The sequence below is a fragment of the Clostridium perfringens genome (genome assembly GCF_016027375.1).
GTDB classification, from domain to species: domain Bacteria; phylum Bacillota; class Clostridia; order Clostridiales; family Clostridiaceae; genus Sarcina; species Sarcina perfringens.
Genome location: NZ_CP065681.1, coordinates 1,989,289 through 2,104,631, shown reverse-complemented (window position 1 = coordinate 2,104,631; position 115,343 = coordinate 1,989,289). Strand labels below are relative to the sequence as shown.

Below are 115,343 nucleotides of genomic sequence, written 5' to 3'. Positions count from 1 at the left end.
GAGTCAATATGATAAGCTTTGTGAACTTTTAGAAGAGAATATAGACATGGCATATGTTGAGAATCTAATTAGATCTTAATTTTAAACAGTGTATTAATTTTTATTATTTAATACACTGTTTTTATTTTAAAGTAGTATTTATTTTATATAGAACATTAGATAAAAATGCATGACTAAGTATCCATGAATTTTTAATTTTGTATTAATTTGATTTTCAGTGAATATAATTAAATATTGAAATATGAGTTAATAATTGAATAAACCAATAATGAATTTATTAATCTTTATTATTCTTTAAGTAGATATTTATTTTCCTTTTGGAATTAAATAATATAGAAATTTAGGGGGAAAAATATGAAAAGAAAGATGATTATTAAAAAATTAAGTGTTTTAACTTTAGGTACTATTTTTACATCTAATATTCTTTTACCTTCAACATTAATTTATGCTTTTCCAACAGAAGGGATAAATCATAATATCGAAAAAGAGGAGAAAAAAGAAATAAAGGAAAGTAATTATTCTCAAATTGGAGGAGTAGAAAATTTTACTCAAAATGAAAACGATGTATTATTGGATTTAAGTACAGGAGAAAAGATTAGAATATCATTCTTGAAAGAGGATGTTTTAAGAATTTATATGGATCCTACAGGAGAATTTCAAGAGGAGCCAACTCCAAATAGTAAGGACCATATTACTAAAATAATTAATAAGACTGAGGAAGAATATGAAAATCCTACTCCAATAGTGGAAGATGGAGAAATAATAAAAATATCTACAAGTGCTGTTCAGTTAAGAATAGAAAAATCAACTGGAAAAATGGAGCTTTTTAATAAATTAAATAATAAAACTGTATGGAAGGAAGCTGAACCTTTAAAGCATAGAGTAGACGGTACTATTCAGACTCTTGAGTCAAATGAAGATGAATATTTCTATGGTGGAGGAATGCAAAATGGTAGGTTCTCTCATAAGGGTAAAAAGATAAATATTAAGAATGAAAATAATTGGGTAGATGGTGGTGTTGCAAGTCCAAATCCATTTTATTTTTCAACTAATGGGTATGGAGTTATGAGACATACATTTAAACCTGGTGAGTATGATTTTGAAGTTTCTGCATCAGGTAAAGTTACAACAAAACATGAAGAGAATCGTTTTGATGCTTATTATTTTATTGATGAAAAACCAACAAATATAATAGATAAGTTCACAGAACTAACAGGAGAACCAGTTTTGTTACCTGAGTATGGATTTTATTTAGGACATGCAAACTGTTATTCTCGTGACTGGATAAATGATGAAACAGGACAAGAGTCTCAAACACAAAAGCCTGGTTTTGATAGACAAGAGAGTTTAATGGTTGATGCTAAAAAAGTAGTTGATGACCATGTTTCTAATGATACACCACTTGGATGGTTTTTACCTAATGATGGTTATGGTTGTGGATATGGACGCGAAGAAAGTATAGATGGAAACATAGCTAATTTAAAAGAATTTGTTGATTATGCAAGAGGCTTTGGAATTCAAACAGGACTTTGGACACAGAGTTCTTTAAAACCTACAGGAAATCAAGAGGCTTATCTTGAGCGTGATATAGATAAGGAAGTTGGGGTTGCTGGCACAAATGGAGTTAAAACAGATGTGGCATGGGTTGGAGCAGGATATTCATTTGCACTTAACTCAGTTAGACAAGCTGCTGAAGGAATAATAAATAATTCAAAAGATAAGGCAAGGCCATTTATAGTAAGTTTAGATGGATGGGCTGGAACTCAGCGTTATGCAAGTATTTGGTCAGGAGATCAATATGGTGGAGAATGGGAATATATAAGATTTCATATACCAACATATATAGGGGCTGGTCTTTCAGGTCAACCTAATGTAGGATCTGATATGGATGGCATATTTGGAGGAAGTAAATTAGTACAAACTAGAGATTTTCAATGGAAGACATTTACTCCAGTACAAATAGATATGGATGGATGGGGAGCAAATGCTAAATATCCATATGTATTTGGAGAGCCTTATACTTCAATAAATAGAATGTATTTAAAATTAAAAGCAGAAATGATGCCATATAATTATAGTATAGCTAATGAAGCTACTAATAATGGAGTTCCTATGATAAGAGCTATGATGCTTGAATATCCAGAAGAATATACTTATGGAACTGATACACAGTATCAATATATGTGGGGACCTAATATGTTAGTTGCTCCTATATATCAAAATACAGATGGTGATTCAGAAGGTAATGATATAAGAAATAATATTTATCTTCCAGATGAAGAGCAAATTTGGATTGATTATTTTACTGGAAAGCAATATAGGGGTGGTGGAGTATTAAATAATTTTGAAGCTCCTTTATGGAAATTGCCTATCTTTGTTAAGAATGGAGCAATAATTCCAATGACTAGTGAAAATAATAATCCAGAAGAAAGAGATGATTCCCATCGTATTTATGAAGTATATCCAAGTGGAGATACAAGTTTTGAGGTTTATGAGGATGATGGTTTAACAACTGATTATAAGGAAGGAAAATCAGCTAAAACTATGGTAACTTCTAGTGCTCCAAAGACTGGAAAAGGAACTGCTGTTATTAATGTAGGATTATTAGAAGGAGACTATAATGGAATAGTTTTAGATAGATCAACAGAGTTTATAGTTAATGTAAGTGAAAAACCAAGCAATTTAGGTGTTACTTTAGGTGGTAATGATGTTCAGCTAACAGAAGCGCAAAGTTTAGAAGAATTTGAAAAGGGAAGCAATATGTATTTCTATGATGAAACTCCAAATCTTAATAAATATGCTACTGAAGGTTCAGAATTTGCAAAGGTTGAAATTACTTCAACACCTAAGCTTCGTGTAAAAGTTGATAAAACAAATGTAAAAGAAAATGAAGTTAAATTAACCATTGATGGATTTAATAATACTCAAGATATTGATAAAAATGAAGTGAATGAAAGTTTGGGAGTTCCAGGTAATTTTAGGGCATCAGAAGAAGATATAACTCCTGAATCTATAAAATTAACTTGGGATGAAGTTGAAGGTGCTACAACTTATGATGTTGAAATTGATGGAACTATATTTAAAAATATCAAAAATACTGAGTATTTAGATACAGGATTGAATTATGATACTGAATATAGTTATCGTGTAAGAAGTGTAAATAAGGATGGACATTCTAATTGGAGTGAATTGATAAAGGTAAAAACTGATTTAGATCCATACAGAAATGTGCCTAAGGATATGAAAACAGAGTGGAAATGGGGACAATATAGCAGTGATGAACCAAGTAAGGCTGTTGATGGAGACGATTCATCACAATTCCACTCACAAGATAGTGCTATAGATAAACCATTTATAATTGATATGCAAAAGGCATATACAATAGAGAAATTAGAATTATTATTTAGAAAAAATGGTAATGGTTCTGTTAAGAGAGCAGAAATATATAGTAGCTTAGATGGAGTAACTTATGAAAAAGTATTTAGTAATGCTGAAGGTTCAGATATAGCACCATGGGCTACTGATGGAGAAGTTAAAACTATAAACTTTAATAAGCCAATAAAGGTTCGTTACTTTAAGATTGTAACTAAGGAATCTATAGGAAACTTCTTGGCTATGAGAGAGTTTAGACCTTATAAGGTTGATGGAACTAATGGACAGATTGTAGGAGATTGGAATAATAGTGGTTCAATAGAAGAGGGAGATTTAGTATTCCTAGAAAACTATGCTGGATTAACTACTGCTGACTCTGATTGGGGCTATGTATCAATGGCAGATTTAAATAACAATGGTTTGATTGATGCTTACGATATATCTTATGTTTCTAGTAAATTGGAAGGTGGAGTAAAACCTTCAGAAGGATTAGAACTTCAAGGAGATATGATGCTTGTACCAAGTAAATCTGAAATTAAATCTGGTGAAACATTTACTATTGATTTAGTAGGAACAGGTCTTTCAGATATTAATGCATTTAGTGCAGAAATTCCTTTAGATTCTACTAAGTATGAGTATATTAAGACTGAAGGAACTGTTTCCACTTCTGGAATGAAAAATCTTTCAAAGGCAAGGGTTCATACAGATAATACTCAACATGTTTATGTGAACTTTACTAATATAGGAGATAATGTAAAAGTAAATGGAACAGATACAATTGCTAGAATAACATTAAAAGCTAAACAAAATATTACCTGGGATATGGAGATTAGCAATGCTTTATTAGTAGATAGCAAGTTAAATTCTAAGTCAGCTATTGCTAAAATTATTGATTTAGAAAGTGAATTACCATCTGGAAGACCAAATAGTAGTAAGGTTTCAAAAGAAAACATTACTGTAAGTGGTGACTCAAGTCAATTACAATCAGGAATGGGATTAGATAAATTAATAGATGGAACAACAAGTAGTGATGATAGTTCGCGTATGGATTTAAAATGGATATTTACTTCTGATCAACAAGATAAGGGAACTCTTCCTTTTGAAATGACCTTTGAATTTAATGAACCAAAAACTTTAGAAAATTTTACTATATACAATAGAATGAATTCAAATGGAACCATAAATATTGCAGCCATGAAAAAGGTTAAGGCTGTTGGATATTTAAATGGAGAAGAATTTGATTTAGGAGAAAAAGCTAATATTACATCGGCTACAACTGTTTATGAATTAGGTGGAAAAGAATTTGATAAGATTGTAATTACTGCTTTAGATTCTCATAAAGATAAGAATACTTTAGCTATAAATGAAATTGAATTTTATGAGAAGAGTGAAGTGGAAACAACAGGAATAAGTTTCGCAGAAAATACTCCAGAATCAGTATATTTAAATAGAATTACTCCTATTTTTGCAGAAGTTACACCTGATAATGCAAATAACTTAAACTATAGATTAGCCTCAGAAAACCCTGATATTTTGCAAATTTTACGTGTAGATAGAGAGGATAAAGCAACTTATTATTTACGTGGATTAAATCCTGGAGTAGCAAAATTAGTTGCAACTACTGCTGAGGGAAATCATAAAGTTGAAAAAGAAATAGTTGTTTTAGATGGAATTGATAAAACTTTATTAACTAAAGCCATAGAAGAAGCTAAATCCTATGAATCTTTAAGTGAGATATATACTATTGAATCTTATGAAGCTTTACTTGAAGCTATTAAACATGCTGAAGATGTATTAGAAAATAGTTCAAGTGAAAAAGAAATTGGAGATGCAATAATAAATTTAAGAAGCAAAATTTCAAAGTTAGAAGAACGTGAAACTGTAGAGGAGGATAAGATAGATTCTAGCAAGTTAGAAGCTATTTATGCAACTAGTGAAGCAGATAGAGATTATAAAGAGAATGCTGTAGATGGAGATGAAAATACCATTTGGCATTCAGCTTATCAAGCTGCAGATAAACTACCAGTATCTATAACAATTAAGTTAGATAAAGCTTATGATCTTAATCAAATAGACTATTTACCAAGACAAAACAGTAGAAATGGTCATGTTACTGAGTATAAGATTGAAACAAGTTTAGATAATGAAAATTGGACTGAGGTAAGAACAGGGAACCTAGAAGTTAATGAAGCTGGTAATGCTTTGGCTAATAGAGGATATAATCCTATAAGATTTAATACTATTAATGCTCAATATTTAAGATTTACAGCCCTTAAAACTTTAGGAGATACAAATAATAAGTATGCAAGTGCAGCTGAATTAGTATTCTACGGAAAAGAGGGGAAAGTAAGTGCTGAATCTATTACATTAGAAAAGACAGAGTTAAAATTAAATGTTAATGAATCAGAGCAACTAAAAGCTGTATTAAATCCTATAGAAAGTAATGATACTATTACTTGGACTTCAAGTGATGAGAGCATTGCTAAAGTAGATGAAAATGGAGTAGTTACTGGAATAGGCAAAGGAGAAGCCTTAATCACTGCTACAATACCTAATGGAAAATCTGCTACTTCCAAGGTTATAGTAGAAGATAGCGTTTCTGAGGAAATAATAGTTAGTCCAGTAAGAGACTTTAAAGCTTCTCAGGTTAATAAAAAAGATGTAACTGTAACATGGACTACTCCAGAATCAACTACTGGATTAGAAGGATATATACTCTATAGAGATGGAAAGAAAGTAGCTAAGTTAGAAGCGGATGAAACTTCATATATGTTTAATAAATTAAACAGACATACAATTTATAATTTTAAGATTGCAGCTAAGTATTCAAATGGAAAAATTTCAGAAAAGTCATCAATAACTATTAGAACAGCAAGGTAGATATTATCAAGTAATAATTATTCAAGGAGGATAAGTATAATTTTATTACTCCTTGAATATAATGATATACATTTTAGGGAGAGGGTTAAATTATGAGAAAAATAACAAAGATAGTATTTATATTTATACTATTACTCAATTTAGTTGGTTGTATAGAAGGAAATTATCTTAGAGATACTTCTAAAGGGAGTATAGTAGAGATTAAATTAGATAATGCTATTACAATTGCTGAAAAAGAAGAATCTATTATACTTTTTACTCAGTCAACTTGTAAAGATTGTATAAATTTAAAGAAGATATTAATTCCTTATTTAGAAAATCACAAAGTAAGTATTCATGAAGTTGTTTTGGATAATGAAGGAACATCTAAAGAGGAAATTCAAAATAATAGAAAGAAAATAAATAAGGTTTTTCCAGAATTTGATTCTACCCCTTCAATGTATTATGTGAAAAATGGAAAAATAATTGATGAAATTTTTGAAGTAAAAAGTGAAGAAGAGTTAGATCAATGGGTTATAAAAAATAAGCTTGATGCTAAATAAATTATGGTGAAATTATTAATTAGGTTTATAAGAGATAAAATCTTTTATAAACCTTTTTATTAGTCATATTTTAAATTTTTATATATATTTAGACTTAAATAGCTTTTATATCTAGAAATAAACATTTATTTTAAATATAATATTTTCATTAAATTAATATTAAAGTTTATTTGTTAGCTATATATTTTTTATATAATATCTTTAAGCTTTTTTTTAGAGGTGATGATTTTGGGGAATTATATACTAGACACTAATGTTATTATAAAACTTTGGAATAAAGAAGAATTTAATGATATTTTACAGGAAAATGAAATTATAATTATAGATGAAATACTTAAGGAACTAGCAAAAAAAGAAAGAATGTTATTTAATGGTGAATTAATAATGTCAGAGCGTTTTATGAAGTTAATTCCTTATAGAATTGAATTAGATAATATAATGGCAGAAAATTTTATTAAAGAGATAAATTTTGATCATATAAAAGGTGAATTTTATTATTATAATGGAAAAAAGATAAGCAAAAATGACTTGTTACTTATAGTAGCTTTGAAAGAAAAATGTGAATTTTCTTTGGTTACAGAGGATTTTAATTTAAGTTATATTGCTAAAGAGTTATTAGGAGAAAATAGAGTTCTAAATATAAAAGATATTCTAATGTAAATTATAAGCTCATATTTGATATATATTTAAATCTTATGTATTATATTATATAGCAAGTTAAGTTTAATATTACTTTAACTTTAATCTATGATGGATATTTATAATGGGTCAATTTTTAAGGAGAAAATTTACTTAAAGACACTAATAAAAATCAGAGATAAGAGTTTATTTTAGAAAAATGTTAAGTTTAACTTTAATAATAGATTGTAAGGTGAGTTTTAATGGATGATTTAATAAAAGCAATTGATAAGATTACAGAAGAGGAAATCATAAAACTAGTAATTAGTAATAAATTAAATAAGGATACTGAATATAAAAAAATAGTATTTCAGCTTAAAGAAAAAAATAAAAAGGATTTTTATCAAATAGAGAAATATACTGAAAAACAAGTTTTTCATGAAAATATAGAAAAAAAAGAACTTAAAGAGAAGGTAGAAGAATTATTTATTTCTAAATACAAGCAATTAAATGCTTTTTCTAAGGAAAGTTCTTTCGATCTTAAGGTTTCTAAAAAGGGAAAGGTATTTTTAGGAATTAAGAAAAATAATGAGGTTTTAAAAGTTTTAAAGAAGGAACATAATAGAAAGAAAAACTACATATTAGAAGAGGGAATGATTATAGAGCCTCTTATAGACTTAGGAGTTTTTACTAAAGAAGGAAAGGTTATAAACTCTAAATATGATAAATACAAGCAAATAAATAGATTTATAGAAATAATAGATGATGAAATAAAAAAGATAGATCAAAAAGAGCTTACAATATTAGATTTTGGATGTGGTAAATCATATTTAACATTTATATTATATTATTATTTTGTTGAAATCAAAAAGATAAAAGTTAATATGATAGGATTAGATTTAAAGGCTGATGTTATAAAAAAATGTAATGAAATAGCTAAAAAATATAATTATGAAAATTTACATTTTGAGCTTGGAGATATAAATGGATTTAAATATAATAATAAAGTAGATATGGTAATAACATTACATGCTTGTGATACAGCAACAGATTATGCTTTATATAATGCAATAAAGTGGAATAGTAAAATGATATTCTCAGTTCCATGTTGTCAACATGAATTTAATAGTCAAATAGAAAGTGAAAAGTTTTCTATACTTACTAACTATGGAATAATTAAAGAAAGAATATCAGCACTTATGACTGATTCAGTTAGAGCTAATCTTTTAGAGTGTGCAGGATATAAAACTCAGCTTTTAGAATTTATAGATATAGCACATTCACCTAAAAATATATTAATAAGAGCAACTAAAGGAAATGTTTCTAAGGCTAAGAAAGAAAAGTCTTTAAATGAGGTTAATAATCTTATGGATGAGTTTAATTTAAGCCCAACATTATATAAGCTTTTAAAAGATGATAACTTAATATAATTAATAAAACCTTTAATTTAAGTAAGTTTTTTATTTAATTAATATTTTAAGAAAATTATAAAATTCGTAATAGCTTTAAAGTTAATAAGTTTTTAAAACAGAGAGGAGAGTTTTTAAATTACTTTCCTCTCTATTTTTGGTTTACTATTAATTAATATTTGATTTTATTAAAAAATATAAAAAAATACTTGTAATTATAAAAATATTATGTATAATTATTTGTGGAATAACGAACTATTTAATTTAAAGATAATATATAGTTCGAATAAACACTTTTAGGAGGGGCAAATTGAATATATTAAAAAAGACAACAAGTGTATTATTAGCTATATTAATTACAAGTTTTAGCTTAATTGCATGTGAAAGCAAGAAAAATGTAGAAGCATCTAAGGAAGAAAATACTATAGGAATCATAGGTGCTATGAATGAAGAACTAGAAGTACTTCTTAAGGATATGAAAAATCAAAAGGAAGTAAAAAGAAATGATTTAACTTTTTATGATGGAGACTTATGGGGGCAACATGTTGTAGCTGTTGTATCAGGAGTAGGAAAAGTTAATGCAGCTTCATGTACTCAAATATTAGCAAGTGAATTTAATGTTAAATCTTTAATAAATATAGGGGTTGCTGGAGGAGTATCTAAAGATATATATCCAGGAGATATAGTTATAGGTGATACATATGTACAACACGATGTAGATGCATCTGTTTTTGGAGATAAAATCGGACAAATACCTAGAATGGATGTTTATGATTTTAAAGCTGATGAGAAATTATTAAACTTAGCAAAAGAGGCTGCAAAAAATGTTCCAGAGGTTAAAACTTATGTAGGAAGAATAGTATCTGGAGACCAATTTATTGCAGATAGTAATAAAGTTAAAGTATTAGATAAAGAGTTTAATGCTAAGGCAGTTGAAATGGAAAGTGCAGCTATAGCTCAAGTTGCATATCTTAATAAAATTCCATTTGTAATAATACGTTCAATATCAGATAATGCTAATAATGGGGCTCACATGGATTATAAAGAATTTATACCTGTGGGAGTTAAAAATTCAACATCAATACTAAAATCAATGTTTGAAAATATGTAATAAAAAATCCAACTTAAATTTAAGTTGGATTTTTTATTATTGAAATTAAAACTTTGGATTTATTTCATCTCTTTGAATTCTTTTTATCTCTTTTAATCTTAAGTTAGTAACCTCTTTTATTTTATCGAAGGATTCACCATCAATAATCATTTGTTTAGCTATGTCATGGGCTGATTTATTATTATTCATTTTAAATACCTCCTAAAAAGAAATTCAATATATATTGTTCCTATAATTTTAGAAGATATTCTTTGAGAACATAGCTAAAAAAGTTAATATGTTACAATATATAAGGTCTTGTATTAAAACCTTATAATAAGACTTAATTTATAAAAGACTTTAATATTAATTAGTCTTCATATAAATATTTTCTTGTCATAGGAAGAGTGTTGTTTATTCCTTTTGAGAATAGAATTTGATGTATGTCAATATCCCAATAGTGGAATGCAGCTGCACAAGTAGCAAGATATAAATGCCACATTCTTAAGAATTCATCATCAAACATATCTCTTTCTTCATCTAAATGATTCATGAAGTTTTTACACCATTCTTCTAATGTTTTCATATAATGAAGTCTTAAACTTTCTACATCTAATGTACGGAAGTTAATATCTGCTGCAATATTAAGCTCTTCTCTTAATGTTGGAAGGTATCCACCTGGGAATATGTATGTTGTGATCCATTTGTTTCCTTCTGTCTCTACAAGGTTAGTTATGTTATGTAATAGGAATAATCCACTTTCTTTTAATACAGAATCAACATTTTTGAAGAATAAAGGTAAGTTAGCGTGACCAACATGTTCTGCCATACCAACACTAACAATTCTATCAAACTCTAAGTTGGATTTTTCTAAGTTTCTATAATCCATTAATTGAACATCAACTAAATCTTCAAGTCCTTCTTGTTTTATTCTTTCTTTAGCTTTCTTAAATTGTTCTTCACTAAGAGTTATACCTAAAGCTTTTACCTTATAAAGTTTAGCAGCTTCTATTATTAAGTAACCCCAACCACAACCTATATCTAATAAATGTTGACCTTCTTTTAAATTAAGTTTCTTTAATATGTGATGTATTTTATTCATCTGGGCATCATAAAGTGTATCTGTTGGATTTTTAAAATATCCACATGAATAACTCATTGTTTTATCTAACCATAAACTATAAAAATCATTACCTATATCATAGTGATGTGCTATATCTTTTTTTGATTTTATTAAAGATGGAGCTTTTATTTTAGAAGCAAGTCTAAATACTGTATTTTTGTTCATAAAGCTATCTTTGTTACGAATAATACTTTCAAAGAATTTTTGAAGATCTCCTTCTATATCAATATCACCTTTCATGTAGGCTTCACCTAAAGCTACACTAGGATCTGATAAAAGTTCTTTTTTACTTGGGAAATTTTTTATAATAAGCTTGAATTCAGGTTCTCCTTCACCATACTTAATTATTTCACCATCCCAATATTCTAAGTCAAAAGGTCTATCTGAAAGATGTTCAGCTATTGATTTGACTATATTTTTGTTAATTTCCATAAAAAAAATCACCTCATTTAATATTTATATTTTTATGATACTCCATATTTGTTAAAAAATCTTTCGAAAAATGCACTTTAATTCCTTAAATTTACTGAATCTAATAAATTAATCAAAAAATACTTAAAAATACTCATAAAAATATTTAATAAAAAAGAGAAAATAATAAAATAAATATATTTTATGGAAAAAATAATAATAAATTCAATAAAATTAGTAAATTGGTGTGAATTTAATAATTTTTAATAGTTATTTACTAAATAATATAAATTTGATATTATTTTTAATGGTACTAAAATTAATAGAAAATTAATAAAACTAAGGAGGAAAAGATGAGTTTATTAAAAAAATTAACTTTAGGTTTAATGGCAGTATCTACAACTGTAACTTTTATGGCCTGTTCTGGAAATAAAAGTAATGAAACAAATACTTCTATTAAATCTTTAAGCACAAAAGAAGTACAAGAAAATTTAAAAGATAATTCTTGGATAGCTGTTGATACACGTTTAAGTGATTCATATAATGGGTGGATATTATATGATGAAGCTAGGGGAGGACACATTCCAAATGCAGAGGACTTTTCTGCAAACTGGATAAAGGTTGATGCTAAGGATAAAGAAAATAAATTAGATGAAGCCTTAAAAACTAAAGGGATAACTACAGATAAGAACATAATATTATATGATGCTAATGGAGAAGATTCAAAGGTAGTTGCTGACTATCTTTCAAAAAAAGGATATAAAAATCTTTATTCATATGATATTAAAGAGTGGGCTAGTGATAAAGATCTTCCTTTAGAGAAATATGAAGACTATAGTTTAATAGTTCCTGCTAAAATATTAAAGGAAGTTATTGATGGAAATAAACCAGAAACTTTTGAAAATGCTAAAAACATAAAAGTACTTGAGGCAAGCTGGGGAGATGAAAATCAAACATATGGAAAGGGACACGTTCCTACAAGTGTACATATAAATACAGACACTATAGAACCACCTCCAACTTGGATGCTTGCAGATGATAAGACATTAACTCAATTTGCTTCAGACTATGGAATTAATAAAGATGATACAATAATACTTACAGGTGCTGAGCAAATGGCAGCTTATCGTTTAGCTAGTGTTTTAAAATACATGGGTGTTAAAGATGTAAGAGTATTAAATGGAGGCGATGGAGCTTGGACTAGTGCTGGATATGAATTAGAAACTAAGGTTAATCCTAAAACTCCAGGAGTAGATTTTGGTGCTACTATACCAGCAGATCCTGAAGTAATTACTACTATACCAGATCTTAAAGAAGACCTTAAAAAATCTGACTTTACTTTAGTTGATAACCGTACTTGGGATGAATATATAGGTAAAATATCAGGATATAGCTATCATGATAAAAAAGGCCGTATAGAAGGTGCTGTTTTTGGATACGCAGGAGTAAATGGTCCAACATCTTTAGAGTATTATAGAAATGTAGATAATACAATGAGAAATGGATATGAAATAGAAAAAATGTGGGAAGATCAAGGAATAAACTTAAAAAATCATCTTGCATTTATGTGTGGTAGTGGATGGCGTGCAGCTGAGGTTTACACTTATGCTAATGTAATGGGACTAAAAAATACATCTATATACAGTGATGGATGGATTGGTTGGAGTAATGGTGGAAATCCATCAATTACTGGAGAGCCTACAAAATAGTTCATGGATAAAATAAAAAAAATACTATATCCAATAATAGTAATAATTCAAACCATATTATGGATTGGGGTAATTGCTATTCAATATTTAACTAATAAAAAAGCTGGTGTAATGCACCATGTTTATTTTAGGAAATATCAATATTCAAATAGCATAAGTATTGAAAATTTAAATATTTTATCAATTATAGCTTTAATTATATCTTTAGTATTTTTTATATGGTTTATTTATTCTATAAAAGCTAAAAAGAGTGGTTTTTATAAAATTCAAACTATAATAACAAGCATTATGGCTATTATATTAATTCTTGTTATAAAGCTAACATTTTTTCAAAATCTTTTAGCTTATTATTATTTTATAATCATAGGAATTATAGTTTTAGTAATTCAGATTTTATGGAATGTAATTATAGCTATAAAATATAAATAACAAAAAACAAATCATCTTAGTATTTAATTAAGGTGGTTTGTTTTTATTTTGTCTAGATTTTAATAATTATTAATTTTAAATAGGAATTTAAATAAATAATTATTAGCTTTAAATTTTAGAAATTTATTTTATAAAAGAACATATAATTATTTACTTATTTTATGAAGTTTAAAACAATTATTAATAATACTCATTTAATATCGTATATAATATACTCGTAAATGAATATTAAATTAAAAAAGAATAAATAAAAAAATATATAAAATAATAAATAAGAAAGAAAAATTTAAAGGAGGAAATAAAAATGAATGATAATCAAGTAGTATCTTTTAGAGATGAAAATGGAAAAAAGATTGAATATCTGGTTTTAGAACAAAAATTAATTTGTGGTGCAGAATATGTAGCAATGGCACCTAAAAATGATAAGACTCATGTGGAACTATTTAAGATTAATTTTGATAAAGATTGGAATGAAACTTTAGATTCTGTAGAATCTGAAAAGGAAATAAATATGTTTAAGCAAGTGTCTAATTTGAAATTTTAATAATTTATATTTAATTTAAAATAAGTACATATAAATTAGAATTTGTCACTATAAAACATATCTATATAAATATTATAATTGTTTTAGGCTCTGTTTTAAGTAAACCCTAACTTTTAAAACAGAGCTTATTTTAAAAAGATTTAGATAAAGGGGGATAGGTTTAATTAATTTATTAATTAAGCTAATAATTATGAGAAATTTAAAGGTTATGACATTTAATTTAAAATATGATTTTAAAGCACAAGACAATAATGAATGGAGTCAAAGATGTTTAAGAATTACAAAGCTAATAAAAGACCATTTGCCAGATATAATAGGTACTCAAGAGGGACTTATTCATATGTTAGATGATATGGATGATTTATTAGATGAGTATTCATGGGTTGGAGAAGATCGAGAAGGAAATGGAAAAGATGAATTTAATGCAATTTTCTTTTTAAAAAATAAGTTTGAAGTACTAGAGTGGAATCAGTTTTGGTTATCTAAAACTCCTAATATTAAGGGAAGTAAAGATTTTAATAGTAGTCTTCCTAGAATATGTACTAAGCTTAAGTTAAAGGATAAAATAAGCGGATTAAAGATAGATATATATAACACTCATTTAGATCATGAAAGTGAACTTGCAAGGGAAGAAGGCATAAAAATAATATTAAAAGAAGTGAAGAAAATTTATAAAATTTATAAAACTCCATATATAATAATGGGTGATTTCAATTGTTATTTAGAGGATAATCTTTTTAATATAATCAGGGAAGAAGAAACAAACAATACATGCTTTAATGTATGTTATGATAATATAAAAAATAACATACTTGGAACTTTTCATTATTTTAAAGGGGGATATGATGGGAGAATAATAGATTATATACTATACTCAAAGGAATATGAAATAAAAAGTTTAAATATTGATGATAGAAAAATAAATGGGGGATATCCTTCGGATCATTACCCAGTAATATGTGAATTAGAATTAAAATATCAGTATATTGGTAGTATGTTGTCTTATTAATTTAATAAGGTATAATATAAATGGATTAAAAACTAATTGTAAATTATAATAAAGTTTATTCTTAGAGTTTTTAATTTTTTAAATCTAAATGAATCTTTTTATTAAGATTTTAGATTTTGACAAAATTTATAGCAGCATAATACGGAGGATAAAATGATTTTAAACACAAAAAGAGATGGACATGTTCATAGTACTTATTGCCCACATGGTAGCAATGATAGTCTAGATATGTACATTGATACTGCATTAAGAAATGGGATTACAGAAATAACTTTTACAGAACATATGCCACTACCTATGGAAGACCCTTCACCAAGAAAAAACAGTGCTTTACCTATGGAAAGATTAGAGGAGTACATAAAAGGAATAACTGAGCTAAAAGAAAAGGTTAAGGATAAAATTAAAGTTAATGTAGGCTTAGAGGTTGATTATGTGGAAGGGTATGAAGAAGAGACTAAAGCTATATTAAATAAGTATGGAAAATATTTAGATGATGCAATTCTTTCAGTTCATATAGTAAAGTTTCAAGGAGAGTATTATCAAATAGGTAATGGATCAGATATGATTGGTGAATTAGTAGAGAAAATTGGCGGAATGGACAAGCTTTATGATCTATACTATGAAACTATGTTAAAGTCAATTAAATGCGATCTAGGAGCCTTTAAACCTAAAAGAATAGGACATCCAACTTTAGTTAGGAAGTATAAAGCAGATTTTCCTAATGAAAAATATAATATTAAGCTTTTAGAGAGTATTCTAAAAGAAATGAAAAAAGGAAATTATGAAATTGATTTAAATACTTCAGGCCTTAGAAGAGCGAAATGTGGAGAGGTTCATCCTCAAGGAATATTTTTAGATTTATGCTTAAAGTATAATATACCTATGGTATTAGGATCTGATTCTCATAGTTCAAAATATGTTGGAGTAGAGTTTGAGAAGGTTGCAAATATGATTTTCCCAGATTCAGAAGCAATATAAGACACTATAACTTATATAAATTTATTGAAAAATTTGTATGAGAAGAGATTTTAAAATAATTATCTATAAAGTTTTAATTTATAGATAATAAAAAAGCACAAGGAATTATTCCTTGTGCTTTTTTATTAATTACCGTATATAATTTTTTTAGTAACATCATTGTAGAACATTGTGTTTGGATAATCATTTTCAATTTCTTGCGCGTATTTTTTAGATTCAGCACTGTTACCTTCTTTATTATATAAAATAGCTAAGTTATATAAACATTGAGGTGTGTACATAAAATCTTCAGCATCTGGCTTTGCCTTATAATCCTTTAAATATTCTTGGAAATACTTGATTGCCTCTGTATTTTTATCTAAGTTTTCATAAGAAGTTCCCATGAAATAAATTAAGTGAGGTCTCAAGTAAGAATCAGATGAAAAGGCATATGCTTTTTCAAAGTCCTTAAGGGCATCTTCATATTTTTTCTCTTTAAATAAATCTGATCCTTTTAAGTATAAATCCTTAACCCCATCAGTTTTCATTAAATTTTCTGCTTTATTATAAGCATCTAAGGCATCTTGAGGTACTTTATCCTTAGGAGTAGAAGTTAATAGTGTATAAAGAGAATTTATATCATTATTACTAATAGCTTTATTTAATTCATCAGCAGTAATAGTCTTAGTTTCTGTTTCTTTTTTTGAATCTTCATTTGTCTTATTGTCAGTTGAATTTTCAGTCTTGTTAGCATTATTATTAGCTTCTTCACTTGCTGTTATTTGATTTTTACTAGCATCTGTAGTTTTTAAATTTTTTGTTACTCCATAAGCAAGTAATAAAACTATAGCACCTGAAACAGCTACAGCTATATACTTAACTGGTTTCTTTTTGTTAGATTTTTTAGCGTTAGATTTCTCGTTTTTAAAATTAGGAGTACTAATAACTTTAGGTTCATTATCATCCTTAGGTTTATCTTTAGATTTTTTAATTTCATCTTTTTTATGGAAATCTACCTTTGTCACATTATCAAGATGATTACTTTCAGTCTTTGAAGTTTCTTTAGCTTTATGATCTAATGGTTTTATATCATCAATCTTAACATCTTCTCTAGGTTTTTCTTTATTTATCTTAATAACTGGAGCTTGTTCAACCTTTTTGTTTTCTTTCTCTTTTTCAGTGTCTTTAGGTAATGGCTTAATTTCAGAATCTCTCTTTTCTAATTGCTTAGCATATTCTTTTTGAGCTTCTTCTTGAAGTCTAGCCTTAATTTCATCCTTCATAGTTTCACTGAATATAGTACTCATTGCTAGTTTTTTTTCATCTAAATTATTAAATTTATCAAGTTTTGTTCTAGCTTCCTCATTGTTATTATACTCAGCATTTATTTTCCAAGAAACAATAGCATCGCTTATTCTGTTAAGCTTTTCAAGTGCTCTACTTTCTAGTGTAAGAGCTTCCTCATTATTGTAGTCCTTATCAAGAACTTTTTCACATATATCTAATGCTTCTTCATAATTCCCATTTTCATATTGAGCTAACGCTTTTTTAAGTTTTTTATCATATTTACTCATAGCTTTATAGCTCCTCCTTTTTCAATAATTTTTATCAAACATATTTCGATAAAATAAATAAGTATCTGTCTAAATTCTAATTATACATTATATATATAAAATTTTACAATATATTTTTGGCAAAACTATGTCAATGTTCTTATTTTTTTTACAAAATAAGATTTTATTATATAAAAAAGAATCAAAAATAGTAAAATTAATCTATTTAGGAGTTTTACCCTTATTTAAAAATTAAATTTTAAATGATAGTTATAAATAAGCAAAAAAGAACTATAAACAGAGTCTAAAATTATTTTTTATTAATTAAAAATAATGTGAAGAAAATGTTTATAGTTCATATTTTAAGCTTTTTAATATTACTAAATTAAAAAGTCATTATATACAGCATCTGAAGGCATTCTCCAATCACCTCTAGGAGAAAGTGATATAGAACCAACCTTTGGTCCATCTGGAAGAGCAGAACGCTTAAATTGTTGAGTAAAGAATCTTCTTATAAACTTATCTAGCCATTTTTTTAGAGTTTCTTCATTATAATCATTTTTAAATGCTTCCTTAGCTAAGAATAGTATTCTTTCAGGACTTGATCCATGCTTTATAAAATGATATAAGAAGAAATCATGAAGTTCATAAGGGCCAACAATGTCTTCTGTTTTCTGAGCTATTTTACCTTCTTTATCCTTTGGTAATAATTCTGGACTTACAGGAGTATCTAAAATATCTAATAAAGCTTCCTTAGCATCATTTGAAATTTCATGATTAGCAAAATAATTAACTAAGAATCTAACTAAAGTTTTAGGAATAGAGCAGTTTACTGAGTACATTGACATATGATCTCCATTATAAGTACACCATCCTAAAGCTAGTTCAGAAAGATCTCCAGTACCTATTAATAATCCACCTTCCTTATTAGCTAAATCCATAAGTATTTGAGTTCTTTCTCTCGCTTGAACATTTTCATATGTTACATCATGAATATCTTTATCATGGCCTATATCTTCAAAATGTTGAAGAGCAGCATTTACTATATTTATTTCTCTAAAATCACAGTGAAGTTCTTTGCATAAAGTTACTGCATTGTTATATGTTCTATCTGTAGTTCCAAAACCAGGCATAGTTATAGTTATTATATTTTCTCTTGGTATATTTAGCATATCAAAGGTTTTTACCACAACTAATAGGGCAAGAGTAGAATCCAATCCTCCTGAAATACCAATTACTGCTTTCTTAAGGTTTGTATGCTCTAATCTTTTAGCAAGGGCAGCAGCTTGTATGTTTAATATTTCTTCACAACGTGCTTCCATAGCATACTGAGATTTTGGTAAGAAAGGATGTTTATCTATTTCTCTATCAAAGTTTTTAATCTCTGTATTTTCTAAATTAAAAGGAATAAATCTAGGTTCATTATTTTCATTAAAAGTTGAATTTCTAAAACTTATATTTTTTATTCTTTCTGCGTCTAATTTAAATAAATCAACTATACCAGTTAATAAATCATTTTCTCTTTTGAATCTATTATTTTCTTTTATAATAGTTCCATTTTCAGCTATTATCATGTGACCACTAAATAATAAATCTGTAGTTGATTCATGAACTCCTGCTGAAGAATAAATATAAGAACACATTGTTCTAGCACTTTGGTTTTGAACTAATGATTTTCTATAAGAACTTTTTGATACAAGTTCATTAGAAGCTGAAAGATTACAAATAAGGTTAGCACCCATTAAAGCTAAATTAGAGCTAGGTGGTATAGTAACCCAAAGATCTTCACAAATTTCAAAACCTACTTTTAAATTTTTAAATGAGAATATTAAATCAGTTCCAAAAGGTACTTCCTTTTGAAAATCTAAATCAACATTTAATCCTTTTATATTAAAACCTTCTGTAAACCATCTTTTTTCATAAAACTCAGAGTAGTTTGGTATATAGCTTTTTGGCACTATACCTAAAACTTTTCCATTTAATATTACATATGCGCAATTATATAAGGAATATCTATATAAAAAAGGAGCACCAACAGCCATTAAAATATCTTTGCCTTTAGAAAATTCAACTAGATTTTTTATTGCTAAATTACAATTTTCAATTAACTTTTCGTTGGTAAATAAATCACCACAAGAGTATGCTGATATACTTAGCTCAGGAAAAACTAAAACCTTAACTTCTTCTTCTATAGCATTTAAAATCATAGTTTCTATTTCTTTAATATTATATTTTGTATCGCTTATTTTTAATTTAGGTGAAGCTGCACCTACTTTTATGAAATCCATAGCATCATCTCCAGTATATTTTTATTTTTAGTATTTCTATAGTAATAAAAGTTTATCCTTTAAGTAAAACTAGATTTTTAAATAATATTTTCTTATAGTAGTAACTTTTACTAAACAAAACTATATATTAAATATTAATGTGAATTTATAAGAAAATCAACTGGAGATAAACAGTATTAATTAACTCTTATTGAGTTTAAAAATATTATTTAAAAAAGTTTAAAATAGTACTTGAAATAATAATGTATAAACTGTATAATAAAGTAAATATTAATAAAAAGTTAAAATTAATAAAAAAAGGAGGGGGCAAACTATGTTATGGCTTTGGGTAGTAGTTATTCTAGCTGGAATAATAATAGACTATTTAAGTTCTGATGTTCTATTTGTTGGATTTTCCTTTGGGGCTTTAGGTGGTTTAGTATTAGCATTTCTAGATGTGAATGTAATATTACAATTCATACTATTCTCCATAATAACAATTTTATTTTTCTTCTATGTTTATCCTAAAATTAAAAGAAAGATAAAAGTAGATAATATAGGAACAAAAACCATGGAACAATCCTATATAGGAAGAAAAATTATATTAGATGAAAATGTAGAAGATTCATCATTGATTAAATTTGAGGGGATTTATTGGACATTTAAAAGTGTTAGTGGACCATTAAAGAAAGGTACAGAAGTCGAGATCATAGGAATAGAAGGAAATAAAATTCTAATAAAAAAATAAAAACTAGGAGGGGTTACTCATGGTAGCTACTGTAATTATTATAATCTTATTATTAATAGTGGTATTTGCAGCAATTTCATCAATCAAGGTTGTAAATACAGGATATGTTTATGTGTTAGAACGTTTTGGACAATTTAGTAAAATTTTAGAGCCAGGTTGGCATTTAGTTATTCCTTTCGCTGACTTTGTAAGAAAGAAAATTTCAACAAAGCAACAAATTCTAGATATACCTCCACAATATGTAATAACAAAGGATAACGTAAAAATTGAAATTGATAATGTTATATTCTATAAAGTATTAAATGCTAAAGATGCTGTTTATAATATAGAAGATTTTAAATCAGGTATAGTTTACTCAACAATAACAAACATGAGAAACATAGTAGGTAATATGTCTTTAGATGAAGTTTTATCAGGTAGAGATAAAATAAACTTAGAGCTTTTAACAATAATAGATTCTATAACAGATGCTTATGGTATAAAGATACTTTCTGTAGAAATTAAAAATATAATTCCTCCAGCTGAAATTCAAGATGCCATGGAAAAACAAATGAAGGCAGAAAGAGATAAGAGAGCTACTATATTACAAGCTGAAGGTTTAAAACAAAGTGAAATAGCAAGAGCAGAAGCTGAAAAGCAAGCTAAAATTTTAAGAGCTGAGGCTGAAAAAGAAGCTAATATAAGACATGCTGAAGGTTTAAAAGAATCTCAATTACTTGAAGCTGAAGGTAAGGCTAGAGCTATTGAAGAGGTTTCAAAGGCAGAAGCTGCAGCTATTGAAAGAATAAATACTTCAATAATTGAATCTGGAACTAACGAAGTAGTAATTGCTTTAAAACAAGTTGAAGCATTAAAAGAAATGGCAGCAAATCCAGCTAATAAGCTTATTTTACCTAATGAAGCAGTTTCCTCTTTAGGAAGTATAGCAGCTATTGCTGATATTTTAAAAGAAAATAAAGAGAATAAATAATTATTATTAGGAATATACTATTTTTGAGTCTTTAAAAAGGCTTACGTAGGCATTAATTTTTCCCTTTGCTTTAAAGAGTAAAGGGATTTTTTTATTTAGGTATAAATTAGTAATTTATATATTCATAAAAAAATGTTATCATATAAAATGTAATTTCAATGTAGAAAGAGGATTTTAAAATGAGTAATTATTTTTGGTGCGATGTAAATTTAAAAAATATAGAGAATAATATAAATGTAATAAGAGATTTAATACAAAATAAAAAGCTAATTGCAGTTATAAAGGGAGATGCATATGGATTAGGCAGTAAAAAAATTGCTGAATTTATAGAAGATAAGGCTGACATAATAGCAGTAGGTAATATTGATGAAAGCTTATGCTTAGATAATATTAATAAGGATATACTTATCTTATCACCTTTATGTACAAAAGATGATTTTAAAGATGAAAGAGATAATTTAATATTAACTTTAGATAATGAGGAAATATTAAATGAATTAGATAAGGAAACAAAGAAAAGAGTACATATATATGTAGATACAGGTATGAACAGAATGGGCATAAAGCCTAACAAGTTAGATTCATTTATAGAAAGAGTTAAAAATGAATTTCCTAACCTTGAAATAGATGGTATCTATACTCATTTACATAATGCTAAGGATGTTAATTATACTTTAAAACAAATAGAATTATTTAAATCTACAGTTGAAAAGTATAAAGATAAAGTAAGAATAATACACTGCATGGCGTCAAGTGCTATTGTAAATGATCAATTAAGAAAAGCATGTGATTTTACTACAGGGGCAAGAGCCGGTAATGTGCTTTATGGATATATAGGCTTTAATAAAGGAATTAAAAAGACTTATGAATACTATGCAAAACCAGTAAATACCTATAAAGTTTCAAAGGGACAAACTGTAGGATATGGTTGTCTTTTTAAGGCAGATAAGGATATGGAAATAGGAATAATTGAATGTGGTAATGTTCATGGCTTAGGCATAAGCAGAGAAATTAAAAATAATGTTTTCTATGATATATTTAGAATGATTTATAGAAGATTTAAAGAGAGAAGTGTAATATTTAATAACAATGTACCTGTAAAAATATTAGGAAAAGTAAATATGAATATAACTATTATTTCTATGGAAAACTGCTCTAAAGATTCAGTTTTAAAAGTTGATATTTCACCTATAATATCAGATTCAAGCATAGAAAAAAGATATATTTATTAGAAGCAAAAATTTATATTTTTAAGAAACATAAGGCTAAACAAATCTAGTCTTATGTTTTTTTTATTTTTTGTAATATTTTAAGAGTTAAAACACTACCTTTTAATATAGCCTAAAAAGAATAATGCTAATGAAATATTGATTTATTAAAATCACAATTAACTAGTAATTTTAAAGTAGTGTACTAAGGATTTTAGATTTTTAAATTATTTATTTATGGGAGGGAAAATATCATGAAAGAAAATCTAAAATTAGGCATTATACTTTGTTTAATAACCTCTTTTGCAGGAGTATTCTTAGGTTTTGCAAATGAATTTACAAAAGAAGTTATTGCTCAAAATGCAAAGTTAAGTGCAGATGATTTAAAGGAAATATTGCCTAAAGCAAATAAATTAGAAGATTTTGCTTTTGAAAAGAATGAAGATTCAACTATATCAGAAGTGTTCCAAGCTAAAAATGGTTCTGAAAATGAAGGATATATTATAAAGGTTTCTCCAAAGGGATTTAATGGGCCAATAGATATGGTAGTAGCTATTGATAAGAATAGAGAAATTAGTGGAGTTAAAGTATTATCCCAAGCAGAGACTCCAGGTTTAGGAGCTAAGGTTGAAGAGAGTTCTTTTTCTGAAAAGTTTAAAGGTTTAACCATTGAAGATAATATAAAAATAGTTAAAACCTCACCAAGTTCTCAGGGGGAAATTCAAGGAATAACAGGAGCAACTATATCATCAAATGCCGTTTCAAGTGGAATAAATGATGCAATTAGTTTTTATAAAGAAAATGTTTTAGGTGAAGATCTATCAAAGGAAAAGATCTTAAATTTATCAAAGATTAATCTAGAAGGAGATATAACGGAATTAACTATTGAATTAGAAGAGGGAATAGATAAGGTTTCTATAGTATCTAATGGAGAAAAAGAGATTGGTTATGCCATAGAAGCTAGTGAAGTTGGTATGTATGAAGAGAAACCGATTAAATTTGCCCTTGGAATTTCAACAGGTGGAATAATTACAGGGGTACAAATAATAGATCATAAAGAAACTGCTGGACTAGGAGATTTAATAGAAGATGAAAACTTTTTAAATTCTTTTATAGGAGTATCTTCCCTAGATAAACTTTCAGTTAAAGAAAACACAAATGAAATTGATTTAAGTGTTTATGGTGAAGTTGTTAATGTTGATTCAATAAGTGGAGCAACTAAGAGCTCAATGGCTATTATAAAAGGAATTACTAATGTGATTAATTTCTATAATAATAATCTTAGTTAAATTAGGGAGGGATATTTTTGAAAGTTTTATTTGAAAGATTAAAAAATGGTATAGTTACTGAAAATCCTATATTTGTTCAAGTATTAGCTATGTGTCCAACCCTAGCAGTTACTTCAAGTGTTGAAAATGCCGTGGGCATGGGAATAGCTTCTACAGTGGTTTTAATTTTTTCTAATATGATAATTTCAGCCTTAAGAAAGTTTATACCAAATAAAATAAGAATTCCTGCATATATAGTTATAATTGCATCCTTTGTTACTGTGGTTGATATGTTAATGAATGCTTATGTTCAATCATTATATAAATCCTTAGGAATTTTTATACCTCTTATAGTGGTTAACTGCGTTATATTAGGGAGAGCTGAGGCTTATGCTTCAAATAACAAAATTCTACCATCTATTTTTGATGCCATTGGAATGGGAATTGGATTTACTATAGCGTTATTTTCTATAGGAACTTTTAGAGAAATATTAGGTGCTGGAACATTTTTAGGAAAGAGCATTATGCCAGAGGGATTTAAGCCAGCTACTATTATGATATTAGCTCCAGGTGCATTTTTAACCTTAGGAGCATTAATGACTTTCTTAAATTATAGAAATATAAAGAAAGCTGAAAAGGAAGGGACAAAGGCTAAATGTTTAGAACATAATTGTAGCACGTGTTCTGGATGCGGTAAAAATTCTTAATAAAATATAGGGATTAGAGGTGAAGTTTATGGAATTATTTCTGATTTTTATTGGAGCTATGCTTGTTAATAACTTTGTTTTATCACAATTTTTAGGAATATGTTCATTTATAGGAGTTTCAAAAAAGAAGGATGCTGCAGTAGGAATGGGACTTGCAGTTACCTTTGTAATGGTATTAGCTAGTATAATTTCTTGGCTTGTTTATAATCTTGTTTTAGATAAATTTAATATAACTTATTTAAAAACAATAGTTTTTGTTCTTGCTATAGCTTCCTTAGTTCAATTTGTGGAGATGGTTGTTAAAAAATATAGTCCTAGTTTATATAAAGCCTTAGGTATATTTTTACCCTTAATAACTACAAACTGCGCTGTTTTAGGAATGGCTGTTACTAATGTGGAAGAAGGATATAATCTTATTCAATCAATAGTACATGCTTTAGGGGCTGCTGGAGGATTTATGCTTGCTATAGTATTAATGTCATTTTTAAGAGAAAAAATAGATGACAATGAAGAAATACATCCATATTTTAGAGGATTACCAATAACTCTTTTTACAGCAGCACTTATGTCTATTGCCTTTTTAGGATTCCAAGGACTTATATAGATAAGGAGGCGATTAAATGGACTTTTCAAGTATATTTTATTCTATTTTAGTTTTAGGTGTATTAGGTTTTTTATTTGGGATTCTTTTAGGATTTGCATCTAAAAAGTTTGAAGTGAAAGTAGATGGGAGAGTTACTAAAATAAGAGATATTTTGCCAGGAGCTAACTGTGGAGGATGTGGCTATCCAGGGTGTGATGCTTATGCTAATGCTTTAGTTTATGAAGGAGCTGATATGAGTCTATGCGGAGTAGGTGGCCAAAATGTAGCTAAGCAGATTGGTGAAATATTAGGAGCAAAGGTTAAAACTGTTGAAAAGAAAGTTGCTTTTGTAAAATGTATGGGGGATTGTAAAAATAAAAAGATTCAATTAAATATTCCAGAAAATAAAAATTGCATAGAGGCTAAAGAATTTTTAAAAAATAATAAAAGTGAAGGATGTAGCTTTGGATGCTTTGGATTAGGAAGTTGTAAAGAAGCATGTAAATTTGGAGCAATAAGTATTATAGATGGTATAGCAAAAGTTGATTCTTCAAAATGCGTAGCATGTAAAGCTTGTGTAAGTGCATGTCCACAAAATCTTATAGATATAATAAAGGAAAATCAAAAGGTAATTGTTAGTTGCAATTCTAATGATAGTGGAAAAATTGTAAATCAAAATTGCTCCGTAGGTTGCATAGGATGTAAGCTATGTGAAAAGAATTGTCCAAGCGAAGCCATAAGGGTTGAAAATAACCTTGCAATAATTGATTATGAAAAATGTACATCTTGTGGGATATGTGTATCTAAATGTCCTAAAAAAGCAATAAATTTAAGAGAAAATAACAATGAAATTTTTTAAAACCCTTGAAAAAAAATAAAAAAACTTTAAAATAAGTGTTAAGTTTCTATTTAGGAGGTTAATATGATTAGCAAAAGAGAAGATTATATTTCATGGGATGAATATTTTATGGGAGTTGCATTAATTAGTGCTAAAAGAAGTAAAGATCCAAACACTCAAGTTGGAGCTTGTATAGTTGATAATGATAATAAAATAGTAGGTATTGGATACAATGGTTTTCCTAAAGGATGTTCAGATGATGATCTGCCTTGGGGAAATAAGGGAGATTTTTTAGAAACAAAATATCCATATGCATGTCATGCTGAACTTAATGCTATTTTAAATAGTACAGGTAAGAATGTTAAAAACTGTAGAGTATATGCTACTTTGTTCCCTTGTAATGAATGTGCAAAAGCAATAATTCAAGCTGGGATAACTGAAGTAATATACCTTTCAGATAAATATAAGGATACTGACATTGTTAAGGCCTCTAAATTTATGTTTGATAAAGCAAATGTAAAATATAGATATTTAGGAAGCAAGAGAGAAAGTTTATTAATATCATTTAATCCAGAGGATGTTTAAAATAAATAAACCCCATAGTATTATCTATGGGGTTTATTTTAAGATAAATTTATAATAGTTGACAATTTTTATTTAGTATAGTATATTTTGAATATCAAAATATTTGGTTTGATATTCAAAATATTTGAATTTTATATCTAATGATTTTGAAGTAAGGGAGCGATTTTAGGATGAAGGAAAGTGAATTAGTATTAAATAATATTTTAGTGAAATTATTCAATAATATTTTGAGGATAGAGGAGTTTGCATTAAAAAGTGCACCCTTTAATGATTTATCTATAACAGAAATGCATACTATAGAGGCCATAGGGATAGAGAAAGCAAGAACAATGTCAGAGGTGGCATTGGATTTAAAAATAACAGTAGGTACTTTAACAACTGCTATAAACAAATTAATAAAAAAAGGATATGTAAATAGAAGAAGAATAGAAGAAGATAGAAGAGTTGTTATGATAGAACTTACAGAGAAAGGAACTCTAGCTTATAAAGTACATGAAAAATTTCATGAAGAAATGATAGATCATGTTTTAGAGGAACTAGGCGTTAGTGAAGAGGAGGTTTTAATAAGTTCTTTAGATAAGTTAGATAAGTTCTTTCAAAAGAAACTAGAACTTATGAAATCAAAGGAGAATTAATATGAAAAATGCTAAAATGATAGGCTTTGGCTTATATACACCTAAAAATTTAGTAGAAAATGAAAGATTACAAGAATTTTTAGAGACTAGCGATGAATGGATTAGAACTAGAACTGGAATAGAAAGAAGATATATTTCATTAGATGAAAATACTTCAGATTTGGCAGTAGAAGCTAGTAAAAAAGCCTTAAGTCAAGCAAGATTAAGTGCTGAAGAAATAGATTTAATAATAGTAGCTACTGTAACTCCAGATAATTTTACTCCATCTACAGCTTGTATTGTTCAAGATAAGTTAGGAGCTAAAAATGCATGGGCCTTTGATATAAATGCAGCTTGTACTGGATTTATATATGCACTTAAATTAGGAAGATCTTTAATAAGATCAGGTGAAGCTAATAATGCCTTAATAATAGGTGCAGAAACTTTATCAAAAGCACTTAACTGGAAAGATAGAGGAAGTTGTGTTCTTTTTGGAGATGGGGCAGGGGCTACTGTTCTTACAAGCACAGAAGAAGATTGTGGAATAAAATGTGTAAATGTAAAATCTGATGGTTCTAAGGGAGATTCCCTTGTTATTCAGGGGTTACCTCTAAATAGTCCATTTAAAGATGGAAGAGAAGTTTCTGAAAATTACATAAACATGAATGGAAGAGAGATATTTAAGTTTGCAACAAAAGTAATGGAAGAAAGTATAGTAGAGATTTTAGAAAAAGAAAACATAAAAATAGAAGATATAGATGCTATAATTCCTCATCAAGCAAATTTAAGAATTATAGATTACGTAGTTAAAAGATTAGGAATACCAAGAGAAAAGTTCATAACAAATTTACAGAATTATGGAAATACATCAGGGGCAAGCATTCCAATAGCCCTTTGTGAATCAATTGATGAAGGAAATTTGAAAAAAGGAGACAACATAATAATGGTTGGCTTTGGTGGAGGCCTTACTTGGGGAGCTGCTTTAATTAAGTTATAATTCTTGAAAAAACAAAAATCTAGAAAATAATACTAAATGAGAATATAATTATAGATATATTTATTTTTAATCCGTTAAATTTTGGGAGGTATTTTAATGGCTAAACTAGGATTTTTATTTGCAGGGCAAGGAGCCCAATATGTAGGAATGGGCAAAGAATTCTTTGATAACTTTGAAGAAAGTAAAGAAGTATTTAAAAGAAGTAGTGAAGCCTTAGGCATAGATATGGAAGAACTTTGTTTTAATGATCCTGAGGGATTATTAAATAAAACTGAATTTACTCAGCCTGCAATAATAACTACAAACATGGCTATACTTACAGCACTAGATAAATTAGGAGTTAAATCTCATATAAGTTGTGGATTAAGCTTAGGAGAATATTCTGCACTTATTCATAGTGGTGCCATTAATTTTGAAGATGGAGTTAAACTAGTTAAAAAAAGAGGTAAATTCATGCAAGAAGCTGTGGCAGAAGGTATTGGTGGAATGGTTGCAGTTTTAAGAATGACTCCAGAACAAGTTGATGAAATAATAGAAAAAAGTTCTCCATATGGAATAGTTGAGGGTGCAAATTATAATTCACCTGGCCAAATTGTTATTTCTGGAGAATTAGTAGCTTTAGAAAAAGCTATGGAATTTATAAAAGAAGTTGGTGGAAGAGCTATAAAATTACCTGTATCAGCTCCATTTCACTGTTCAATGTTACAGCCAGCAGCTGAGAAATTAGAGGATGAGTTAAATAAAATTTCAATAAATAAATTAAATGGAATTGTTATGTCTAATGTTAAGGGAGAAGCCTATTTAGAAGATGATAATATAATAGACCTTTTAACTTCTCAAGTTAAAAAGCCTGTTTTATTTATAAATGATATAGAAAAAATGATTGAAAGTGGTGTAGATACTTTTATTGAAATAGGTCCTGGTAAAGCTTTAAGTGGATTTGTTAAAAAAATAAATAAAAATGTTACAGTGCTTAATGTAGAGGATTTAAAATCTTTAGAAAAAACATTATCAAAATTAAGAGAGATGGAGGTACTTTAACCTATGTTAAAAGATAAAGTAGCAATAGTAACTGGTGGAACAAGAGGAATTGGAAGAGCAATCGCTTTAAAATTAGCAGATCATGGAGCTAATATTGTTATAAATTATAGAAATTCTGATAAAGAGGCAGAAGAATTAAAAGCCATTTTAGAAGGAAAAGGGGTAAAAGTTCTTACTGTAAAATGTGATATAAGTAATTTTGAAGATTCTAAAAATCTTATGGATAAATGTAAGGAAGTATTTGGGAAAATAGATATACTTGTAAATAATGCAGGCATAACAAAGGATACTTTAATTATGAGAATGAAGGAAGAAGACTTTGATAATGTAATAGATGTAAACTTAAAAGGTACATTTAATTGTGCAAAGCATGCTTCTGCCATAATGTTGAAACAAAGGTTTGGTAAAATTATAAACATGACTTCTGTTGTAGGTATAGCTGGGAATGCTGGTCAAGTAAATTATGCAGCATCAAAGGCTGGTGTTATAGGATTAACTAAATCTTTAGCTAAAGAATTAGGAAGTAGAGGAATAACTGTAAATGCTGTAGCACCTGGATTTATAAATACTGATATGACAGCTTCTTTATCTGAAAAAGTTAAAGAGGAAGCTTCTAAAAATATTCCTTTAAAAAGATTAGGAGACCCTGAAGACGTTGCTAACTTAGTAGGATTCTTAGCATCAGATGCAGCAAATTATATAACAGGTCAAGTCATAAATGTAGATGGCGGAATGGTAATGTAGGAGGAGTAATTATTATGGAAAACAGAGTTGTTATAACGGGATTGGGAGCAATTACACCAATTGGAAACAATGTAAAGGAGTTTTGGACCAATGCTAAAAAAGGTGTTTGTGGAATTGATGAAATAACTTTATTTGATGCTAGTGATTATAAAGTTAAAATTGCAGGAGAAGTTAAAAACTTTAAAGCAGAGGATTTTATAGATAAAAAGGAAGCTAAGCGTTTAGATAGATTTACTCATTTTGCTCTTGCAGCTACAGAAGAGGCAATGAAGGATGCTAAATTAGACTTAAAGGATGAAAATGTAGATCCAAATAGAGTAGGTGTTATAGTTGGTTCAGGAATAGGTGGATATGGTACCTTAGAAGCACAATTTGATGTTTTATTAACTAAAGGACCAAATAGAGTTTCACCTTTTGCAATTCCATCAGGAATAATAAACTTAGTTGCTGGAAATATTGCTATTAAGTATGGGGCAAAAGGAGTATGTGAATCACTAGTTACTGCCTGCGCTACAGGGGTAAGCTCTATAGGGGCAGCTTATAGAAGTATAAAACATGGATATTCAGATATAGTTATATCAGGTGGATCAGAAGCTTCTATAACTAGAGCTGCCATTGCAGGATTTACTAATCTTAAGGCATTAAATACTAATAATGATCCTAAAAGAGCTTCAATACCTTTCGATAAAGAAAGATCTGGATTCGTTATGGGAGAAGGCGCTGGAATATTAATATTAGAAAGTTTAGAGAGTGCTCAAAAAAGAGGTGCTAGAATCTATGGAGAAATTATAGGATATGGTGCCACTTGTGATGCATATCATATAACTTCACCTGATCCAGAAGGTGATGGAGCTAAGAGAGCTATAGAAGCAGCTATAGAAGAAGGAAAAATAAATAAGGATGAAATTTCATATATAAATGCACATGGAACAAGTACTCCTTTAAATGATAAATTCGAAACTTTAGCTATTAAAGGATGCTTTGGTGAAAAAGCTTATGATATACCAGTTTCATCAACAAAATCAATGACTGGTCATTTATTAGGAGCAGCTGGAGCTATAGAATCAGTAATATGTGTTAAAGCTTTAGAAGAAGGATTTATTCCACCAACAATAGGATATAAAGTTCCTGATGAAGATTGTGATTTAGATTATGTTGTAAATGAAGGTAGAGAATTAGAATTAAATTATGTAATCAATAACGCATTAGGTTTTGGTGGTCATAACGCATCATTATTATTTAAAAAGTGGGATTAGGAGTTGAAATTATGAATCTTAATGAGATTAAAGAGCTTATAGATAAAATCGATTCTTCTAATATTGCTTATTTTGAGGTTAAAGTAGATAATTCATATATAAAGATGGATAAATCTCTAACTAGAAATTTATTAGAAGAAAAGAAAGCTTCAAATCTAGAAGAAACAGAAAAAACTGATATATCAGAAGAAAAAAATGAATCAATTTCAAAGGTTGAGGAAGTCAAATCACAGCCTAAAGAAGAGATAATTCAAGATGAAGACTTATACTTAGTTACTTCACCTATGGTAGGTACATTCTATGAATCACCTGGAGTTGGAGAAAAGAGTTATGTTTCTATAGGAAGCAAAATTTCTTCAGGAGATGTTTTATGTATAGTTGAAGCAATGAAACTTATGAATGAAATTGAAAGTGAAGTATCTGGAGAAATTGTTGATATATTAGTTCAAAATGGAAATATGGTTGAATATGGTCAACCCTTATTTAAAGTTAGGAGAGCATAATTATGATGAATATAAATGAGATTAAAGAAATACTTCCTCATAGATATCCTTTTTTACTTGTTGATAAAGTAGAAGAGATAACTGAAAGTAAAGTTGTAGCATATAAGAATGTAACAATAAACGAACCTTTTTTTCAAGGACATTTTCCTGATTATCCAGTAATGCCAGGGGTTTTAATAGTAGAGGCCTTAGCTCAGGCAGGTGCTATAGCACTATTAAATAAAGAAGAGTTTAAAGGAAAAACTCCTTTCTTTGCAGGAATAGATAAAGTCAGATTTAAAAAACAAGTTTTACCAGGTGATACTCTAAGACTTGAAGTTGAAATAATAAAACTTAGAGGAAGCATTGGATTTGGTAAAGCTACGGCTACTGTAGATGGAAAAATCGCTTGTTCTGGAGAAATTATGTTTGCAATAGGTTAGGTGATTTAATTATGTTTAAAAAGATATTAATAGCAAATAGAGGTGAAATAGCTGTTAGAATAATACGTGCTTGTAGAGAATTAGGAATTCTTACTGTAGCTGTTTATTCTGAAATAGACAAAGATGCATTACATGTGCAGTTAGCTGATGAAGCAGTTTGTATAGGTCCATGGAATTCTAAAGAAAGTTACTTAAATATTCAAAATATATTAAGTGCTTGTGTTCTAACTGGGGCTGAAGCTATTCATCCTGGATTTGGTTTTTTATCTGAGAATCCAAGATTTGCTAAGATGTGTGAAGAGTGTAATATTGAGTTTATTGGCCCTAATTGGAGAGCTATAGAACTTATGGGAAACAAAGCTATGGCAAGAGAAATAATGAAAAAGGCTGATGTTCCTGTTGTACCTGGATATGAAGGTGAAATTGAAAGTCCAGAGTTTGCTTTAAAGATAGCTAAAAAAATAGGATTCCCTGTAATAGTAAAGGCATCCTCAGGTGGCGGTGGAAAAGGAATAAGAATAGTTTATAAAGAAGAAGATTTTATTTCAAATTACAACACAGCTAAATCAGAGGCTCAAGCAAATTTTGGTGATGATAAAATTTACATTGAGAGATTTGTTGAAAATCCTAAACATATAGAAGTACAATTATTATGCGATAAGCATGGAAATGCCCTTCACCTTTTTGAGCGAGATTGTTCAGCTCAAAGAAAAAATCAAAAAGTTTTAGAAGAAGCTCCTTCATCAATTTTAAGTGATGAACAAAGGGATAAACTTGGTAAGATTGCAGTTAAAGCAGCTAAAGCTGTAAACTATAGCAATGTTGGAACAATTGAATTTTTATTAGATAAAAATGGTGAATTTTATTTTATGGAAATGAACACAAGAATACAAGTTGAACATCCTATAACTGAAATGATAATAGGTGTTGATCTTGTTAAGGAACAAATAAAAGTTGCATTTGGTAAGGAGTTAGAAATAACTCAAGATGATTTAAAGATAAATGGTCATTCCATAGAATGCAGAATAAATGCTGAAGATCCAAGCAAAAACTTTATGCCATGCCCTGGTTTAATAAAGGAAATTAATTTCCCAGGAGGATTTGGAGTTCGTTTAGATACAGCAATTTATTCTGGATATAAGATACCCCATTGTTATGATTCAATGATTGGTAAGCTAATAGTTCATGGTAAAGATAGAGAAGAGGCAATTTCTAAAATGAAAAGGGCTTTAGATGAATTTGCTATTGATGGTATAACAACTAACATAGACTATCACTTTTTAATATTGGATCATGAAGATTTTAAAAATGGTACTTATAATACTTCATTTTTATCTGAAAAGTTGGTGAATAAGTATGATTAAGAATTTATTAAATAAAAGAAAGTATATAACTGTTAGTTCAGTTGAATTAAATGATACTGAATTAAATGAAGATGAAAAACCAAATATACCCTCTGGTATGTGGAGCAAGTGTGAAAAGTGTGCAAAAATCTTATATACTGAAGATTTAAGAGAAAATTTTAATGTGTGTCCTAATTGTGGTCATCATTTTAAATTAGGAGCATATGAAAGAATTAAATATTTAACAGATGAAAATACTTTTGTTGAGTTTGACAAAAAAATGGTTGGAAGAAATCCCTTAGATTTTAATGGATATGAAGAGAAGATTAAAGGATATCAAAAGAAAAGTCATGTTATTGAAGGGGTTGTAACAGGAGAAGCTTATATTGCTCAGAGAAAAGTAGTTCTTTGTGTAATGGATTCTAATTTTATGATGGGAAGTATGGGAACGGCTGTTGGTGAAAAGATTACTAGAGCCATTGAATATGCAACTAAAAATAGACTTCCTTTAATAATATTTACTTGCTCTGGTGGAGCAAGAATGCAAGAGGGAATATATTCTCTTATGCAAATGGCAAAGGTTAGTGGGGCAATTTATAGACATGGTAGAGAGAACTTATTATATATTACAGTATTAACAAATCCTACTACTGGTGGGGTAACTGCTAGCTTTGCCATGGAAGGCGATATCATATTAAGCGAGCCAGGATGTTTAGTTGGTTTTGCAGGTAGAAGAGTAATAGAAGGAACTATTAATGAAAAGTTACCTGATGATTTCCAAACTGCAGAATTTTTATTGGAAAAAGGATTTATAGATAAGATAGTACAAAGAAAAGATTTAAAACAAGTAATAACTTCTCTTTTAAGAATGCATGAGGTGGATTATGAGTAGAGAACTAATAAGAACAGCAGATGCATGGAATAAAGTAAAAATAGCTAGAGATCCTAATCGTCCTAATGCAAAATTTTATATAAATGAAATATTTGATGAATTTATAGAATTACATGGGGATAGAAACTTTGGAGATGATAAAGCAATAATTGGAGGAATAGCTCTTTTAAATAATCTAAGTTTTACTGTTATAGGCATATGCAAGGGTGAAAATACAAAGGAAAATATAAAAAGAAACTTTGGTATGCCTCACCCAGAAGGATATAGAAAAGCATTAAGACTTATGAAACAAGCAGAAAAATTTAAAAGGCCTGTTATTTGCTTTGTAGATACTCCAGGAGCTTTTTGTGGCATAGGTGCAGAAGAGAGAGGACAAGGGCAAGCTATAGCTCAAAACTTAGTTGAACTTATGGGATTAAAGGTTCCTGTAATATCAATAGTTATTGGAGAAGGTGGAAGTGGAGGTGCTTTAGCCTTAGCTGTTGCAGATAAAGTATTTATGCTAGAACACTCTATTTATTCTGTATTATCTCCAGAGGGCTTTGCATCTATATTGTGGAAAGATTCTTCTAGAGCTGAGGAAGCTGCTAGTGTAATGAAAATAACTGCTCAGGATTTAAAAAGCTTTAATATAATAGATAAAATAATAAAAGAACCTAGGGGAGGAGCACATAAAAATCCAATTAAAATGGCTCAAAACATTAAAAAGACAATTTTAGAAGCCTTAGGTGAAATGAAGGGTACTGATTTAGATACCTTATTAAATGAAAGATACAATAAATATAGAAATATAGAAAATAATCTATAATCATATAAAATAAAACACATGAGCTAAAAAACTCATGTGTTTTTTATTAAAATTAATTCATCTTTAAATTAATATTTACTTAAAGAGAGAATTAAAATTTAGTTTGTAAGCATTTTTATTAGTATATCTATTATTGACTTGTTTTTCCTTAAAGCATCTACATAATCAGCTACGTGAAGTTTATAATACTCTTTACCTTCATCTGTTATTCTATACATCTTTTTTGTTCTTTTATTTATAAAGTCATCCCCTATCCAATAACTTGTAACTAAGCCTTTTTGCTCTAAGTCATAAAGTGTATCATAAATTGTGCTAGATGATACTGGGAATGGAAGAGGAGCACTAGAAAATTCATCTCTAAAAGCTTCTAAAACTTTATTACCAAAAACCTCATGTCCCTTTGAAAGTTCTTTTAGTACATAAAAAGAATATAATTGTTTTGCGTTTATAATATTTCTTGGTGCGACCATACGAGTTCTTCTATCCAAAAAAACTTCACCTCCAATTTTACATTTTATATTATAAGTATAACTCAATTTATTCCAAAAAGTAATTAACAATTTGTGATTTCTTGAATATACTGTACTATACAAAAGAAGTGAGGTGGAATATTATGTCAAGAAAATGTTGTTGCTCATGCAATTCTTGTAGAAGAAATTCCTGTGGATGCAGATGTGGAAATAATTGCTGTGGATTCAATAATTGCGGCGGTTTTGGAAATTGTGGTGGATTCAACAATTGCGGAGGATTTGGTAATTGTGGATTTGGAGCTTGTGGAGGATTTCCTTTACTTTGGCTTCTTCTATTAGGCTGTGGCGGTTTTGGAAACTGTGGCGGAAACTGGTTTTAATTAATATCTAATTTTAAATATAGATTAGTTGTATAAGATAGGAGGTTTTCTCCTATCTTATAATTTTTCATAAGTTTCTTTTAGTAATAAGGCATCTTTTTCTAAAAGAGGACTTTCACATATTATACATCCCTTTACTTTATAATCCTTAAGTGCCCTTAAGCATTCAATAAAGTTAAAATCACTTTCTAAAAAAGGTAAGTGGTTTCTCTCACCTTTATCTGTGTAGTGAATTCCAGACATATGAATATGTAAATCTTCTAGGGCTTCATTTCCTAAATTATCTTTTATATATTCTAAAATTTCTGCAAAATCTTTATATTCTTTTAAAGCACCAATTCCTCTAGCATGTATATGAGAAAAATCAATACATAATTTGCAAGATGGCACTTCTTTACATATATCAACTAATTCTTGTAGGTTTCCGAATTGAGTTCCCTTACCTGTAGTTTCTAATCTATAATCTACACCTTCATAAGGTAGTTTCTTTAAGTTTTTCTTTATTTCCTCTAAAGCTTCTTCTTTTGAGGCTTTTAAATAAAATCCTGGATGGAATACTAAGCTTCTACCTCCAACACTTTTTAATGCTTCAGCACCTTTAAGTATTCTTTCAATAGATTTTTCTTTCTTTTCCTCTTCTTCAGCATTTAAATTTATAAAATAAGAACCATGAGCTGAAAGATAAAAATCATTTTTTTCTTTAGCTTCTATTATTTTATCTCTGTTTTTAGCTGTAACATTAACGGATCTAACAAAAGGAAGCTCCATAGCTTCTAGTCCTATTTTTTTTAAGTATTCAATTCCTGTTGCATAATTGAATTTCTGGCCCTCTTCTCCTATTGGTAAACCTGAAATTCCAAATAAAAGTTTTTCCATGTTATCACCTCTTACTAAAGTATAGCAAAACACTAGGAATTCTTCAATAGAAAGGAATTATTATTTAATATGAATTATAATCTATCAAATTTATTAATTTATACATAAATTTTTAAGTTTTTTTCAGAAAAAATGCAATTATTCGAAATAAATATTGCATTTTACACTATAGTTATTTAAAATTATTAATAGAAACTATCATATGGAGTGTGAAAAATGGAAGAAAGATTGCAAAAATACATGGCAAGGTGTGGAGTAGCATCAAGAAGAAAATGTGAAGAAATAATTTGCAGTGGAAAAGTAAAGGTTAATGACATTGTTGTTGACTCCCTTGGGACTAAGGTTGATCCATCAGTAGATGTTGTTAGCGTTAATAATAAAGTAATACGTCCTGAGGAAAATAAAGTATATATAATGTTAAATAAGCCTGAAGGATATGTTACAACAAATAAAGATGAAAAAAATAGAAAGACCATATTAGATATAGTAAAGGTGAATGAGAGAATATATCCTATAGGACGTCTTGACTATGACAGTTCAGGTTTACTTTTATTAACTAATGATGGAGATGTATACAATAAGATAATACATCCAAGAGTTAATTTAAATAAAGAATATATTGCCTTAGTAAAAGGAATTTTTACAGAGGAAGAAATGAATAAATTTAGAAAAGGCGTAGATATAGGAGACTATAAAACAGCAGAATGTGAAATAGAATTACTAGAAAAATACACAAATAGCTGTAAAGTTAAAATAATCATTCATGAAGGCAAAAATAGACAGATAAGAAGAATGTGTGCTGCCTTTAATCATGAAGTTGTTTCTTTAAAGAGAGAAGCTATTGGAAGCTTAAATTTAAAGAATTTAAAGAAAGGAGAATGGAGATATTTAAGTAGTTCAGAAGAGAATTATATAAAATCTCTATAGTAATTATGTTTAAATATGTATCTGATGTAAGTAATATATATCATAATATAATAACTTCTTTCATAGAAAATAAAAATATAGCAATAGATGCTACCTTAGGAAATGGTCATGATTGCGATTTTTTAAGTGAACTATTTAAAAAGGTATATGCCTTTGATATACAAGAAGAGGCAGTAAATTCATATAAATCAAAGAATAAAGAAAATATTGAAGTTATTTTAGATTCGCATGAAAACTTTGAAACTTATATAAAAGAAGAAAATGTTGATTGTATAGTTTATAACTTAGGATATCTTCCAGGTAATAATAAAGAAGTAACTACGGTTGCACATAGTACTTTAAAAAGTATAGAAATAGGATTAGATTTATTAGGTGATAATGGGTTAATGATAATAGCCCTTTATAGTGGACATGAGGAAGGTAAAAAAGAGAAAGATGCCGTACTTCAGTTTACAAGTAAATTACCTAAAAATAAATATGGTGTTTTACATACAGAATTTACAAACAGAGCTAAGAGTGCACCTTCTTTAGTTGTTATTGAAAAGAAGTTTAAATAAGATTTAAGTAAGTATAGAGAGGATTTTTAAAATGGAAAGTCAAGATTTAATGAGATTAATTCAAGTTAAGTTTCCAAAGCTTAGTAAAGGACAAAAGCTTATAGCTGAATATATATTAAAGAATTATGATAAGGCTGCATTTATGACTGCTGCTAAATTAGGAAATAATGTTGGAGTAAGTGAATCTACAGTGGTTAGATTTGCTACAGAACTTGGTTTCTCAGGATATCCAAAGTTACAGAAAGCACTTCAAGAATTAATAAAGAATAAGTTAACATCTGTTCAAAGATTAGAGTTATCTAATGACTTTATAAGTGAAGAAAATGCTTTAAAGGGTGTTTTAAAAGCGGATATAGAAAATATAAGAGCAACATTAGAAAAGATAAATCATAAAACTTTTGATGAAGTGGTAAATGAAATATTCAAAGCTAAAAGAATATATATAATAGGACTTAGAAGTTCTACTGCTCTTGCAGAATTTTTAGGATTTTACTTAAATTTAATATTAGATAATGTAAGAGTAATTTCAAATGGAATAAGCGATACTTTTGAACAAATGCTTAACTTAGGGGAAGGTGACTTAGTTATAGGTATAGGTTTCCCAAGATATGCATTAAAAACAATAGATGCTTTAGAATTTGCTAAAACTAGAAATGCTAAAATAGTTTCTATTACAGATAGCTTAATTTCTCCTTTAGCATCTCAATCTGATCATACACTTATAGCTCAAAGTAATATGGCTTCATTTGTAGATTCATTAGTTGCACCTTTAAGTGTAATAAATGCATTAATCATAGCTGTTGGTATAAGAGAAAAAGAGAAGATAACATCAACATTTAGTGAGTTAGAAAAGATATGGAAAGACTATAATGTTTATTCATATAATAAAAATAATATAGAACCTTAATAAAAAGCTGTATAAAGGTATAAAGAACATATAAATTATTTTAAGATAGAGCATAAATTTTATTCTATTATATAATTTATAAGTTTCATAAATTATATCTTTATATAGCTTCATTTTTCGAAATTACATAGAATATTAAAGAAATGCATTTGTTGACAAATGTATTTAATAAAGTTTATTATTAGTTTGATTCAATTAAATTAAGGAGCTGATAAATTGGCTAAAGTAATAGTTATAGGCGCCGGTCCAGCAGGGATGATGGCAGCAATATCTGCAGCAGAAAATCATGAAGTTATTCTTTTAGAAGGTAATGAAAGAATAGGAAAAAAGCTATTTATTACTGGTAAAGGTAGATGTAATGTAACAAATGCAAAGGATATAAGTGAATTTTTTGATTTTATACCAGGGAATCCACATTTCTTGTATAGTGCATTATATACTTATACTAATATTGATGTAATGAACTTTTTTGAAAATGCTGGAGTTAAATTAAAGGTAGAAAGAGGATCAAGAGTTTTTCCAAATTCAGATAAATCTTCAGATATAATAAGTGGATTATCAAGAGGATTAAATGAAGCTTTGGTAGACTTAAGATTACATAGTAAAGTTAAAGATGTTATTTTTAATAACAATAAAATAGAAGCTGTTATTTTAGAAAATGGTTCAAAGGTTAAAGGTGACTATTTTATAATAACAACTGGGGGTAAGTCATATCCTCTTACTGGATCAACTGGAATAGGATTTGATTTAGCTAAAAAGATGGGTCACACTATAGTAGAACCAAAACCATCCTTAGTACCTATAGAAATAGAAGAGTCATGGGTTCGTGAATTACAGGGCCTATCTCTTAGAAATATAGAGCTTAAAATAAAGAATAAAAAGAATTCTAAAGTAGTTTATAGTGGGCAGGGAGAGATGCTATTTACTCATTTTGGAATATCAGGACCTCTTGTTTTAAGTGGTAGTAGATTCATAAAAGATGGTGAGAAATTTGAAATTTCTCTAGATTTAAAGCCTGCCTTAGAGGAAAAACAGTTAGATTTAAGGATTCAAAAGGATTTTAAAAAGAATTTAAATAAGGATTTTAAAAATTCTTTAGATGAACTTCTTCCAAAGAAACTTATACCTGTTATCATAGAGTTATCTAAAATAGATGAAAATAAAAAGGTTAACTCTATAACAAAGGAAGAGAGAAGAACATTATTAAATCTATTAAAGAATTTAACTTTTACAGTAAAAGGCTTAAGAGATATAGCAGAAGCTATTGTTACTGCTGGAGGGGTTTCAACTAAAGAAATAGACCCTTCAACAATGCAATCAAAGATTGTAGATAATCTTTACTTTGCAGGGGAAGTTATAGATGTAGATGCCTTTACAGGGGGATATAATGTTCAAATAGCCTTATCAACAGGATATTTAGCAGGAAAATCAATTTAATTTTAAAATTATAGTTGCTATAAAGTTAATAAAAATTTTAGTTAGTTTAGTAGAAACTTTATAGTAAACTTAAAGAGAGTATAAATTTTACAATGTTTTTATGAGAAAGGACTTAAGAATTATGAATAAACTAATTACAGTTGCTATTGATGGACCAGCAGGAGCTGGAAAAAGTACTATTGCTAAAATAATAGGAGAAAAATTTAATTTAATGTATATAAACACAGGATCTATGTATAGAGCTGTTACTTTAAAAGCCTTAGAAAATAATATTTCAGCTGAAGAAGTTGATAAATTATTAGTTATGATAGATGGAATGGATATGCATTTTGAAAATGATGAGCTTATATTAAATGGAGAAAATATAAACTCATTAATAACTATGCCTAACATAAGTAAAAATGTTTCAGCTTATGCTTCAATAAGAGAAGTAAGGGAAAGATTAGTTAATCTTATGAGAAAAATGGCCTTAAAATATAGCGTAATAATGGATGGTAGAGACATTGGAACAGTTGTATTAAAAGATGCTAATTTCAAATTTTTCTTAACTGCTAGCCCAGAAGAAAGAGCTGATAGAAGATACAAAGAGCTTATGGGAAAAGGTGTAGAAGTTAATTATGATGAAATATTACAAGATATAATAAAAAGAGATTACCTAGATTCTAATAGAGAAGTAGATCCTCTAAGAAAAGCTGAGGATGCTATTGAAATTGATACTACTGGCATAGGTATAATGGGAGTAGTTGAAAAAATATCTAGCTACATGGAGAAATAATATGGAAAGAAACGTAATTTTAGCTAAGAATGCTGGCTTTTGCTTTGGAGTAAAAAGAGCAGTTGATGAAGCTATAAAATATCAAAAAGAATTTGGAAAGAAAATATATACTTTAGGACCACTTATTCATAACAATGATGTTGTTAATTATTTAGAGGATAATGATATATTTGCAATTGAACTTTCAGATGCTGATTCTTTAAAGAAGGGGGATGTTGTACTTATAAGATCCCACGGGGTTAAAGAAAGTGTAATAAAAGATTTAACAGACAAGGGTTTAATTGTTAAAAATGCAACTTGTCCATATGTAACTAATATTCAACTAAAAGTTAAAAAATGTTATGAACAAGGATATAAGATAATAATTGTTGGGGATGAAAATCACCCAGAAGTTATTGGAATTAATGGCTGGTGTAATGATTCTGCCATAATAACAAATGGGAAAACAGAACTTGAAAATATTCCAGCAAAGGTTTGTGTAGTTTCACAAACTACTGAGAAAAAAGAAACTTGGAACAAGGTTTTAAATGAAATAGTAAGAGCAAGTAAAGAAATAGTTGCTTTTAATACTATTTGTTCAGCTACTGATGTTAGACAAAAAAGTGTACAAGAGCTTTCAAAAGAGGCTGATTTAGTTTTTGTTATAGGTGGAAAGAATAGTTCTAATACAACAAAACTATATGAAATATGCAAAAAGGAATGTCCTAAGAGCTATCATATAGAAAATGTTAAAGAATTAGATGAAAGCCTATTAGAAGATGAAAGTGTTAAAACTATAGGAATCACTGCTGGGGCTTCAACTCCAGATTGGATAATAAATGAAGTGATTTCTAAGATTAAAGAATTATAATTTTTAAATGTAATCCTGCAATTTAATTCATAATTATTTTGTACTACTGGTATTAAACTGGGAATTGTTTTATACTATAAATATATGACGAAGTTTTAGGAGTAGTAGTATGAATATAGTTAGATTTAATTTGTGGGATTATTTTAAATATGCAAGAATTTTAAATTTATCACTAAAAAGGCTATGTACTAATTATTTTGTCAAAGTAACTTATAAAAATGAGGTTTATATGCTTTGGGAAATAGATTATGTAGCAAACTTTGATGCATATATAAAAAAAATTACTAAGATAGGTAGCATGAGAAGTATTCCTGAAGAAAGTGGTGTTTTTTCAGAGTTTAATATAAGTAAATATATATATGAAACTGCAAAAGAAGATGAGGGAATTGATTTAAAAATTTATGGGTTTGAAAAGAGGGCTTCTAATATAATGTTAAAGATAGATATTTCTAATTTTAATAAAAAGAATAATGAAAATTTCACTTTCACCCATTTTGTAAAAGGGAGAGATGAAAGTATTCGTTGTAAGGTACAAAATGAGATCTTTTATGAAGAAAACAGAATTCCACTAAAAACAAAAGATATTGTTTATGAATGTAATAGAAAAGCTTTTTTAGAAGATTTAGCATTTTTTGAATTAAAAGATGATATAATAATTGGTTATGGTCAAATATTGCTTTTAAAGGATAAATACACTATTGCTAACTTTGGAATAATAGAGGAGTTTAGAGGTAAAGGATATGGTGAAGCTTTACTTATACACATATTAAATCAGGCTAAGATAAAAGGATTAGAGGAAGTATATATAAAGGTTAAGTCTGATAACATAAATGCTGTAAATTTATATAAAAAGACTGGCTTTAAAGAAGCTTCTGAAATAAGTATATATGAATTGTTAGGATAAATTATATGTATAAAAATAAATCTTTAATAAAACTTACAAATCTATTCTGAGAAAATTTAGAACTTTTTCTTAAAGGATTTGTAAGTTTTATTATTGAGTTTATAAAAGAGAATCCGTTGGTACATAGGATATCTTAGTTTTGAATACACTATCTGTTAAATGGTTACTATAATAAGCACGATCGCTTATTTCTATGTTAGTTCCTTCTTGATTTGATTGATTTTCTTCTAGTTCTTTTAAATCATACATGGTATTCACCTCCTCTTTACTAGTATTAACAACTTTAGAAAATCTTATTTAGGAGTTAGCAAATATTTTAATATGGACAAATTTAGCTTATTATTATATAATAATTATTATTAATTAAAGAATGGAGTGCTTTTTTATGGAAAATAAAATTAGCTTAGTATATGAAAATGGAGAATTTACTGTCTACATAAATGATGAAGTAGTTACAGTTAATAAATATATGGATAATGCAATAGAGAAATTTACTCAAACAGTGCATAATAACGCTACACCAAAATCAATTAAGTGGGAAAGTATTGAAGAGGATTTAAAAGGAATTGATTTAAAAGATTTAGAGATAAATAGTGAATTTAAAACATTAACTTATAAGGATATGAAGTATTTCTACAGTACAGATAAAATCTTTAATATGCATGGTGGAAGAATGCAACAATTATTAGGAGGATATCAATTATTCTCATTTATAGTTAAGATGATTTCTGAAAAACATTTAGAAGATTATTTAGAAGTTTTAAACTTTTGTGAAGATATCTTAAGATGTAAGGTTACATACAGAACTCCAGGAAGTAACTTTATAGTTGGTAGCCCAGCTTTTAACTATGGATCAGCATCATATGATTTTGCTACTGGAAAAGTCAATAAGGGAGCTTCAATAGAAAAGATGTCTTTTGAAGATTTCAAAAAATATATATTTGATATAATAAAATAACCTTTGGTATTCCAAAGGTTATTTTTTATTTCAACATAATTTTACAATTTGTATATAAAATGATAAAATTATTTAAATAAAAGATGGAGGATTATGTATGAATTATTATTTTAGAAAGTTTTATAATGGGAATCTATTATGATTTTAGATGTATTTATATTCTCTATTATATGTATACCAATAAACATATTTTTAAAAAATAAATTTTATAGTAAGTATTTTAAAAGATATTTTCTAATAGCTTTATTTTTGAATTTTTTAGCTTTATTTTTAGGTTTAATATTCCATAAATATTTAGATGAATTTTTATACTTTATTTTAGTAAACTCCTCATATCTATCAGTAGTCTATAGAGGGAATTTAAAGCTTAATGATAAGTATATATTAAAACATTTAATTAAGGCATTTGTTTTTTTATTATTAGCATTACTTCTTATTTTTATAGTTGCATATTCATTTAAAATAACAATAAAATCAATTTACGGTTATTATCTTATTTTATTATTATATCCTATACAGGCATCATATCATCTATATAAAAATATTATGGAATTATATTACTTAAATCAAAAGTATATAAGAGATGAATATATAGAAGTTTAATAACTCCTTAAGTATATTACTATATAATATACTTAAGGAGAATGTTTATTTTTCAAGGGTTTTTAATGTTTTTATTATGAATTCAGGATCTCCAAATAGAGTAAAACGTGCTTTAGAAGATTCTTTTATATATTCATAAGAAAATTTAGCACCATTTTTAACAGCCTCTTCATCTTCATTTATTATTGTAATTAATTTTTTAGATAATTCTTTTCCTTCTAATATATTTTTACAATGAAGGTCTATTATAGTACAGATTTGTACTTCTTTTTGTGAATCTACATTTTTCCATTCTAAAAAATCAAGTACTTCATTATTTTGGGTAGCTCTTACCTCTTCTTTAGATTTACTGTTATCAAAAAAGTTTTCAATATCCTTCATAGTAAATCTCCATTGCCCACCAATTTTCTTGCCTTCTAATATTCCATCTTTAAGATAGTTTCTAATGGTACGTGAAGTAAGTCTAGTCATATTTGCTATGTCTTCAATAGTATAAAGTTTTTCAAAGTTATTCATATTCATACACCTCTCAATTCCTATATTTTCATTATATTTCATATATTTTCATATTTCAAGTATACAGATGTAAAAATAGGGAATATAAAAAAACTAGAGAAGATAAATTTCTACTCTAGTTTTTTTTGCTTACTTTGTTTTAAGTAATTTATGAAAATAAATATAAACTTAAAACAGAGCCTTTTAAAATTCTTGATACTCACGTGGAATATCTCCTATAAATTCTCTATCAGTTAGGACAATATACCAGAATGTTAAGAATGCTATAAAAGAAAATATGATTCCTAATATAGTCATAAATAGTCCAAATCCAAAATTTCTAAGTATTCTATAAAATACAATTACAAAAAGTATAAATCTAGCAACTGGTATTAAATAAATTATAAAATATAAGTATGATAATCCTGCTAAATGTAACATCTGAAATTCTCCAAGTACAGGAAATAACATCATCCACGAATGTTTTAAGTTAGCTTTCTTAGCCATAACATAACTTGGGTAGATTCTTATTAAGTAGAATATAAATGCAATTAAAATGCTCATATTGCTTGAATCGTATAATTCTTGAAAATACATAATAGTTTCCCTCCTTTGTTTTAATTATATCATAAAGTTTATAAAAAATTTAAAAACAGCTAATAATAAGAAGGTATTAATTATATGAAAAAAGGGCTTATTAGATAAACATATTTTAAGTTATATAGCTACTAAGCAATAAAATTATAAGTATTTATTTAAGTTACTTTAAATTGATAAAAATAAAAAAATACTATATGTTTAATAAAAAATTTTATTTATTAATGTATATATAATAAAAAAATCAAAGTAAATCTCCTTTTTAGCATACATATATGCATTAAGCTCAAATTGACAATAAATGTTTGTAGGTATACTCTAAAAACATAATTTAAAAAATTTTTGAGGAGATGATTTAGGTGTGCACTCACATACATATTTCTAGTGTTAACAATAATCTTTATTGGGGAAGAACTTTAGATACATCATTTAATCCATTTGAGGTTGGTTCTAAAATAACAATCGTTCCTAGAAACTTTACTTTAGAAACTCAAAGTAAACCTTGGAAAACTAAATACGCCTTTTTAGGTATAAATTTATGTGGATCTACTCTGTTTTTTGATGGAGTTAATGAAAAGGGGCTTGCTGGAGGTCTTTTATTTTTAAAGGCATGTACATGGGATAAGAAAGAAAATATAGAAAAGCAAGGACTTATAGCCATTAATAGTGGAGAAATAGTTACTTGGATTTTAAGCAATTTTGAAAGTGTTAGTGATATAAAAAATAACATATCAAAAGTTGTAGTAACATCTGATGATATACCATCATTAGGAGAGCTTGGAAAAGGAAACCCTATTACCGCACATTATACTTTCACAGATAAAATGGGAGAATCAGTTGTATTAGAACCAACAAACCATGGACATTTTCGTGTTTTTGATAATACTGTAGGGGTAATGGCTAATGATCCAACATTTGATTGGCACATGACTAATTTGGCAAATTATATTCAAGTTCAAGGATTTAATAAGCAACAAAATAATTTAAATAGTAAAACAGTTATTACACCAATTTCAAATGGTACAGGTATGCTTGGATTACCTGGAGATTATACTTCACCATCAAGGTTTGTACGTGTAGCATATTTAAGAAATCTTATAGGAGACATTACTGACGAAGAAGCTCCAGCACGTTTATTTAGTATTTTAAATTCTGTTTGGGTTCCAAAGGATGTTGAACGTTTTTGTGAAGATAAAAAAGACTCAGATTTTTCAAGTTATATGTGTGCATATGATCAAAACTTAGGTAAGTTATATTTACGTGTTTTCAATCATATAGATACAATGGAATTCTCTTTAGAAAATGTTAAAGAAGATGAATTAGTAACTTATTCAGTTTAATAAATAATTTTTACATAGCAATAAAAAGTCTTAGAAATAAGACTTTTTTTATTTTAAATTCAGTTTATTGTTAGAAGTAATTTAATCTTTTTGATTTATATAACAAGATTTAAAAAATCTATCTTTTAATAAAAATAAATTTTATGCTATAATACAACAGATAACAATTTAAATTGGAGGAAATGACATGACATTAGAAAATAACATGGATAAAAAACTCTTCTGTATTTCTACATACGGATGCCAAATGAATGAAGAAGATTCAGAAAAATTATCAGGGATGTTAAAATCTCAAGGATATGAAAGAACTGAAAATAAAGAAGAGGCTTCTATTATAATCTTTAATACATGTTGTGTAAGAGAAAATGCTGAAAATAAGGTTTTCGGTAATCTTGGACAACTTAAGCAATTAAAAAAGAAAAATCCTAACTTAGTAATAGCAATTTGTGGATGTATGATGCAACAAGTAGGTATGGCAGACAAAGTCTTAAAAACTTTCCCTTATGTTGACATAATATTTGGAACACATAATGCCCATAAATTCCCTGAATACCTACATAGAGTACTTCAAGAAGGTGTTCAAGTTAAGGAAATATTAAACAAAGAAGAGGGAATCGTTGAAGGATTACCTATAGATAGAAAGAGTGATGTTAAAGCATTCGTTACTATCATGTATGGATGTAACAATTTCTGTACATACTGTATAGTTCCTTACGTTAGAGGAAGAGAAAGAAGTAGAAAATCTGAGGATATCATAAAAGAAATAGAAGAATTAGTATCTCAAGGATATAAAGAAATAACTTTATTAGGACAAAACGTAAACTCATACGGAAAAGGATTAGAAGAAGATATAGATTTTGCTGGTCTTTTAAGAAAAGTTAATGAAGTTAAAGGGTTAGAGAGAGTTAGATTTATGACTTCTCATCCTAAGGATTTAAGTGATGATGTTATCATGGCTATAAAAGAATGTGATAAGCTTTGTGAGCAAGTTCACTTACCAGTTCAAAGTGGATCATCAAGAATATTAAAAGAGATGAATAGACATTATGACAGAGAGTACTACTTAGATTTAGTTAAGAAAATAAAATCAGAAATACCAGATGTTACTTTAACAACTGATATAATCATTGGGTTCCCAGGAGAAACTGAAGAGGATTTCTTAGATACATTAAGTCTTTGTGAAGAAGTTGGATATGATTCAGCATTTACATTTATCTATTCAAGAAGAAATCATACTCCTGCTGACAAAATGGAAAATCAAATTCCAGATGACATAAAGCATGATAGATTTAATAGATTAGTTGAAGCTATAAACAAAAAGGTTGTAATAAAAAATAAAGAATATGAAGGTAAGGTAGTTGAAGTTCTTGTTGAAGGACCAAGTAAGAATGATGAAACTAAATTAACTGGAAGAACTAGAAATGGTAAATTAGTTAACTTTGCTGGTGATGAAAAACTAGTAGGTGAATTAGTTAACTTAAAAATAGTTAGAGCACAACCATTCTCATTAATTGGTGAAATAGTAGAATAATTTAAAAGTGGGATGTATCAATAGGATTTTTGATACATCCCACTTAATTTTTATAAATTTGCAAGTAATCTTTCTTATTTAATTAGGGTGTATTTTTATTTTATCTTATCTAGTAATATCTTTTTTAAATTTAAAAAAAGGTTTCCTAGGCAATATTTTCTCATAAAAATCTAGCTTTTAATAAATTAATATAACTTATTTGGGGATAATATAGTTTGAAATAGTGAAATTATTCTTTATTGCGAATTATATTTATAATTTGTTTAATTAAAGTTCGTTACTGTGAAATTGTTTTTCTGTTGAATTTTTCTGTGAAACTTTTCTTGCAACTTTAAAATGCAAGTAGTTTTTTAAAAAAATTGCATTTTTATTTTAGAAACACTTGATTTTAATAAATTGTTGCAATATAATTAACTTATAAATTTCATTTTTTTAAAACGAAAAGGGGGACTTATTATGAAGATACCTTGTTCCATGATGACTCAACATCCGGATAATGTAGAAACTTATATTTCAATACAACAAGAACCAGCAGAAGCGATAAAAGGATTAACACCACAAGATAAAGGTGGTTTAGGAATAGAAGAAGTTATGATAGATTTTGAAGGAAAGTTAACACCTTACCATCAAACATCACAAATAGCATTAGGATTAATTTCAAATGGTATAATTCCAGGAAAAGACGTTAGAGTAACTCCTAGAATACCTAATGCAAATAAAGAATCAGTATTTAGACAACTTATGAGTATAATGTCTATAATTGAAACAAATGTTCAATCAAAAGAATTAACTGGAACTCCAGCAATCTCAGAGGTTGTTGTTCCTATGATTGAAACTGGTAAAGAAATTTCAGAGTTTCAAGATAGAGTTAACTCAGTAGTTGATATGGGGAATAAAAACTACAAAACTAAATTAGATTTAAATAGTGTTAGAATAATACCTCTAGTTGAGGATGTACCTGCACTAGCAAACATAGATAGAATATTAGATGAACATTACGAAATAGAAAAGAGTAAAGGACATATTTTAAAAGATCTTAGAATAATGATAGCAAGATCTGATACTGCTATGTCTTATGGATTAATTTCAGGAGTTTTATCAGTTCTTATGGCAGTTGATGGAGCTTATAAATGGGGAGAAAAACATGGAGTAACTATAAGCCCAATCTTAGGTTGTGGATCACTTCCATTTAGAGGACATTTCTCAGAAGAAAACATAGATGAAATCCTTGCTACATATAGTGGAATTAAAACTTTCACATTTCAATCTGCTTTAAGATATGATCATGGTGAAGAAGCAACTAAACATGCAGTTAGAGAATTGAAAGAAAAAATTGCACAATCAAAACCTAGAAACTTTAGTGAAGAAGATAAAGATTTAATGAAAGAATTCATAGGAATCTGTTCAAAACATTATCTTCAAACATTCTTAAAGGTAATAGATACAGTTTCATTTGTATCTGACTTTATTCCTAAAAATAGAGATAGATTAACAAAAGCTAAAACTGGATTAGAATATAATAGAGAAGTAGCAAACTTAGACAACGTAGCGGATTTAGTTAAGGATGAAGTATTAAAACAAGAAATTCTTAGCATAGATAACTCAAAAGAATATGCAGTTCCAAGAGCTATATCATTTACTGGAGCTATGTACACATTAGGAATGCCACCTGAACTTATGGGAATGGGTAGAGCATTAAATGAAATAAAAACTAAGTATGGTCAAGAAGGTATAGATAAACTTTTAGAAATATACCCAATCTTAAGAAAAGACTTAGCATTTGCCGCTAGATTTGCAAATGGGGGAGTTTCTAAGAAGATAATAGATGAAGAGGCTAGACAAGAATATAAAGAAGACATGAAATATGTAAATGAAATTCTTAACCTTGGATTAGATTATGACTTCTTAAACGAAAATGAATTCTATCATACTTTACTTAAAACTACAAAACCAATAATAATGCACTTAATGGGACTTGAGGAAAATGTAATGCGTAACAGCACAGAAGAACTTAAAATCCTAAATGAGTGGATAGTAAGAATGGGTAAAGTAAGAGGAAGTATAGGCTAAAATATATTTGGTATAAATTAGATATATGGTAATTGTTCCTTATTTACTTAGAAAAAAAGATCTATAAACATAAATTTAGACCAATAAATATGTTTGAAAAAGATACAAAAACATCTTTTGTTAATTGTAATTAAATTAACAGGAGGTGTTTTTTTGTTATGGCAAGAATTCTTACAAAGAATAAAAAAGAGTTATTAGATATATTAGATATTTTTTTGACAGATTGTAAATATAGAGATCTTAGAAGAGCGAGTATAAGACTATATGAAAGAAGCTTAAAGTTACTATTTAAGTTCCTTGAAGATGACTATAACATAATTTACGTGGAAGATGTAAAAGAGGAACATATAAGAAACTATATAAAGTTTACCAAAGAACGTGGTAAATATAGCTACGTATCTAATGATAATATTCTAAATTCAAATTCTCCACAAAACAGGGGAGATTTTGGACAACCAATTTCTTTATGCACTTTAGATAGTTATGTAGGTACTATAAAGAGGTTTTTTAAGTGGTGTTTGGATAATAAATATTTAAAACAAAATCCCACTAACAAAATAAAAAGGATTAAATTTAGTAGAAATCCCAAGCAAGAAGTAACATTGGTAAAAAAATAAGAGTCACTCTCACCTGACTCTTATTACAACTTAATATTGTTAAATAAAACTTTGCATATCCTCATATTAGGATATACCAATCACTTAATTAGTATTATTTCAAAAAAAGTTAGTATTTGCAAGGCTTTATTTCCTATACCCAAAATTAAGTATAGGTTAAGTCTTTCTTGCACTACGAGGACTATAAAAAAAAGAGTGGTCAGTTGAGCCGCTGCAATAAAATCAATAGTATATTATACTAGCTATATTTTACACTTATTGATATAGCTAGAGCCATGGTTATAATATACGCTTGGGTGTGTGTCTACCAATATCCAAAAACAAAAGGCACGGTGATAGTTTGGCACTCTAAAGAGTGGGGAAACTGTATCAGAAGTTATAGGACAATCTTTATAACGTTTGATGATACTTAACTAATAAGGGCAACTGAAACGATGCGAAAAAGAAGATAATAAGTTGAGAGTTCCTTATGACTTCATAATTTTAATTTTTTTATGTTGTTCATAGGGAATAACTCTGCCTTCACTCAGCTTCCCTAAAGATGTATAAGACTTTGGCATTTAAAAGTCAAGTGTATCGCTAATAAAATATTCGATTTAATTAAAGTGGGTAATAATGGTATAATAGTAAAGAAAGAGTGATATAAGGTGGAATTAGATAAGTTCTTAAATAATTTTTTAGAAAATATTATTGATGATGAATATTCAAATAAAGTGATTAAACTTATAAAAGAAGGAATGAAACAAAATGATTTAGATTTTGACTCAGCTAAAGTTGAATGTCAAGTTTTAACAGATGGTAATAATTATGATCCAAGAGTAGCAATAAGTTCTGAAGCTTATAATGATGGTGAGATAGTATTTTTAGATTATAATGTAGATAGTTTAGATAAATAACAGGAGTTAAATATGAATAGTAGAAAAATTAAGAAAAACATTAAAAAAACAATAGATAATACTCAAGAATATATAGGCGAGGGAATTGCTTTTACTGTTAATATGGTACTATCAGATCCAACAGGTATATCTGGTACAGTAGCTAAAACCGTTTATGGTAAAAGTATACAAGCATTAGCAGATAAAATAGATCCTTGTCAATTAACTGAATGGGAAAAGAAAAGGGTTGAAAATTGTATGGTTAGTTCTATAGAAAGAATAGCTGAACGTATAAATAATGGAGATGAATTAAGAAAAGATGATTTCTTTAAAGAGAAACCTAATGGGAAAACAGATGCTGAGGAAGTTTTTGAATCGATAGTAGTGGCTAGTCAGAGAGAATCACAAGAAATGAAACAAATTTTTTATGGAAATATGTTGGCTAATATTGGATTTGTTGATTATTTGGATGCCGACGAGTTTAATTTTTTGTTAAAAGTATTTGAAAAATTAACTTATAGACAATGTTTAATATTAGCTGTATTTTACATGAATTATATTCAAAAGGTTAATAATATAGCAACAGTATTTAAAGGGTATAATCCTATACAAGGCGAAAATATAAAAAGTAAACAATGGATTTTTTATCAAGAAATTTTAGATTTATATCAAAAATCATTATTATTTGATGGGAAAATATTATTTAATATAACTCAATTAATTCCAAGCGATATATATACTTATGGATTAGGCGAACAAATCGTATTATTAGCTGGATTAGATAAAATTGTTGAAAATAAAAATTTAACCACAAAACATTTAGAGGATTTTAAAACTATATTAGAAATTGTTGCTGATAATAAATATGCTAATATTTTTATAAAAAACAATTCAATATTTATAGAAGATAAAAGAAGTTTTAAATAAAAACAAGAATTTAAGTTAAAGTAGAAGGAATAGAGTTAATAGAAAACAACTTAACAATTTAATTAAAAATACTAACTTATGGGATTAATTTTAAAAATAATTATATAAATTTAGAAGGAAAGGCTATACTTAAATTAGATTATATACCATATTTAATACCACATAGTTGTTGTTTAATGTATATATTATCTATAAATTAGTTGATATAGATATCTAACTTCTAATAATAATTTTTATATTTTCACAGTAAAGAGCTACATGTTTATGTAGTTTTTTTATTTTATGTAAATTCACTAAATAAACTTACATATAAATGCAAAATAAGAGTTTAAAAATAGTTGAGGCGATAAATTGTAACAAAGTGACTCAATATTAAAATATAGCCAATTTTTTGATATTAGAATGCGACTTATAGATGATATGATACTTGAAGATTTAATTAGTACAAACATAATGCAAAGAGGAGTGGGAAATGTTAATCCTATGAAAATGGCAAAATGTATTACTGAACTTGAAAGAATTAAAGGTATTAGACAAGGAGAATTTAGAGGAAATCAATATACAAAAAATCAAAATAAGAAATATAATCAATCAGACATGGCTGAGGAATTAGGAATCACTAGACAACAACTTCAAGATTAAAAAAAACTTTTAAATCTTATTCCTGAACTTCAGCAAATAGTTGAAAATGGATCAATGGAGGCTACGGTAAGCTATAAGATATGGGCTAGAATGCCACAGTAAGAACAAGAAAAGTTTTTAATGATATTTTTTGGTAGTGAGAAAATAAAAACTATTAAAGAGAATTTAATCCCTAATAAGATCAGTTAAATATAATTCTAATAACTCTAATTGTTTAGCATCTAAATCAGAATTAGTAATAGTATTAATAATATTATCTAATTCATTAAGAGTAACCCCTAAAGCATTAGATAAGGCTATAGTAGTATCTAAGCTAGGATTATATTTATTATGTTCTATATCAGATAAATAGCTTCTACTTAGTCCAGTAGCTTTAGCTAAATCTTGTTGAGTTATTTTAGGATCTTTAGCTTTTCTTATTCTTTGTAAATTAGTACCTATTTTCATATTTATCACCTTAATTTAGATATTATAGAAAAGAAAGTATAACTTCAATTAACTTTACAAAATATACATAATTTGTTAATATTAAAAGTGAACTTTTAACAGGTTATGGAGTGTGGTAAGTATGGAGAGAAGTACGAAGAATAAGAAAAAGTTAACAATTATAATTAGTATATTAACTATAATATTGATAGTAGGCGGAATTATAATATTTAATACATCTTTAGGATATAAGTTGAAAGTTAGTTATCTTTTAAGTTATAAAAAAAATCATACAGCAGAAGAAACTCATCAACTATTAGATAGAATGTTCGATATTAATAGTAAGAATAACGATGAAGTATATAATATTGTTTTTGCAGACGAAATTCAGGCTACGAAAAAAGCTTTAGCAGAATTTAAAGAAAAAGAAGATGAATCAAAAATAAATTCTATTAGTAATATAACAATAGAAGATGCTAGACAAATACCTAATTCAAATGAAATTGAATTTAAAATAAACAATCAAACCCATAAGAATATAGGATATATAGAGTTATTAGTTAATTTTTATGATGGTAACAATAACATTATATCTAATGAGTGGACTAATGAATTAAATATACCTGTTGATACTAGAAGACTAAAACAAACATATGTAACTTTTCCTGATGGGACAAAAGGTTTTAATGTTACGGTATCTAAAGTGAATTTTGAAAATTAAATAAAGCAATAATAGAGTCTATATATTTTAGGTACTTTTATTACGGATAAATTTTATAAATATTATTTATAACAAGGAGGAAATATATTATGAATCCACTATTAAAAGAATGCTTACAACAAATACAAAATTTAAACTCTGAAGAAGTATTTCTAGTTAAGGATCTATTTAGAGGTTATGAATGGAATAGAATAGATAGAACAGCTAGATTAAATTTAGGAATACTATTTAAAAACGAAGTATTACAAAGACCAGAATTAGGAATAGAAATGCTAGATAAAACAAGTAGTAATCAACAAAAGTATAGAAAAAAATAATAAATAATAAGCAATAGGGAGTATGTCACATAGATATGCTCTTTTATTGTGAAAAAAAATAAATGCTTATAAACTAGGTTAAAATAATTTTAATAGTAGGTATATTTTTTGTATTTTAAAGAAAAATATTAATTAGAAAGGAGTGTTTAAAATGGAATTAAAAAAAATACAAAAGATATATGAAAATCTTCCAGATGATAGTACGGAAGAAGATGTTAAGATTCACGTAATAGTAGATATGCTGCAAATTTTAGGGTACAAAAAAGAATGGATGAAGTTTGAAGCTAGAGAAAAGGATCGTAAAGGTGTAACTGATATATTAATTAATTTACCTAAAGGGGAAAAAATTATTGTTGAAGTGAAATCTAAAAAATCTATATTAAATGATGAGTCTAAAGGGCAGCTTCTAAATTATTTAACTAATAAAGATTCTAGATTAGGAATATTAACCAATGGAAATCAATTTTTACTAGTAGACAATACAATTAAAGTAACTAGAAATATAGATAAATATTTCTTAGAAGTAAGTTTAGATAATAACTGTAAAATGAATTTAACTTTATTTAATTTTTTTAGTTATAAATATATTTTTGATTTAAAAACAACGCAATATTTTGAACTTTACAAAAGTTATGCTGTAAATAAATTTATTGATAGAAAATCAATAATAGAAAGTCAGTATAGAAGTGCTTGCTATATATTTTTCAGTAACATTGCTAATAAAGAATATAGCACACTTGAATTAAGTTTAAATAATTTTGAAAATATGGTATTAAAAAATAATTGGTCTAAAGAAACTATAAAAAACAAATATAGATATATAAGGTCATTTCTTGATTATTTAGAAAGAGAAAAATATATTGAAAAAAATAGATTTGATTTATATGGATTGAAAAAGATAATAGAAAAGGTAGAAAATAAAGACTTAAAAAGTAATATAAAAGTAGATAGTTATGTTATAAATAAAATGAAAAATTATTATGTGGGAATAGATAGTAAAAATGAAGTAATAACATTATTGTTTTTATATACATTAAATTATGAATTAATAATTAATTTGAAAAGAGATGATTATTCTGACGGATTTATAAAATATAATGGTAGAAAAATTAAATTACCAAACTATATAAATGATGCTATAAAAAAACATTTAGAATATTTAAAAAAGAAAAAGATTAAAAGTAATTATTTATTAAATAATAGATATGGAGGAAAGTATAAAAAGATAACTGAAGAAACTATAAGAAGAGCTGTAAAGGGGATTTTCCAAAATGATAAAGATATTAATAGAAATATATTTCAAAGTTATTTTATAAATGATATGTACAAAAAGAATTTACCAATAGAAATTATAGCAAAATGGCTTGAGCTTGATATTGCAACGGTTTATAAATATATAGATGTAAAATTATTAAAACGCAATATAGATAAACATTTTAAAGATATTATTAATAAACATACTTATGTAATTTAAATAATGGAGAGTATATCTATGGGTATGCTCTTTTCTTATGCCTAAAAATAAGTTCATTGTAATAAAACTAGATACTTCGGAAATCATAATTAAGCTTTCATATAAGTACAATAGTATTGAACTATATATAACACATGTTGTAGCTATATTTTATGATGTTAAAGTTTTAGCAAATAAACAAAATAATAAACAATATGCATTGTTAAAAACATGTATATCGTTATAAACTTTACATAATATACATAACTTGTTAATATTAAATTGAGATTTTAATATAACGGGGAGAATTAAATGAAAACAAACGCTATTAACTTATTTAACTTTGTGCTTTTTATATCTTTTTCATGTATTTTTATAAAGAATTGGTTTATTTATAAAAGATTATTTTCTAATGAATCCTATTATATTAATCCAAGCACAAAAAAAGATATACAAAAGCTTACATTATTTAAATTTTTATCTGTAATTATACAGTTAACAGTAGTTGCAACTTTACAATTAATATTATTTTTTTATACAAACAAAATTAATTTTTTTAATATAGCAGCTTTATATTTTTTAATATATGCTTTTAATTTATCTATCTCTATAAATAACGATTATATTTATAGGAATTTTAAATTAATAAAAAAGTCTGACATAGATTATTTTAATTTAGATTATAAAAATAATATTGTTAAGATATATTTAAAAGGTAAAAAGAAACCAATTATAATAGCATTTAAAAAAGATTTATCTAATTTTGCAAAGCTTTTAAATAAATTAGGATATAAAGAACTTTTGACTAGGAAAAATTTTTAATACTACTTTATAATAAAAGTTTCAGTGTTATTAACTTTAAATAAAGAAAATATATTATTTTAATTACAAGAAACAGTTAAAAACCAGTTGATTTCCATAAAAATAGTTTACATAATATACATAATTTGTTAATATTAAATTATAAAGTATTATGGGAGGGATTATTTATGAATAAAAAATTTCTGTCAATAACAACAAATGGTAAAAGTTTAATTTTTTATAAAAAGACTTGAAAGTTAAGGCTAAATTAAAACTTTAAAAAAGTGCTAATTTAAAACTAAATTTCTTAAGTATTATTTATTGAGTATTATTAATAAGAAAGCTCTATGCAAAATTTAAAAAGTATAGGCTTAGATTATTCAAGACTGCGAGATATGGTAATTGATGAATTAAAGGATTAATGCAATAGAAATCATCAAAATACTAAATTTAAAAGATGTGTTGAGTAATGGATTTAAACAAATTAAAGCAAAATAATATAAGAGAGATGGAAGTAGAAGAATGTAAAAAGGAAATAGATAGAACAGTTAGAGAGTTACTATCTATTAAAGAAAAGTTTTATAATACACAAAACAAAGTAATTGCAAATGAAAATAGAAAGATTGATGAATTTTTAACTGAAGAATTAGGATTTGTAAAAGATATTAAAGAAAATTTTGTTGATTACAGATTAGAAAATGAAGAAGTAGGAAAAATAAGAATTGAGGTTTGTAACAATTATCTTAAAATACAGGGTAAAGAGTACAGATTTTGGTTGGATACAGACTTTAATTTATGCAAGTTAAATTGGGCTATTAAAGAAGATTTTGGTTATGAGCATTTAGATAGAGGATATAAAATTCAAGGTAGAGAGAATTGGAATAAAGAATTAAAAGAATTAATGAAGGTTAAAAAAGTTTATGAGGACACTGATTTTGAACTTATGAAACTAGAAGGAGATATCTTTTATTTTGTTATAGAAGATAAAGAAAATTATAGAAAAATAAAAGCAAAATCCTTAGTAGACTTTATAAAAGAACAGTTAGAAGAACTTTAATTATATAGTAATTTAAAGAGTATCCAAGAGTAGATACTCTTTTTTATATTTAAAAAGAGTAATATTAAATGTTATAATATTTCTATGTAAACAGTATACGGGGGTAAGAGGTAATGGGGTTATTTAGTAAAAATAAAGAAAGAAAAGGTTATACTTCTATTGATTCCTATTTAAAAGAAAATAACTTAGATAATGATATTAAATCTGTGACAAATGTTAATATATTTTTTATGGATGGAGAAGATGAGGATTTTTATTTAGAAGATCATATGCTTTTAAAATTTAAAAACTTCATAGAAAATCCAGAGAAAGATTTTTTAGTATTGAAATATTATTCCTCATTATATAGTGATGGCTTTAGCCTTGAAGAAATTACTTTAATGAGACATGGAATATGTAGATTTAGAATTGATAGTGAAAAGGAAAATATACTTGTATCAGATTCATAAAAAATTAACTTTAGTAAAAAGGGGCAATTTTGAAAAAGAGATTTTATTCAACTTAAGAAATAGAATCTCTTTGATTTTAAAATTATGATTCAAATTAAAAGTAAAGATTTATTTGGAAATAATTGTGATTTTTTTATTTATAAATTATTAAGTATGTGAAAATTTTAAATATTTATTATTTATATTTTTTTAAAAATACCTTATAATTTAAGTGATTATTCTATAATTCAATTTAAATATTAACAAATTAACAAAAATTTACCTGTAAGGTGTTGAAATTGATTCTCAAAAACTTTACAATGTGATGAAAATGTGTTAAATTTAGATTGATAAAGATTTTCAATTAAGAAAGAGGGGGTAGACCATATGTTTAAACAATGGGAAGGCTTTAAAGAAGGAGTATGGCAAAATGGAATAGATGTTAGAAACTTCATACAAAAGAACTATACTGCATATGAGGGAGACAAGAGTTTCTTAGAAGGAACAACAAAAAGAACTGATGCAGTTTTAGAAAAAGCTCAAAAGTTAATTATAGAAGAAATAGAAAAAGGCATTATAGATGTTGCTACAGATAGAGTATCTGGAATAGACAATTATGAGCCTGGATATTTAGATAAAGATAACGAAGTTATCGTTGGTTTCCAAACAGATGCACCACTTAAAAGAATAGTTAATCCTTTCGGTGGAATGAGAATGGTTGAAAGTTCTTTAAAAGAATACGGCTATGAATTAGATAGCAGTATAAGAGAACATTTCAATGCTTATAGAAAAACTCATAACCAAGGTGTATTCGATGCATACTCAGCTGAAACAAGAGCTGCAAGATCTGCGGGTCTTTTAACTGGTCTTCCAGATGCTTATGGTAGAGGAAGAATTATAGGTGACTATAGAAGAATTGTCCTTTACGGTATAGATTATCTAATAGAAGAAAAGAAAAAAGATTATGCTAATATATCATTTGAAAGCGAAGGCTCAGTAGAAGAATATATTCAATTAAGAGAGAATGTTTCAGAGCAAATAAGAGCTTTAGAAGCAATAAAGTCAATGGCTGCAAGATATGGCTTTGATATATCTAAACCAGCTGCAAACGCTAAGGAAGCAGTTCAATTCTTATACTTTGGATACTTAGCTGCAGTTAAAGAAAATAATGGGGCAGCAATGTCTTTAGGAAGAACTTCTACTTTCTTAGATATTTTCATAGAAAGAGATCTTAAGGCAGGAACTTTAACTGAGTTAGAAGCTCAAGAATTAATAGATCAATTTATAATAAAATTAAGATTAGTTAGACACTTAAGAACTCCTGAGTATAATGATTTATTTGCTGGAGACCCAACTTGGGTAACAGAAGGTATTGGTGGTATGGGTGTAAATGGTAAACCATTAGTAACTAAAAACTCATTTAGATATCTTCAAACTTTAATAAACTTAGGACCTGCTCCAGAACCAAATATGACTGTTTTATGGTCAGATAGATTACCCGAAGGATTCAAAAAATTCTGTGCTGAGGTATCAATTAAAACTGACTCAATTCAATATGAAAATGATGAGTTAATGAGACCTATATACGGAGATGATTACTCAATAGCTTGTTGTGTATCAGCAATGCAAATTGGTAAGCAAATGCAATTCTTCGGAGCTAGAACTAACTTAGCTAAAGCTTTACTTTACACTATAAATGGTGGTATTGATGAAAAATCAGGTAAAGTTGTTATTAAAGGTTTAGAGCCAATAACAGACGAAGTTTTAGATTATGATAAATTAAGAGCTAACTATGATAAAGTTTTAGAGTACGTTGCTAAGCTTTATGTAGATACAATGAATGTTATCCACTACATGCATGATAAATATGCTTATGAAGCTGGACAAATGGCTTTACATGATACTCATGTAGGAAGATTAATGGCATTTGGTATAGCTGGTTTATCAGTTGTAGCTGACTCATTAAGCGCAGTTAAATTCGCTAAAGTTAAGCCTGTAAGAGAAAATGGAATAGCTGTAGACTTTGAAATAGAAGGTGACTTCCCTAAATACGGAAATGATGATGATAGAGTTGACGATTTAGCTGTAGAAATAGTTAGAAAGTTCTCAAGTGAGCTTAAGAAACATCCATTATATAGAGGTGCTAAGCACACATTATCAATCCTAACTATTACTTCAAACGTAGTTTATGGTAAGAAAACAGGTTCAACTCCAGATGGAAGAAAAGCTGGTGAAGCATTTGCTCCAGGAGCTAACCCAATGCATGGAAGAGATAACAGTGGAGCTTTAGCTAGCTTAAACTCAGTTGCTAAAATTCCATACTGTGAAGTTTGTGAAGATGGTGTATCAAACACATTCTCAATTGTTCCAGATGCTTTAGGAAAAGAAGAAGATTCTAGAATAGATAACTTAGTTGCTATTATGGATGGTTACTTCAAACAAGGAGCTCACCATCTAAATGTTAATGTATTTAACAGAGAAACTTTAATGGACGCTATGGAGCATCCTGAAAAGTATCCAACATTAACAATCAGAGTATCAGGTTATGCTGTTAATTTCAATAGATTAACTAGAAATCAACAATTAGAGGTTATAAGCAGAACATTCCACGATTCTCTATAATCTTATATAATAAGAGTGTATAAGGTGAAGGCTTTATACACTCTTTTTTGAAATGTTTACCGTAAGGAGGGACAGCATTATGGTTAAAGGAAGAATTCATTCATTAGAAACTATGGGCTTAGTAGATGGACCTGGTATAAGATTTGTAGTTTTTATGCAAGGCTGTGGAATAAGATGTGCTTTTTGTCATAATCCAGATACTTGGTGTAAAGATAAGGGGACTGAATATACTCCAGAGGAGCTTGTAAATAAGATAAAAAGATTTAAAACATATTTTAATGCATCAGGTGGTGGTGTTACTTTCTCAGGTGGAGAGCCTCTTCTTCAACCAGAATTTTTATTAGAATGTTTAAAATTATGTAAGAAGGAAGGAATACATACCACATTAGATACTGCAGGTGTGGGATTAGGAAATTACGAAGAAATTCTTGAATATGTTGACCTTATATTATTTGATGTAAAGGAAACTGATCCTGAAAAATATAAAAATTTAGTAAGAGTTCCAATAGATAAATCCTTAGAGTTTCTAAAGGTAGCTCAGTCCATGAATAAAAAAATGTGGATAAGACATGTTGTAGTTCCTGGATATACAGATAATAAAGAAGATTTAATGAGAATTAAGAATTTTGTAGATGGTCTTAATAATATAGAAAAGGTTGAACTTTTACCTTATCATGTTTTAGGTGTAAATAAATATGAAGGGCTTAATATTCCATATAGATTAGAGGGAGTTCCACCTTTAGATAAAAAGTGGTTAAAAGAACTTGAAAAAGAAATATTTAATTAATATAATTATTTAGATAAAAACTAAAGTCTAATTTTAGGCTTTAGTTTTTTCTTACATAAAAAATATGTTAGAATAATTAGTATGACATAATTAACATTTTAAAAAAATCAAAGTATATTTTATTAACTTTTTAAAGAAAAGTTTTTAGGCTTTAGTAATTAAATAAAAAGAATTTATATTTAAAAGTTATAATAGTTATTGATTATGATATTTTAGAAAATGTTATAAGGTTTTAGCATATAGAAATGATGGAGGTACTAAAATGAAGCTGACTCCGATGATGAGGCAATATTTTGAGATAAAGGAAAATTATAAGGATTGTATTCTATTTTTTAGACTTGGAGACTTCTATGAGATGTTCTTTGAGGATGCAGAAACAGCTGCAAGGGAATTAGAATTAGTTCTTACTGGAAGAGATTGTGGCTTAGAAAAAAGAGCACCTATGTGTGGAATTCCGTTTCATGCATCTAATTCATATATAGGAAGATTAGTAGCTAAGGGGTATAAGGTTGCTATTTGTGAACAAGTTGAAGATCCTAAATTTGCTAAAGGAATTGTTAAAAGAGATGTTATAAAGGTTATAACTCCTGGAACATATACAGATTCTTCTTTTGTTGAGGAAACAAAAAATAATTATATAATGACTATTTATGCAGACTTAGAGAGAAATAGATGTTCACTAGCTATAACAGATATTTCTACTGGAGATTTCTTAGCTACAGAGGGAGAATTAGAAAAGGGAGTTATTTTAGATGAAATATCTAAGTTTAATCCTAAAGAAATAATACTTTTAGATTCTTTAGATCAAGAGCTTATAAAAGATATAACATTAACTACTCCAGCTTTAATAAGTAGAAAGCCTATAGAATATTTTGAGGAAAACTTTGAGGAAGTATTAAATAATCAATTTGGAGAAAAATCAAACTCTCTAAGTTTAATGGTTAAGAAATCAAGTAATGCTTTAGTTAAATACATACTAGACACTCAAAAAATAAGCTTAACCAATATAAATGATATAGAAGTATATAGTTTGGTTGACTTTATGACTATAGATTTAAGTTCTAGAAGAAATTTAGAGCTTACAGAGAATCTAAGAGAAAAAAGTAAGAAGGGTTCTCTTCTTTGGGTATTAGATAAGACAGAAACTTCTATGGGAAGTAGAATGCTTAGAAGATGGATTGAAGAACCTCTTGTTAATAAGGAAAAGATAACTTTAAGATTAAATGCTGTAGAAGAATTATTTAATGATCTTTCTTTAAATGACTCTCTTAAGGAAGCTTTACATGATATTTATGATATAGAGAGAATATTAGGGAAAATTTCAAATAAAAATGCTAATGCTAAGGATTTAATAGCATTAAAAACATCTATAGGTAAAATTCCTAATGTAAAAGGAATTATAGAAAATTGCACTTCAAGTCTTCTAAAGAATTATCACCATAATTTAGATGACTTAAGAGATATTTATGATCTTTTAGAAAAATCTATAAAAGAAGATCCATCCCTAACATTAAAAGATGGTGATTTAATAAAAGATGGATTTAATGGTGAAATAGATGAATTAAGACTTGCTAAGACTAACGGTAAGGATTGGATATCTAGCTTAGAAAATAGAGAAAGAGAGTTTACTGGCATAAAATCTTTAAAGGTAGGATTTAATAAGGTCTTTGGTTATTATATAGAAATATCTAAGGCTAATTATAGTTCTATTCCTGAAGGAAGATATATAAGAAAGCAAACTTTAGCTAATGCAGAGAGATTTATTACTCCAGAACTTAAGGAAATAGAAGAAAAACTTTTAGGAGCTAGTGAAAAACTTTGCTCTTTAGAATATGATATTTTCCTAGATATAAGAAATGAAGTTGAAAATCATATAGATAGACTAAAAACTACTGCTAAGATAATTGCTGAGTTAGATTGTATAAGCAATTTAGCCTTTGTAGCTTTAGAAAATGATTTTATAAAACCTGAAATTAATGAAGATGGGGAAACTAAAATAGAAAATGGAAGACACCCTGTTGTTGAAAAGGTAATTCCTAAGGGAGAGTTTATTCCTAATGACACTATTATAAATAAAGATGATAATCAACTTCTTATAATAACAGGGCCTAATATGGCTGGTAAATCAACATATATGAGACAGGTAGCTATTATTACTTTAATGTGTCAAATAGGTTCCTTTGTGCCAGCTAGTAAGGCTAATATAAGTGTAGTAGATAAAATCTTTACTAGAATAGGAGCTTCTGATGATTTAGCAGGTGGTAAAAGTACATTTATGGTTGAAATGTGGGAAGTTTCTAACATTTTAAAAAATGCTACAGAAAATAGCTTGGTTCTTTTAGATGAAGTTGGAAGAGGAACGAGTACATATGATGGATTAAGTATAGCTTGGTCTGTTATAGAGTATATATGTAAAAATAAAAATTTAAGATGTAAAACTCTTTTTGCTACTCATTATCATGAGTTAACTAAATTAGAAGGAGAAATTCACGGAGTTAGAAATTATTCAGTAGCTGTGAAGGAAGTTGATAACAATATTATCTTCTTAAGAAAAATAATAGAAGGTGGAGCAGATCAATCTTATGGTATTGAGGTTGCTAAACTTGCTGGTATTCCAGATGAGGTAATAAATAGAGCTAAGGAAATCTTAGAAACTCTTGAAATGGAATCTTCAAAGGATAACTTAGATTTAGCTCTTAAAGAAGTAAATGCTTCAAAAGAAGACATAGAAGAAGCCTCTATTACAACCTCTTATGAAGTTAAAGAAACCCTAGTAGAAGAGGATAAAATTGAAATTAAAGAAGAAGTTATTTCAAAAGCTTCAGAGGCTAAAACACATAAAAAAGAAGATGATCAAATACAATTAGATTTTTCTGCCATAGGAAAAGATAATTTGATAAAAGAACTTTCAGAAGTTGATATTTTATCTTTAAATCCTATGGAGGCTATGAATAGATTATATGCTCTAGTTAAAGAAGCTAAAAATTTAATTTAGCTTATGGGAAGGAGCTGTTATAAATTTTGAATAGAATAAATATTTTAAATGCAGATACAGCAAATAAAATAGCAGCAGGAGAGGTTGTTGAAAGACCCTCTTCTGTGGTTAAAGAACTTGTAGAAAATTCATTAGATGCAGGGGCTAAAAATATAACTATAGAGATTCAAAATGGTGGAGAATCTCTTATAAAAATAATAGATGATGGCTCAGGGGTTCATCCAGAGGATGTTGAAAAAGCTTTTAATCCTCATGCTACAAGTAAAATAAAAGATACTTATGATATTTTTAGTATAAATACCCTTGGATTTAGAGGAGAAGCTTTGCCTAGTATAGCTTCTATAGCAAGGGTTGATTTTAAGAGTAAAGTATCAGACTTTGACATGGGTAAGGAATTAGTAATTAGCGGGGGAGAAAAAGAATCTTTAACGGATTGTTCTATGAATAGAGGAACTCAAATAGAAGTTAGGGATTTATTCTTTAATGTACCTGCTAGAAAGAAGTTTTTAAAGACAACGGCTAGAGAAAGTGCCTTAATAAATGACTTAGTAAACAGAATTTCACTAGCTAACCCAGATGTATCATTTAAATTATTTAATAACAATAAAAAGATTTTAAATACTTATGGCAATGGAAAATTAATAGATGTTATAAGAACTATTTATGGTAAGTCCACTGCTGAAAATTTAATATATTTTGAAGAGCATAAGGACACAGCTTCTGTTTATGGATTTATAGGAAATGATACCTTAGCAAGAGCCTCTAGAAATAATCAAAGTCTTTTTGTAAATAAGAGATATGTAAAAAATAGAAGCTTAACTGTAGCTGTGGAAAATGCCTTTAGATCCTTTAATGTTACAGGTAAGTTTCCATTCTTCGTATTATTTATAGATACTTATCCAGAGCTTATAGATGTTAACATACATCCAACAAAATCTGAAATTAAATTTAAAGATGAACGTTTTATATTCAAGGTAGTCTTTGATGCTGTTCATTCAGCTATGAGGGAATATGTAAAAGATACCTTTACTCTTCCAGAAGAAGAGGAGAAAAAATTTGAAGCTTTAAAAGAAGAAGTTATTCAGGAAAGCTTAGATGAGGAAATAAGTACCTTAGAAAAGTTAAAAGAAAATATAAATTATAAGGTAAGTGAGGATAGAAAGAAGGAAGAGATTTATTCTTATAATCCCTCTAAGGATTATGAAGCTAAAACAGAGGTTAATATTCCAGTAGATTTCTTATCAAAAGAAAATCAGGAGGAATCTTTTAGTATTAATAACTCTTTAGAAAATAATAATTTTAAAGAAGGTTCAGCTAAAAGAGAGATTTCATATGATCCTATACTTATAAAAAATGAACTTAAAGATAAAGTAAGTGAAAGTACTTCTGAATCACTTGAAAGAAGTGACTATAAATGTAATAAGAATGAATATGGAAATTCCATAGAGGAAATAATTTATAGAGAAGCAAAATTCCCTAAGCTAAGAGTTATTGGTCAATTTAATAAAACCTATATATTAGCTGAGTATGATTCTACTTTATATTTAATAGACCAACATGCAGCTCATGAGAAGATTTTATTTGAGAAGTATTCTTCAGATATAGCTAAAAAGAGGGTTGAAATTCAGCCTCTAATGATTCCACTAGTAGTAACCTTACCTACAGAGGATTATCTTTATTATGATGAAAATAAAGAGATTTTTGAAAAGGCAGGATTTAAAATAAGCGATTTTGGTGATAATTCTATAAGAATTGAAGAGGTACCATACTTTTTAGATAAATTAAATCCAACAGAGCTAATAACATCTATGATAAATAACTTGAAGAAAATGGGTACTGGAGAAACTGTAGAGGTTAAATATAATAAAATAGCATCTATGTCCTGTAGGGCGGCAGTTAAGGCTAATGATGTTTTAAGCATATTAGAAATGGAAAACTTAATAGAGGATTTAAGATACATAAATGATCCTTTCCACTGTCCACATGGACGTCCAACTATAATTAAATTTACCAGTTATGAATTAGATAAGAAGTTTAAAAGAATAACTTAAGGAGAGAGACAGTTTAAATGAATAATAATTTACTTATTATTGCTGGGCCAACAGCCGTAGGGAAAAGTGACCTTTCAGTAGATCTAGCAAAGAAGCTAAATGGTGAAATAATATCTGTTGACTCTATGCAAATATATAAATACATGGATATAGGTTCAGCTAAAATTTCTAAGGAAGAAATGGGAGGCGTCCCTCACTATTTAATAGATTTTGTTGATCCTAGTAAGGAGTTTAGTGTAGCTGAATTTAAAGACTTAGCTACAGAAAAAATTAAAGATATACAAAGTAGAGGAAAACTTCCTATATTAGTAGGAGGAACTGGACTATATATAAATTCAATCATATGCAATATGAATTTTGCAGAAAGTGATAAGGATGAAGAGTATAGAGAAGAGCTTGAAAAAATAGCTAATGAGCATGGAAATGAATATTTACATGAGATGCTAAAAGATATTGATTTAGAAAGCTATAATTCAATACATTTTAATAATAGAAAAAGAGTAATTAGGGCATTAGAAACTTATAAGTTAACTGGAAAACCATTTTCATCTTTTAAAGCTAAGAATAGTATTTATGAAACTCCATATAATATATATTATTATGTACTTAATATGGATAGAGCAAAGCTTTATGACAGAATAAACAAAAGAGTTGATATAATGTTTGAAAAAGGTCTTTTAGAAGAGGTTAAGAATCTTAAAGCCATGGGATTAACTGATGATATGCAGTCTATGAAAGGTATAGGATACAAAGAAGTTTTATATTATCTTGATGGTAAAATCTCTTTAGAACAATGCATAGAGATGATTAAGCAAGGTAGCAGAAACTATGCTAAACGTCAGCTTACTTGGTTTAGAAAGGATCCTAGAGCTATATTTATAGATAAAGATACTTTCGCCTCTGAAGAAGATATTTCTTCCAAAATTATTAATGACATAATAAATTCTTAGGTTTATAATTAAATTATATTAAAAATTTATGGAGGGCAATAGAATGAATAAGTCAATCAATAACCTACAAGATATATTCTTAAACAATGCAAGAAAGGAAAGAATTCCTGTAACAATATTTTTAGTAAATGGGGTTCAATTAAAGGGTATCGTTAAAGGGTTCGATAGCTTTACAGTAGTTTTAGATAGTGATGGAAAGCAACAATTAGTTTATAAACATGCTATAAGCACAGTATCACCAGCTAAACCTATTTTATTTAATAACGCGCAAGTTTTTGATAATTAAATATAGAAAAGAAAAATAGGTAAACCCTAGATGGTTTGCCTATTTTTTTTCTATATGATAAGATTTATAAATGTACGATATTTTAATAATGCGGGGGTATAATAATGCTTAATGCAACTATAGAATTACTAAAAAAACAATATGGTTTCACAGATGAAACTATAAAGCTTTATAATCAAGCTATAATTGATGTAGAAAATGAATTTAAAATATATGATGAAATAAGAGAATATAATCAATTAAAAGTTCTTAAGGCTTTCCAAGAGGAAAGAATTTCAGATAATCATTTTACTAATTCAACAGGATATGGTTATGGTGATATTGGAAGAGACACTTTAGATTTAGTTTATGCTAGAATCTTTAATGCTGAAAAAGCTTTAGTTAGACCACATTTTGTTAATGGAACTCATGCTTTAGGAACAGCTTTATTTGGAAACTTAAGACCTGGAGATACTATATTAGCTGTTACTGGTAGCCCTTATGATACTTTACACAGTGTAATTGGTATAAGCGGAGAAGAAAATATAGGCTCTTTAAAAGAGTACGGTGTTAATTATAAGCAAGTAGATCTTGTAGATGGAAAGATTAACATAAAAAAAGCTTTAGAAATGATTAAAGATGATGAATCAATAAAGTTAATACATATGCAAAGATCAACTGGATACGGCTTTAGAAATGCCTTCCAAGTTAAAGAATTAGGAGAAGCAATAAAAGCTATAAAAGAATTAAGAGAAGACTTAATAGTATTTGTTGATAATTGTTATGGAGAGTTTATAGACATAATAGAACCTACAGATGTTGGTGCTGATTTAATAGCAGGATCATTAATTAAAAACATAGGTGGAGGAATAGCTCCAACTGGTGGATACATAGTAGGAAAAGAAAAATATGTAGAGCAAGCATCTTATAGACTTACTGTACCTGGTATAGGAGCTGAGTGTGGATGTACATTTGGAGTGATGAAAGATTTCTACCAAGGATTATTCTTAGCTCCTCATGTTGCTATAGAAGCATTAAAAGGAGCAATATTCTGTGCTAGAATAATGGAACTTGCTGGATTTGAAGTTCTTCCTAAATATAATGACAAGAGAAGTGACATAATTCAGGCTATAAAATTCAATGATAAAGAAAAACTTATAAAATTCTGTAAGGGTGTTCAATATGCTTCGCCAATAGATTCTTTCGTTGAATGTGAACCATGGGCTATGCCAGGGTATTCAGATGAGGTTATTATGGCAGCTGGTGCCTTCATTCAAGGTTCTTCTATAGAACTTTCAGCAGATGCACCTATAAGAGAGCCATATATAGCTTATTTACAAGGTGGATTAACTTTTGACCATGCTAAAATAGGTGTATTAATAGCTTTAAATAACATTTTTAAATAATATGCTAATTTAAATTAGTAAATACAAAAATTAACATAGGCTTTTATCAAAAAATAATAAGATTTACAAAGATATTTCTTCAAAATTATTTACTTTAAATCTTATTGAAATTTATTTTGATAAAGGCCTATTTTTTATATTCTTTTTATGGAATAAATCTTTTTTATAAGATATAATTAAAATAGTTAATTAATTTAATATTACGTATTACATTTTATATATTACATATTGTATTACAAAGAAAGGTGGAAGGATATTTTGGAAGAGAGCAGAAACAAAGAATTAAAAGTAAAAAGCTTTAGGGTAACTGAAGAAACTTTCGATAAATTTAAGAAAATAGCATCTGATGAGTTTGGAAATCAAGGACAATGTTTAGATGCATTAATATCACTGTATGAATTAGAGAATTCTAAATCAACATTGATAGAAAGAAAGTTAGAAATAGAGTCTTTTCAGGATTATTTAAACAAGATAAACCAACTTTTCTTAACTTCTCTTCAAATGAGTGAGGATGCAGGAAAAAGAGCAGAAGAGGAATTTGTTAAGAAGCTTTCTATAAAGGATGTGACCATAGAGAGGCTGCAAAGAAGAGAAGAAGAACTTATAGAAAGAGATAAGGCTTTAAAAGAGGATAATAAAGCTAAAATAAAGGAGATAGAAGAGCTTAAAGAAAATATAAAAACTTTAGAAAAAGATAAAAGCACATTATCTCAATTAGTATCTAGAAACTATGATTTAATAGAAAAAAATAAAGAAGAAATAGCCTCTTTAAAATCTTTAGAATCTTTAAAGGAGGAAAATGAAGAGTTACGAAATAAGGGAGAAGAGGATAGAGCTTCTTTAAAAGAAAGAGAATCTCATATAAAATCTCTAGCATTAGAAAAAGAAGCTCTTAAAGAAAAGCTAAATTTCTATGAAGAAAAAGAGAAGTCTTATAAGGAAGAGGTAGAATCATATAAAAAGCTTGTAGAAGCTATGAGAAAGGATCATAAGAAGGAGTTAGAGTTATTAGAGACTAAATACTCTAAAATGGCAGAAAAAGAGTCTGAGAAGCTTAGAAAGGATTTTGAAAGTAGGTTAGAATTAGAGAAAAGAACCTTAGAATTAGATATAAAAACTTTAAAATATGAAAAAGAAGTTTTAGAAAGTAAGTTAAATTCATAATATATGTTGATTTGTAAATTGAGTTATTAATTGGCGTCAGATAATTTGTGTAATTTAATATTCTGTATAGATTATATAGTTGAATATTTAGTAAAATTTTAAAATAAGAAAAAATACTAGGAAATTTGTAATGCATAAAATTCCCTAGCATTTTTTCTTAATAAGCTCTATAAATTCCTACTAATTTACCTAAAATAGAGCAATCTTCAACTATTATAGGTTCATAGTTTTTGTTTTCTGGTTGTAGTCTTATGAATCCATTTTCCTTAAAAAATCTTTTTATTGTAGCTTCATTTTCTATTAGAGCTACTACAATATCACCATTTGTTGCTACATTTTTCTGTTCTATTATTGCTAAATCTCCATCTAAGATTCCAGCTTCTATCATACTGTCTCCAGTAACTTTTAAAATAAATAAATCATTATTGTGCTTAACGTAGTTTATAGGTATTTGAAACATATCTTCTATGTTCTCTGTAGCTAAAATAGGCATACCAGCAGTGACTTTACCTACTATAGGAATATCTATTAATTCCTTTTCTTCATTAGATAATTCTACTATTTCTAAAGCTCTTGGCTTAGTTGGATCTCTATATATTAATCCTTTTTTCTCTAATCTCTTTAAATGTCCATGAACAGTTGAGGTTGATTTCAAGCTAACTGCTTGACATATCTCTCTAACTGAAGGTGGATACCCCTTTGATTTTGTAAATTCAATTAAAAAGTTATATATTTGAGTTTGTTTATCTGAATTTTCCTTAATAATCATAGTAATTGCACCTCACGATTCTTTGGTAATATTATACCACAGTAAGGAGAGTATAGCAAACTTATGTTCTCATACCGTAACTTTCATAAAAACACTTAAAATAAGTTGATTTTTGTATTATTTTTTATGGGAAAATAATTTTTATTTGATAAAAAAGAGTATATTTGTTATAATGAAAAGATGATTTTTAAGTAAGAGGTGACTTTATGGATAAAAAAGTATTTAACAATGATGATTATTGTGATGTATATAATGGAAAGATTTGCGATAATTGCGGTGATTGTCTAGAGATGCAAGGGATAGATACAAAAGCCATAAGAATAGCTGACATAGCAAAAGAAGTTGAAGAAAACAAGAAAATAGAAGAAACTCTTAAAAAACTTGCTGAAGAAGAACAAGAAGAAATGGAAGATGATTTAGAAGAAGAGCTTACAACAGAAACTTGGGAAGAGTATTTAGCTAAGCAAGATGAATATGAGGATGCTTTTGATCATATTGAATATCTTGAAGATATAGATTTAAATGATGATTTAACTATGGAAGAAATGACAGAAGAAGTATTTCCAGGGGTTAGAAAACTTAAAATAAAAGAAAAGTAGAAGAGTGTTTCTTATATAAAAGTGCTAAAAATACGAGGATAGAACATATGTTCTATCCTCGTATTTTCTTCATAAAATCAAGAAGTGATGCTATTTTATATTTGCTAAAGGATTAGTTTTAACTGCTTCTCTTAAAGTTTCATCATCTACATGGGTATATATTTGAGTTGTTGAAATATTTTCGTGACCTAATATATTTTGCAAGCTTCTTATATCTACATTACCATACTTATACATAAGGGTGGCGGCTGTGTGTCTAAGTTTATGTGGTGTATATTTTTGATCTTTAAACCCTGCATTTTCTATATGTTTTTTCGCTAAAATTTCAACACTTCTTTTATTTATAGGTCTATATTTACTTGATAAAAATAAGTATTTTTTAGCTTCTTCAGTAGCTTTTGAATCATTTCTATTTTTCAAATAGTTTTCTATAGCTGCAATTGAAGCTTCATTTAAATAAACAGTTCTTTCTTTATTTCCTTTACCTATAATAGTTAAGGTATCTCCTTTGATTTTTTCTATTTCAATATTACAAAGTTCAGATAATCTCATTCCGCAGTTTAAAAATAAAGTTAATATGCAATAATCTCTATAATAATTTTTATTTCCTTTATCCATAGAGTTTAAAACAGTTATACTTTGATCTAATGTTAAATAAACTGGGTGTCTTTTATTTATCTTTGGAGATTCTAATTCTACTGTAGGATTTTCATCTATTAGTTTTATTTTAGAATTTAAAAACTTAAAGAAAGATTTTAAAGTAGCAACTTTTCTAGCTCTGGCATAAGCACTATTGTTTCTAACTTTTTCTAAAAATGCTAGAAAGGCATAGATATCAGATAAGGTTATATCCTTTATGAAATTATCACCTAAATCAGAAATTTCAACTTCTTCAATTTTTTCTAATTCAATATTATTTTCTAGACCTTTATAAACTTTCAAAAATTTAAAAAATAATCCTAAATCAACTGAATATCCTTTTATAGTGTTTAGGGATTTTCCTTTTACATTTTCTAAGTAGTTTAAGAATTCAATAACTCTTTTTGGATGCTTCGATTTCTCTAAAAAATCAAATTTTAATTTATTCTTTTTGAGTAATTCATCTTGTTTGCTGTTTTTAAAATTTGATTTTTCAACAGAATCGCCACCTTTTTCTACTTCCAAAAGCTTGTCCATTCCAAGTTCTTTTAACCATCGTTTAATTATTCTTTGATTAACTTTATAGATCTCTGCCAGTTGTGTAATACTTAGATTTCTCTTGAAAATAAAAATATAAATATCTTCAATTAAATCTTCATAGTCACGCTGGATGTTTTGAGAATCGTAATAGTTATATATGTGATCAAGATTGTTTAAGTCATCATTACTTAAATTTATATTCAGTAATTCTTTGATTTCTTGTGAGTATTTAAAATTTTCGAATTGATTTCCTTCATTATTCATAGTCTAAAATCCTTTCAAAACCTTGATATGACTATATTGTAGCATATTTTATCAAAAAACACAACAACTTCGCTAAATGTATATTTAGCGAAGTTATAAATTGGGGGTATTTTAGAAATTCATATGTGTATTTCAAACAATCTGATTTAAGATTGTTTTTTAACTTTGTTTAACCTTGAAACATCTTATTTTATTAAAAATATCTTTTGATGAAAAATTATAAAGTATTTATTCTAACTAACTGTAATACAATTAGTATTACATATAAAAGTAATACGTTTTATACAGAATAATAAATATCAATATATCTTAAATATAACCAAAACCATAGTAAATATACATTATAAATAAAATAATATAGTATATTTGCTAATTTAATTACCTATATAAATTAAAGACTCTATTCTAATATCGTATTTAGATATTAGAACGCAAAAATAATGAAGATAACTTAAATTTAGCTATCTTCATTTTATTGTGTTTCCTTATAATATAAGCATATCGCAATTTTTTAATTATGATAATTCGTCTAAGTTGTTACTTTCTTTTCCATCAGGAATACTTCTTAAATAAGCTTCCCCTTTCTTTGAATGAGAAATTATTACTCCATCAATCATTCCCTCTTCTGCAAGCTTTACACCTTCAGCTTTAGAAACAGTCTTTCCACTACTTAAAACGTAATCTGTAATTTCTCCATTACTATTCTTTTTTACTTTAACTATAGAATCTGACATGATTATCACCTTCCTTTACTATTATTTTGCATACTTTTTTAAAAAATATTCCCTGTAAAAAACCATTTTTATTTGTTATAATTAAATTATAAAAGGTTTACATAATGAGAAATGAGGGGTGATTATTTTGTATTTAGAAAAAATTATTAAAGCAAAAAAAAATATAGAAGATGTAGTTATAAAAACACCTTTAATATACAGCGAGGTTTTTTCAAGGAAATCTGGAAACCAAGTGTATATGAAATGTGAAAATTTACAATTAACAGGTGCTTACAAAATAAGAGGTGCCTTAAATAAAATAAGATCCTTATCAGATGAAGACAAAGTAAAAGGGGTTGTTTGCTCTTCTGCTGGAAATCATGCTCAAGGCGTAGCTTTTGCAGCATCACAAGCTAATGTTAAATCAACTATAGTAATGCCAAAGACTACTCCTCTACTAAAAATCCAATCAACAAAGGATTTAGGAGGAAATGTTGTTTTATCAGGTTATGTTTATGATGATGCTTTTAATGAGGCTAAAAGAATTGAACAGGAACAAGGAGCCTTATTTATACACCCATTTAATGATATTGATGTAATTTGTGGACAAGGCACAGTAGCCTTAGAAATATTTGAAGATTTAAAGGATGTAGATGTTATTCTCTGCCCTATAGGTGGCGGTGGCTTAATAAGTGGAGTTACCTTAGCTGCTAAGGCCTTAAACCCTAATGTTAAAGTAATTGGAGTACAAGCAGAAGGGGCAAATGCAATGGTTAAAAGTTTTAAGGCAGGAGAAATAATTGCTTTAGACTCTGTTGATACCATTGCTGACGGAATTGCAGTAAAAAGACCTGGGGATTTAACATTTAAATTTATAAAAGAATATGTTGACGATATAATAACTGTATCAGACCATGAAATTGTTGAAGCATTCTTTACTTTAAGTGAAAAACATAAACTTCTAGCAGAAGCTTCAGGAGCTGTATCATTAGCAGCCTCTTCTAAATTAAATTTTAAAGGTAAAAATGTAGTATCAATAATAAGTGGTGGTAATATAGATATGGTTACTATAACCGCATTAATAAATAGTGCATTAGTAGCTAAGGGAAGACTTTTTGGTTTTAGTCTAGAAGTTCCTCATAAACCAGGCCAAATATTAAAAATTGCTAAAGTTCTTGCTGATACTAATGCTAATATAGTAAAACTTGAACATGATCATTTTAAAGCAACAGATGCTCTTAAGAACATGGTTATAGAAGTAACCTTAGAGACCAATGGCCACTCTCATATAGATGAAATTAAAAAAGCTTTAACAGATCAAAACTATGTAATAAAACAAATTTACTAATTTTAAAATAAAAAAAGAGGTGAAAAAATCACCTCTTTTTTTAGTAAGAAAATACTTCATCTTCTATACTCTCATCAGTATCTATATGCTCTACACTTAAGTCAACATCTTTTAAGTCTATTATTTTAGTTTTATATTTAATTTTATAATATGCAAATAATCCAAAGAATAGAGGTAATCCAATATAAGATGAAATTAATCCACCCCAGTCTACTCCATTTCTAACATCTAAGTATGCATATCCTTGACCTAAAACTATTATTCCACATAATATTAAAGCTATTATAGGTCCTAATGGGAATAATTTAGCTTTATAAACTAATCTATTCATATCTTTACCTTGAGCTACATAAGCTTTTCTGAATCTATAATGACATATTGCGATTCCAAGCCAAGCTATAAATCCTGATAATCCTGATGCTGCTACAAGCCATACATAAACTGTATTTTCAGCATAAATACCTGTTAAGAAACATAAACTTGCAATTATTGTTGTTATTATAATAGCATTAACTGGTACTCCTCTAGAATTAGTTTTTTCAAAAATCTTAGGTGCCATTCCACTTTTAGCCATAGCATAAAGCATTCTACTTGATGCATACATACCTGAGTTACCAGCTGATAAGACAGATGTTAGTATTATGGCATTCATAATTGAAGCTGCTCCAGCTAATCCTAATTTTTCAAATACTATTGTAAAGGCACTTGTTTCTACTCCAGCTTGAGCATTTGGTACTAAAGCACCAATTACTAAAATTGTTCCTAAATAAAATAATAAGATTCTCCAAAATATTGTATTAACAGCCTTAGGTACATTTTTTTCAGGATCTTCACTTTCTCCAGCGGCAACCCCTACTAATTCAGTTCCTTGGAATGAGAAACCAGCTATTAAGAAAATCATGAAAATTGTAAAGGCACTTGTTTCTACTCCAGCTTGAGCATTTGGTACTAAAGCACCAATTACTAAAATTGTTCCTAAATAAAATAATAAGATTCTCCAAAATATTGTATTAACAGCCTTAGGTACATTTTTTTCAGGATCTTCACTTTCTCCAGCGGCAACCCCTACTAATTCAGTTCCTTGGAATGAGAAACCAGCTATTAAGAAAATCATGAAAATTGATTTTGCTCCTCCAATAAACGGGCCTCCATTTTCATAGAAGTTTTTGAATCCTACATTATCTCCACCTAATATTCCAAAAATCATAAGAACTCCTACGATTAAGAATATTATAACAGTAGCAACTTTTACAGCTGCAAACCAAAACTCTGATTCTCCATAAGCTTTGGCAGATAATAAATTAAGAGTTAATATAATTACTAAGAATAATGCGCTCCAAACTATTGCTGGAACATTAGGAAACCAAAACTTCATTAATAAAGAACCTGCAACCATTTCTGCTGCTATTGTTATAGCCCAGTTATACCAGTAATTCCATCCTAAAGCAAATCCTAAAGCAGGATCAACAAATTTTGTTGCATAAGCTCCAAAGGAACCTGTTTCTGGCATATATGTTGCCATCTCCCCTAAGCTTGTACACAAGAAATATACCATTACTCCTATAATTCCGTAAGCTACAAAAGCTCCTCCTACACCGGCTTGATGAAGTGTATCTCCCATGGCTAAGAAAATACCAGTTCCTATGGCACCACCCATGGCAATCATACTAAGATGTCTTGATTTCAAGCCTCTTTTTAGATTAGTATTTTGTTCTTGACTCATTTTTTTAGTCCTCCTTATGGTTTTAATAATTAAGCCATAAGTGATAACTAAGTTTTCGCTAACAAAAGAAACCCTTAAGCGTGTTTCATGCTTAAGGGTTCGTAAAGTTATATACAATACTCTTCTTTCATGATAGCACACCACAAAATAATTTGTGACAGTGTTACATATATTATATGTAACCCCAACCTAATAGAATTAAAGCCTCTTCTAATGGTTTCGGCGATTCATCCTTTCACTTTGCTTCAACGTGCTTACCTCTGCAAAGATACTATTAATCATCGCGCCTCTATCTCAGTTATTCACTTTATATTAACAATTATGAGATTAAATTTGCAAAATGTCAATATTTTTTTATTGATAAATAAAAATTATAAACAAAAATTATTGAACAATTTATAAAATAATTTAGATTTTATTGTTGACTTTAAATCCTAACTATAGTAATATGTACTCATACAAAAAACATGTGTATTCAATAAGAATACAAAAGGGGGCTATTATGAAAAATTTATCCTTAATAAAAAGAATATTTGTTGCAATTATTTTAGGAATACTTATTGGGCTAGGATGTTCCTATATTAATTTAGATATACCTATTAGAATATTAATGACCTTTAATAGCATATTTGGGAATTTACTAAGTTTCTTAATCCCACTTATAATAGTTGGGTTTATAGTTCCTGGTATAGCATCCTTAGGAAATAAATCAGGAAAGGGACTTTTCATAACTACTTTAATTTCATATGCTTCAACATTTTTAATAGGAATACTTACTTTCTTTATAGGACGCGCAGTACTTCCTAAATTTATAGTAAGTGCTTCTCTAAGCACTGGATCAGTAAATGTTGATCCTTATTTTACAATTGATATTCCTCCAATGTTTGGTGTTATGTCAGCTTTAGTTTTTGCATTTTTATTAGGAATAGGAATATCAAGAATAAAAAATAGTTACTTATTAAAAGTATCAGAAGAATTTAATCACGTTATTTCATTAACTATAAAAAATGTGTTAATACCTTTAGTACCTATTTACATACTTTCAATATTTTCAAAGTTAAGTTATAATGGTGAGATTTTTACTACTTTAAAGTCTTTTGGACTTGTGTACTTAGTTTTATTTTCAATACAAGGATCTTATTTAGTGGTTCAATATGCTTTAGCTGGAACTTTAAAGAAAGAAAATCCATTAAAATTACTTAAAAATATGATTCCTGCATATATGACAGCTTTGGGAACTCAATCATCAGCAGCTACAATCCCAGTTACTTTAAACTGTACTAAGGAAAATAAAGTTGATCAAGATGTAGCAGATTTTGTTATTCCTTTAGGAGCAACAATAAATTTAGCAGGTGATACTATTACTTTAGTTCTTGCATCAATGGCTGTAATGTATATGAAAGGACAAGTTCCAACTTTCTCTGTTATGGTTCCATTTATAGTTATGTTAGGAGTAACTATGGTAGCAGCACCAGGGGTACCAGGTGGCGGAGTTATGGCTGCTTTAGGATTACTTGAAGGTATGCTTGGATTTGGTAATGTTGAAAAATCCTTAATGATAGCACTTCATGCTGCTCAAGATAGTTTTGGAACAGCAACTAATGTAACTGGAGATGGGGCTATAGCTATAATAGTAGAATCAATATTAAAGAAAAGAAATAATACTAACATTAAAATTGAAGAGGCTGAAGAAGACTTTATTCCAAAGGTTAGTTGTAATTAAAAAAATGACTATGAGAAATTCTCATAGTCATTTTTTATTTAAGAATTATATTGCTACTTTTAGGGAATAATTGATCATATAAAGAATCAAAGCCCTCATCAGCTAATACTACCTCTGTATCATCATTTACATAAAATTGATTCATAGTATTCATTACAAGTTCATATTTTTTTAAATTACCCTCTTCAAGTAAAACTTCATAAAGATATGCTAAGTGATTTTGCATATACTCTTGCATTTCTTTAAGTTCTTCATCAGAAACCTTATTTTCTTTATGAAGCTTATTTACAGGTCCATTTCTAAAAATAAAATATGTTGAAGCTTTTGCTATTCTAGCAATATGTTCTTTAGTCTTAGTATCCTTCATATTTTCCACCTCTTCCATCTAACGTAATAATTATAAAATAAAATTAAGTACATTTCAATTTTCTTATTTATTCTAATATAGTAAGTTTTAACAGGGAAATTTTACTTAGTTATGAATTTTTTTATTAAAATATTCAATTTATTTGACATATAGATTAACAATGGTTATAATCATTTTGTTTGGTTTTCTTTTAAGTTTTTAAATACACATTAAATATTTAAATTCACATTCAAAAATACGATTCACAAAACTCAAAAACAAGGAGTGTATTAAAAATGAAAAAAGAAAAACTTATTCCTAAGCTTATATTTTTCTTATTAGGAATGGCAATCATACAATTAGGTGTTGTAATATTCTTATTAAGCGGAGCTGGATCAGATCCCTTTACTGTATTTACTCAAGGACTTTCAAAAGCTCTAAGCGTTTCAACTGGAACTGCTAACATGATAATACTTGTTACTTTAGTTATTGCAATCTTCATTGCAGATAGAAAACAACTTAAAGTTGGAACTTTTGTACTTGTTTTAGTGGTAGGCCCTACTATAGATGCAATCATGGGAATATTACATAGATTTGGTTTAGATACTTCACTTAGTAACTTTAACTTATTTACAAAATGCGTAATTGTAGCTGTAAGCTGTATTATAATAGCTATAGGATTCTCATTCTTAGTTAGTACTGAATTAGGAGTTGCACCAAACGATTTAGTTCCTCTTATAATAAGAGATAAAACTAACTTCCAATACCGTTGGATACGTATCGGTTTAGATTTAAGCTTCCTAGTAGTTGGTTATTTACTAGCTGGTGTTGTAGGTCTTGGAACAATAATAGCAGTACTTTTCACAGGTCCAGCTATACAATTTTTTATGCCGCCATGTGAAAAAATTGTACATAAATTTATAGGCAAAAATGCTGCTTAATAATAGAAAAACAGTCCATATGGACTGTTTTTTTTATATTTCTTGATATCTAGCTATAAGTTCTACTAATTCATCACAGAAAGCATCATATTTTTCTGTAGGATGTTTCACTGTAATTGTAATTTCTTCACCAATCTCTACTTTTTTCTGGTCCGGAGAAAAGGTAAATGCCAATGTATCTTCTCTGTTATATATAGGTTTTATAGTAACATGAAAATCTTCTCCTAAAATTTTCTTTCTTAATAATGTCATAATAATCACCTCACCGTTTTATTATAACAATAAAAGAAAAACATGCCAATATTGGCATGTTTTTATATTGTATCAAAAAAAGCGTTTATCTTTTCCAATTCTCCATTTGCAAAAGTATAATCATTTAAATCATCTTTGCTTATCCATTTATATGTAGTTATATTAGAGCCACAAGTAATTTTTTCTTTTAAGGAACCTGTAAAAACTCTTAAAGTTTCTTCTTCATTAACATTTAAATCACATAGTTGATTTAAATCAAAAACTATGGTTTTTAAATCTTCCTTTATTGCTCTATTTGCGCATTTTTCTGGAGTTTCTCTTCCTTTTATTTTTCTTTCAAAAATATACCATAGGTGCTCATCTGCTTTTTTTCCTTTTCTTTTTGAAATTAAAATATTATTAAAGTCATCCTTTATAATAATAGAACAAAATTTAATATTACTCATATACGTCTCCCCTTTTACACATTTCGCTTTTTATATACATATTATAGCAAATTATTATATATTATTCCTCTATTTTAATATAAATTCAAATAAAATTTTCAATATTATTTAATAGTTAATTGATTTAAAACTATAAAAAATTTCTATATTTTAATATAAGTTTTTAATTTTAAATACATACTTTAACAGTAATATACAACGGATAAAAAACTAAATTTAAAGCAATAAATTCGTAAAATAACGTATATTTGTTGCTGCTTAAAAAATATAACTCCGTATTTTTTTATAAAAAGACGAATTATAAGATTGATAAATATATACTACTTTATAATCTAAAGAAGTTTTAAGTTATTTATATCTAAATCATAAGTAACATCTTTTCTTTCAACTATTACTTTAATTTTTTCTTTAATTTCATCACATTGGAGAACTTTAGTGATAAGCTCTCTTGTTGGATTAATTGCATATGGTATTCCAACATTTTTAAACATTGTAAAATCTCCAGAGGTATCTCCATAAGCATAACTATTTTCTAAGTCTATATTATGTTTTTCTTTTAATTCTAAGATAGCTTTTTCTTTGCTTTCAGAATCCCACATTGGAATTATATCTCCGTTATATGTATTATTATGATCAAGCTTATATATAGTTCCTTTAAAATCATTCATATTGTATTTTTCTGACATTTCTTTTACAAGCTCATAAGGAGATCCAGAAATAGCTATGACAATATGACCTTGTTCTTTATGCCATTTAATTCTTTCTCTAGTAAATGTATAAACTCTATCTCCTTTTTGTTCTATTACTTTCTTAGCTATATATTCTATATGATAACTGCTTATTCCTTTTATTGCTTCAGTATATATATCAACCATTTTTAATAAATATTCATCATATCCACCTTGTCTTTTATCCCATTTTATGAATGATGGACGTACATCCTTATACCACTTAGTTTCATCAACTAATTCGTATTTTATTATTTTTTTAAATACTTCTGTTATTAATCCTTCTCTATATATTGTTCCATCAATATCAAAAAATGCTGCTATGTTTTTTTCTTTCATTTTCTTCACTCCTCTTCTGTAAAATTTCTATTTATGTATTATTTAACAGTATATCATAAATAAATAAATTTTAAAGGGATTTAATTATTTATAATTGTACCCATACATTTGATAATACACTAATAATATTTTAATATATAAATATATTTTGGTTCTGGAGGTAGAAAAATATGAATGTTAACACTAACAGTAAATTTCATAAGACAGTTTTTACAGCACTAATGATTGCAATAATATTTATATCAGCAAATTTAATAAGAATTCCTACTGTAGGAGGCTTTGTTCATCTTGGAGATTGTATGGTTCTTTTAGCAGCAGCCTTATTAGGGAAAAAGCGTGGAGCTTTAGCTAGTGGTATAGGAATGGCTCTTGTGGATTTATATAGTGGATATATAATTTGGGCACCTTTTACATTTATAATAAAAGCTTTAATGGCATATATAGCTGGAGCTATTTTAGAGTATAATCATAGAAAAAGTTATTTAGTACCATTTTTAATTTCTGGTATATTTATGGTTGTAGCTTATTTCTTATCTGGTGCAATAATAGCATTTTTATTTACAGGAAGCTCTAATACCATAATAGGAGCTTTAGTATATTCAGCAAAGGATATAATAGGTAATATACTTCAAGTTGGGGTTGGTATAGTTATAGCCTTACCTCTTTCAAAAATATTATATAAACAAGAAAATAAAGTCTTTAATTAGAGTTTTTATTTAAATATAAAAAACAAAAGAGGATGCACATTTAACATTTAATACATCCTCTTTTTTTACATATAATTATTCCATTATTAATTTAACAGGACAGTGATCAGATCCTAGTATTTCAGTATCTATAGAAGCTTCTTTTATTCTATCTTCTAAATTATTTGAAACTAAAAAATAGTCAATTCTCCATCCAGCATTGTTTTTTCTTGCATTAAATCTATATGACCACCAAGAATAAATCCCCTCTAAGTCTGGGTTGAAATAACGGAAAGTATCTATAAACCCACTTGATAATAATGTAGAAAATTTATCTCTTTCCTCATCTGTAAAGCCAGCATTTTTTCTATTTGTCTTAGGATTCTTTAAATCTATCTCCTTATGAGCTACATTTAAATCTCCACATACAACTACTCCCTTTTTAGATGAAAGTTCTAAAAGATAATTTCTAAAATCATCCTCCCATTCCATTCTATACTCTAATCTGGCAAGTTCACTTTGTGAATTTGGAGTATAAACAGTTACCATAAAGAAGTCTTCAAATTCTAAAGTTATAACTCTTCCTTCTTTATCATGATGCTCCATATTTATTCCATAATAAACATTTAGAGGTTCTTTTTTAGTGAATATTGCAGTTCCTGAATACCCCTTTTTCTCAGCATAGTTCCAGTATTGATGATATCCCTCTAGATCTAAATCTATTTGTCCTTCCTGAAGTTTAGTCTCCTGTAGACAGAATATATCAGCATCTTCAGATTTAAAGTAATCTAAAAAGCCTTTTTTAACACAAGCTCTTAAGCCATTAACATTCCATGATATTAATTTCATTTAAATTTCCTCCTATACTTAATCAATAAAAAATATAATTAAGTTTTAAAATATAACAACTGATTTGTTTCTAAATCCAATTGTATATAATATATTGTAATAAAAAAAATTAAATAAATCATTATTTAATTTTAAATAATTGTAATATAATTATTTAAAAGAAATAACAAGGGGGCTAAATTAAATGAATAAAGTAAAATTAAATTTTTGGTTGCTTTAAATTTACTCTATATAACTTACAAAAGCTACTCCATTATAAGTATCAATTGATTTAAAACCTATGTTTTTATAAAATTCAATTGAAGATTCTTTATCCTCACTTATTAGAATCTTTTGTCTAACATGTTTATATTCATCTAATACAGAATCAATCAAACCTCTACCAATACCATTACCTTGATATTCGGGAAGTACTACTATATCTTGTATATATATTATAGTTAGTCCATCTCCAACAACTCTAATAAGACCTATTAATTTTTCTTCATGCCATGCTGAAATTATCTTTAATGAATTTTTAAATGCCTCTTCTAATTTTTCTAAATCTTCAGTATAGTCAAACCATCCTGCACTTTCATATAAGTAAGAAATACTTTTTATATCCTTAATTAAATCTTTTTTTAAAATCACTTTTCCTAAATTCATAATCCCTCTTTAACCAAAATAATATTTTTTATTTATTATATTCAATGTTAATCTATATAAACTTTAAATATTTTAGATACATTATGAGTTGAATCCCAAATACCATCCACCTGAAAAGCATATTCTCCTTTTTCTTCTGGAAGCATAAATGAAAATTCTTTATTAGATTCTTCTTTCAAAAGTTTATAATCCTTATAAGGAGAAATAGAAATGTCCTGTATAACTACAGAATTTGGTTCTTTAGAGAATCTTATTTCTATTTTTTCTCCTCCCTTTGCATATAATGGCTCCTTTAAATTTTCAATAGGCTCAGCAAAAGTGCTATTTCCTCCTGTTTCTTTATTAAACCAATTAAATTCTCCATTTATTGTTGATACTTTTTCATTATTATAAGTTATTTTAATGGATAGTTTATTAATTGGAACATCACCTTTAAAAATCATAGCTATTATAATAATTGTAACTATTATAAATGTTAAGAAAAATATCAATTTACTTTTATGCTTCAAAAATATACTCAACTTATAATATCCCTTCTTTATTGTAATTAAATGTATTTTATTCTATTATAAGTAATAAAATGATGAGAATCAATTGATTTAAATAAGTTTTTAGAATATATTTTCTAAAATAAAAAAACTCTAGTTATAAAGCTAGAGTTTTTTTATAAATTTATTAAACTATTTTATATTTCTGCTTCCTGGCTTTATGTAAGGAACTCCTTCTTTACATAGTGGGCAATTTTCTGCCTCAAAGCTTTCTATATCAAGCTTTATTGAACTATACATCGGGAAATCTGTTACATTGCCTGGAGTTCTATCTACTATACAAACTACTGCAACAACTTCTCCCCCTTGTTCTTCAATTACCTTTGCAGCTTCCTTAAAGCTCTTACCTGTAGTTACAACATCCTCTGTTATTACTACTTTTTGTCCTTTTTCTATAGTAAATCCTCTTCTTAGAGTCATTTCTCCATTTTCTCTTTCAGTAAAGATTGCAGGCTTACCTAATTGTCTTCCTAATTCGTAAGCTACTATAACTCCTCCCATAGCTGGTCCTACAACTAAGTCAAAGTCTATATCTTTTAATTGATCAGCTACAACCTTTAATACTTTCTCAGCTTTTTCTGGGTATTTTAATAATTGAGCACATTGGCAATATCTATTTGAGTGTCTTCCTGATGATAATAAGAAATGTCCTTCTAATAATGCTCCAACCTCTTTTAATGTATCTATAACCATAGCGTCTGTATTTTTCATATTTAATTCCTCCAAAACTTTCTTATTTATTTTCTTAATATCTTCAAAATTACTTTTTATAAAAATCACTATATTAATATGAAGATAAATTTTGTGATTTAATAATCTTTAAAATATATTTATAATCTTTATTAGCTATTTAATCTTTTATTACTTTATGCATCCTACAATTTCATTAATATTTTTTAATCCTTCTTTTTTGCAAAAGTCTTCTAATCCTTTTATTATTTCTATACCTGCTTTAGGATTTACAAAGTTTATTGTACCTATTTGTATAGCTGATGCTCCTGCCATCATAAATTCTATGGCATCTTCTGCTGTAGAAATTCCTCCTAATCCTATTACTGGAATGTCTACAGTTTTAGCTACTTCATGAACCATTCTAAGGGCTATAGGTTTTACAGCTGGGCCAGAAAGTCCTGCATACACATTATTAAATACTGGCTTTCTATTTTTTATATCTATTGCCATTCCTTTTAATGTATTTATTAGGGAAATTGAATCTGCTCCTGCCTCTGCACATTTATATGCCATATTGCATATATTTTCAGCATTTGGTGATAATTTTACCATTAAAGGTTTATCACATATTTTTCTAACCTTAGAAACCACTTCATATGCCACATCTGATTGTATTCCAAAGGCCATTCCACCAGATTTTACATTAGGACAAGATATATTTAACTCTATCATGTCTATCTTTTCTTTATTTAAAAGAGATACTGCTTTTTCATAATCCTCTATAGTAGCTCCCCCTACATTTGCTATTATATTTGTTCCTAGTTCTAACATTTTAGGAAGTTCTACTTCTATAAATTTCTCTATTCCTGGATTTTGAAGTCCTACTGAATTCATTATTCCTTGAGGAGTTTCATATATTCTTATTCCTTCATTACCTTCTCTACTATTAAGAGTTAGTCCTTTTGAACTTATTCCTCCTAATTCTCCCACATCATAGAAGTTATTATACTCAGCTCCAAAGCCGAAAGTACCTGATGCTGCTATAACAGGGTTTTTAAAATCTACTCCATTTATAACTGTTTTTAACATACTTTTAACCCCTCCTAAATTAGAATTCAACTTCTAATCCATTAAATACTGGACCATCTTTACAAGTTCTCTTATTTCCTGACTTTGTTTTACATGTGCATACTAAGCAAGCACCTACTCCACAAGCCATATGTTTTTCCATGGAAATATACACATTAACCTTAGCTTCTCTGCACATTTCAACTACCTTCTTCATCATAATTTCCGGTCCACAGCATAGTACTGTATCATACTCTTGAAGAGGAAGAATTTCTGTTACAAATCCTTTATGTCCATGTTTTCCTGTATTTGTTGAAATTTTAACCTCGTCTACATATTCTGATATTTCATCTACTAAGTATATGTCATCTCTAAATCCACCATAGAAATCCATTTTCATATCTTTATTATTTTTTCTAAGGCTTTTTGCAAGTTCTAGCATTGGAGCTGTTCCTATACCTCCACTTACTAAGGCAACTTTTCCGTAATCTTTATTTATATCGAAACCATTTCCTAAAGGACCTATTATTTCTATTTCATCTCCAGAAATCATTTTTTTCATCTCATTTGTTCCGGCTCCAACAGTAGCATACACAAAACGTACATCATTCCCATTTACTTCACAAACACTTATTGGTCTTCCTAAGAAAGTGTTTGGAGTTTTTATCATATAAAATTGTCCTGCATTTATTTTAGCTTCATGTTCTACTACTAGTGAGTATATTCCCTCTACTAATTCAATATTTTCTTTTACTTTACCTTTGAAATATTCCATAGCCATAATCTGTCCTCCCAAGTGTTTTATCTATTTTAAAATCGCTTCTCTTATACTGTCTCTCATTGAAATGGCTTCTTTTCTAGCGCATTCTGCAAAGTTTTTACTATCTTCCATAGCTTTATAGGCTAATAGTATCTTTCTTGAAGAGTTTACAATTCCACCATTTCCATTTTTAAGATAAGCTGCTACATCTTTAGCAGTTCCTCCCTGTGCACCATATCCAGGTATTAAAAATGGCATTGTATCTAATTTATCTCTCATTTCTTTTGCTTCTTCTTGATGAGTACAACCTACAACTCCACCTATTGAACTATAACCATGTTTTCCTAAATAGTTTTTTCCTAGAGTATTTAACTTTTCTCCAACTACATCATAAACTTTCTTTCCATGTCCAGCCTCTAGATACTCTATATCTTCAGCTCCTTTATTTGAAGTTCTTACTAGTACAAATACTCCTTTTTCATTTTTTTCTATATAAGGTAAGTAAGGATCTATGCTATCCATTCCCATATATGGATTTAGAGTTATAAAATCACTTTCAAAATCCCCTTCAAAGTGAGCCTTTGCGTACATTTTAGCCGTTGCAGCTATATCACCTCTTTTTATATCAGCTATGATTAAAGCATTCTTTTCTCTTAAATAACTTAAAGTATTTTTGTAAGACTCTAATCCCTTAAGACCTAGGGCTTCATAATAAGCTATTTGAACTTTAAAACATGCAGATACATCTAGTGTTGCATCTATTATTTCTTTATTGAAGGCAAATAACATATCGCTTTCATTTGAAAACTTACTTTTAAATTCCTCTGGTATATAATCTAAGCTTGTATCTAGTCCAACACAAACTACTCCGTTTTTTTCTACTTTTTCAAATAATTTATCAGCTATCATATATACCTCCTAAAATTCACCCTTATAAACTATTTTTCCATTCTTTATTGTTACTACTACATCTCCATAAAACTCCATTCCATTAAATGGTGTGTTTTTACTTCTAGATACTATATCTTCTTCTTTGAATATTCTTTTCTTGTTTAAATCTATAAGAACTAAATCACCAAGAAAACCTGGTTGAAGTTTTCCTTTATTTATGTTTAATAACTTAGCAGCATTTCCACTCATTAATTGGCTTAGCTTATTTAAGCTTATGTGATTTTCTTTAACTAGCTTCGTATAACATATTGAGAAAGCTTGTTCAATTCCAATCATGCCAGGTGCTCCTTTTTCCTTATCTTCCTTTGAATGAGGAGCATGATCTGTTCCTATACAATAAACATAGTTCATTTTTATTGCCTTTATTAAGAAATTTACATCTTCTTCTTCTCTTATAGGAGGATTAACTCTATAATTACTAATCTTATTATTTAAAGCTAAGTGGTGTGGAGTTATTTCGCAAGTTACTTTAACTCCATCATTTTTTCCTTCTATTATATATTTCATAGCTTCCTTAGTACTTACATGAGACATGTGAAGTCTACAATCTACAAACTTTGCTAGTGTAATATCTCTCCATGTCATCATATTTTCAGCTAATCTCATATCAACCTTTGAAAACTCTGGGCTTTCAGCATGAGACATTACTATCCAGTTATTTTCCTTAGCTATTTTCATAGCCTCCATCATAATCTTAGAATCTGACACCCCTTTACCGTCATCTGTTATTGCCTTAACATTAGGATTGCCCTCAAATTCTCTAAGATGATTTATTTCTTCACCTGATAAATTCTTTGTTATAGAAACTGTTTGATATAAATCTACTAAGCCTACCTCTTTACCCTTATTAACCACGTAATCTAAAATTTCTTTTGAACTACAAACTGGTTTTGTGTTTGGCATTAAGGTTACTGTTGTGTATCCACCTCTCACTGCAGCCTTAGATCCACTTTCAATATCTTCTTTATATTCAAAACCTGGATCTCTAAAGTGTGCATGAGTATCTATAAATGCAGGCATAAGTACTAAGCCTTTTCCATCTAGGGTTTCACATTCTTTATTTAGTTCAGTTCCAAGTTCTTTTATTACCCCTTTTTCTATATATATATCACCAAAAAAGTTGTTGCTTTCATCTATTAAATTTACATTTTTAATTAGCAAATTCATCTTAATTATGTCCTCCTAAATTTAATGCTTTTGAAAAGTGTTTTCTGCGTTACAATAATCACAATTGTATGTATTATTCTTTTTGTCTATTAAAGTAAAGCTTTGAGGAACATATTTTTCCACTTGAGTTATACATTTTGTGTTTTTACATTTATGATTTTGTAATTCTCTATTTTTCATCCTATTACGCCTCCCCTAAAAGTTTTGCCATTAAGGCCATTCTTACATACATTCCGCATTTGGCTTGCTTAAAGTAAAATGCTCTTGAATCTTCATCTACTTCATAGGCTATTTCATTTACTCTTGGAAGAGGATGAAGAACCATCATATCTTCTTTGGCACCCTTCATTTTTGCTTCATCTAATACATATACATCTTTTAATCTTTCATACTCACTTTGATCTACAAATCTTTCTCTTTGTATTCTTGTCATGTATAAAATATCAGCTTCCTTAATTCCTTCTTCTAAACTAGTAATTTCTTTGTATTCTATATTATTTTTTTCTAAAATTTGCTCTCTAATATAATTGGGAATTCTTAGTTCTATTGGAGATATTAAGATGAATTTATTATTTTTATATCTTGAAAGTGCTTTTATAAGAGAATGCACTGTTCTACCGAATTTTAAGTCTCCACATAATGCAATTGTATTTCCTTCTAGGTTTCCTTTATATTCTTTTATTGTAAGAAGATCTGTTAATGTTTGAGTTGGATGTTGATGACCTCCATCTCCTGCATTTATAACTGGGATATCTGAATACATTGAAGCAACTTTTGCTGCTCCTTCTAAAGGATGTCTCATTGCTATAAGATCTGCATAGCAGTTTACTGTTTTAATAGTATCTCTTAAAGATTCTCCTTTAGAAACTGATGAAGAATTTGGTTCTGAGAAACCTATAACTTGTCCACCTAGTCTAAGCATTGCTGATTCAAAAGACAATCTTGTTCTAGTGCTTGGCTCATAGAAAAGTGTTGCTAGAATTTTACCATTGCATATGTTTTGATATTCTTTTGGATTTGCCATAATTTGATGTGCTAATTTGAAAATTTCATCAAATTCCTCTATTGTGAAATCTGATGGATCTAATAAGTGTTTGTTTTTTAACATAAAATTTCACTCCTTTTTAACCTCTCTGTGTTAATTTAAAGAAGAAAAGCTATATAATTTTATTAAAAAAAGTCTTCCTAAGATAAGGAAGACTTTTCACGTATAAATAAATCTTTTACGATTATAATTCAACTATATAACTTCCTTATTGACCTCTCTGGATCAAATTTAAAGGTTATTTTATTCAGCCTCTCTGGACTGCTTTTATTGTGCTTATAATACCATATTAGAAATTTTATGTCAATAATGTTTTTAATAATTATTTTATATTTTAAGTTAAAAATAAAACTTACAAACACATTTTGAGAATTTAAATCTTAGAATAATTATATATTCTCTCCACATTATTTGTAAGTTTTATTATTAAAGTTTTATAAAATACATTAAATATTAGTGCCAATTGTTCATGATGGCGTCCCAGGTCATTTTACCAGATTTTGCCAAGGTCACAGTCCCGTAGACTGAGTTAGGAATTCCACTAGACATTACTGTACAAGCAAAGTTCCCTTTTTGAGTATGAATTAAGGCCGTATCATTCTCAACTCCCTTTTTGTCTCCTGTTTTGCTTGATATATCAAACTTAAGGTTGTCTGGTATATATAAAGCTAGTTTGTTTTTAATCTGTTGTCTTGTAAGTATATCTATAAGCATTTGGGAGTTTTCTTTACTTAAGAAAGAACCCTCACTAAGTTTTTTCCAGGCTAAAGTTAAATCATAAGCTGTTGTATAATTTTCTACATCTGATTTGAAATTTCTTTCATCGGCAGTTTTTCTATTAAGCTCAGTATTTTTCATACCAAATTCCTTAATAGTTTCATTTATTTTATCCATACCGACTAAATCAATTATTTTATTTGCTGCTGTATTATCACTTTGAATTAGCATTGCTACCATAAGTTCAAATACAGTATAATCCCTCTCTCCAAACTCATGTATTATACCAGTTCCATAGACCTTATCTGAACTTTCTATTTTAACTTTATCCAAAAAGTCTATTTTGCCTTCCTCTACTTCTTTTATAAGAGCTATAGCTATAGGTAATTTCATACAACCTGCTGAAATCATTTTAACGTTTTCATTATAACCATAAGTATAACCACTCTTTAAATCCTCAAAGAAAAAGCTATACGAACCAATTCTGCTCTCTAAATATTTTTGAACTTCTTTCATAAATACCCACCAGCTTTCTTTTAATGTTGCTTTTATTGTTGCCTTGTTTAAAGTGTACCATATTTTCAGAAAATTTTGAAGTATTAATTGTAAATTTTTTCTTGTTAACGTTTAATTTTTCGCTTTAAGATACATCTTTATCCTTATGATTTACTAAGTAATAAGTGAAATTTTACTAAACAGAAAAGAAAACACTCATCAAATTAAGTATGATGAGTGTTTTTATATTATTAATCAGCGAAACTAATTCCTATACTTTTAGCAGTGTTTACTAATTCACCTTCTGGATCTACATTTTTAGTATGTCCAATTACATTTTCTAAGCTTTCATAGGATACTTTATTTCCTTTTAATGCAACCATGTTTCCAAATAAATTACTATTTATAAGTTCAACAGCTTTAACTCCATATTTAGTGGAAAGTATTCTATCATAAGTAGAGGTATTTCCCCCTCTTTGTATATGTCCAAGAACAGTGCTTCTTATTTCATGATTTTTTATTAATCCTTCTAAGTCAATAGCTAATTTGTTAGCTATTCCCCCTAATCTTATTGGGTCTGGACTATCATCAACTATTTTAGAAACAACTACTTCTCCATCTTTAGGTTTTGCTCCTTCTGCAACTACAATAATTGTAAACTGTTTTCCGGCTTCTTCTCTTTCTTTTACTTTTTCAACTATCTTGTTTATATCGTAAGGTATTTCAGGTAATAATATTACATCAGCAGAACCAGCTATTCCTGATTCTAAAGCAATCCAACCAGCGTTTCTTCCCATAACTTCTAAAAGCATTATTCTATGATGTGACTCAGCTGTAGTATGAAGTCTATCTAAAGCTTCTGTAGCTATTTCTGTGGCAGTATTAAATCCAAAGGTTACATCTGTGGCTAATAAATCGTTATCTATTGTTTTAGGAACACCTATTACATTAACACCTTTTCTTGCGAAATCTCTTGCAGAGGTTAAGGTTCCATCTCCTCCAATAACAACTAGAGCATCTACCTCTTCTTTCTTTAAGTTTTCAACACCAACATCAGAAACATCTTTTTTAACTATTTTACCATTCTCATCTTCAACTTGATAATCAAATAGGTTGTCCTTATTTGAACTATGAAGTATTGTTCCTCCTCTATGAAGTATTCCAGAAACAGAATCAAGATCCAATTTTACAAAGTCATTATTATATAGACCTCTATATCCAAATTTATAACCTATAACTTCATATCCATATTTTAAGATTGCAGTTCTAGTTACAGCTCTTATTACTGCATTTAATCCAGGACAATCTCCTCCTCCTGTTAGTATAGCTATTTTCTTAATTGGTTGCATCATATAAAATCCTCCTCCTAAACAATTTTAAACCATAGTCTGTAAGTTTTTTACAATTACCTTCTAAGTAAATGATATCATATAAAGCTTTTTTTTGAAAGTAAAATTATTTTAAAAATTTAGAAAATTATAATAATTTCAATGATATCTATGTAAAATTTGTTATTTCCTTCGATAAAAAAAGACAAGGAATTTTATCCTTGTCTTTTTTGTTAACTAATTACTTTAGTAAATATTAAAATAGCTAATACTATACCAGCAAATACTCTGTATATAGCAAAAACTCTCATAGGTTTTTTCTTTAAGTAATTTATAAACTTATCTATAACAACTAATGAAACTATAAATGCAACTATAAATCCTAAGATTAATGAGATCCAATTTGTTGCATTCATTTGAGAATAATCAAATTTAAATAGATCTAAGCCAGAAGCTCCAACCATAGCTGGTATTGCTAAGAAAAATGTAAATTCTGTAGCAACAGTTGTACTTAATCCAGAAATCCATCCTCCCATTATTGTTGATGCACTTCTTGACATTCCAGGCCATAAAGATAAACATTGGAAGCATCCAACTAGTAATGATTGTCCATATGTCATTTTATCAATATCTTTTACAATCTTACTTCTTTTAGCTCTTTTTCTAAAGTTATTTTCTATAACTATAAGTAATATACCACCTACTATAAATCCTATAGCTACAGTTTTTGTTGAAAATAAATATTCTTTTATTTCATCATGGAATAAAAGACCTAAAATAGCTGCTGGTATTGTTCCTATAATAACATTTATACCAAATCTAAAACCTGTTTCTGATTCTGCAAGTCTTTTTTCATATTTTCTTTTATCGCCTGATGTTTTTAATCCGATAAATGAAAATATGTAACATAAAAACTCAACTACTGAGCTACTTATCTTTCTCCAATATAATACTACAACTGCTAGTATGGCACCTAATTGAATAACAACTTCATACATTTCAGGAAATCCACCTGATTGCGTATTGAAGTGAATAAGGTCACCAACTAGAATCATGTGTCCTGTTGAGGAAACAGGAACAAACTCTGTAAGACCTTCAACAATTGCGATTATTAAGGCCTTAAGTATGAATAAAAAATCAATTCCCATAACTACACTCGCTTTCTAATAATTAAGTTTTACTTTTTTATTATAATTTCATTAGTTAAATTTGTCCACTTTTACATAAATATAAATAAAAGAGTATATCTAAAACTAATTTTATTAATAATTATTATAAATTATTATTACTTTATGCTTTTTATTCTAAAAGTAATTCATAATCATTTATTATTTTAAATTAGTTTTCATATACTCTTTCTTTAAATTATACAATTAAATATATTATTGATTTTCTTAATAAATCTTATTAAGCTTTTACTACTGAAAGTATTTCCTCTTCAACAGCACCTTCTTTTGGAACATAACTCTTTAATAATGTCATGTTTCCTTTTAAAGAGTATTTTCCTAAGGATGCAGGTATGAATATACTATCTCCTTTTTTAATTGCTAATTCGCCTTCTTCTGAAGTTATGATTCCTTCTCCTTCAACACATGTAAATATGAAGAATCTTTCTTTATCACTCTCTTCTTCACATACTCCATGTATATCATATTTTTCTAATGAGAAATATTCACATAGTGAAAGATAAGTTTTATCATATTGATCATATGAAACTTTTAATCCCTTAGCTTTTTCTCCTTTTAATGAGAAATCGATACAATCTAAAGCTTTTTCAACATGGATTTCTCTTCCTCTGTTATAGTCATATACTCTATAAGTTGTATCACTATTTTGTTGGATTTCAGCTATTATAACACCTTCGCATATAGCATGAACTAGTCCACTTCTTACAAAGAAAGTATCCCCTTTTTTAACTTCTACTCTATTTAAATACTGATCAAATTCACCAGTTTCTATAGCTTTAACAAATTGTTCTTTAGTACAATCCTTTGTTCCTACTATTAAATTAGCTCCTTCAAAAGCTTCAACAACATACCAAATTTCAGTTTTTCCAAGCTCTCCTTCAACTCTCATACCATATTCATCATTTGGATGAACTTGAACTGATAATTTATCCTTAGCGTTTATTAATTTTATAAGTAGAGGAAATTTCTCTTTTGATATTTCAGTACCTACTAAGTCACTTCCTAATTTATCTATTAACTCATCGAATCTTAACCCTTTATATTCACCATTTTCAACTATACTCATTCCATTTTGATGACAAGCAACATCCCAAGTTTCTCCTATCATTCCCTCTGGCATATTGTCTCTGAAAAGTTCGAAATCTCTTCCACCCCAAACTTTATCATAGTATAAGTTTTCAAATCTTATTGGATACATTTAGTATTCCCCCTAGTCTAGTTTATTTGTATAATTAATGCTACTTAATTATATCCTTCCTATATATAATACAATATTTCTACATATATTGCATTGTAAAATTTCTAGTAAGTATAGAATAAATACATTTAATTTACTAATAATAAAAAATCCCTACTTATTATTAATAAATTACTATATTGGTAAATTAAATACTTTGTGCTATACTATAATAGTTTAAGAAGATTGACTAAAAAGTAATTGTAAGGTGGTGTTTAAAATAGCTATTAAATCTTATCTAAGCATAATCTTATCTAAAATGACACAATTTATTTCAAAGAAAGTTTTTAAAGGTGGAACTAACTTTCCAGGTAAAGTAGCTTTAAAAATCGATAGAAACATTTTAAAAGTAGTTTCTAAAGATTATAAAGTTATTTTAGTTACTGGAACTAATGGAAAGACTACTACTACTTCAATGATATATAATGTCCTTAAAGGTAATGGATTAGATGTTATAACTAATGCTACTGGAGCAAATCTTTATCCAGGAATAGTTAGTACCTTCGTAGCTAATTACAAATTTTCTTCAAATAAAGAAAGATATGCAGTAATTGAAGTTGATGAAGCTAACTTAAAATTTATAACAGAGTATATAACTCCAGAAATAATAACTGTAACTAATCTCTTTAGAGATCAGTTAGATAGATATGGAGAGGTTTATACTACTCTAAATAAAATATTAGAAGGAGTTGTTAAAGTACCAAGTACTACTCTTCTTTTAAATGGAGATGAATCTTTATTAGGAAGACTTGATGTTAAAAACCCTAAAGTTTATTATGGATTCGAAGTTTCTCTAAATAAAAACAAGAATATAGAAATTAATGCTGATGCTAAGTTCTGTAAGTTCTGTAAAGAGCCTTATTCTTATAACTTTATAACATACAATCATCTTGGAAGTTTCTACTGTCCTAACTGTGGATTCAAAAGAGAAGATTTAAAATATAAAGTAGAGGAAATAGTAGAACTTACCCCTGAAAGTTCTAAGGTTGTTATAAATGGTGGTTTATTTACAATAACTCAACCTGGTACTTATAATATATACAACGGATTATGTGCTTATTCTGTTGCAAAAGAATTACATATTAATGATGAAGTTATTCAAAAATCATTTTCTAATCAAAGTTCATCCTTTGGAAGACAGGAAACAATAAAAATTGGAGATAAGGAAGCTAGAATTATCTTGGTTAAAAATCCAGCTGGATATAATCAAGCCTTAGATACTCTTCTTCTAAATTCAGAAAGCTTTGCTGCAGCATTCTTATTAAATGATAATTATGCAGATGGTAAGGATGTTTCTTGGATCTGGGATGTTGATTTTGAAAAATTAAATTCAATGGACTTAAATGAAATATTTATCTCTGGAATGAGAGCTTATGATATGGCTGTAAGATTGAAAATTGCTAATCTACCAGTTGAAAAGTTTTTAATAAAGGAAGATTTTGAAGGCTTAACAGAGGCAATCAAAAATTCTAAGGAAAACAAGGTTTATATCCTTGCAACTTATACTGCTATGATTAACTATAGAAAATACTTACATTCCAAAGGTTATATTGATAAGCTTTGGTAGTTAAAGGAGAGATTCATATGGAATTAAATATATGTCACTTATATCCTGATCTACTTAATGTTTATGGAGATGTAGGAAATATTTTAATATTAAAGCATAGAGCAAAATTGCGTGGAATCAAAGTAAATGTAATAAATGTTTCTATGGGTGATAAATTTGATAAAGATAATTACGATATAGTATTCTTTGGTGGCGGTCAAGACTTTGAGCAATCAATAGTATCTGATGACTTAATAAACCTAAAAAAAGATGTTTTAAAAGAATATGTTGAAGAAGGAAAAGTTCTTTTAGCTATCTGTGGTGGATATCAACTTTTAGGTAATTATTACACTGCCCCTACAGGAGAAAAAATAGATGGCTTAGGAATTTTAGATATATATACTGAAGGTGGAGACACTAGATTCATAGGTAACACAGTAATTCATAACGAAGAATTTGATGAAACTTATGTTGGCTTTGAGAATCACTCTGGTAGAACATTTATTGGAGATTTAAAACCTCTTGGAAAATGCATTCATGGTTATGGAAATAATGGGGAAAGTGGTTATGAGGGATGTATTTATAAAAATACTTTCTGTACATACTTCCACGGATCACTTTTATCTAAGAATCCAGAGCTTGCAGATAGAATTTTAACATTAGCTCTTAGTAATAAATATGATGATATTTCATTATCACCTTTAGATGATACCTTTGAAATTAAAGCTAAGAATGTTATGATAGATAGATTAAATAATGAAAATAAGTAATTTTTTAAAAACAGAGATTTTTCTCTGTTTTTTCTATTTTTTATTTTTATTTTTTTGTTTTTTTTATTTTAATAATCATTTACGAGTATATCATTTAAGATAATACTTTATATGTAAAAAATATATATACTATTTAATTTGTAAAAGGAATTGTAAGGAACTAATTAATCTTATTTCCACTTATTATTTTACTAAATATACACAAGCTATAATTGAAAAAATTTTAAAGGTGGTGTTATTTATGAAACATAATGCAAAGGATAATTTTAGACTTGCTATTGATGAACTTTGTTCTTGCCAAAATCACTTAAATAATGCATATATGAACTTAAAGGAAGAAGAAAATAAAACAGAAGTACATGCAGCCTTAAAAACAGTTGCTAGTGCTATAGAACATGCTCAAAATAATTATAATAATTATGAAGATTAATATTAAGGAGTGTTAGTTATGGGAGACTCAAATAAAAATATAAAAAGAGAACTTAATTTGGCAGTTAAAAATGCTCTTCATGCTCAAGAATATATAAATTTAGCTTTAAATACAGTTGAAAAGAATGAAAACAAACAACTTATTCAAAATACATTAAATAATATAAATAAATCTGTAGATATGACAAAAACTTCATTCTATGGATTTAAAGAATAAAATAAATTTTAACTATATAACTAAACATAAAATATAAATAAAGTGAGGTAAAACTGCCTCACTTTATTTTAACTAAATATTTTCTTTCAAAAAACTTTGGATTATAAGACATTTTTGATTTTTTTAATCCTAATATCCCTAAATCCTCTTCTCTATTAACATATTTTAAATCTAAAAAATAATTTTTTAATAGTTCATTATTTATAAAAGCATAGGCTCCTTTGAATTCTTTTAAACACTTCTCCACATGAACTATATATGTGCTATCATTAAATCTCTCCCCTATAGAAATTCCTATTAATTTATTGTCCACATAAAGTTTTATTAAATCTAAGTCTAATTGGCCTAAATAATTTATTAAATTTCTTGTTCCATCTATTTCAGCTAAAAACTCCTCATCCATTTCTTTATTTTCTAAATACCATTTATCTAAAAATTCTAAGCATTCTTCCCTTTCTTTATTATCTAAAAAACTTTTAAAAAATGCTGTTTTATAATTATAGTTTTTAATAAACTGATTATATTTATTTCTTTTCTTTCTAAATTTTCTTCCTGATAAATTTCTTAAATCATCAAAGTTATATACATAATCAAAGTTATTTATTTCTTCCTCAAAAATTAAATTTTCTTTATATATATCTTCTAACCTATTAAGAAAATTTATGCTTACATCTCCAAATAACCATTTACTCTTTTCTTTTTTTCTTATGGATTCTAAATAGTCAATAATATTTATTAAAGAATTATCATCTATATCCCCTAAAGGCTCCATAAAAAATTTACCATTATTTTTATCATATTTTTTAATAATAAAAATATTATTTACTATATCATATTCTATATCATTAAAGTCTTTCCACATAAAAAGTGTAGCAAAAGAATATTCACAGCTTAGGAATTTGTTTTTATCTATATATTGGTAGTAAAGAGATTTATCTTTTAAAGTAATTTTTTTAAACATAACTCCTCTTTAAATTTATAGCTTATTAAATATAATATGAAAAATCCCTCAGAGTTGTATATTTTTTCAATATTTTATATTATAATTAAAGAAGGTTAATATAAAATCTACTAAACATAAAATTTTTTTACTACATAATTAAAACTATTTGAATAAAGCAAATTATGTAAAATCTACACATTTTATTTATATTTATTTGTTAAGTTATACTCGTATAGTTTTATAATATTAATTAATAATAGTTGAGGTAATAAAGGTGAGAAGTAAGAGAATAAAAAAATTAAATTCAAAAAAGGTAGCACTACAAATTTCACTAGTACTTATAGCTTTATTCTTAATTTTAATTTCTGTAGTTTTATTTAAAACTTATTCTAGTAAAAATGTTACTTATTAAGGAATTTATGTTGAAAACATTAATGTGTCAAATTTAAATGAGAAAGATTTAAAGGAAAAATTAAATGAGCACTACTCTGATTTATTAAATAATTTTAAAATAACATTTAATTATAAAGACAATTTTAATGAAACTTTTTCAGCAAAAGATTTAGGATTTTTCTTTGATATTAATGATTTATCTAATCAGGTTTTTTCTTTCGGAAAAAATAGCAATATATTTTCTAATACAATAGAAAGATTAAAGTTAAAATCTAATCCTAAATATTTTCAGTTTAAACCTGAATCAAATTCAGAGGTTTTAAGTGAAAAACTTTCTGAAATAAGTAATAAAATCAATAAAGAAAAGGTTGAACCAACTATTTCTTTTTCAAATGATTCTATATCAGCAACTAAAGAACAAATTGGGTACAAGCTTGACTTAGAAAAGCTTACTTCTGAAATAGTTAATGATTTAAATAATAGTCATGATAGTCTAAATTGTACTATTAATATACCTGTGGAAGAAATAAAACCTAAATTAACTCAAGAAACTGTTAATAACATGGTTATTTTAGGCTCATATACTACTAAACTTCCTAGTTTAACAGGTGGACGTACTAAAAATATTAGCAATTATTTAAGTAAGCTTAATGGTACTATATTAATGCCAGGAGATATTTTTTCTGCTGATAAAGAAGGAGAAGATAGAACTGAAAGTAATGGTTATACTTATGCCCCTGGTTATATTGGAAACAAAGTAGTAGATATATTAGCCGGTGGAATATGTCAAGGAGTTACAACTCTTTATAACTCAGTATTATATGCTGACTTAAAAATAGTTGAGAGAGCTCCTCATAGCCTTCCAGTAACTTATGCTCCTATAGGTAGAGATGCTACTATGGCAAGTGGAGTTATTGACTTTAAGTTTCAAAATAATATGAATAATCCAGTTATTGTTCAAACTTATATAACTTCTTCTGGACAAGTTAAGTCTAACATTTGGGGTATAAAAGAAGACCCAGGAAAAGAAATAGTTATATCTGTAGATCAACATGGACCTAAATCATCAACAACTTATAAGGAAACTTATGAAAATGGAGTATTAGTAAAAAAAGAAGTGTTATCAAAGGACAAATACAATTAAAATAAAGGAAGCCAATTAATTGGCTTCCTTTATTTTAATTTATATTCTATTTAAGCTTATCTTCTTTTCTTAATTTTTGTAGTAATTCATTGTATCTCTTATGTTTCATATTAGGGAATGCTTTTAAAAGTCTTCTTTGAAGAATATTATTTCTTCTTAGAGATTTAGCTCTATTTAACATTTCTTCTTTTAAATTAGCCTCACGCTTAAATTTGTTCATAGTAAGTTCTAATTCTTTCTCGGTCTTATCTATAAAGGAAATTCCAAACTCCTCAAACTCCTTAGATAAATCTTGAAGATTGTGTAATTTTGAATTTAACTTAATCATAGCTTGTACTGTTACTACAAAATCAATAACAATTAGAGCTGCTAAAATTATTGTTACAATAAAAACTATCTTTTCTGGAAATTTACTAACAAAATCAACTATAATAGGATTTATAAACTCAACTAATATAACTGATAATATACCAAATAGTGTGGAATTAAGTAAGCACACTCTTCCATGAATATTAAACTTGTGTTTTGAATAATCCCACCACTTAGTATGGAATATTGCTTCTAATAAAAAAGAGGTAATATACTCTAAAACTGATGTAATTATTATTCCTAATATAAATACTAATATTATATTACTTTTATACATATCTAAAAATGTTAAAACAAAAAAAGCTCCAAATCCGTATACAGGGCATAATGGCCCATTTAAAAAGCCTCTATTTGTAAACTTGTGATCTATTATATAACAATATATAACTTCACAGCACCATCCTAAAAAGCTATATATTATTATATACAAAATATTATATATAATGTTTTCCATAACTATAAAAAGAGAATTCCTCTCTTTTTAACTCACTTCCTTTCATAGTTTACTGATTATTTAGTATATTCTCTGCTTCAGGAGAAGCTATTTCCATGCCATATATGCCTAAGTCATTTACTGCTGTAATATTTACTACTACTTTTCCCTCGGATCCTTTTTGAAAATAACCTGCTAATATTTCTTTATGAGAATCTCCTAAAATATCTGTATAATACATAACTAAAGAACCATTTCCCTCTGCTTTTACCTTTACTTCCTCTGAACCACCTGCTTTTATACTTGGTACACTAATATTTTTACTATTATTGCTATAACTTATTTGTAAACCACTTATTTCTTTATTAGTCTTATTATTAATAATGACTTTATATGTAGATTGGTTACTAAAAAAATAAAATCCTACTCCTATTAATACTATCAATATAACACCTAGAATAATTAATGTTTTTTTCTTCATATGCTACACTCTCCATTTTATTATTGTTAAAATAATTATACTACATAAATTCTATAAGAATCCATATTAAGAAAATATAAGAAAAACAACATCTTAAAAAGATGTTGTTTTAAATTATTTATTTTTCATTTTCTTTTCATAATTATGATAAAGTATAAAAGCAATTATAGAAAAAACTATTGGACCAGTTATTTGGAATGCCATAGCTGTATAATCTTTATCCTGAATAACAGGTTTTATTATTGTAAATAAATTTGCAAATCCAATTGTAAATGTTACTATTATTGACCAAATTAATGATAATTTATATGACTTATACATAACAAATGGTTTTTCTATATGTTTTTTCTTTTTAAATGCTGGGAAAGCTCCAGATAAGAACATATATGGTATTGTCATGGCCACATTACCCATTAATATTAAATAACTAAAGAATTTATTTGCAGATTCTCCACCAAAAGAAGCTACTAATATAAATATAACAACAACTATACATTGAACCCACATTGCATTAACTGGCATGTTATTTTCATTTAACACAGTCCATTTTTTTGGCCAGATTTCTTTAGGTGTTCCTTCTATTAATTGTTTAATAGGTGCATAACTTAATGTAAAGAAAGCTCCCATTAAGGCTAACATCATTGAAAGACCTATGTATCTTGCAAACCAAGCTCCTAATTGAAGTGAAGCATTAGTACTCATGCCAAAAGCTTGACCTAATTTTACACCTAAGTTTTGAATTACTATATATGCTACATTTGCTAAGTTAACATTATCCCCTGATAATACTTCTTGCCAATTTGTAAATAATCCAACACAAAGTATTCCAACAGCATATCCAACGGCTATTATTATAGATGCAATCATTAATCCCTTTGGAAAATTCTTTTTAGCATCCTTAGTTTCATCAACTAATCCACTTACAGCTTCTAGTCCACCATAAGCAAAAACTGCAAAAACTAAAAATCCTAATACACCTATTGGTGATTGGTAAGATGGATTTTGTGCATGAACAAAGGCAGACCCATTTATTACCTCAGCAGGTTTAAATCCATTGCTTACAAAAACAATAATTGCTCCTAAAATAAGTACTATGTTTGATAATGCAACAACAGTTCCTCCAATTGAAGTAACCTTTGTTATACTCTTTAATCCTTTAGATGATGCATAAGTTATAACTATTATAAGTATTGATCCTAATACAGCCATTGTCTGTGGAACACTTAATCCAAGTAAAGACCATGTTCCTGTAGTATCTTTTCCATATATAACATTTGAGAAAGGAATCCATATTGATGATGAGTTACTAACTAACCATATTAAATTTGATGAATACCACATGAATGTAACTATGAAGGCATATTTATTTCCTACAGATTTAGCCATCCATGAGTATATTCCTCCTCTTTCCTTTCTAAATGCTGCTCCATATTCTGCCATCATAAAAGCATATGGAATTGAGAAAGCTAATGCTGATATTATGTACCATGGAATAGCACTATATCCCATTAAATAAAAGGCCTTTGGCATGTTAGCAAAACCATATACTGATGTGAAAATCATTAATATAAGCGCTGTTAAAGACAATTTACTTTTATGTTCTGAGCTCATATTTTTCCTCCTTGGTTAAATTATTAAGTTATAAAATTTTTATACATATAATATACCATCTTATCATAAAATTTAAACATTTTAAATAATTTTTGAACTAAATAAAAATATTTTATTAATATTTAGTTAATAATTTATTATTATTATAATATTATCAGAAAATTAAAAGTTTTTTTATTAATTAAGTTATTATATAAATTATGATAAAATAATTCAAAATAAAAGTTTTAATTTGTTAATGTAATAAATTATGTGATATTAGTACAAAATATGTTATATTATTATTATAAATATTTTTTTGTGGGGTGATATTTTGGCAGCAGGAAAAACACATGACAAAATTACGGTTATTATGACCCCTTTTATAGCTTCTTTCTTTTTATTTATAAATATGATCTTCTTAGAAGACTTAGGAAGTAGCCTTGCCTTTACAATATTAGGCGTATCTGTATATATGTTTGGTGGGTATATGTTTTCTGGAGATTTAGATATTAAAAGTAGAGAATTTAGAAGATGGGGGTATTTAAAGTTTATTTGGATTCCATACCAAAAACTATTTGAACATAGAAGTGTTTTTACACACGGATTTATATTAGGACCTATAATAAGAATACTTTATGTATCTATTATCCCTATAACAATTTCTTCATTGTTATATTCTTTTTCCATAATTAATATATCTACACCAGAAATGTTAAAGTTAGTTTTTAATTTTATGTCAAAGAATAAAGTTTTATTTGGTAATATGGCTTTAGCCTTATTTTTAGGTTCTGGTCTTCATACCATAACTGATATGATATATAGTTATTTTAAAAGAAAATTCTCATATAAAAAGAGAAAATCAAGTAAGAAATATAGTAGAAGTAAAAGACCTTCAAGAAGGGCTGCATAATAAAAAAGGCTTAGCTTTAATAGCTAAGCCTTTTTATTTTATTGGTAATTCTATAACAAAATTGCATCCTTTTAAAGGACCATCACTTAAATAGATTGTTCCTCCATGTTTTTCTACAATTTCTTTACTTATGGTTAATCCTAATCCAGAACCACCCTTTTTAGAATTTCTTGATTTTTCTTCCCTAACAAAAGGATTAAAAATATGTTTTTTTATTTCTTCACTTAAACCTATACCATCATCACTAACTATTATTTTAACCTTATCATCTTCTTTTTTTAGACTTACTAAAAACTTAGTTCCTTTTTTATTATATTTAACACTATTTATTATTAAATTGCCTATAGCTCTTTCAAGTCTTTTATTATCAAATTCTAAATAAAGATCATCTTCACTTATTTCAAAATCAAAATCAAAGTCTTTTTCTTCTAGGAGATATATGTAATCAGCTATTAAATTTCTTAAAAATTCGCTTAAATCTTGATATTTTTTATGTAAAATAAATTCAGAACTTTGAAGTGTGTAAAATTCAAATAGTTCCATTATCATTTCATTTGCTCTTTCCCCATTGTTCTCAATTATACTTATGTATTTATGTAAAGACTCTTTTTCAATATCTGGATTGTTTTTTATAATATTGGAATATCCTATTATACTTGATAAGGGAGTCTTTAGGTCATGGGCTATATTTCTAACAAATTCTTTCCTTAGCTTTTCTGATTTCTCTTTTAATTTCTTTTCTTCTTCTATTTTAGATGCCATATTATTAAAAGCCTCTCCAAGCTCCTCAAACTCATTGTTTTTTTCTATGTTAATTCTAGTAGAATAATCTCCTAAGGATAATTTCCTAACTCCATTCATAAGCTTATCTAAAGGTTTAGTAAATGTCTTAGAAGTTAATTTTGAATAAAGGATTAGACTCATTGTAAAAATAAAGATATATAAAGAAATCATAATATATACAAATATCTTAAATCCAATTTTAGGATTTCTAGTAAACATTTTTCCGAAGTTTTCTTCAGGTATTCTAGTAATTACAAAGAATCTCCCTTCCTTGCTATAACCAGTATAAGATAAGTAATCCTCATCTATATTAACTCCATGCATTTCATCCACCAAAATTTTACTGAATTCTTCACTGGAATAATTATCTCTTTTCACCTTTTGATCCCCAATTGTTTCTATTACATTTAAATCCTTATCTATAATTTCAATCCATCCACCATGCTCTGTTACATAATCTTGATTACCTATGCTGTTATAATCTTTATTTTCTATTTCTCCTACAAGTATTTTAGAAGATTCATTTTCTATTGGCTCACTTTTTAAATATATACTAACCCCTATAATAAAAGAAATTAGAAATATAGTAGCTGTTATAATAGTAATAAGTAAAAATACCTTAAGATAATTCCTAAGTAATATATTTGATACCTTATATCTGTTTTTTCCTAGATTAAATTTTTTCAAACCTATATCCTATCCCTCTTATAGTTTTTATCTTGCAAGGATTTTTAGGATCTTCCTCTATCTTATCTCTTAAGTGGCTTATATGAACCATTATAGTATTGTCATCACCTAAATACTCCTCTTGCCATACATTTTCATATATTTGTTTTTTAGTAAACACTCTTCCAATGTTGCTCATAAGCATTTCTAAAATTTTAAATTCCTTTGCGTTTAAAGTTACTATTTCTCCATCTTTTTTAACTGTACATCCTTCTTTGCTAAGTTCTAAATTTCCTATTTTTATAAGTTCATTTTCTCCAGAATATTTATAGCATCTTCTTAAATTTGATTTAATCCTAGCCATAAGTTCTACAGGTTTAAAAGGTTTTATAACATAATCATCAGCCCCTAAGCCTAAACCTAATATTTTATCATCATCCTCAATTTTAGCAGTTAAAAATATAACTGGAATCTGACTCCATTCCCTTAACATCTTTAATAGATTAAAGCCATCTATTCCATCCATCATAACATCTAATAAGGCTAAATGTATGTGTTCTTTTTTTAAGATATCTAAGGCTTCTAATCCATTTACAGCCTTAAATACAGTGTATCCTTCCTTTAATAAATGCAATTCTAAAAGATTTCTTATATCTTGTTCATCCTCAGCTATTAAAATATTCATATTCCCCTCCTATATAGTAATTCCTTAAATACATTATAATATTAAACTCTAGATTTACTAAACTTAAAATTATATTATTTAAGATATTTTTAAGCTTAATCTTTAACTTATGATAATATTCTGCTTCTTTATACAAATTAGAATCAAGTTTTTAGATAAAACTAATAAAAATTCTTTGCAAAATTAAAATATTAAAGATTAAGGTCTCAAATAAAAAACAATTCCTTATTTGAGACCTTATATTTATTAGTTATTTAATATATATTCACTTAATTTAGCATTAGCTAACATTAATTTTATTCTATTTTCTTGATTTACCTTAGTTGAAGATGGATCATAATCTACAACAACTATATTAGCTTCTGGATGTTTCTCCATAATTCCTCTAATCATACCTTTTCCAACTATGTGATTAGGAAGACATCCAAAGGGTTGAGCACAAACTATATTATTTACACCACTATTTATAAGTTCTAACATTTCAGCAGTCATAAGCCACCCTTCACCCATTTTAACTCCTCTTCCTATGTACTCTTCAACAGAAGTTTTTAATTCCTTAAATGGAGCAGGTGCTCTAAACTTACTATATTTTTTTATTGAATCTATCATAACATTTTGTAAATGCTCTAAATATGAACATCCAATTTTAGTAAATTTACTTGAGACTTTTTTCATTCCATATAATTTATAATCTATTTCTGAATTAGATAGACAATACATAAAGAAATCTGTAACACCAGACATAACAACTTCAGCATTATCTTCTCTTAAAAATTCCTCTAAATTATTATTTCCTAAAGGAGAATACTTTAAATAAATTTCTCCCACTATACCAACCTTTACTTTTTCAGTTTCTTCTAGTTCTATCTTAGAAAAATCTAAAATTATATTTTTATATAGTTCTCTTACCTTTAAATATTTTAAGCTTTCAAACTTCTCTTTTAAAATCTCAATCCACTTATCTAAAACCCTATCTGTTTCACCCTTATTAATCTCATAAGATTTACACTGATTATACATATACATAAGCAGATCTCCATAATAAAGAGCATATATGCATTTTATTAATAAGCCTGGATACATTTTAAACCCTTCATGCTTTTCTAATCCACTTGCGTTTAAAGAAATTACTGGAACTTGCTCTAAGTTATTTTCTTTTAGTGCCTTTCTTAATAAATGTATATAGTTAGATGCACGACATCCTCCCCCAGTTTGGCTCATTATTAAAGCCGTTTTGTCTGGGTCATATTTTCCACTTTTTAAAGCTTCCATAAGTTGTCCAATTACAATCATAGCTGGATAGCATATATCATTATGAACACTTTTTAATCCTTCTTCAATAGCGCTATTTGTATCACCATCAAAAAATTCTAATTTATAACCGTACTTTTTCATTATTCCAGATAAAAGTTTAAAGTGTATTGGCAACATTGTAGGAGCTAAAATAGTATGAGTCTTTCTCATCTCTTTAGTAAATACTGCAAAATTTTTATTATTTTCCATTTCCATTCTATCACCTATTCCTGTGCTATAGCCTCTAGCAAGCTTCTTATCCTTATTTTAGCTGCGCCTAAATTATTAGTTTCATCTATTTTTAATTGAGTATATATTTTGTTATTTCTCTCTAGTATGTCTTTAACTTCATCAGAAGTTATGGCATCTGTTCCACATCCAAAGGAAACTAATTGTATAAGTTCCATATCTTTATTTTTAGCAACATAATAAGCAGCATTATATAATCTAGCTTGATATGTCCATTGATTTAATATATTAACCTTTGGCTTTTCATGACTTACTTCAATAGAATCTTCTGTTAAAACAACAATTCCTAAGCTACTTAAAACCTTGTCTATTCCATGATTTATTTCTGGATCTATGTGATAAGGTCTTCCTGCTACTACTATAACCTTCTTATTGTTATTTTTAGCATACTCTATAAATTCTTCACCTTTTTCTTTTATATGCTTAGTATATTTATCATACTCTATATAAGCCTTTTCTAAAGCATTTTTAACTTCCTTTTGTTTTATATCTCCAAAAGTTTTATTTAAAATCTCATAAAGTTGTTTGCTTAATAATTTTTTATTGTTTAAGCTTAAATATTCCATCATAAAGTTATTACTATCTAACTCTTTTACATTTGTCTTTAAAAGTTCTGGATAATAAGCTACAACAGGACAATTAAAACAATTATCTGATATACCTTCGTCAAAATTATAACTCATACATGGATAGAATATATGCTCTATATTTTTACTTATTAAGTTTTCTATATGGCCATGAGCTAATTTTGCTGGATAACACACAGTATCTGATGGAATTGTATGTTGCCCTTTTAAATACATCTTCTTATTTGATTCATCAGATAAAACCACCTTAAAGCCTAACTCTTTAAAGAATGTAGCCCATAGAGGAATATTTTCATACATATTTAATACCATTGGTAATCCTATAGTTCCTCTTTTTCCTTCATCTAATGATTCATATTCTCTTAATTTTTTATATTTATACTGATACATATTAGGAATACTTTCAGATTTTTTATTACCAGTTGGTTTTTCACATCTATTTCCTGAAATATATTTTTCTCCATCATTAAAGATGTTTATTGTTAAATTACATCTATTAGTACATAATCCACATTTAGCTATTTTTGATTTATGCGTAAAACTCTCTAAATCCTCTTTAGAAATTATCTTACTTTCCTTTAAATTTTTTCTTTTTGCATAAAGAGCACATCCATAAGCCCCCATAAGTCCTGATATACTAGGTCTTATAACATTCATACCAAGCTCTTTTTCAAAGGCTCTAAGGATGGCATCATTATACATGGTTCCCCCTTGAACAATTATATTTTTTCCTAATTCATCAAGACTTTTTGCTCTTATTACTTTATAAAGAGCATTTTTAACAACACTTACGGAAAGTCCAGCTGAAAGATCTTCTACTGTAGCCCCTTCCTTTTGTGCTTGTTTTACTGATGAGTTCATAAAAACTGTACATCTTGATCCTAAATCTGCACCATGCTTCGCAAATAAACCAAGTTTTGAAAAAGTTTCTACATCATATCCCATTTGATTAGCAAAACTTTCTATAAATGAACCACATCCAGATGAACATGCTTCATTTAGCATTATATTGGCTACAATGCCATCCTTTATTTTAAAGCATTTAATATCTTGTCCACCTATATCTAAAATAAAATCTACCTTAGGATTAAAATGACTTGCTGCAATATAATGAGCTACAGTTTCTACTATTCCAAAATCAATTGAAAAGGCTTTTTTTATTAGCTCTTCTCCATAGCCAGTAACTGCACTACCCATTATCTTAATTTTTTCTCCACATATATTATAAATATGCTTTAATTCTTTTTTTACAACTTCAATAGGATTTCCTTTATTAGATCCATAATATTCATATAAAATATTATCCTCTTTATCTATTAAAACAACCTTTGTTGTAGTACTTCCAGCATCTATGCCTACATATGCCTCTCCAGCATAATTATTTATATCACTAACTTTAACCTTAGCTTTTTTGTGTCTTTCCTTAAACTCATTATATTCTCCTTCAGAATTAAATAATGGATCTATTATATTCATAGTTGATATTTCATTATGATTTTCTTTTATTATATTTAATAATTCCTCATATTCATATTTTTTATTATTTTCCTTTGAATATATAGCACTTCCAATAGCCACAAAAACCTGTGCATTTTCAGGAGAAACAACATCATTATCCTTTAATTTTAATGTTTTTATGAATCTCTCTCTTAGTCCCTTACAGAAATATAAAGGTCCTCCTAAAAACATTATTTTTCCCTCAATACTTCTTCCTTGTGCTAGTCCACCTATTGTTTGATTTACAACAGATTGGAATACACTAGCTGAAATATCCTCTTTTCTTGCTCCTTGATTTAATAGGGGTTGTATATCAGTTTTAGCAAAAACCCCACATCTTGAAGCAATCTCATATATATTCTCATGTTTAAGACTTAAGTTGTCCATTTCATCTACAGTAAGCCCCATAAGGTGAGCCATTTGATCTATGAAAGCTCCTGTTCCCCCTGCACAACTTGAGTTCATTCTCTCCTCAAAACCACCAGTTAAAAAAATTATCTTGGCATCTTCTCCTCCAAGCTCTATTGCCACATCCACATCATCATAATATCTTTTTATAGCTAAAGTTGTAGCAAATACTTCTTGAACAAAAGGTAAATTATACTCTTTTGAAATTCCATAACCAGCAGATCCAGTTATAGCTATCTTAAATTTTTTATTCTCAATTATCCCTTTTATATTTTCTAGTTCTTCGATTAGCTTTTCTCTTACCTTAGAGTAATGTCTTTCATAATTTGAGTAAAGTATCTTGTCCTCTTCATTTAAGACTATACACTTTAAGGTTGTAGACCCTGCATCAATACCTATTTTGTAATACAAAGTTAATGTCACCTCTTTATTAATAATTGATATATTTCTATTAATTATCATGCAAAAATATGAATAAATTTTGAAGAAATAATTCATTTTTCGTTAACTCTTTATTAACTATATCATAATTATTTAATTATATCACCTAATTAAAAGTTTTAATAACAAGCAAAATTTAAATTTACTTTTAAAAATTACTCCATATTCTCATTAAAATAAAGATTACTTATTAACTGTAAATATATGCATAAAAAGTGGTTATTAAGCAAAAAACTCAATAACCACCTTCCTTATATTTAATTATCTTCTTTTCTTGCCCTTTGAGCTTCTTTGGCTCTTTTGATCAAATCCTCTTGATTTGTTTCCTCTTTGTTTTTTACTATGAGAACTTCTTTTCTTATCTTCTGACTCTCTTCTTCCGCTATTCTCATTTCTATTTTTTCTTCCACCACTTTTGTGATTACTATGATTATTTCCTTTCCCAAAGCTATTTTTATCTCTAATTAAGCATTTTGGACCATTACCAATTAAATCTTCCCTACCTGCCTTAACTAAAGCATCATAAACTATGTTATAATTCTTTGGATTTTTAAATTGTAATAAAGCTCTTTGCATTGCCTTTTCTTCTTTACTTCTAGGAATATAAACTTCTTCCATTGTTAAAGGATCTAATCCAGTATAGAACATTGTAGTTGATAATGTTCCTGGTGTTGGATAGAAATCTTGTACCTGCTCTGGTTGATAATTTATATCTCTTAAATATTCAGCAAGCATAATTGCATCTTCTAACTTGCATCCTGGATGACTTGACATTAAATAAGGAATGATGAATTGTTTCTTTCCTAATCTTTCTGTAATTCTAAAGAATTTTCTTCTAAACTCATCATAAGTTTTTCCTGCTGGTTTACCCATGTATTTTAAAACATTTGGAGATACATGCTCTGGTGCAACTTTTAATTGACCACTTACATGATGCTCAACTAATTCCTTAAAGAAAGTATCATCCTTATCTGCCATTATATAATCATATCTTAATCCTGAACGTATAAATACCTTTTTAATTCCTGGTAATTTTCTTACTCTTCTTAATAAATGAAGGTATTCTCTATGATCTACCTCCATGTTCTTACATATACCTGGTGACATACATCTTTTATGTTTACAAGCTCCTAAAGTTAGTTGCTTCTTACATGCTGGCTTTCTAAAGTTAGCTGTAGGTCCCCCTATATCGTGTATGTACCCTTTAAAATCATCATATTTAGTTATTTCTTCAGCTTCTTCTACTATAGAATCTTCACTTCTACTAGTTACAATTCTTCCTTGATGGAAGGTTATTGCACAGAATGAACAGTTTCCTGAGCATCCCCTTGAACTTACTAAACTAAACTTAACCTCTTCAATAGCAGCTATACCACCATCTTTCTCATAAATAGGATGGTAAGTTTTTTGATATGGAAGAGCATACACTCTATCTAATTCTTCCCTTGAAAGAGGCATTTCTGGTTTATTTATAACAACGTATTTCCCATTATGTTCTTGAACTAAAGTTCTTCCTCTTACAGGATCTTGCTCATCATATTGAATTTTAAAGCATTCTGCATAAGTTCTCTTATCACTTGAAACTTCTTTAAATGATGGCAGAACTATATGCTCCTCATAGATTTCATCTAAACTATCAGCTATGTAACATGTTCCTGGTATATGTCTTATGTACTTTCCATCAAATCCTTGATTTAAGAAGTCAGCCACTTCAACGATTTGCTTTTCACTCATTCCATATACTAAAAGATCAGCTCCACTATCAACTAAAATTGATTTTCTTACCTTGTTATCCCAGTAATCATAATGAGCAAATCTTCTTAAACTAGCTTCAATTCCACCAATTACTATGTTAACATCCTTATAAGCTTCTCTTATTTTATTACAATAAACTATTGTAGCTCTATCAGGTCTCTTACCCATTTCCCCCTTAGGAGTATATAGATCTTTCTTTCTTAACTTTTTGCTTACTGTATAGTGATTAACCATAGGATCCATGTTACCACCATTAACTAAGAATCCTAATCTTGGTCTACCTAATTTTTTAAAATCATCAACGCTCTTCCAATCTGGTTGAGCTATTATTCCAACCTTATATCCAGCATTCTCTAAAACCCTAGATATAATTGCTGTACCAAAACTATGATGGTCTATGTATGCATCTGCTGTAACTAGTACAAAGTCACATTGTTCCCATCCTCTTTCTATCATATCATCTTTGCAAATTGGCAAAAACTTATTTTCACTCATTTCTTCACCTACTTGTCTCTTCTTAAGCTTATTTAAAACTCCTCTAAATAAATCTTCATATGATTATAACATTAAAAAGAGTCTGTATCAAAATAATTTTTAGTAAACCTTATAAATAGTGTAAATAAACTTTCTAGAGAAATATATTATTTTCTCAATATGTTTATAAGGTTTATTGTTATATTTTTTTGCAGTTCCTTTAAACTTCCTTCCAAAAATTTTTGCAAGTGTTTTTAATTCCTTCTTCACTTTCTACTAAAATATTTAAAAACCACTCTCTTGGAAGTAGCCTCTTATATTTATTTGTAAAGTATCTATCATCTAATAAAAGTACTACCCCCTTATCTTTTTCTGTTCTAATGCATCTTCCCGCTGCTTGAAGCACCTTAATTATTCCAGGATAAACATAGGCATAGTCAAAACCATTTTTACCTATAGAGTTATAATATTCTTTTATACTTTCTCTCTCTAAGCAAATTTTAGGCATACCAACTCCAATAATTATAACTCCAATAAGTTTATCTAAGGTTAAATCTATTCCCTCTGAAAAATGCCCCCCTAAAACGGCTAAACCAAGATGTGTTTTTTCTCCTCCTTCTTTAAATAAAGATAAAAACTCTTCTTTTTCCTCTTCATTCATATGATCCCCTTGGGCTACTAAACTAAAATCAACTTCTCTTTTTTTAATTTCCTCATGAACCATCCACATATATTCATAAGAAGGGAAAAATACAAGATAGTTACCTCTCTTGCTTTTAACACATTCTATTATGTAATTAACTATTTTAGGAAGAGTTCTCTTTCTATTAGAATAGGTTGTTGATACATCCTTTCCAACTATAGTAAGCTTATTTTTATAATCAAAGGGAGAAGTTAAATTAACAGAATAATCTCCTTCCTGTGCTCCATA

General features: G+C 27.7%; 113 protein-coding genes and 1 riboswitch (2 of these 114 only partly in view). Of the genes, 71 read left to right on the top strand and 42 right to left on the bottom strand.

Translation table 11 applies throughout. The features are described from left to right. The 6 genes from I6G60_RS09985 to I6G60_RS09960 all read left to right on the top strand — a co-directional run. Nucleotides 1–79 carry the 3' portion of a cobyric acid synthase gene (locus tag I6G60_RS09985; RefSeq protein WP_011010197.1) on the top strand. The gene continues 1,385 nt to the left of window position 1, outside the view, so 79 of the gene's 1,464 nt are visible here — the last part of the coding sequence; its start codon lies beyond the left edge, outside the window; its stop codon occupies nt 77–79. Nucleotides 80–354: 275 nt separating this feature from the next. Next, the gene (locus tag I6G60_RS09980; protein WP_110077434.1) at nt 355–6,252 is read left to right on the top strand and encodes a discoidin domain-containing protein; all 5,898 of its coding nucleotides are present in this window, start codon (nt 355–357) and stop codon (nt 6,250–6,252) included. A 92-nt stretch (nt 6,253–6,344) separates the two neighbouring features. Further along, nucleotides 6,345–6,794, top strand: a complete 450-nt coding sequence (locus tag I6G60_RS09975) for a thioredoxin domain-containing protein (protein WP_011590659.1) — start codon at nt 6,345–6,347, stop codon at nt 6,792–6,794. A 228-nt stretch (nt 6,795–7,022) separates the two neighbouring features. Further along, entirely contained in the window at nt 7,023–7,454 is a 432-nt protein-coding gene (locus I6G60_RS09970) for a PIN domain-containing protein (RefSeq protein ID WP_057231393.1), read from the top strand. A gap of 221 nt (nt 7,455–7,675) precedes the next feature. Continuing rightward, nucleotides 7,676–8,842: a class I SAM-dependent methyltransferase gene (locus tag I6G60_RS09965; protein ID WP_110034728.1), complete on the top strand. Its 1,167-nt coding sequence runs from the start codon at nt 7,676–7,678 to the stop codon at nt 8,840–8,842. Nucleotides 8,843–9,131: 289 nt separating this feature from the next. Continuing rightward, complete coding sequence (locus tag I6G60_RS09960; RefSeq protein WP_110034729.1) at nt 9,132–9,932, top strand: 5'-methylthioadenosine/adenosylhomocysteine nucleosidase; 801 nt, start codon at nt 9,132–9,134, stop codon at nt 9,930–9,932. Nucleotides 9,933–9,977: 45 nt separating this feature from the next. Here the strand turns inward: I6G60_RS09960 and I6G60_RS09955 are convergent, their stop codons facing one another. Together I6G60_RS09955 and I6G60_RS09950 are read right to left on the bottom strand one after the other, a co-directional pair. Next, nucleotides 9,978–10,121, bottom strand: coding sequence for a hypothetical protein (locus I6G60_RS09955; protein WP_003458600.1), 144 nt, complete (start codon nt 10,119–10,121; stop codon nt 9,978–9,980). Nucleotides 10,122–10,281: 160 nt separating this feature from the next. Next, nucleotides 10,282–11,466, bottom strand: a complete 1,185-nt coding sequence (locus tag I6G60_RS09950) for an SAM-dependent methyltransferase (RefSeq protein WP_003448915.1) — start codon at nt 11,464–11,466, stop codon at nt 10,282–10,284. Nucleotides 11,467–11,798: 332 nt separating this feature from the next. Here I6G60_RS09950 and I6G60_RS09945 point away from each other — a divergent pair, with 332 nt between their 5' ends. The 5 genes from I6G60_RS09945 to hisJ all read left to right on the top strand — a co-directional run bounded on the left by I6G60_RS09945 (nt 11,799) and on the right by hisJ (nt 16,114). Next, on the top strand, nt 11,799–13,154 hold the full coding sequence (locus tag I6G60_RS09945) for a rhodanese-like domain-containing protein (RefSeq protein ID WP_110034730.1): 1,356 nt from the start codon (nt 11,799–11,801) through the stop codon (nt 13,152–13,154). 3 nt (nt 13,155–13,157) lie between these two features. Beyond that, on the top strand, nt 13,158–13,583 hold the full coding sequence (locus I6G60_RS09940) for a hypothetical protein (protein WP_025647771.1): 426 nt from the start codon (nt 13,158–13,160) through the stop codon (nt 13,581–13,583). A gap of 304 nt (nt 13,584–13,887) precedes the next feature. Then, nucleotides 13,888–14,127, top strand: coding sequence for a DUF1292 domain-containing protein (locus I6G60_RS09935; RefSeq protein WP_003448834.1), 240 nt, complete (start codon nt 13,888–13,890; stop codon nt 14,125–14,127). A 190-nt stretch (nt 14,128–14,317) separates the two neighbouring features. Next, nucleotides 14,318–15,136 (top strand): endonuclease/exonuclease/phosphatase family protein, encoded by an 819-nt coding sequence (locus tag I6G60_RS09930; protein ID WP_110034731.1) that lies wholly within the window; start codon nt 14,318–14,320, stop codon nt 15,134–15,136. 153 nt (nt 15,137–15,289) lie between these two features. Then, nucleotides 15,290–16,114 carry a histidinol-phosphatase HisJ gene (hisJ, locus tag I6G60_RS09925; RefSeq protein ID WP_003475556.1) on the top strand — a complete coding sequence of 275 codons (825 nt, stop codon included), beginning with the start codon at nt 15,290–15,292 and terminating at the stop codon, nt 16,112–16,114. A 125-nt stretch (nt 16,115–16,239) separates the two neighbouring features. Here hisJ and I6G60_RS09920 read toward each other — a convergent pair whose 3' ends face one another. Both I6G60_RS09920 and I6G60_RS09915 read right to left on the bottom strand, forming a co-directional pair. After that, nucleotides 16,240–17,667 carry a tetratricopeptide repeat protein gene (locus I6G60_RS09920; RefSeq protein ID WP_197925271.1) on the bottom strand — a complete coding sequence of 476 codons (1,428 nt, stop codon included), beginning with the start codon at nt 17,665–17,667 and terminating at the stop codon, nt 16,240–16,242. Between the two features lie 359 nt (nt 17,668–18,026). Continuing rightward, nucleotides 18,027–19,934, bottom strand: a complete 1,908-nt coding sequence (locus I6G60_RS09915; protein WP_110034733.1) for an NAD(+) synthase — start codon at nt 19,932–19,934, stop codon at nt 18,027–18,029. Between the two features lie 313 nt (nt 19,935–20,247). Here I6G60_RS09915 and I6G60_RS09910 point away from each other — a divergent pair, with 313 nt between their 5' ends. The 18 genes from I6G60_RS09910 to I6G60_RS09825 all read left to right on the top strand — a co-directional run bounded on the left by I6G60_RS09910 (nt 20,248) and on the right by I6G60_RS09825 (nt 35,440). Further along, nucleotides 20,248–20,661 carry an NfeD family protein gene (locus tag I6G60_RS09910; protein ID WP_003448822.1) on the top strand — a complete coding sequence of 138 codons (414 nt, stop codon included), beginning with the start codon at nt 20,248–20,250 and terminating at the stop codon, nt 20,659–20,661. A gap of 19 nt (nt 20,662–20,680) precedes the next feature. Next, nucleotides 20,681–21,631: an SPFH domain-containing protein gene (locus tag I6G60_RS09905; protein WP_003448807.1), complete on the top strand. Its 951-nt coding sequence runs from the start codon at nt 20,681–20,683 to the stop codon at nt 21,629–21,631. A 179-nt stretch (nt 21,632–21,810) separates the two neighbouring features. Continuing rightward, nucleotides 21,811–22,863 (top strand): alanine racemase, encoded by a 1,053-nt coding sequence (locus tag I6G60_RS09900; protein ID WP_110034734.1) that lies wholly within the window; start codon nt 21,811–21,813, stop codon nt 22,861–22,863. Between the two features lie 230 nt (nt 22,864–23,093). After that, complete coding sequence (locus I6G60_RS09895) at nt 23,094–24,128, top strand: RnfABCDGE type electron transport complex subunit G (RefSeq protein ID WP_025647764.1); 1,035 nt, start codon at nt 23,094–23,096, stop codon at nt 24,126–24,128. 17 nt (nt 24,129–24,145) lie between these two features. Beyond that, nucleotides 24,146–24,814, top strand: a complete 669-nt coding sequence (locus tag I6G60_RS09890) for an RnfABCDGE type electron transport complex subunit E (RefSeq protein ID WP_003466556.1) — start codon at nt 24,146–24,148, stop codon at nt 24,812–24,814. Between the two features lie 28 nt (nt 24,815–24,842). Then, the gene (locus I6G60_RS09885; RefSeq protein ID WP_110034735.1) at nt 24,843–25,418 is read left to right on the top strand and encodes an electron transport complex protein RnfA; all 576 of its coding nucleotides are present in this window, start codon (nt 24,843–24,845) and stop codon (nt 25,416–25,418) included. Between the two features lie 16 nt (nt 25,419–25,434). Beyond that, entirely contained in the window at nt 25,435–26,256 is an 822-nt protein-coding gene (locus I6G60_RS09880; protein WP_110077437.1) for an RnfABCDGE type electron transport complex subunit B, read from the top strand. A 63-nt stretch (nt 26,257–26,319) separates the two neighbouring features. Further along, nucleotides 26,320–26,820, top strand: a complete 501-nt coding sequence (locus tag I6G60_RS09875) for a deoxycytidylate deaminase (RefSeq protein WP_003448844.1) — start codon at nt 26,320–26,322, stop codon at nt 26,818–26,820. Nucleotides 26,821–26,990: 170 nt separating this feature from the next. Then, nucleotides 26,991–27,455: a MarR family winged helix-turn-helix transcriptional regulator gene (locus tag I6G60_RS09870; RefSeq protein ID WP_003448891.1), complete on the top strand. Its 465-nt coding sequence runs from the start codon at nt 26,991–26,993 to the stop codon at nt 27,453–27,455. 1 nt (nt 27,456) lies between these two features. Beyond that, complete coding sequence (locus I6G60_RS09865) at nt 27,457–28,431, top strand: beta-ketoacyl-ACP synthase III (RefSeq protein ID WP_110034737.1); 975 nt, start codon at nt 27,457–27,459, stop codon at nt 28,429–28,431. A 96-nt stretch (nt 28,432–28,527) separates the two neighbouring features. Next, nucleotides 28,528–29,472: an ACP S-malonyltransferase gene (fabD, locus tag I6G60_RS09860; protein ID WP_096071569.1), complete on the top strand. Its 945-nt coding sequence runs from the start codon at nt 28,528–28,530 to the stop codon at nt 29,470–29,472. 3 nt (nt 29,473–29,475) lie between these two features. Beyond that, nucleotides 29,476–30,216: a 3-oxoacyl-[acyl-carrier-protein] reductase gene (fabG, locus tag I6G60_RS09855; protein ID WP_003458601.1), complete on the top strand. Its 741-nt coding sequence runs from the start codon at nt 29,476–29,478 to the stop codon at nt 30,214–30,216. A gap of 14 nt (nt 30,217–30,230) precedes the next feature. Next, nucleotides 30,231–31,472 (top strand): beta-ketoacyl-ACP synthase II, encoded by a 1,242-nt coding sequence (gene fabF, locus I6G60_RS09850; RefSeq protein ID WP_003470415.1) that lies wholly within the window; start codon nt 30,231–30,233, stop codon nt 31,470–31,472. A gap of 11 nt (nt 31,473–31,483) precedes the next feature. Next, nucleotides 31,484–31,975, top strand: coding sequence for an acetyl-CoA carboxylase biotin carboxyl carrier protein (gene accB / locus I6G60_RS09845; RefSeq protein ID WP_003458640.1), 492 nt, complete (start codon nt 31,484–31,486; stop codon nt 31,973–31,975). Between the two features lie 2 nt (nt 31,976–31,977). Next, entirely contained in the window at nt 31,978–32,397 is a 420-nt protein-coding gene (gene fabZ / locus I6G60_RS09840; protein ID WP_003448879.1) for a 3-hydroxyacyl-ACP dehydratase FabZ, read from the top strand. Nucleotides 32,398–32,408: 11 nt separating this feature from the next. Then, nucleotides 32,409–33,761, top strand: a complete 1,353-nt coding sequence (locus I6G60_RS09835; protein WP_197925269.1) for an acetyl-CoA carboxylase biotin carboxylase subunit — start codon at nt 32,409–32,411, stop codon at nt 33,759–33,761. Then, on the top strand, nt 33,754–34,632 hold the full coding sequence (gene accD / locus I6G60_RS09830) for an acetyl-CoA carboxylase, carboxyltransferase subunit beta (RefSeq protein ID WP_003458574.1): 879 nt from the start codon (nt 33,754–33,756) through the stop codon (nt 34,630–34,632). Before I6G60_RS09835 ends, accD begins: the two co-directional genes overlap by 8 nt. Further along, a complete protein-coding gene (locus tag I6G60_RS09825; protein ID WP_003458527.1) occupies nt 34,625–35,440 on the top strand; it encodes an acetyl-CoA carboxylase carboxyltransferase subunit alpha in 816 nt (271 codons plus the stop codon). The genes accD and I6G60_RS09825 overlap by 8 nt, the downstream gene beginning before the upstream one ends. Nucleotides 35,441–35,538: 98 nt before the next feature. Here the strand turns inward: I6G60_RS09825 and I6G60_RS09820 are convergent, their stop codons facing one another. Beyond that, nucleotides 35,539–35,928: a PadR family transcriptional regulator gene (locus tag I6G60_RS09820; RefSeq protein ID WP_003470407.1), complete on the bottom strand. Its 390-nt coding sequence runs from the start codon at nt 35,926–35,928 to the stop codon at nt 35,539–35,541. Nucleotides 35,929–36,053: 125 nt separating this feature from the next. Between I6G60_RS09820 and I6G60_RS09815 the strand changes: the two genes are divergently transcribed. Then, nucleotides 36,054–36,290 (top strand): hypothetical protein, encoded by a 237-nt coding sequence (locus I6G60_RS09815; RefSeq protein WP_003481196.1) that lies wholly within the window; start codon nt 36,054–36,056, stop codon nt 36,288–36,290. Between the two features lie 57 nt (nt 36,291–36,347). Here I6G60_RS09815 and I6G60_RS09810 read toward each other — a convergent pair whose 3' ends face one another. Beyond that, complete coding sequence (locus I6G60_RS09810; RefSeq protein WP_060670355.1) at nt 36,348–37,166, bottom strand: TIM barrel protein; 819 nt, start codon at nt 37,164–37,166, stop codon at nt 36,348–36,350. 216 nt (nt 37,167–37,382) lie between these two features. Between I6G60_RS09810 and I6G60_RS09805 the strand changes: the two genes are divergently transcribed. The 7 genes from I6G60_RS09805 to I6G60_RS09775 all read left to right on the top strand — a co-directional run bounded on the left by I6G60_RS09805 (nt 37,383) and on the right by I6G60_RS09775 (nt 43,523). Continuing rightward, on the top strand, nt 37,383–38,093 hold the full coding sequence (locus I6G60_RS09805; protein ID WP_003469949.1) for a pseudouridine synthase: 711 nt from the start codon (nt 37,383–37,385) through the stop codon (nt 38,091–38,093). Between the two features lie 5 nt (nt 38,094–38,098). Beyond that, entirely contained in the window at nt 38,099–38,650 is a 552-nt protein-coding gene (locus I6G60_RS09800) for a tRNA (mnm(5)s(2)U34)-methyltransferase (RefSeq protein WP_003469954.1), read from the top strand. A gap of 31 nt (nt 38,651–38,681) precedes the next feature. After that, nucleotides 38,682–39,557, top strand: a complete 876-nt coding sequence (locus I6G60_RS09795) for a MurR/RpiR family transcriptional regulator (RefSeq protein ID WP_003449332.1) — start codon at nt 38,682–38,684, stop codon at nt 39,555–39,557. A 216-nt stretch (nt 39,558–39,773) separates the two neighbouring features. Next, a complete protein-coding gene (locus I6G60_RS09790) occupies nt 39,774–40,994 on the top strand; it encodes a BaiN/RdsA family NAD(P)/FAD-dependent oxidoreductase (RefSeq protein WP_003460716.1) in 1,221 nt (406 codons plus the stop codon). 121 nt (nt 40,995–41,115) lie between these two features. Then, complete coding sequence (gene cmk, locus I6G60_RS09785; protein WP_003460731.1) at nt 41,116–41,769, top strand: (d)CMP kinase; 654 nt, start codon at nt 41,116–41,118, stop codon at nt 41,767–41,769. A gap of 1 nt (nt 41,770) precedes the next feature. Continuing rightward, nucleotides 41,771–42,619 carry a 4-hydroxy-3-methylbut-2-enyl diphosphate reductase gene (locus tag I6G60_RS09780; protein ID WP_003460702.1) on the top strand — a complete coding sequence of 283 codons (849 nt, stop codon included), beginning with the start codon at nt 41,771–41,773 and terminating at the stop codon, nt 42,617–42,619. A gap of 109 nt (nt 42,620–42,728) precedes the next feature. After that, nucleotides 42,729–43,523 (top strand): GNAT family N-acetyltransferase, encoded by a 795-nt coding sequence (locus tag I6G60_RS09775; protein WP_110077441.1) that lies wholly within the window; start codon nt 42,729–42,731, stop codon nt 43,521–43,523. Between the two features lie 99 nt (nt 43,524–43,622). On the opposite strand, the gene I6G60_RS09770 is transcribed toward I6G60_RS09775, so the two are convergent. Next, nucleotides 43,623–43,772: a hypothetical protein gene (locus I6G60_RS09770; protein ID WP_003449347.1), complete on the bottom strand. Its 150-nt coding sequence runs from the start codon at nt 43,770–43,772 to the stop codon at nt 43,623–43,625. 136 nt (nt 43,773–43,908) lie between these two features. Here I6G60_RS09770 and I6G60_RS09765 point away from each other — a divergent pair, with 136 nt between their 5' ends. After that, nucleotides 43,909–44,481 (top strand): hypothetical protein, encoded by a 573-nt coding sequence (locus tag I6G60_RS09765; protein ID WP_003449367.1) that lies wholly within the window; start codon nt 43,909–43,911, stop codon nt 44,479–44,481. Nucleotides 44,482–45,129: 648 nt separating this feature from the next. Here I6G60_RS09765 and I6G60_RS09760 read toward each other — a convergent pair. Then, nucleotides 45,130–45,600 carry a helix-turn-helix domain-containing protein gene (locus I6G60_RS09760; RefSeq protein ID WP_111744190.1) on the bottom strand — a complete coding sequence of 157 codons (471 nt, stop codon included), beginning with the start codon at nt 45,598–45,600 and terminating at the stop codon, nt 45,130–45,132. Nucleotides 45,601–45,783: 183 nt separating this feature from the next. Continuing rightward, nucleotides 45,784–46,176, bottom strand: coding sequence for a hypothetical protein (locus I6G60_RS09755; RefSeq protein WP_003469947.1), 393 nt, complete (start codon nt 46,174–46,176; stop codon nt 45,784–45,786). Between the two features lie 359 nt (nt 46,177–46,535). On the opposite strand from I6G60_RS09755, the gene I6G60_RS09750 reads away from it, so the two are divergent. From I6G60_RS09750 to I6G60_RS09720, 7 genes are all read left to right on the top strand, one after another. After that, nucleotides 46,536–47,516: a linear amide C-N hydrolase gene (locus tag I6G60_RS09750; protein ID WP_096071564.1), complete on the top strand. Its 981-nt coding sequence runs from the start codon at nt 46,536–46,538 to the stop codon at nt 47,514–47,516. Nucleotides 47,517–47,703: 187 nt separating this feature from the next. Further along, on the top strand, nt 47,704–49,047 hold the full coding sequence (gene miaB, locus I6G60_RS09745; protein ID WP_003449335.1) for a tRNA (N6-isopentenyl adenosine(37)-C2)-methylthiotransferase MiaB: 1,344 nt from the start codon (nt 47,704–47,706) through the stop codon (nt 49,045–49,047). Nucleotides 49,048–49,503: 456 nt separating this feature from the next. Further along, nucleotides 49,504–51,117: a phosphoenolpyruvate carboxylase gene (ppcA, locus tag I6G60_RS09740; RefSeq protein ID WP_011010232.1), complete on the top strand. Its 1,614-nt coding sequence runs from the start codon at nt 49,504–49,506 to the stop codon at nt 51,115–51,117. Nucleotides 51,118–51,275: 158 nt separating this feature from the next. After that, nucleotides 51,276–51,734 (top strand): phage integrase SAM-like domain-containing protein, encoded by a 459-nt coding sequence (locus I6G60_RS09735; RefSeq protein WP_003465673.1) that lies wholly within the window; start codon nt 51,276–51,278, stop codon nt 51,732–51,734. Nucleotides 51,735–52,381: 647 nt separating this feature from the next. Beyond that, nucleotides 52,382–52,630, top strand: coding sequence for a hypothetical protein (locus I6G60_RS09730; protein ID WP_003465680.1), 249 nt, complete (start codon nt 52,382–52,384; stop codon nt 52,628–52,630). A gap of 12 nt (nt 52,631–52,642) precedes the next feature. Next, nucleotides 52,643–53,536, top strand: a complete 894-nt coding sequence (locus tag I6G60_RS09725) for a hypothetical protein (protein ID WP_057257709.1) — start codon at nt 52,643–52,645, stop codon at nt 53,534–53,536. 402 nt (nt 53,537–53,938) lie between these two features. Beyond that, nucleotides 53,939–54,178 (top strand): hypothetical protein, encoded by a 240-nt coding sequence (locus I6G60_RS09720; protein ID WP_223932447.1) that lies wholly within the window; start codon nt 53,939–53,941, stop codon nt 54,176–54,178. Between the two features lie 165 nt (nt 54,179–54,343). On the opposite strand, the gene I6G60_RS09715 is transcribed toward I6G60_RS09720, so the two are convergent. After that, nucleotides 54,344–54,625 carry a helix-turn-helix domain-containing protein gene (locus I6G60_RS09715; protein ID WP_110034742.1) on the bottom strand — a complete coding sequence of 94 codons (282 nt, stop codon included), beginning with the start codon at nt 54,623–54,625 and terminating at the stop codon, nt 54,344–54,346. Between the two features lie 121 nt (nt 54,626–54,746). Here I6G60_RS09715 and I6G60_RS09710 point away from each other — a divergent pair, with 121 nt between their 5' ends. From I6G60_RS09710 to I6G60_RS09645, 14 genes are all read left to right on the top strand, one after another. Continuing rightward, nucleotides 54,747–55,325 (top strand): hypothetical protein, encoded by a 579-nt coding sequence (locus I6G60_RS09710; RefSeq protein WP_003465690.1) that lies wholly within the window; start codon nt 54,747–54,749, stop codon nt 55,323–55,325. Between the two features lie 89 nt (nt 55,326–55,414). After that, entirely contained in the window at nt 55,415–55,642 is a 228-nt protein-coding gene (locus tag I6G60_RS09705; RefSeq protein WP_003465713.1) for a single-stranded DNA-binding protein, read from the top strand. 151 nt (nt 55,643–55,793) lie between these two features. Beyond that, nucleotides 55,794–57,116, top strand: a complete 1,323-nt coding sequence (locus I6G60_RS09700) for a type I restriction enzyme HsdR N-terminal domain-containing protein (protein WP_003465706.1) — start codon at nt 55,794–55,796, stop codon at nt 57,114–57,116. A 291-nt stretch (nt 57,117–57,407) separates the two neighbouring features. Then, a complete protein-coding gene (locus tag I6G60_RS09695; protein ID WP_003465684.1) occupies nt 57,408–57,917 on the top strand; it encodes a hypothetical protein in 510 nt (169 codons plus the stop codon). Nucleotides 57,918–58,365: 448 nt separating this feature from the next. After that, entirely contained in the window at nt 58,366–58,953 is a 588-nt protein-coding gene (locus I6G60_RS09690) for a hypothetical protein (protein ID WP_003465692.1), read from the top strand. Between the two features lie 113 nt (nt 58,954–59,066). After that, nucleotides 59,067–59,402 (top strand): hypothetical protein, encoded by a 336-nt coding sequence (locus tag I6G60_RS09685; protein ID WP_110034743.1) that lies wholly within the window; start codon nt 59,067–59,069, stop codon nt 59,400–59,402. Nucleotides 59,403–59,768: 366 nt separating this feature from the next. After that, on the top strand, nt 59,769–62,003 hold the full coding sequence (pflB, locus tag I6G60_RS09680) for a formate C-acetyltransferase (RefSeq protein WP_110034744.1): 2,235 nt from the start codon (nt 59,769–59,771) through the stop codon (nt 62,001–62,003). A gap of 79 nt (nt 62,004–62,082) precedes the next feature. Next, nucleotides 62,083–62,790 (top strand): pyruvate formate-lyase-activating protein, encoded by a 708-nt coding sequence (gene pflA / locus I6G60_RS09675; RefSeq protein ID WP_003477793.1) that lies wholly within the window; start codon nt 62,083–62,085, stop codon nt 62,788–62,790. A 262-nt stretch (nt 62,791–63,052) separates the two neighbouring features. Then, entirely contained in the window at nt 63,053–65,785 is a 2,733-nt protein-coding gene (gene mutS, locus I6G60_RS09670) for a DNA mismatch repair protein MutS (protein WP_011590676.1), read from the top strand. 26 nt (nt 65,786–65,811) lie between these two features. Further along, the gene (mutL, locus tag I6G60_RS09665; protein WP_011590677.1) at nt 65,812–67,836 is read left to right on the top strand and encodes a DNA mismatch repair endonuclease MutL; all 2,025 of its coding nucleotides are present in this window, start codon (nt 65,812–65,814) and stop codon (nt 67,834–67,836) included. A gap of 17 nt (nt 67,837–67,853) precedes the next feature. After that, nucleotides 67,854–68,786, top strand: a complete 933-nt coding sequence (gene miaA, locus I6G60_RS09660) for a tRNA (adenosine(37)-N6)-dimethylallyltransferase MiaA (RefSeq protein WP_003469969.1) — start codon at nt 67,854–67,856, stop codon at nt 68,784–68,786. 43 nt (nt 68,787–68,829) lie between these two features. Further along, nucleotides 68,830–69,072, top strand: coding sequence for an RNA chaperone Hfq (gene hfq / locus I6G60_RS09655; protein ID WP_003460455.1), 243 nt, complete (start codon nt 68,830–68,832; stop codon nt 69,070–69,072). 104 nt (nt 69,073–69,176) lie between these two features. Continuing rightward, nucleotides 69,177–70,457, top strand: a complete 1,281-nt coding sequence (locus tag I6G60_RS09650) for a methionine gamma-lyase family protein (protein WP_003469951.1) — start codon at nt 69,177–69,179, stop codon at nt 70,455–70,457. Between the two features lie 258 nt (nt 70,458–70,715). Then, nucleotides 70,716–71,621 carry a coiled-coil domain-containing protein gene (locus tag I6G60_RS09645; protein ID WP_197925267.1) on the top strand — a complete coding sequence of 302 codons (906 nt, stop codon included), beginning with the start codon at nt 70,716–70,718 and terminating at the stop codon, nt 71,619–71,621. A 157-nt stretch (nt 71,622–71,778) separates the two neighbouring features. On the opposite strand, the gene lexA is transcribed toward I6G60_RS09645, so the two are convergent. Continuing rightward, on the bottom strand, nt 71,779–72,390 hold the full coding sequence (gene lexA / locus I6G60_RS09640) for a transcriptional repressor LexA (RefSeq protein ID WP_003452542.1): 612 nt from the start codon (nt 72,388–72,390) through the stop codon (nt 71,779–71,781). A gap of 206 nt (nt 72,391–72,596) precedes the next feature. Here lexA and I6G60_RS09635 point away from each other — a divergent pair, with 206 nt between their 5' ends. Continuing rightward, a complete protein-coding gene (locus I6G60_RS09635) occupies nt 72,597–72,989 on the top strand; it encodes a hypothetical protein (RefSeq protein WP_003477798.1) in 393 nt (130 codons plus the stop codon). Nucleotides 72,990–73,079: 90 nt separating this feature from the next. Here the strand turns inward: I6G60_RS09635 and I6G60_RS09630 are convergent, their stop codons facing one another. Both I6G60_RS09630 and I6G60_RS09625 read right to left on the bottom strand, forming a co-directional pair. Continuing rightward, nucleotides 73,080–74,024 carry a tyrosine recombinase XerC gene (locus I6G60_RS09630; RefSeq protein WP_317984365.1) on the bottom strand — a complete coding sequence of 315 codons (945 nt, stop codon included), beginning with the start codon at nt 74,022–74,024 and terminating at the stop codon, nt 73,080–73,082. Between the two features lie 923 nt (nt 74,025–74,947). Next, the gene (locus tag I6G60_RS09625) at nt 74,948–75,166 is read right to left on the bottom strand and encodes a DUF3892 domain-containing protein (RefSeq protein ID WP_003452540.1); all 219 of its coding nucleotides are present in this window, start codon (nt 75,164–75,166) and stop codon (nt 74,948–74,950) included. 127 nt (nt 75,167–75,293) lie between these two features. On the opposite strand from I6G60_RS09625, the gene ilvA reads away from it, so the two are divergent. Beyond that, on the top strand, nt 75,294–76,493 hold the full coding sequence (gene ilvA, locus I6G60_RS09620) for a threonine ammonia-lyase (RefSeq protein WP_110034748.1): 1,200 nt from the start codon (nt 75,294–75,296) through the stop codon (nt 76,491–76,493). Nucleotides 76,494–76,533: 40 nt separating this feature from the next. On the opposite strand, the gene I6G60_RS09615 is transcribed toward ilvA, so the two are convergent. Then, entirely contained in the window at nt 76,534–78,216 is a 1,683-nt protein-coding gene (locus tag I6G60_RS09615) for an amino acid permease (RefSeq protein ID WP_197925265.1), read from the bottom strand. Between the two features lie 125 nt (nt 78,217–78,341). Beyond that, nucleotides 78,342–78,516: riboswitch (Lysine riboswitch) on the bottom strand. Between the two features lie 202 nt (nt 78,517–78,718). Here I6G60_RS09615 and I6G60_RS09610 point away from each other — a divergent pair. Then, on the top strand, nt 78,719–79,939 hold the full coding sequence (locus tag I6G60_RS09610; protein WP_011590681.1) for a dicarboxylate/amino acid:cation symporter: 1,221 nt from the start codon (nt 78,719–78,721) through the stop codon (nt 79,937–79,939). Nucleotides 79,940–79,973: 34 nt separating this feature from the next. Here I6G60_RS09610 and I6G60_RS09605 read toward each other — a convergent pair whose 3' ends face one another. Beyond that, a complete protein-coding gene (locus I6G60_RS09605) occupies nt 79,974–80,306 on the bottom strand; it encodes a hypothetical protein (RefSeq protein WP_003456465.1) in 333 nt (110 codons plus the stop codon). Between the two features lie 275 nt (nt 80,307–80,581). On the opposite strand from I6G60_RS09605, the gene I6G60_RS09600 reads away from it, so the two are divergent. After that, the gene (locus tag I6G60_RS09600; protein ID WP_003456593.1) at nt 80,582–81,226 is read left to right on the top strand and encodes a YczE/YyaS/YitT family protein; all 645 of its coding nucleotides are present in this window, start codon (nt 80,582–80,584) and stop codon (nt 81,224–81,226) included. A 33-nt stretch (nt 81,227–81,259) separates the two neighbouring features. Here I6G60_RS09600 and I6G60_RS09595 read toward each other — a convergent pair whose 3' ends face one another. The 3 genes from I6G60_RS09595 to I6G60_RS09585 all read right to left on the bottom strand — a co-directional run bounded on the left by I6G60_RS09595 (nt 81,260) and on the right by I6G60_RS09585 (nt 82,991). Next, nucleotides 81,260–81,478: a hypothetical protein gene (locus I6G60_RS09595; RefSeq protein ID WP_111744192.1), complete on the bottom strand. Its 219-nt coding sequence runs from the start codon at nt 81,476–81,478 to the stop codon at nt 81,260–81,262. Between the two features lie 62 nt (nt 81,479–81,540). Continuing rightward, nucleotides 81,541–81,924, bottom strand: a complete 384-nt coding sequence (locus I6G60_RS09590) for an NUDIX domain-containing protein (RefSeq protein WP_011010301.1) — start codon at nt 81,922–81,924, stop codon at nt 81,541–81,543. Nucleotides 81,925–82,256: 332 nt separating this feature from the next. Then, a complete protein-coding gene (locus I6G60_RS09585) occupies nt 82,257–82,991 on the bottom strand; it encodes an HAD-IB family hydrolase (protein ID WP_011010302.1) in 735 nt (244 codons plus the stop codon). Nucleotides 82,992–83,161: 170 nt separating this feature from the next. Here I6G60_RS09585 and I6G60_RS09580 point away from each other — a divergent pair, with 170 nt between their 5' ends. Then, nucleotides 83,162–83,698, top strand: a complete 537-nt coding sequence (locus I6G60_RS09580; protein ID WP_110084413.1) for an ECF transporter S component — start codon at nt 83,162–83,164, stop codon at nt 83,696–83,698. 75 nt (nt 83,699–83,773) lie between these two features. On the opposite strand, the gene xth is transcribed toward I6G60_RS09580, so the two are convergent. From xth to manA, 14 genes are all read right to left on the bottom strand, one after another. After that, entirely contained in the window at nt 83,774–84,526 is a 753-nt protein-coding gene (gene xth, locus I6G60_RS09575) for an exodeoxyribonuclease III (protein WP_011010304.1), read from the bottom strand. 222 nt (nt 84,527–84,748) lie between these two features. Further along, entirely contained in the window at nt 84,749–85,171 is a 423-nt protein-coding gene (locus tag I6G60_RS09570; RefSeq protein WP_111744193.1) for a GNAT family N-acetyltransferase, read from the bottom strand. Between the two features lie 47 nt (nt 85,172–85,218). Further along, nucleotides 85,219–85,692 carry a glutaminase gene (locus I6G60_RS09565; RefSeq protein WP_111744194.1) on the bottom strand — a complete coding sequence of 158 codons (474 nt, stop codon included), beginning with the start codon at nt 85,690–85,692 and terminating at the stop codon, nt 85,219–85,221. Nucleotides 85,693–85,851: 159 nt separating this feature from the next. Continuing rightward, on the bottom strand, nt 85,852–86,430 hold the full coding sequence (gene pyrE / locus I6G60_RS09560) for an orotate phosphoribosyltransferase (RefSeq protein ID WP_003456665.1): 579 nt from the start codon (nt 86,428–86,430) through the stop codon (nt 85,852–85,854). A gap of 150 nt (nt 86,431–86,580) precedes the next feature. After that, nucleotides 86,581–87,480: a dihydroorotate dehydrogenase gene (locus I6G60_RS09555; protein ID WP_003462564.1), complete on the bottom strand. Its 900-nt coding sequence runs from the start codon at nt 87,478–87,480 to the stop codon at nt 86,581–86,583. Between the two features lie 19 nt (nt 87,481–87,499). Beyond that, a complete protein-coding gene (locus tag I6G60_RS09550; protein ID WP_003462569.1) occupies nt 87,500–88,240 on the bottom strand; it encodes a dihydroorotate dehydrogenase electron transfer subunit in 741 nt (246 codons plus the stop codon). A 24-nt stretch (nt 88,241–88,264) separates the two neighbouring features. Further along, the gene (gene pyrF / locus I6G60_RS09545) at nt 88,265–89,128 is read right to left on the bottom strand and encodes an orotidine-5'-phosphate decarboxylase (protein WP_011590687.1); all 864 of its coding nucleotides are present in this window, start codon (nt 89,126–89,128) and stop codon (nt 88,265–88,267) included. Between the two features lie 9 nt (nt 89,129–89,137). Beyond that, complete coding sequence (locus I6G60_RS09540; RefSeq protein ID WP_011590688.1) at nt 89,138–90,337, bottom strand: dihydroorotase; 1,200 nt, start codon at nt 90,335–90,337, stop codon at nt 89,138–89,140. 21 nt (nt 90,338–90,358) lie between these two features. Next, nucleotides 90,359–90,517: an aspartate carbamoyltransferase gene (locus tag I6G60_RS09535; protein ID WP_041702664.1), complete on the bottom strand. Its 159-nt coding sequence runs from the start codon at nt 90,515–90,517 to the stop codon at nt 90,359–90,361. A 4-nt stretch (nt 90,518–90,521) separates the two neighbouring features. Then, nucleotides 90,522–91,445: an aspartate carbamoyltransferase gene (gene pyrB / locus I6G60_RS09530; RefSeq protein WP_003453538.1), complete on the bottom strand. Its 924-nt coding sequence runs from the start codon at nt 91,443–91,445 to the stop codon at nt 90,522–90,524. Nucleotides 91,446–91,835: 390 nt separating this feature from the next. Continuing rightward, entirely contained in the window at nt 91,836–92,615 is a 780-nt protein-coding gene (locus I6G60_RS09525; protein ID WP_003456515.1) for a serine hydrolase, read from the bottom strand. Between the two features lie 230 nt (nt 92,616–92,845). Next, a complete protein-coding gene (locus tag I6G60_RS09520; RefSeq protein ID WP_025647569.1) occupies nt 92,846–93,946 on the bottom strand; it encodes a 6-phosphofructokinase in 1,101 nt (366 codons plus the stop codon). Nucleotides 93,947–94,155: 209 nt separating this feature from the next. Beyond that, nucleotides 94,156–95,070 carry an undecaprenyl-diphosphate phosphatase gene (locus tag I6G60_RS09515; protein ID WP_011590690.1) on the bottom strand — a complete coding sequence of 305 codons (915 nt, stop codon included), beginning with the start codon at nt 95,068–95,070 and terminating at the stop codon, nt 94,156–94,158. Nucleotides 95,071–95,329: 259 nt separating this feature from the next. After that, nucleotides 95,330–96,307 (bottom strand): mannose-6-phosphate isomerase, class I, encoded by a 978-nt coding sequence (gene manA / locus I6G60_RS09510; RefSeq protein ID WP_003462511.1) that lies wholly within the window; start codon nt 96,305–96,307, stop codon nt 95,330–95,332. Nucleotides 96,308–96,557: 250 nt separating this feature from the next. Between manA and I6G60_RS09505 the strand changes: the two genes are divergently transcribed. From I6G60_RS09505 to I6G60_RS09490, 4 genes are all read left to right on the top strand, one after another. Next, a complete protein-coding gene (locus I6G60_RS09505) occupies nt 96,558–97,913 on the top strand; it encodes a Mur ligase family protein (RefSeq protein ID WP_163235985.1) in 1,356 nt (451 codons plus the stop codon). A gap of 17 nt (nt 97,914–97,930) precedes the next feature. Next, nucleotides 97,931–98,662: a type 1 glutamine amidotransferase gene (locus I6G60_RS09500; RefSeq protein ID WP_003453555.1), complete on the top strand. Its 732-nt coding sequence runs from the start codon at nt 97,931–97,933 to the stop codon at nt 98,660–98,662. A gap of 241 nt (nt 98,663–98,903) precedes the next feature. Then, complete coding sequence (locus tag I6G60_RS09495; protein WP_003481264.1) at nt 98,904–99,092, top strand: VWA domain-containing protein; 189 nt, start codon at nt 98,904–98,906, stop codon at nt 99,090–99,092. Between the two features lie 18 nt (nt 99,093–99,110). After that, nucleotides 99,111–99,308, top strand: a complete 198-nt coding sequence (locus I6G60_RS09490; RefSeq protein WP_003456426.1) for a hypothetical protein — start codon at nt 99,111–99,113, stop codon at nt 99,306–99,308. Between the two features lie 58 nt (nt 99,309–99,366). Here I6G60_RS09490 and I6G60_RS09485 read toward each other — a convergent pair whose 3' ends face one another. Continuing rightward, nucleotides 99,367–100,269, bottom strand: a complete 903-nt coding sequence (locus tag I6G60_RS09485; protein WP_011590692.1) for a DUF2156 domain-containing protein — start codon at nt 100,267–100,269, stop codon at nt 99,367–99,369. A gap of 256 nt (nt 100,270–100,525) precedes the next feature. On the opposite strand from I6G60_RS09485, the gene I6G60_RS15280 reads away from it, so the two are divergent. Continuing rightward, entirely contained in the window at nt 100,526–100,663 is a 138-nt protein-coding gene (locus tag I6G60_RS15280) for a hypothetical protein (protein ID WP_223932448.1), read from the top strand. Nucleotides 100,664–100,687: 24 nt separating this feature from the next. Continuing rightward, nucleotides 100,688–101,788 (top strand): VanW family protein, encoded by a 1,101-nt coding sequence (locus I6G60_RS09480; protein ID WP_223932449.1) that lies wholly within the window; start codon nt 100,688–100,690, stop codon nt 101,786–101,788. Between the two features lie 46 nt (nt 101,789–101,834). Here I6G60_RS09480 and I6G60_RS09475 read toward each other — a convergent pair whose 3' ends face one another. The 3 genes from I6G60_RS09475 to yjeM all read right to left on the bottom strand — a co-directional run bounded on the left by I6G60_RS09475 (nt 101,835) and on the right by yjeM (nt 104,682). Then, complete coding sequence (locus I6G60_RS09475) at nt 101,835–102,611, bottom strand: putative ABC transporter permease (protein ID WP_011590693.1); 777 nt, start codon at nt 102,609–102,611, stop codon at nt 101,835–101,837. 49 nt (nt 102,612–102,660) lie between these two features. Beyond that, nucleotides 102,661–103,071 (bottom strand): hypothetical protein, encoded by a 411-nt coding sequence (locus I6G60_RS09470; RefSeq protein ID WP_003453591.1) that lies wholly within the window; start codon nt 103,069–103,071, stop codon nt 102,661–102,663. A 114-nt stretch (nt 103,072–103,185) separates the two neighbouring features. Next, nucleotides 103,186–104,682 carry a glutamate/gamma-aminobutyrate family transporter YjeM gene (yjeM, locus tag I6G60_RS09465; RefSeq protein WP_061415564.1) on the bottom strand — a complete coding sequence of 499 codons (1,497 nt, stop codon included), beginning with the start codon at nt 104,680–104,682 and terminating at the stop codon, nt 103,186–103,188. Between the two features lie 313 nt (nt 104,683–104,995). Here yjeM and I6G60_RS09460 point away from each other — a divergent pair, with 313 nt between their 5' ends. Beyond that, nucleotides 104,996–105,574 carry a metal-binding protein gene (locus tag I6G60_RS09460; RefSeq protein WP_049039432.1) on the top strand — a complete coding sequence of 193 codons (579 nt, stop codon included), beginning with the start codon at nt 104,996–104,998 and terminating at the stop codon, nt 105,572–105,574. A gap of 33 nt (nt 105,575–105,607) precedes the next feature. On the opposite strand, the gene I6G60_RS09455 is transcribed toward I6G60_RS09460, so the two are convergent. The 6 genes from I6G60_RS09455 to I6G60_RS09430 all read right to left on the bottom strand — a co-directional run. After that, nucleotides 105,608–107,044 (bottom strand): HAMP domain-containing sensor histidine kinase, encoded by a 1,437-nt coding sequence (locus I6G60_RS09455; protein WP_049039431.1) that lies wholly within the window; start codon nt 107,042–107,044, stop codon nt 105,608–105,610. After that, nucleotides 107,031–107,708 (bottom strand): response regulator transcription factor, encoded by a 678-nt coding sequence (locus I6G60_RS09450; protein ID WP_003453585.1) that lies wholly within the window; start codon nt 107,706–107,708, stop codon nt 107,031–107,033. Before I6G60_RS09450 ends, I6G60_RS09455 begins: the two co-directional genes overlap by 14 nt. A 246-nt stretch (nt 107,709–107,954) precedes the next feature. Next, nucleotides 107,955–109,217 carry a 2-hydroxyacyl-CoA dehydratase gene (locus I6G60_RS09445; protein ID WP_003453604.1) on the bottom strand — a complete coding sequence of 421 codons (1,263 nt, stop codon included), beginning with the start codon at nt 109,215–109,217 and terminating at the stop codon, nt 107,955–107,957. 8 nt (nt 109,218–109,225) lie between these two features. Next, complete coding sequence (locus tag I6G60_RS09440) at nt 109,226–112,153, bottom strand: acyl-CoA dehydratase activase-related protein (protein ID WP_075809868.1); 2,928 nt, start codon at nt 112,151–112,153, stop codon at nt 109,226–109,228. 291 nt (nt 112,154–112,444) lie between these two features. Then, nucleotides 112,445–114,433 (bottom strand): YgiQ family radical SAM protein, encoded by a 1,989-nt coding sequence (locus I6G60_RS09435; protein ID WP_003456641.1) that lies wholly within the window; start codon nt 114,431–114,433, stop codon nt 112,445–112,447. A 199-nt stretch (nt 114,434–114,632) separates the two neighbouring features. After that, nucleotides 114,633–115,343, bottom strand: partial view of an ATP-dependent DNA helicase gene (locus tag I6G60_RS09430; protein WP_003456445.1) — the end only. 1,635 nt of this gene lie beyond the right edge of the window; 711 of the gene's 2,346 nt are visible here — the last part of the coding sequence; the start codon falls outside the window, past its right edge — the gene reads right to left on this strand; it ends in the stop codon at nt 114,633–114,635.

Excerpts from the sequence above, each read along its gene's own strand:
- I6G60_RS09980 (WP_110077434.1), top strand. The coding sequence starts at position 355 with ATGAAAAGAAAGATGATTATTAAAAAATTAAGTGTTTTAACTTTAGGT.
- I6G60_RS09975 (WP_011590659.1), top strand. The coding sequence starts at position 6,345 with ATGAGAAAAATAACAAAGATAGTATTTATATTTATACTATTACTCAAT.
- I6G60_RS09965 (WP_110034728.1), top strand. The coding sequence starts at position 7,676 with ATGGATGATTTAATAAAAGCAATTGATAAGATTACAGAAGAGGAAATC.
- I6G60_RS09955 (WP_003458600.1), bottom strand. The coding sequence starts at position 10,121 with ATGAATAATAATAAATCAGCCCATGACATAGCTAAACAAATGATTATT.
- I6G60_RS09950 (WP_003448915.1), bottom strand. The coding sequence starts at position 11,466 with ATGGAAATTAACAAAAATATAGTCAAATCAATAGCTGAACATCTTTCA.
- I6G60_RS09945 (WP_110034730.1), top strand. The coding sequence starts at position 11,799 with ATGAGTTTATTAAAAAAATTAACTTTAGGTTTAATGGCAGTATCTACA.
- I6G60_RS09940 (WP_025647771.1), top strand. The coding sequence starts at position 13,158 with ATGGATAAAATAAAAAAAATACTATATCCAATAATAGTAATAATTCAA.
- I6G60_RS09935 (WP_003448834.1), top strand. The coding sequence starts at position 13,888 with ATGAATGATAATCAAGTAGTATCTTTTAGAGATGAAAATGGAAAAAAG.
- I6G60_RS09930 (WP_110034731.1), top strand. The coding sequence starts at position 14,318 with ATGAGAAATTTAAAGGTTATGACATTTAATTTAAAATATGATTTTAAA.
- hisJ (WP_003475556.1), top strand. The coding sequence starts at position 15,290 with ATGATTTTAAACACAAAAAGAGATGGACATGTTCATAGTACTTATTGC.
- I6G60_RS09920 (WP_197925271.1), bottom strand. The coding sequence starts at position 17,667 with ATGAGTAAATATGATAAAAAACTTAAAAAAGCGTTAGCTCAATATGAA.
- I6G60_RS09915 (WP_110034733.1), bottom strand. The coding sequence starts at position 19,934 with ATGGATTTCATAAAAGTAGGTGCAGCTTCACCTAAATTAAAAATAAGC.
- I6G60_RS09910 (WP_003448822.1), top strand. The coding sequence starts at position 20,248 with ATGTTATGGCTTTGGGTAGTAGTTATTCTAGCTGGAATAATAATAGAC.
- I6G60_RS09905 (WP_003448807.1), top strand. The coding sequence starts at position 20,681 with ATGGTAGCTACTGTAATTATTATAATCTTATTATTAATAGTGGTATTT.
- I6G60_RS09900 (WP_110034734.1), top strand. The coding sequence starts at position 21,811 with ATGAGTAATTATTTTTGGTGCGATGTAAATTTAAAAAATATAGAGAAT.
- I6G60_RS09895 (WP_025647764.1), top strand. The coding sequence starts at position 23,094 with ATGAAAGAAAATCTAAAATTAGGCATTATACTTTGTTTAATAACCTCT.
- I6G60_RS09885 (WP_110034735.1), top strand. The coding sequence starts at position 24,843 with ATGGAATTATTTCTGATTTTTATTGGAGCTATGCTTGTTAATAACTTT.
- I6G60_RS09880 (WP_110077437.1), top strand. The coding sequence starts at position 25,435 with ATGGACTTTTCAAGTATATTTTATTCTATTTTAGTTTTAGGTGTATTA.
- I6G60_RS09875 (WP_003448844.1), top strand. The coding sequence starts at position 26,320 with ATGATTAGCAAAAGAGAAGATTATATTTCATGGGATGAATATTTTATG.
- I6G60_RS09870 (WP_003448891.1), top strand. The coding sequence starts at position 26,991 with ATGAAGGAAAGTGAATTAGTATTAAATAATATTTTAGTGAAATTATTC.
- I6G60_RS09865 (WP_110034737.1), top strand. The coding sequence starts at position 27,457 with ATGAAAAATGCTAAAATGATAGGCTTTGGCTTATATACACCTAAAAAT.
- fabD (WP_096071569.1), top strand. The coding sequence starts at position 28,528 with ATGGCTAAACTAGGATTTTTATTTGCAGGGCAAGGAGCCCAATATGTA.
- fabG (WP_003458601.1), top strand. The coding sequence starts at position 29,476 with ATGTTAAAAGATAAAGTAGCAATAGTAACTGGTGGAACAAGAGGAATT.
- fabF (WP_003470415.1), top strand. The coding sequence starts at position 30,231 with ATGGAAAACAGAGTTGTTATAACGGGATTGGGAGCAATTACACCAATT.
- accB (WP_003458640.1), top strand. The coding sequence starts at position 31,484 with ATGAATCTTAATGAGATTAAAGAGCTTATAGATAAAATCGATTCTTCT.
- fabZ (WP_003448879.1), top strand. The coding sequence starts at position 31,978 with ATGATGAATATAAATGAGATTAAAGAAATACTTCCTCATAGATATCCT.
- I6G60_RS09835 (WP_197925269.1), top strand. The coding sequence starts at position 32,409 with ATGTTTAAAAAGATATTAATAGCAAATAGAGGTGAAATAGCTGTTAGA.
- accD (WP_003458574.1), top strand. The coding sequence starts at position 33,754 with ATGATTAAGAATTTATTAAATAAAAGAAAGTATATAACTGTTAGTTCA.
- I6G60_RS09825 (WP_003458527.1), top strand. The coding sequence starts at position 34,625 with ATGAGTAGAGAACTAATAAGAACAGCAGATGCATGGAATAAAGTAAAA.
- I6G60_RS09815 (WP_003481196.1), top strand. The coding sequence starts at position 36,054 with ATGTCAAGAAAATGTTGTTGCTCATGCAATTCTTGTAGAAGAAATTCC.
- I6G60_RS09810 (WP_060670355.1), bottom strand. The coding sequence starts at position 37,166 with ATGGAAAAACTTTTATTTGGAATTTCAGGTTTACCAATAGGAGAAGAG.
- I6G60_RS09805 (WP_003469949.1), top strand. The coding sequence starts at position 37,383 with ATGGAAGAAAGATTGCAAAAATACATGGCAAGGTGTGGAGTAGCATCA.
- I6G60_RS09800 (WP_003469954.1), top strand. The coding sequence starts at position 38,099 with ATGTTTAAATATGTATCTGATGTAAGTAATATATATCATAATATAATA.
- I6G60_RS09795 (WP_003449332.1), top strand. The coding sequence starts at position 38,682 with ATGGAAAGTCAAGATTTAATGAGATTAATTCAAGTTAAGTTTCCAAAG.
- cmk (WP_003460731.1), top strand. The coding sequence starts at position 41,116 with ATGAATAAACTAATTACAGTTGCTATTGATGGACCAGCAGGAGCTGGA.
- I6G60_RS09780 (WP_003460702.1), top strand. The coding sequence starts at position 41,771 with ATGGAAAGAAACGTAATTTTAGCTAAGAATGCTGGCTTTTGCTTTGGA.
- I6G60_RS09775 (WP_110077441.1), top strand. The coding sequence starts at position 42,729 with ATGAATATAGTTAGATTTAATTTGTGGGATTATTTTAAATATGCAAGA.
- I6G60_RS09770 (WP_003449347.1), bottom strand. The coding sequence starts at position 43,772 with ATGTATGATTTAAAAGAACTAGAAGAAAATCAATCAAATCAAGAAGGA.
- I6G60_RS09765 (WP_003449367.1), top strand. The coding sequence starts at position 43,909 with ATGGAAAATAAAATTAGCTTAGTATATGAAAATGGAGAATTTACTGTC.
- I6G60_RS09760 (WP_111744190.1), bottom strand. The coding sequence starts at position 45,600 with ATGAATAACTTTGAAAAACTTTATACTATTGAAGACATAGCAAATATG.
- I6G60_RS09755 (WP_003469947.1), bottom strand. The coding sequence starts at position 46,176 with ATGTATTTTCAAGAATTATACGATTCAAGCAATATGAGCATTTTAATT.
- miaB (WP_003449335.1), top strand. The coding sequence starts at position 47,704 with ATGACATTAGAAAATAACATGGATAAAAAACTCTTCTGTATTTCTACA.
- ppcA (WP_011010232.1), top strand. The coding sequence starts at position 49,504 with ATGAAGATACCTTGTTCCATGATGACTCAACATCCGGATAATGTAGAA.
- I6G60_RS09735 (WP_003465673.1), top strand. The coding sequence starts at position 51,276 with ATGGCAAGAATTCTTACAAAGAATAAAAAAGAGTTATTAGATATATTA.
- I6G60_RS09725 (WP_057257709.1), top strand. The coding sequence starts at position 52,643 with ATGAATAGTAGAAAAATTAAGAAAAACATTAAAAAAACAATAGATAAT.
- I6G60_RS09720 (WP_223932447.1), top strand. The coding sequence starts at position 53,939 with ATGCGACTTATAGATGATATGATACTTGAAGATTTAATTAGTACAAAC.
- I6G60_RS09715 (WP_110034742.1), bottom strand. The coding sequence starts at position 54,625 with ATGAAAATAGGTACTAATTTACAAAGAATAAGAAAAGCTAAAGATCCT.
- I6G60_RS09710 (WP_003465690.1), top strand. The coding sequence starts at position 54,747 with ATGGAGAGAAGTACGAAGAATAAGAAAAAGTTAACAATTATAATTAGT.
- I6G60_RS09705 (WP_003465713.1), top strand. The coding sequence starts at position 55,415 with ATGAATCCACTATTAAAAGAATGCTTACAACAAATACAAAATTTAAAC.
- I6G60_RS09700 (WP_003465706.1), top strand. The coding sequence starts at position 55,794 with ATGGAATTAAAAAAAATACAAAAGATATATGAAAATCTTCCAGATGAT.
- I6G60_RS09695 (WP_003465684.1), top strand. The coding sequence starts at position 57,408 with ATGAAAACAAACGCTATTAACTTATTTAACTTTGTGCTTTTTATATCT.
- I6G60_RS09690 (WP_003465692.1), top strand. The coding sequence starts at position 58,366 with ATGGATTTAAACAAATTAAAGCAAAATAATATAAGAGAGATGGAAGTA.
- I6G60_RS09685 (WP_110034743.1), top strand. The coding sequence starts at position 59,067 with ATGGGGTTATTTAGTAAAAATAAAGAAAGAAAAGGTTATACTTCTATT.
- pflB (WP_110034744.1), top strand. The coding sequence starts at position 59,769 with ATGTTTAAACAATGGGAAGGCTTTAAAGAAGGAGTATGGCAAAATGGA.
- pflA (WP_003477793.1), top strand. The coding sequence starts at position 62,083 with ATGGTTAAAGGAAGAATTCATTCATTAGAAACTATGGGCTTAGTAGAT.
- mutS (WP_011590676.1), top strand. The coding sequence starts at position 63,053 with ATGAAGCTGACTCCGATGATGAGGCAATATTTTGAGATAAAGGAAAAT.
- miaA (WP_003469969.1), top strand. The coding sequence starts at position 67,854 with ATGAATAATAATTTACTTATTATTGCTGGGCCAACAGCCGTAGGGAAA.
- hfq (WP_003460455.1), top strand. The coding sequence starts at position 68,830 with ATGAATAAGTCAATCAATAACCTACAAGATATATTCTTAAACAATGCA.
- I6G60_RS09650 (WP_003469951.1), top strand. The coding sequence starts at position 69,177 with ATGCTTAATGCAACTATAGAATTACTAAAAAAACAATATGGTTTCACA.
- lexA (WP_003452542.1), bottom strand. The coding sequence starts at position 72,390 with ATGATTATTAAGGAAAATTCAGATAAACAAACTCAAATATATAACTTT.
- I6G60_RS09635 (WP_003477798.1), top strand. The coding sequence starts at position 72,597 with ATGGATAAAAAAGTATTTAACAATGATGATTATTGTGATGTATATAAT.
- I6G60_RS09625 (WP_003452540.1), bottom strand. The coding sequence starts at position 75,166 with ATGTCAGATTCTATAGTTAAAGTAAAAAAGAATAGTAATGGAGAAATT.
- I6G60_RS09615 (WP_197925265.1), bottom strand. The coding sequence starts at position 78,216 with ATGAGTCAAGAACAAAATACTAATCTAAAAAGAGGCTTGAAATCAAGA.
- I6G60_RS09610 (WP_011590681.1), top strand. The coding sequence starts at position 78,719 with ATGAAAAATTTATCCTTAATAAAAAGAATATTTGTTGCAATTATTTTA.
- I6G60_RS09605 (WP_003456465.1), bottom strand. The coding sequence starts at position 80,306 with ATGAAGGATACTAAGACTAAAGAACATATTGCTAGAATAGCAAAAGCT.
- I6G60_RS09600 (WP_003456593.1), top strand. The coding sequence starts at position 80,582 with ATGAAAAAAGAAAAACTTATTCCTAAGCTTATATTTTTCTTATTAGGA.
- I6G60_RS09595 (WP_111744192.1), bottom strand. The coding sequence starts at position 81,478 with ATGACATTATTAAGAAAGAAAATTTTAGGAGAAGATTTTCATGTTACT.
- I6G60_RS09590 (WP_011010301.1), bottom strand. The coding sequence starts at position 81,924 with ATGAGTAATATTAAATTTTGTTCTATTATTATAAAGGATGACTTTAAT.
- I6G60_RS09585 (WP_011010302.1), bottom strand. The coding sequence starts at position 82,991 with ATGAAAGAAAAAAACATAGCAGCATTTTTTGATATTGATGGAACAATA.
- I6G60_RS09580 (WP_110084413.1), top strand. The coding sequence starts at position 83,162 with ATGAATGTTAACACTAACAGTAAATTTCATAAGACAGTTTTTACAGCA.
- xth (WP_011010304.1), bottom strand. The coding sequence starts at position 84,526 with ATGAAATTAATATCATGGAATGTTAATGGCTTAAGAGCTTGTGTTAAA.
- I6G60_RS09570 (WP_111744193.1), bottom strand. The coding sequence starts at position 85,171 with ATGAATTTAGGAAAAGTGATTTTAAAAAAAGATTTAATTAAGGATATA.
- pyrE (WP_003456665.1), bottom strand. The coding sequence starts at position 86,430 with ATGAAAAATACAGACGCTATGGTTATAGATACATTAAAAGAGGTTGGA.
- I6G60_RS09555 (WP_003462564.1), bottom strand. The coding sequence starts at position 87,480 with ATGTTAAAAACAGTTATAAATGGAGTAGATTTTAAAAACCCTGTTATA.
- I6G60_RS09550 (WP_003462569.1), bottom strand. The coding sequence starts at position 88,240 with ATGGCTATGGAATATTTCAAAGGTAAAGTAAAAGAAAATATTGAATTA.
- pyrF (WP_011590687.1), bottom strand. The coding sequence starts at position 89,128 with ATGATAGCTGATAAATTATTTGAAAAAGTAGAAAAAAACGGAGTAGTT.
- I6G60_RS09540 (WP_011590688.1), bottom strand. The coding sequence starts at position 90,337 with ATGAATTTGCTAATTAAAAATGTAAATTTAATAGATGAAAGCAACAAC.
- I6G60_RS09535 (WP_041702664.1), bottom strand. The coding sequence starts at position 90,517 with ATGAAAAATAGAGAATTACAAAATCATAAATGTAAAAACACAAAATGT.
- pyrB (WP_003453538.1), bottom strand. The coding sequence starts at position 91,445 with ATGTTAAAAAACAAACACTTATTAGATCCATCAGATTTCACAATAGAG.
- I6G60_RS09525 (WP_003456515.1), bottom strand. The coding sequence starts at position 92,615 with ATGAAAGAAGTTCAAAAATATTTAGAGAGCAGAATTGGTTCGTATAGC.
- I6G60_RS09520 (WP_025647569.1), bottom strand. The coding sequence starts at position 93,946 with ATGATGCAACCAATTAAGAAAATAGCTATACTAACAGGAGGAGGAGAT.
- I6G60_RS09515 (WP_011590690.1), bottom strand. The coding sequence starts at position 95,070 with ATGGGAATTGATTTTTTATTCATACTTAAGGCCTTAATAATCGCAATT.
- manA (WP_003462511.1), bottom strand. The coding sequence starts at position 96,307 with ATGTATCCAATAAGATTTGAAAACTTATACTATGATAAAGTTTGGGGT.
- I6G60_RS09500 (WP_003453555.1), top strand. The coding sequence starts at position 97,931 with ATGGAATTAAATATATGTCACTTATATCCTGATCTACTTAATGTTTAT.
- I6G60_RS09495 (WP_003481264.1), top strand. The coding sequence starts at position 98,904 with ATGAAACATAATGCAAAGGATAATTTTAGACTTGCTATTGATGAACTT.
- I6G60_RS09490 (WP_003456426.1), top strand. The coding sequence starts at position 99,111 with ATGGGAGACTCAAATAAAAATATAAAAAGAGAACTTAATTTGGCAGTT.
- I6G60_RS09485 (WP_011590692.1), bottom strand. The coding sequence starts at position 100,269 with ATGTTTAAAAAAATTACTTTAAAAGATAAATCTCTTTACTACCAATAT.
- I6G60_RS09475 (WP_011590693.1), bottom strand. The coding sequence starts at position 102,611 with ATGGAAAACATTATATATAATATTTTGTATATAATAATATATAGCTTT.
- I6G60_RS09470 (WP_003453591.1), bottom strand. The coding sequence starts at position 103,071 with ATGAAGAAAAAAACATTAATTATTCTAGGTGTTATATTGATAGTATTA.
- yjeM (WP_061415564.1), bottom strand. The coding sequence starts at position 104,682 with ATGAGCTCAGAACATAAAAGTAAATTGTCTTTAACAGCGCTTATATTA.
- I6G60_RS09450 (WP_003453585.1), bottom strand. The coding sequence starts at position 107,708 with ATGAATATTTTAATAGCTGAGGATGAACAAGATATAAGAAATCTTTTA.
- I6G60_RS09445 (WP_003453604.1), bottom strand. The coding sequence starts at position 109,217 with ATGGAAATGGAAAATAATAAAAATTTTGCAGTATTTACTAAAGAGATG.
- I6G60_RS09435 (WP_003456641.1), bottom strand. The coding sequence starts at position 114,433 with ATGAGTGAAAATAAGTTTTTGCCAATTTGCAAAGATGATATGATAGAA.